This is a genomic window from Lysinibacillus canaveralius, assembly GCF_047301505.1.
GTDB lineage: Bacteria > Bacillota > Bacilli > Bacillales_A > Planococcaceae > Lysinibacillus_B.
Genome location: NZ_CP154840.1, coordinates 4460001 through 4572101, shown reverse-complemented (window position 1 = coordinate 4572101; position 112101 = coordinate 4460001). Strand labels below are relative to the sequence as shown.

Sequence of the window (112101 nt, the reverse complement as noted above, 5' to 3'; positions counted from 1 at the left end):
ATCGTATTCTTTGATTTCCTTACATAAAATGAATCCTTCGGTTTACGCGCCGGGCTCACCTTCGGTGTTTGGTGGTTGGGGGCTTTTTTGGCAATAAAAAAACCCAACCTCTACAGGTTGAGTCTAATTGCCCAGCGATGTCCTACTCTCACAGGGGGAAGCCCCCAACTACCATCGGCGCTAGAGAGCTTAACTTCCGTGTTCGGTATGGGAACGGGTGTGGCCTCTCTGCCATCATCACTAGACTTGCACATGGATGTGCTGACTTCTGCGCTGCAACACGATGTTGCGCTTTTAGCAGAAGTTCCTTTATATAACTGAAAGAAGTTTATTCTTTCAAAACTGGATAAACGTTTCATTGTGCAGCACACAAAATTTGGTTAAGTCCTCGACCGATTAGTATTCGTCAGCTCCATATGTCGCCATACTTCCACCTCGAACCTATCTACCTGATCGTCTTTCAGGGGTCTTACTTACTTGCGTAATGGGAAATCTCATCTTGAGGGGGGCTTCATGCTTAGATGCTTTCAGCACTTATCCCGTCCATACATAGCTACCCAGCGATGCCCTTGGCAGAACAACTGGTACACCAGCGGTATGTCCATCCCGGTCCTCTCGTACTAAGGACAGCTCCTCTCAAATTTCCTACGCCCACGACGGATAGGGACCGAACTGTCTCACGACGTTCTGAACCCAGCTCGCGTACCGCTTTAATGGGCGAACAGCCCAACCCTTGGGACCGACTACAGCCCCAGGATGCGATGAGCCGACATCGAGGTGCCAAACCTCCCCGTCGATGTGGACTCTTGGGGGAGATAAGCCTGTTATCCCCGGGGTAGCTTTTATCCGTTGAGCGATGGCCCTTCCATGCGGAACCACCGGATCACTAAGCCCGTCTTTCGACCCTGCTCGACTTGTAGGTCTCGCAGTCAAGCTCCCTTGTGCCTTTACACTCTACGAATGATTTCCAACCATTCTGAGGGAACCTTTGGGCGCCTCCGTTACCTTTTAGGAGGCGACCGCCCCAGTCAAACTGTCCGTCTGACACTGTCTCCTGCCCCGATAAGGGGCATGGGTTAGAATTTCAATACAACCAGGGTAGTATCCCACCGACGCCTCCTCCGAAGCTGGCGCTCCGGGCTCTCTGGCTCCTACCTATCCTGTACAAGTTGTACCAAAATTCAATATCAAACTACAGTAAAGCTCCACGGGGTCTTTCCGTCCTGTCGCGGGTAACCTGCATCTTCACAGGTACTATAATTTCACCGAGTCTCTCGTTGAGACAGTGCCCAGATCGTTACGCCTTTCGTGCGGGTCGGAACTTACCCGACAAGGAATTTCGCTACCTTAGGACCGTTATAGTTACGGCCGCCGTTTACTGGGGCTTCAATTCACAGCTTCGCTTGCGCTAACCGCTCCTCTTAACCTTCCAGCACCGGGCAGGCGTCAGCCCCTATACGTCACCTTACGGTTTTGCAGAGACCTGTGTTTTTGCTAAACAGTCGCCTGGGCCTATTCACTGCGGCTCTCTCGGGCTTTCACCCTACCAGAGCACCCCTTCTCCCGAAGTTACGGGGTCATTTTGCCGAGTTCCTTAACGAGAGTTCTCTCGCACACCTTAGGATTCTCTCCTCGACTACCTGTGTCGGTTTGCGGTACGGGTACCTCCCACCTCGATAGAGGCTTTTCTTGGCAGTGTGAGATCAGGAACTTCGTCCATACGGACTCGTCATCACAGCTCAACGTTACAGTGTGCGGATTTGCCTACACACACGCCTTACTGCTTGAACAGAGACAACCAACGCTCTGCTTACCCTACCCTACTGCGTCCCCCCATTTCTCAAACGGTGGGGAGGTAGTACAGGAATATCAACCTGTTGTCCATCGCCTACGCCTGTCGGCCTCGGCTTAGGTCCCGACTAACCCTGAGCGGACGAGCCTTCCTCAGGAAACCTTAGTCATACGGTGGACGGGATTCTCACCCGTCTTTCGCTACTCATACCGGCATTCTCACTTCTAACCGCTCCACCAGTCCTTCCGGTCTGACTTCAACGCAGTTAGAACGCTCTCCTACCACTGACATCAAAGATGTCAATCCACAGCTTCGGTGAATCGTTTAGCCCCGATACATTTTCGGCGCAGCGTCACTCGACCAGTGAGCTATTACGCACTCTTTAAATGATGGCTGCTTCTAAGCCAACATCCTGGTTGTCTAAGCAACGCCACATCCTTTTCCACTTAACGATTACTTTGGGACCTTAGCTGGTGGTCTGGGCTGTTTCCCTTTTGACTACGGATCTTATCACTCGCAGTCTGACTCCCGTGTATAAATATCCGGCATTCGGAGTTTGTCTGAATTCGGTAAAGCGAGATGCCCCCCTAGTCCAAACAGTGCTCTACCTCCGGTATTCTCAATCACGAGGCTAGCCCTAAAGCTATTTCGGAGAGAACCAGCTATCTCCAAGTTCGATTGGAATTTCTCCGCTACCCACACCTCATCCCCGCACTTTTCAACGTGCGTGGGTTCGGGCCTCCAGTAAGTGTTACCTCACCTTCACCCTGGACATGGGTAGATCACCTGGTTTCGGGTCTACGACCACGTACTATTTCGCCCTATTCAGACTCGCTTTCGCTGCGGCTCCGTTTTCTCAACTTAACCTCGCACGTAATCGTAACTCGCCGGTTCATTCTACAAAAGGCACGCTATCACCCATTAACGGGCTCTAACTACTTGTAGGCACACGGTTTCAGGTTCTCTTTCACTCCCCTCCCGGGGTGCTTTTCACCTTTCCCTCACGGTACTGGTTCACTATCGGTCACTAGGTAGTATTTAGCCTTGGGAGATGGTCCTCCCGGATTCCGACGGAATTTCACGTGTTCCGCCGTACTCAGGATCCACTCTGGAGGGAATAACTTTTTGGCTACAGGGCTTTTACCTGCTCTGGCGGACCTTTCCAAGTCGCTTCGCCTAAATCATTCCTTTGTAACTCCGTATAGAGTGTCCTACAACCCCAAGAGGCAAGCCTCTTGGTTTGGGCTCTTCCCGTTTCGCTCGCCGCTACTCAGGGAATCGAATTTTCTTTCTCTTCCTCCAGGTACTTAGATGTTTCAGTTCCCTGGGTCTGTCTCTAACGCGCTATGAATTCACGCGAAAGTACTGCGCGATTAAACGCAGTGGGTTCCCCCATTCGGAAATCCCCGGATCAAAGCTTACTTACAGCTCCCCGAGGCATATCGGTGTTAGTGCCGTCCTTCATCGACTCCTAGTGCCAAGGCATCCACCGTGCGCCCTTATTAACTTAACCAATAAGTTAACGCTAACTCGAAGAGTTAGACTTCAGTTTACACGTCAATTACTTGACTTGTTTGACTCATATCTATTTAAAGATAGAAATTTGTGTTTGCTTTCAATGTCGTTTTATCCAGTTTTCAAAGAACAATTGTTTGCTCCATGCGATAAAAAACGCTGGAGTAAAATATTTGGTGGAGCCTAGCGGGATCGAACCGCTGACCTCCTGCGTGCAAGGCAGGCGCTCTCCCAGCTGAGCTAAGGCCCCAAATAAGAGGTATATAAATAATTTATATGGTGGGCCTAAATGGACTCGAACCATCGACCTCACGCTTATCAGGCGTGCGCTCTAACCAGCTGAGCTATAGGCCCTCTTTTGAAAGTATGAACTTTCAAAACTGAACAGCAAGAACGTTAACGTATATCACCGTGTGATATACTTCCGAAAAATATCCTTAGAAAGGAGGTGATCCAGCCGCACCTTCCGATACGGCTACCTTGTTACGACTTCACCCCAATCATCTATCCCACCTTCGGCGGCTGGCTCCAAAAGGTTACCTCACCGACTTCGGGTGTTACAAACTCTCGTGGTGTGACGGGCGGTGTGTACAAGGCCCGGGAACGTATTCACCGCGGCATGCTGATCCGCGATTACTAGCGATTCCGGCTTCATGTAGGCGAGTTGCAGCCTACAATCCGAACTGAGAACGGTTTTATCGGATTAGCTCCCCCTCGCGGGTTGGCAACCGTTTGTACCGTCCATTGTAGCACGTGTGTAGCCCAGGTCATAAGGGGCATGATGATTTGACGTCATCCCCACCTTCCTCCGGTTTGTCACCGGCAGTCTCCTTAGAGTGCCCAACTAAATGATGGCAACTAAGAACAAGGGTTGCGCTCGTTGCGGGACTTAACCCAACATCTCACGACACGAGCTGACGACAACCATGCACCACCTGTCACCGTTGTCCCCGAAGGGAAAACTGTATCTCTACAGTGGTCAATGGGATGTCAAGACCTGGTAAGGTTCTTCGCGTTGCTTCGAATTAAACCACATGCTCCACCGCTTGTGCGGGCCCCCGTCAATTCCTTTGAGTTTCAGTCTTGCGACCGTACTCCCCAGGCGGAGTGCTTAATGCGTTAGCTGCAGCACTAAGGGGCGGAAACCCCCTAACACTTAGCACTCATCGTTTACGGCGTGGACTACCAGGGTATCTAATCCTGTTTGCTCCCCACGCTTTCGCGCCTCAGCGTCAGTTACAGACCAGAAAGTCGCCTTCGCCACTGGTGTTCCTCCAAATCTCTACGCATTTCACCGCTACACTTGGAATTCCACTTTCCTCTTCTGCACTCAAGTCCCCCAGTTTCCAATGACCCTCCACGGTTGAGCCGTGGGCTTTCACATCAGACTTAAAGGACCGCCTGCGCGCGCTTTACGCCCAATAATTCCGGACAACGCTTGCCACCTACGTATTACCGCGGCTGCTGGCACGTAGTTAGCCGTGGCTTTCTAATAAGGTACCGTCAAGGTACAGCCAGTTACTACTGTACTTGTTCTTCCCTTACAACAGAGTTTTACGAACCGAAATCCTTCTTCACTCACGCGGCGTTGCTCCATCAGACTTTCGTCCATTGTGGAAGATTCCCTACTGCTGCCTCCCGTAGGAGTCTGGGCCGTGTCTCAGTCCCAGTGTGGCCGATCACCCTCTCAGGTCGGCTACGCATCGTCGCCTTGGTGAGCCGTTACCTCACCAACTAGCTAATGCGCCGCGGGCCCATCCTGTAGCGATAGCAGAACCATCTTTCAACTTTCTAACATGAGGTAGAAAGTATCATCCGGTATTAGCCCCGGTTTCCCGGAGTTATCCCAGACTACAGGGCAGGTTGCCCACGTGTTACTCACCCGTCCGCCGCTAACGTTAAGTCGGTGCAAGCACCAACAAAACGTCCGCTCGACTTGCATGTATTAGGCACGCCGCCAGCGTTCGTCCTGAGCCAGGATCAAACTCTCCATAAAAGTAGTTTGAGTTAAGCTCAAAATGTTGCTGACTATTGTTTTAGTCAAGTTGTCTCTTTCAATTAAGAAAGAAAATTATTGTTAACGTCTTGCTTGTTCAGTTTTCAAAGTTCATAAAATTGGTGGAGCCTAGCGGGATCGAACCGCTGACCTCCTGCGTGCAAGGCAGGCGCTCTCCCAGCTGAGCTAAGGCCCCATATATTTTAAATATTGTAGGTATAAATGGTCGGGAAGACAGGATTCGAACCTGCGACCCCTTGGTCCCAAACCAAGTGCTCTACCAAGCTGAGCTACTTCCCGTAATTTTTTGGCGCGCCCGACAGGAGTCGAACCCATAACCTTCTGATCCGTAGTCAGACGCTCTATCCAATTGAGCTACGGGCGCTAAAATCATAAAAATGGTGCCGAGGGCCGGAATCGAACCGGCACGGTGGTCACCCACCGCAGGATTTTAAGTCCTGTGCGTCTGCCAGTTCCGCCACCCCGGCATATTGGAGCGGAAGACGAGGTTCGAACTCGCGACCCCCACCTTGGCAAGGTGGTGTTCTACCACTGAACTACTTCCGCAATATGCGTTGCTTTTTATTCTGACAGTATATGAAGTTAAAAGATGCGGGTGAAGGGAGTCGAACCCCCACGCCTTGCGGCGCTAGATCCTAAGTCTAGTGCGTCTGCCAGTTCCGCCACACCCGCATATTATAAAAATGGTGAGCCATGAAGGACTCGAACCTTCGACCCTCTGATTAAAAGTCAGATGCTCTACCAACTGAGCTAATGGCTCAAAATGGTGCCGGCGATAGGAGTCGAACCCACGACCTACTGATTACAAGTCAGTTGCTCTACCAACTGAGCTACACCGGCATTTTGAGATGGTGGAGGATGACGGGCTCGAACCGCCGACCCCCTGCTTGTAAGGCAGGTGCTCTCCCAGCTGAGCTAATCCTCCTGGGTATTAAGCGAAGCGATGTCCTACTCTCACAGGGGGAAGCCCCCAACTACCATCGGCGCTAGAGAGCTTAACTTCCGTGTTCGGTATGGGAACGGGTGTGGCCTCTCTGCCATCATCACTTCACTTTATTAAAGACAAGATTTATTATAGCACTTTCCGTGCTTATTACAAGTGTTTTTTTAAATTAAATCAACACTTTTTCTTGTTCTTTCAAAACTGGATAAACGTTTCATTGTGCAGCACTCAAAATTTGGTTAAGTCCTCGACCGATTAGTATTCGTCAGCTCCATATGTCGCCATACTTCCACCTCGAACCTATCTACCTGATCGTCTTTCAGGGGTCTTACTTACTTGCGTAATGGGAAATCTCATCTTGAGGGGGGCTTCATGCTTAGATGCTTTCAGCACTTATCCCGTCCATACATAGCTACCCAGCGATGCCCTTGGCAGAACAACTGGTACACCAGCGGTATGTCCATCCCGGTCCTCTCGTACTAAGGACAGCTCCTCTCAAATTTCCTACGCCCACGACGGATAGGGACCGAACTGTCTCACGACGTTCTGAACCCAGCTCGCGTACCGCTTTAATGGGCGAACAGCCCAACCCTTGGGACCGACTACAGCCCCAGGATGCGATGAGCCGACATCGAGGTGCCAAACCTCCCCGTCGATGTGGACTCTTGGGGGAGATAAGCCTGTTATCCCCGGGGTAGCTTTTATCCGTTGAGCGATGGCCCTTCCATGCGGAACCACCGGATCACTAAGCCCGTCTTTCGACCCTGCTCGACTTGTAGGTCTCGCAGTCAAGCTCCCTTGTGCCTTTACACTCTACGAATGATTTCCAACCATTCTGAGGGAACCTTTGGGCGCCTCCGTTACCTTTTAGGAGGCGACCGCCCCAGTCAAACTGTCCGTCTGACACTGTCTCCTGCCCCGATAAGGGGCATGGGTTAGAATTTCAATACAACCAGGGTAGTATCCCACCGACGCCTCCTCCGAAGCTGGCGCTCCGGGCTCTCTGGCTCCTACCTATCCTGTACAAGTTGTACCAAAATTCAATATCAAACTACAGTAAAGCTCCACGGGGTCTTTCCGTCCTGTCGCGGGTAACCTGCATCTTCACAGGTACTATAATTTCACCGAGTCTCTCGTTGAGACAGTGCCCAGATCGTTACGCCTTTCGTGCGGGTCGGAACTTACCCGACAAGGAATTTCGCTACCTTAGGACCGTTATAGTTACGGCCGCCGTTTACTGGGGCTTCAATTCACAGCTTCGCTTGCGCTAACCGCTCCTCTTAACCTTCCAGCACCGGGCAGGCGTCAGCCCCTATACGTCACCTTACGGTTTTGCAGAGACCTGTGTTTTTGCTAAACAGTCGCCTGGGCCTATTCACTGCGGCTCTCTCGGGCTTTCACCCTACCAGAGCACCCCTTCTCCCGAAGTTACGGGGTCATTTTGCCGAGTTCCTTAACGAGAGTTCTCTCGCACACCTTAGGATTCTCTCCTCGACTACCTGTGTCGGTTTGCGGTACGGGTACCTCCCACCTCGATAGAGGCTTTTCTTGGCAGTGTGAGATCAGGAACTTCGTCCATACGGACTCGTCATCACAGCTCAACGTTACAGTGTGCGGATTTGCCTACACACACGCCTTACTGCTTGAACAGAGACAACCAACGCTCTGCTTACCCTACCCTACTGCGTCCCCCCATTTCTCAAACGGTGAGGAGGTAGTACAGGAATATCAACCTGTTGTCCATCGCCTACGCCTGTCGGCCTCGGCTTAGGTCCCGACTAACCCTGAGCGGACGAGCCTTCCTCAGGAAACCTTAGTCATACGGTGGACGGGATTCTCACCCGTCTTTCGCTACTCATACCGGCATTCTCACTTCTAACCGCTCCACCAGTCCTTCCGGTCTGACTTCAACGCAGTTAGAACGCTCTCCTACCACTGACATCAAAGATGTCAATCCACAGCTTCGGTGAATCGTTTAGCCCCGATACATTTTCGGCGCAGCGTCACTCGACCAGTGAGCTATTACGCACTCTTTAAATGATGGCTGCTTCTAAGCCAACATCCTGGTTGTCTAAGCAACGCCACATCCTTTTCCACTTAACGATTACTTTGGGACCTTAGCTGGTGGTCTGGGCTGTTTCCCTTTTGACTACGGATCTTATCACTCGCAGTCTGACTCCCGTGTATAAATATCCGGCATTCGGAGTTTGTCTGAATTCGGTAAAGCGAGATGCCCCCCTAGTCCAAACAGTGCTCTACCTCCGGTATTCTCAATCACGAGGCTAGCCCTAAAGCTATTTCGGAGAGAACCAGCTATCTCCAAGTTCGATTGGAATTTCTCCGCTACCCACACCTCATCCCCGCACTTTTCAACGTGCGTGGGTTCGGGCCTCCAGTAAGTGTTACCTCACCTTCACCCTGGACATGGGTAGATCACCTGGTTTCGGGTCTACGACCACGTACTATTTCGCCCTATTCAGACTCGCTTTCGCTGCGGCTCCGTTTTCTCAACTTAACCTCGCACGTAATCGTAACTCGCCGGTTCATTCTACAAAAGGCACGCTATCACCCATTAACGGGCTCTAACTACTTGTAGGCACACGGTTTCAGGTTCTCTTTCACTCCCCTCCCGGGGTGCTTTTCACCTTTCCCTCACGGTACTGGTTCACTATCGGTCACTAGGTAGTATTTAGCCTTGGGAGATGGTCCTCCCGGATTCCGACGGAATTTCACGTGTTCCGCCGTACTCAGGATCCACTCTGGAGGGAATAACTTTTTGGCTACAGGGCTTTTACCTGCTCTGGCGGACCTTTCCAAGTCGCTTCGCCTAAATCATTCCTTTGTAACTCCGTATAGAGTGTCCTACAACCCCAAGAGGCAAGCCTCTTGGTTTGGGCTCTTCCCGTTTCGCTCGCCGCTACTCAGGGAATCGAATTTTCTTTCTCTTCCTCCAGGTACTTAGATGTTTCAGTTCCCTGGGTCTGTCTCTAACGCGCTATGAATTCACGCGAAAGTACTGCGCGATTAAACGCAGTGGGTTCCCCCATTCGGAAATCCCCGGATCAAAGCTTACTTACAGCTCCCCGAGGCATATCGGTGTTAGTGCCGTCCTTCATCGACTCCTAGTGCCAAGGCATCCACCGTGCGCCCTTATTAACTTAACCAATAAGTTAACGCTAACTCGAAGAGTTAGACTTCAGTTTACACGTCAATTGCTTGACTTGTTTGACTCATATCTATTTAAAGATAGAAATTTGTGTTTGCTTTCAATGTCGTTTTATCCAGTTTTCAAAGAACAAGTGCGCTACCTGTGTCTACTTCTTCGCACATTTGCGACGAGTAACCGCAGGAGCAAGTTTTGAAAGTATGAACTTTCAAAACTGAACAGCAAGAACGTTAACGTATATCACCGTGTGACATACTTCCGAAAAATATCCTTAGAAAGGAGGTGATCCAGCCGCACCTTCCGATACGGCTACCTTGTTACGACTTCACCCCAATCATCTATCCCACCTTCGGCGGCTGGCTCCAAAAGGTTACCTCACCGACTTCGGGTGTTACAAACTCTCGTGGTGTGACGGGCGGTGTGTACAAGGCCCGGGAACGTATTCACCGCGGCATGCTGATCCGCGATTACTAGCGATTCCGGCTTCATGTAGGCGAGTTGCAGCCTACAATCCGAACTGAGAACGGTTTTATCGGATTAGCTCCCCCTCGCGGGTTGGCAACCGTTTGTACCGTCCATTGTAGCACGTGTGTAGCCCAGGTCATAAGGGGCATGATGATTTGACGTCATCCCCACCTTCCTCCGGTTTGTCACCGGCAGTCTCCTTAGAGTGCCCAACTAAATGATGGCAACTAAGAACAAGGGTTGCGCTCGTTGCGGGACTTAACCCAACATCTCACGACACGAGCTGACGACAACCATGCACCACCTGTCACCGTTGTCCCCGAAGGGAAAACTGTATCTCTACAGTGGTCAATGGGATGTCAAGACCTGGTAAGGTTCTTCGCGTTGCTTCGAATTAAACCACATGCTCCACCGCTTGTGCGGGCCCCCGTCAATTCCTTTGAGTTTCAGTCTTGCGACCGTACTCCCCAGGCGGAGTGCTTAATGCGTTAGCTGCAGCACTAAGGGGCGGAAACCCCCTAACACTTAGCACTCATCGTTTACGGCGTGGACTACCAGGGTATCTAATCCTGTTTGCTCCCCACGCTTTCGCGCCTCAGCGTCAGTTACAGACCAGAAAGTCGCCTTCGCCACTGGTGTTCCTCCAAATCTCTACGCATTTCACCGCTACACTTGGAATTCCACTTTCCTCTTCTGCACTCAAGTCCCCCAGTTTCCAATGACCCTCCACGGTTGAGCCGTGGGCTTTCACATCAGACTTAAAGGACCGCCTGCGCGCGCTTTACGCCCAATAATTCCGGACAACGCTTGCCACCTACGTATTACCGCGGCTGCTGGCACGTAGTTAGCCGTGGCTTTCTAATAAGGTACCGTCAAGGTACAGCCAGTTACTACTGTACTTGTTCTTCCCTTACAACAGAGTTTTACGAACCGAAATCCTTCTTCACTCACGCGGCGTTGCTCCATCAGACTTTCGTCCATTGTGGAAGATTCCCTACTGCTGCCTCCCGTAGGAGTCTGGGCCGTGTCTCAGTCCCAGTGTGGCCGATCACCCTCTCAGGTCGGCTACGCATCGTTGCCTTGGTGAGCCGTTACCTCACCAACTAGCTAATGCGCCGCGGGCCCATCCTGTAGCGATAGCAGAACCATCTTTCAACTTTCTAACATGAGATAGAAAGTATCATCCGGTATTAGCCCCGGTTTCCCGGAGTTATCCCAGACTACAGGGCAGGTTGCCCACGTGTTACTCACCCGTCCGCCGCTAACGTTAAGTCGGTGCAAGCACCAACAAAACGTCCGCTCGACTTGCATGTATTAGGCACGCCGCCAGCGTTCGTCCTGAGCCAGGATCAAACTCTCCATAAAAGTAGTTTGAGTTAAGCTCAAAATGTTGCTGACTATTGTTTTAGTCAAATTGTCTCTTTCAATTAAGAAAGAAAATTATTGTTAACGTCTTGCTTGTTCAGTTTTCAAAGTTCATTTCGTTACCACTTCTTTAGTAGCAACTCTTATATGTTAACACTTACCGAAGTTCGTGTCAATAACTTTTTTCGAAAGTTATCAAGTTACTCTTTAGTATCTAAAAGCAACTCTTATATATTAACACCAACTCATATTCGAGTCAACAACTTTTTAGAAGTTTTATAATTTTACTATCGCGTTTCAGCGACGTTTAATAATTTAACATGATTTTTATATAAATGCAATACTTTTTTAAAAGAATCTTATAATCTTTTTCTCTCCTTTTTTCGTCTTGCCTCCTTATCTTATTAAGTTACACATTTTTCTCTTTTAGGCACCTCTTTAATGATAGAAGAAATACAAAATAAACACCTTATAAGCGATGCAACATTTGAAAAAGAGTCGCTCTTAACTTTTCCTATTTATTAAAGTGAGAAACACCGATATTCTATAAAAGAAAAGAGCCTTCTTATTTTTATAACTATCCCGATCACTTTCTTTAATCCCAATTAAACAGGGAGCCACAGCACACTGTGACTCCCTGCGTTTTCCTTCTGTAATTAATGAAGGAACTTTATATAAAGAAACAACTTGTTTTTATTATGTTCCGTTACTTTGTTGTATGACGCATTGTTGGGAACAACAGTACATCACGAATCGAAGGAGAATTCGTTAATAGCATAATCAAACGATCAATACCGATACCCAAACCACCTGTTGGCGGCATACCGTATTCTAATGCTTCAATGAAGTCATTATCCATCTCATGTGCTTCATCATTCCCCGCTTCTTTTTCAGCTAACTGCGCTTCAAAGCGTTCACGCTGATCAATTGGATCGTTTAACTCCGTGAAGGCATTTGCATGCTCACGACGAACAATAAATAACTCAAAGCGGTCTGTAAAGCGTGGATCTTCCGGATTTTTCTTCGCAAGTGGCGAAATTTCTACAGGATGACCTGTTACAAATGTAGGCTGTACTAATGTTTCTTCTATCTTTTGTTCGAAGAATTCATTGATGATATGTCCTACTTCATGCGCAGGTTTGATTTCTACACCATGCTCTGAAGCTAATGCGCGCGCTTCCTCTACAGACATCGGCTGCCAGAAGTCTACACCTGTCGCCTCTTTTACTGCATCTACCATGTGTACACGTTTCCAGCCTACACCTAATTCAATTGTATCTTCGCCATATTGGATACTTGTCGTACCTAATACATCTTGAGCTACGTGAGCGATAAGGTTCTCTGTTAGGTCCATAATATCTTTATAGTCAGCATATGCTTCGTATAATTCAATCATTGTGAACTCTGGGTTGTGACGAGTCGAAATTCCCTCGTTACGGAATACACGTCCGATTTCATAGACTTTTTCTAATCCACCCACAATTAAACGTTTCAAGTGAAGCTCGATCGCAATACGCATATAAAGCTCCATATCCAGTGCATTATGATGAGTAATGAACGGACGTGCAGCAGCACCGCCAGCGATTGTATGCAGCATCGGTGTCTCTACTTCTAAATATCCGTGGTTATCTAGATAGTTACGAATGGCGCGAATGATTTTAGAGCGCATAATAAATGTTTCTTTGCTCTCTTCATTTGTCATTAGATCTAAGTAACGTTGACGGTAACGTTGTTCTACATCTTGTAGGCCATGGAATTTCTCTGGCATCGGACGAAGAGACTTTGTTAAAAATGCGAATTCAGTAGCTTTTACTGATAACTCTCCAACTTGTGTACGGAATACATTCCCCTTCACGCCAACGATATCGCCAAGATCTGCCTTGTTGAATAGCTCATAAGCTTCATCACCTATCGCATCTTTACGAACGTAAATTTGGATTTGGCCACCTAGGTCCTGGATGTGTGCAAAGCCAGCTTTCCCTTTACCGCGCTTTGTCATGATACGTCCTGCAATTACTACTTCACGAGGGTTTTCTTCCAGCTGCTCTTTTGTAAACTCCTCATTTTCAGCTTTTACTTCATTTGATAAATGTGTACGTTCAAAGCGGCCGCCAAATGGATCCATGCCGTTTTCGCGAATATCTGTCATCTTTTGGCGTCGCACCAAAAGCTGGTCGTTTAATTCTTCTATATTTGACACGTTTGTCACTCCTTATTTCATGATCCGCAGTTGTGCGGTACATTTGTCCATAATTTCTTATTGTACACAAATTCACGTATGTATTCATCACTTTCGGACTATTTCTAGTCAAATTATCAAAAAAGAGCGTCACTAAAGTGACACTCTCTGCCTTACATCGCGCCTGCCTGGGCCGCAACTTCCGTTTCCCGAACTTCATACTCCGCTACTACTCCTGTTAATAATGCGCGTAGTTCGGCTGCTGTTTCTGCTTGATTAATAGCGTTACGAATTTTCCCATTGCCACGAATACCTTTCAAATACCATGAAGCATGCTTACGCATTTCACGTACAGCTACTACCTCACCTTTCAATTGAAGGAGACGCTCAAAGTGAAGAAGACACACATCAATTTTTTCAGCTGCTGTAGGCTCTTCTTTTAGTTCACCTGTCTCAAGATATTGTACGGTACGATAAATCATCCAAGGGTTTCCTAGTGCGGCACGGCCAATCATTACGGCATCTACGCCTGTCGTTTCTAACATGCGCTTTGCGTCCTGAGGTGTTTCCACATCTCCGTTACCAAGGACCGGAATAGTAACGTTCTCTTTTACTTGCTTAATAATGTTCCAGTCTGCCTTACCTTCATACATTTGTACACGTGTACGTCCATGAACGGCAACTGCTGCCCCGCCGGCCCGTTCTACCGCCTGTGCATTCTCGATAGCAAAAATATGCTCATCATCCCAGCCAATCCGCATTTTAACGGATACTGGTTTTTTCACAGCATCTACAACGGCTGCTACCATTTCATAGACTTTGTTTGGATCTAATAAAAGCCGTGCTCCAGCTTCGCATTTAATAATTTTATTTACTGGGCAACCCATATTAATATCGATAATATCTGCTGTTGTATTTTGATCTACGTACTTTGCTGCCTCTACAAGCGTGTCTTTATCCCCGCCAAAAATCTGTAAAGACATTGGATTTTCACGTTCATCGATATAAAGCATATCCAGCGTCTTCTGATTGCGCTGTACAAGCCCCTTATCACTGATCATTTCAGCATACACCAGACCTGCCCCGAACTCCTTTACGGTAAGACGGAAAGCCGAGTTACAAATACCAGCCATTGGAGCCAATACAACACGGTTATCCATTACGATATCCGCAATTTGAAACGGCTTTTGTTCGCTTGTCATCGTTATGTCCTCCTTGAAGTTATTCACCGATTAATTCCTGCACATCTATATGGAGTTCGTCTGCAATTTTTTGAAGCTGATCAGCAGTGGGCATTTTCTCTCCACGTTCCATGCGTCCTAAGATGGTTGTAGACACACCAATCCGTTTTGCGAATTCCACCTGCTGGATTCGTTTTAACTTTCGGAACGCACGAATTCTTCTACCGTAACGCTCTTCTTCCATTGCACGACGCCTTCTTTCTGAATATCTATTGATGCAAGTGCTTCGTATGCCCGGCGTAGCTGTCCTGTAGCAGGAGTGCTTATCTCCATTAACGGCACAAGGACAAACGCTCTTTCGAACATCCGTTCGTGCGGCACGATTAAGCTCTCTGTTTCAATATTTTCGTGATTATAAAGTAAAATGTCAAGGTCAATGATACGAGGACCCCACCGAAATTCTCTTATACGGCCTAGCTCCTGTTCTATTCTTTGACATAGATGAAGCATTTCTGCCGATGATAAATCAGTTGTAAGACGTACAGCAATATTTAAAAAGGCAGCTTGTTCAATAAATCCTACAGGCGCTGTTTCATAAATCGATGACACCGCTTCAACTCTTACCCCTTGTGCTTCTGTTAACAGCTTCACAGCCAGCTTCAGATTAGCTTCTCTCTCCCCCATATTTGTACCAATTGATAGATAAACCGTATTCATTGAAATGTACCTCGCACAATCTCTACTGCTACTTCTTTATAGTGGCCGGGAATTGGCGGATCTGGCTTGATAATCTCTACACGGCATCCCTTCACTTGTCCTTCATACTGGGACAATACACGAGCTGCTACTGTTTCTGCCACTGCTTCAAGCAATTTAAACGGCTCGCCCTCAATGATATCCTTACAGATTTCATATACACCTACATAGCTAACTGTATCCTCTAAGTTGTCTGTCTGGCCGGCTTTTTGAATATTGACGGCCAATGATACTGAGGCACGAAAACGCTGACCTAGGACTGTTTCTTCCGGCAGCACTCCATGGTAGCCAAAAAATTGCATATCTCTTAAATGAATGTAATCCATATTTAAAACTCTCCTCTTAATGGCGAGGTGCCAACTCGCCTTCTACTGCAAATTTACCGACAAGGGCATCGATTACCTTTACGGTACGAGCGACTTCCTTCACGTCATGAACACGCATCATATGGCATCCCTTCATTACGCCATAGGCACACGTTGCCGCTGTTCCTTCTACACGTTCGTCCACGGGCAAGTCCAAAATCGAGCCGATCATTCGTTTACGAGATGTCGCCAATAACACCGGATAGCCCATGGCAGATAACTCTTCCAGACGCTGCATCGTTTCAATACTTTGTTCTAAATTTTTCGCAAAGCCGATGCCGGGGTCCAACATAATATGCTGATCCGGAACGCCTGCCTGTTTCACTATATCAATACTTTTTTTAAGGTCTTCTATAAAGTCTTCCCAGTAATTGCTGTACGGCTCACTATTGCGGTTATGCATTAAAATAATCGGCACATTATATTCCGCAGCTACAGAAGCCATAGCAGGATCTGCTTGAGCACCCCATATATCATTAATCATATGGGCACCCGCTTCAACTGCTGCACGTGCTACAGCTGATTTATACGTATCAATAGAAATGACTGCGGGCACTTCGCGTACTAACGCTTCAATGACAGGTACAACCCGCTTGATTTCCTCTTCATCGGAAATACGTTCATAACCCGGGCGCGTAGATTCACCACCGACATCTATAATTTTAGCCCCATCTGCTACCATCTTCTTTGCCTGTCTTACTGCAGCATCGACAGAATTATATTTACCGCCGTCTGAAAAAGAATCAGGCGTTACATTTAAAATACCCATAATAAAAGTCTCTTTTTTATAGTCTAATGTTATACCGTTTAATGTAAGTGGTTTCGGATAGTGTTGTAACATCTTTATTCTCCCTTTATCCGCTGTAAGATTTTTGCGATATAGGCGTCATGCAGCCGGTTATAAACCCGCCCTGCAGAACCCTTGAAAATCGAACTTCCTATCCGTTCGATTGGTACAAGTTCCTGTACCGCATTCGTAACAAAGCATTCCTCCGCCTGTTCAAGTGCCCATGGCTTATATTTTCCTTCTTCTACAGTTAAGCCTAGATCGGCAGCAAGACTCATCACACTGCTTCTAGTTATACCACCTAAAATGCCGGTTTCCAGCGGCGGTGTATAAAGTATATCATTTTTCACCCAGAAGACATTTGAGGTAATCCCTTCTGCTACAAAGCCATCTTCAGTCAGGAAAAATCCTTCATAATCGGCCAAGTTAGGTACCTCAAAGCGGGCAAGCACATTATTGCCATAGTGATGACTTTTAAAGCGGTACACGCCCTCTGCCGTATTACGAGGCGTTTCTAGCCAAATACCTTCCTTCCCCTTACCTCGAGGGCGCTCGAGTAATGGTTTACGAAACAGGATGACAGTAGGCTCTGTATAATTTGTCGGCTGCAGTCCGATATCATGCGGCCCGGCTGATACATTCAGTCGAAAATAACCATCTCCGTCCGATGACTCGTTCAGCCGCTTAATAACTGTACGCAGCTCTTCTACTGTATAAGGCATCTGAATATGGAAATACTGCAGTGCTTTTTCTAAACGTTCCATGTGCTCCTGTAAAAATGGTGCTTCCCCTTCATATGTACGAAATGTTTCAAAAAAACCAAGCCCATATAAAAACCCGTGGTCAAATGGCGAAATACGTAGTTGTGAGGAGTCCAGATACTCTCCGTCTATCCAACAAAGCATTGTCTTCACTCCTTGCAGTATAGCGTAATAAATTCGCGCAGCAGCTGGTGCCCATCCTCTGTCATGATAGACTCTGGATGATACTGTACGCCCTCGATAGCATATTCTTTATGACGAAGCCCCATAATCTCCCCTTCTTCTGTCCACGCTGTTATTTCAAGGCAGTCAGGCAGTGACTCACGTTCTACAATAAGAGAATGATAGCGTGTTGCTGTAAAAGGATTAGCGTTTTTAGCATGAAGTCCGATGTCAGCGTGTTGAACAGGCGATGTTTTTCCATGCATTAATCGATCTGCCCTTATGACCTTACCACCGAATACTTGGGCAATTGCCTGGTGGCCCAAGCAGACACCTAAAATAGGGATCTTCCCTGCAAAATATTCAATAATGCGCAAACTTTCTCCGGCTTCATTTGGTGTACATGGCCCAGGTGAAATGACGAGCATTTTAGGTTCCATCCTTTCGATTTCCTCCACTGTCACCTCATCATTACGTTTCACCAGCAATTCTTCCCCTAATTCCCCTAAATACTGCACTAAGTTATAGGTAAAGGAATCATAGTTATCGATCATTAAAATCATTTGTTTACTCCTTCCGCCATTGCTTTTGCTTGCCACATCGCCTTCGCCTTATTGAGCGATTCAATAAACTCATTCGCTGGAATGGAATCAATAACAATTCCCGCTCCTGCTTGAATATAAGCTATTTCATTTTTGATAAAGGCCGTTCGGATGACAATATTAAGTTCCATATCTCCTGTATAGCCAATCCAGCCAATTGAACCTGTATACAGACCGCGTCGTACAGGCTCAAGTTCTTCGATAATTTCCATCGTACGAATTTTCGGCGCTCCTGTAATCGTACCGCCTGGGAACATCGCTCGGATAACATCTGTATTTGTTTTTCCATCTGCCAATTGACCTCTAACATTCGAGACAATGTGCATCACATGGGAATAGCGCTCAATGACCATGAATTCATTCACTTCAACTGTACCATAGGCAGATACTTTACCAAGGTCATTGCGTTCTAGGTCCACAAGCATAACATGTTCTGCCCGCTCTTTCTCATGTTGAATTAGTTCGTTTGCCAATGCGATATCCTCATCATCCGAAGTACCACGCGGCCTTGTTCCTGCAATCGGACGGGTTGAAAGTTCTTTGCCCTCTCGTTTGATCAGCAGTTCCGGTGACCCGCTTACAACCGCGAACTCTTCATTCGCAATCATTGCCATGTAAGGAGAAGGGTTGAACGAGCGAACGGCCTCATACATCGTTAGCGGCGTCGTATGCAGATGCTTTGCCTGGCGCACAGAAAGGTTAACTTGGAAAACATCTCCCTGCCCGATATAGTGCTGAATCTTTCGGACCGCTTCTTCGAAGGAAGTGCCAGAAAACGATACAGTCAATTCACTTTCATCCGGTTTTACTTCTATTGCTCTTTCCTGCCCAAATAGACGTGCCTGCAAGCCTGCCTTTGCATAGCGGTGCCAATCAGCTGCCCATGCCTCTAAATCTTTGTCATTAGTTGATAATTTCATTAATGTCACTGTATCAGTCTTTACATCGTGTACTGCCCATGTATCAAATAAATAAAAGAAAAGATCAGGGACCTGTAAATCATCTTGTGCCATTTCCGGCAGCACTTCGATCTTTCTTACATAGTCGTAAGAGATAAATCCAATTGCCCCGCCCTGGAATACAGGAAGATGCATATCTCTTTGTAATTTATACTCGTCAATAAGTCCCTCCAGCTGTGCCAATGGCTCGCCTTTCCTTATCTCTGTTTGACCATTATCCCAACAGATGCGCAGGCCTTCTTCCTGTGAATAGGCAGTTGCAAAAGGTTTGAGAGCGGCAATTGAATAATGGCCGCCTCTTCCGCTTTCTAAAAACGCATACTCTGTTTCGTTCTGAGCTTGTTGTTTAAAACTATAAAAAAATGCATCCTTCGTCATCGAGAATGAAAATGATTCTACTTTTACTACCGACATAAAAACCTCCAAATTTTCTGCAATTACTTACTATTAAACTCGAAATTGAGAAAGAAAGCTAATAAGAACATAAAAAGGCGCAACGATCTCTCGCTGCGCCTACTTAGGATCCTATTTCTAATAGAAAATGGTCCTTTTTATTAGTCTTCGAATTGATATAACGGTGTAGATAAGTAACGCTCACCATTTGATGGCACAACCGCTAAGACGTTTTTGCCAGCACCTAGACGTTTCGCTGCCTCAATTGCTGCATAAATCGCAGCACCAGAAGAAATACCAGCCAAGATACCTTCTTCTCGCGCAACTTTACGTGCGTTTTCAAAAGCTACTTCATTCTCTACTGGGAATACAGAATCATAGATCTCTGTGTCTAATACTTCTGGTACAAAGCCTGCGCCGATCCCTTGGATTTTGTGCGGACCAGGATTACCGCCTGAAAGAACCGGTGAATCTTTTGGCTCTACAGCAATAATTTCAATGTTAGGGAATTTTTCTTTTAGTACTTCTCCAGCACCTGTAATTGTACCACCAGTACCGATACCCGCTACAAATGCATCCAATTGTAATCCTTCTGATTCAAATGCTTCAACAATTTCGGGACCAGTTGTTAAGCGGTGAATTTCTGCGTTTGCCGCGTTCTTGAATTGCTGCGGCAAGAAGTACCCTTCTGAAGCCGATAATTCCTCTGCCTTTGCAATAGCACCCTTCATACCTTCTGGGCCAGGTGTTAATACTAATTGTGCACCGTATGCGCGCAGTAGATTACGACGCTCTAAAGACATTGTTTCTGGCATAACAAGGATTGCTTTGTAGCCTTTTGCAGCAGCAATCATCGCAAGGCCGATTCCTGTATTACCTGAAGTCGGCTCAATGATTGTACCGCCTGGTTTTAATGTGCCGTCTTTTTCAGCTGCCTCGATCATCGCTAATGCAAGACGGTCTTTTACTGATGAACCTGGGTTGAAGTACTCCAGTTTCACATATACAGTACCTTCATTTTCCCCTGTTGCATGGTTTAATTTCACAATCGGTGTACGTCCTACTAAATCCGCTACAGAATTTGCTAATTTACTCATGAATCTCATCCTTCCTCTAATTCCTACCAAGTAAATAGGTTTTTATTAACTTAATCTTACCAATTTCCTATTACCTTTGTCAATGAAACGCCTAATATTTTTCAGATATTTTTTGAAAACTTGAAATATAAAGAAAGAGGTGAAAAAGTCCATTTCACCATCTTTCGCTATCTATTTGGCTTCTCCATAAAACCATTCTGCCCCAAACTCAGACCAAAATACTTCCGGGGCAATTGTAGGAGATAATTGCTCCATTGCAAGCTCTCTTGAAATATGTCCTTTTACTTCCTCATATGAGAATGCTTGTCCCTTTAATACTTCCTGAAGCTGTAAGAGCGCATAACGCCCGTCATTTAATTTGACAGGGCTGCTAATGTCCTCCGGTTTTAAATCACTAACCGCTTTTAAAATTGCCTGGTCAATTGACTCCTGGTCCTCTGTTATAAAACCAATATCTCCTCCAAGACTAGCAGACGCTGTATCTAAAGAGCGCTCACGAGCTAGGACAGAAAATTCGGAGCCGCTTTTCAGTTCCTCCTCTACACTTGCTGCTTCCCCTTTTGAAGAAACAACAATCATACTTGTCCTGTATGAGGTAGGAATATTGTATAAGGATTTATTTTCCTCATAATATGTAGCCGTTTGTTCTTCTTCAATCAAAACGTCCTTCGCTAATACCTTTTCTAGAATCAGCTGGGCACGGACTTTTTGTCGAAGCTGCACATCCGTTAAATTCGCTGTATCAGTTGCATCTTGTGCCGATCGCATGAGAGCGATTTCTAAATCTATTTCTTCATCTGTTACTTTAATATCATATTTCTTTGCCGCTTTTTCCATGACCGCTTCATTGAGTAAGTCCTGAAGCGTCTCTTTTCCATAGCGGCTTTCCATTTCACTCAGCCACTCTTGGCGTGTAATTTTATCACCATCAATCGAAGCGACAGTTTCCTCCCCGCTTTGATCTTTATCAGATGGCCATACCCATAAAATGAACCAAAATAAATTACCCAGTAATAAGATACCCATTACGGCGAGAGCCGGCTTTGTTTTTAAACGTCGTTGTGTTAGTGGTACGGGATTCGGTGTAGGTGGTGTTTGTCTAGTACTGTTATTTTTGCGAGTTGATTTCATTAATTAACCCCTGCAATTCGGCTTCCGAAAAATTGTATGTCTCTAAACAGAAATGACATTGTGTTTCGATTTGACCAACCTCATCAATCATATCTTGAATCTCTTTTACACCTAACCCCAGAATCGCTGCACTGAACCGCTCTTTAGAGCATTGACATTGGAATTTAACCGGCATTGTACTTAACAATTGAACATTGCCTTCTGCCCCAAGAACAGCTTCTAAAATTTCCTCCGGCGACATTCCTTTTTCAATCATTTTGGATACGGGTTCGATTGTGCTCAGGTGTTGCTCGATAGCATCAATCGTTCCCTCTTCACATCCAGGCATTAGCTGAATAATAAAGCCGCCTGCTGCTAGAATTGTATTATCTGGATTAACAAGGACTCCCAACCCCACTGAGGAAGGCACCTGTTCTGATGATGCAAAATAATACGTGAAGTCTTCTGCAATTTCACCCGATACAATCGGTGTCTGTCCAGAGAACATATCCCGCATTCCAAGATCCTTTACTACCGTTAGAAAACCCTCTGTTCCTACCCCCGCGCGGACATCTAGCTTACCGTGTTCATTCAAATCGAAGTGTACTTGTCCATTTGTTACAAAGCCCCGTACATCCCCTTTTGCATCGGCGTCAATGATAATGGGACCGATCGGACCGTTCCCCTCAATTTTCACTGTCAGCTTGTCTTCACCTTTCAGCATAGCTCCCATTATAACACTGGCAGTCATGGCACGCCCTAATGCTGCTGAAACAAGGGGCCATGTATTATGGCGATGCTGAGCTTCACTTACCGCTTCCGTCGTACGCGCAGCAAATGCCCGTACTTGCCCGTTATAGCCAATTGCCCTTACTAAGTAGTCTCCTGTCATTTTCATTCCCCATTTCTTATTGATTTCTTTTATAAATGATATATAAGCCCTTTAACGTCAGTAATGGCTCAACGATGTCGATCATTTCTGTTTCGTCAGCAATCAGCTTTGCCAAGCCCCCTGTGGCAATAACAAGAGGCTCCTCTCTACTGTTTGCCTTCATACGGCTTACAATACCTTCCACCTGTCCGATAAATCCATAAAAAATGCCGGCCTGCATTGCTGCCACCGTATTCTTTCCTACAATATTGGCCATTCTTGCAATTTCAACCCGAGGCAGTTTTGAAGCTTTTGTATAAAGGGCCTCCGTTGAAATAGAAATACCCGGGGCTATAGCTCCCCCCATATAGTTTCCCTTTTCATCAATATAGCAATACGTATTGGCCGTACCGAAATCAGCTACAATTAATGGTCTTCCGCCATATAATTGCACTGCTGCAACGGCATTCACAATTCGATCCGCTCCGACTTCCCTAGGGTTTTCATATTTTATATTAAGGCCGGTTTTAACGCCTGGACCTACAACCAATGGTTTCGCATGAAAATACTTTTTGCACATTTCTTCTAGTACAAACATAATTGGAGGTACCACGGAGGATATGATAATGCCTGAAATTTGATCAAACGAAATGCCTGCATGTGTGAAAAACGATTGAAGTTTCATAGCATATTCATCTTCGGTCGCTTTTTTCTCCGTACTCATACGCCAATGATGAACTAAATTATCGTTATGATATACGCCTAATATAATCGTTGAATTTCCTGCATCTAACACCAAAATCATATACTCACCACCTGTCCATTTGTTAAAAATAATAACATAGAAAGAACTGCCGCGAATAGTTTCAGATTCTTTTCCTGCCAAGGCACAAACGTAACAGCTTCATCTATCTGAAAATAGTACGCCGGATTCCTACATATACTCCCTTATCTTCCAGCAGCATCATGTGCTTGATAGGACCTTCGATAGAGGATTTATCATTTAGTAATCTCCAGCCCTCTAAGGGACTTGCACACCTCAGACCGTTGCCCCTGCCGCAAGCTTTCCGTGCTGCCACAGATATCCTTGTTCCCGGCTAACCTCTACTTTGTCTTAGGGAATCAAAACTCATCTTCTACATGCCGATGCATATACCGGACGCATATAAAAAAGGACAAAGCGAATGCTTTGTCCTTTTAGATTAATCTCGTTTTGGATCTTCATCGATACCTTGCTGTTTTTTAAGCTCTGGTCCCGGTTTTGGTAAATCCACAACTGATGGCTCCTGCTCTTTACCAAGAACATCATTGTTAATAGTAGGTGTGCCCGCTACCTCAATTGTCGGTTCTACCGTATTTTCTTTTGCTTGATTTTCTTTCATAAGCTTTACCGATTCGGGTGGTAACTCACCATGATCACGTAAATGCTCGATTTCTTCCGAATTTAATGTTTCTTTCTCCATTAAAGTATTGGCAATCAAATCAAGTAAATCACGGCGATCCGTTAAAATTTGACGTGTACGCTCGTATTGTTCTCCTACGATACGCTGTACTTCCTGGTCAATTTCATAAGCAATTTGATCAGAATAGTTTTGGTCTGTATTGAAATCGCGTCCTAAGAATGGATTTCCACCCGAGCTTGAGCTAAATTGAGTTGCTCCAATTTTATCACTCATACCGTACTCTGTGACCATCGCACGTGCAATGCTAGTTACTTTCTGGAAGTCATTATGCGCACCTGTTGAAACTTCACCAAGTACGATTTCTTCTGCTACACGACCACCTAAAAGTCCCGCAATACGGTCTAATAGCTCTTGCTTCGTCGTGAAGAAACGCTCTTCCTTCGGTAACATAATTGCATAACCACCAGCTTGGCCACGAGGCACGATTGTTACTTTATGCACTGTATCCGCTTCATCTAGCATTAAACCGACAACTACGTGACCTGCTTCATGGAATGAAACAAGCTTTTTCTCTTTTGCAGAGTAAACGCGGCTCGTTTTTGCCGGACCAGCAATAACCCGGTCAGAAGCTTCATCAATATCAATCATAGTAATGGTTTTCTTATTTTTACGAGCTGCTACAAGCGCTGCTTCATTTAATAAGTTTTCTAAATCTGCACCCGAGAACCCTGGAGTACGTTGTGCCACCGCTGATAAATCCACTGTATCTGAAAGTGGTTTATTACGTGCATGCACCTTTAGAATTTGTTCACGTCCTTTTACATCTGGGTGACCCACTGTAATTTGACGATCAAAACGGCCTGGACGTAATAACGCTTTATCCAGGATGTCTGGGCGGTTAGTTGCAGCGATGATAATAATACCTTCGTTTTCACCAAATCCGTCCATTTCAACAAGCAATTGGTTCAATGTCTGTTCACGTTCATCGTGACCGCCGCCTAAGCCGGCCCCACGCTGACGACCAACAGCATCAATTTCATCAATGAAGATGATACATGGTGCATTTTTCTTCGCATTTTCGAATAAGTCACGAACACGCGATGCACCAACACCGACGAACATCTCTACGAAGTCAGAACCTGAAATCGAGAAGAACGGTACGCCAGCTTCCCCTGCTACTGCACGAGCAAGTAAAGTTTTACCCGTACCAGGAGGACCTACTAATAAAATTCCCTTTGGAATACGAGCTCCAATTTCAGTGAATTTACGGTGGTCTTTTAAGAACTCTACAACTTCGACAAGCTCTGCTTTTTCTTCATCAGCGCCTGCTACATCTGTAAAGCGAACTTTTTTCTTTTGGTCATCGTAAAGTTTTGCTTTCGATTTACCAAAGTTCATCACTTTATTACCGCCGCCTTGAGATTGGCTCAATAGGAAGAAGAATAAAATAATGATGATAATGAACGGGATGATGCCAGTAAAGAACTGAACCCAGCCGCTCGTTTCTGGTGCCTTTTCCCATGTAACATCTGGATATGCCTGCTCAAGATTCGTCAAGCGGTCCATTAATGTCTGGTTATTTTGAGGCAGATTAACAGTAAACGTCTCTCCCTCTTCAGCACCTTTCATTTTACCTTCTACAACGTATACGCCGCTATCCGGCTGGATTGTCGCCGAATCGATCGTATCCTCGTCCAAGGCCTGTAAAAACTCGTGATACGTAAGATCTTCGGTTGGAGTATTTCCCCCGTTGAATGTGCCAAAAATCCCGATAATTACGAGAAAGATTAACAAATAAAATATGGTGTATCGAAATATTCGATTCATCCCCAGCCTCCTCACAACATTACAGAAAAACTATAAGTAAAATCTTAACATACGATGATTTCCACATACAACGAAAAGCCCTAGATAAAATGTGTTTTGCACGATTTTTGTCGAAATCGTTACACGTATTTTACTTAAAAGGAGTAAACTTCTCGTTTTAGAATCCCGATGTAAGGTAAATTACGATATTTTTCTGCGTAATCTAAACCATAACCAACTACAAAACCATCTGGTACTTCAAAACCAACAATATCCGCCTTCAGATCGACCTTTCGTCCTGATGGCTTATCTAAAAGCGTAACGATGCGAATCGTTTTCGCTTTACGATACTTGAATAAATCCACTAAGTAGCTCAATGTTAAACCGCTATCGATGATGTCCTCGATAATGATGACATCCCGGCCTTCCACACTTGTATTCAAGTCCTTTAGGATCTTTACTTCTCCAGAAGATACTGTTGCATTGCCGTAACTCGAAACATCCATAAAATCAAGTTCAACATAGGAATCGAAACGTTTCATCAAGTCCGTCATGAATGGCATTGCACCCTTCAGTACGCCGACAGCCAGCGGGAAATCGCTTTTATAAAGCTCTGTCAACTCCGCACCCAGTTCTTTAATACGTTCCTGGATTTGGTCTTCTGTAATCATAATTTTTTCAATATCATTCTGAATCATCATTGATTCCTCCTCGAGATTGTTCAAACGTTCCAGCCTCATTCCGGTCGATAATGAACACCCAGTCATCATCAGCCCGTCTTGTTCTGGAAAATTTATTACTTACACGTAATCCTAGCACTGCCAATATGTCATTGTGAACATCAACGAGTAGCGGCCACTCATCTCGCTTAGCAAGAGGAACCTTTTCGTCTATAAAGAGGCGGGATAAACGCTTTGGCATAGTCATGCCTGGAAGCTGTATTCGGTCTCCCTCTTCGCGAGTTCTTACGCGTAATGGAAAGGATACCTTTTCGGCGCTGCAATAAAATACTTGCGCCTCGTCACTTTGTAGCGCGGTCATTTGAGAGGGTTCTCCTATGTACACACGAACATCCATCATCTCATTCCATTCGTTTACAGTAAGCTCGCAGGGGAAAAAGGGTACTTTTTCCTGCTCCTGATGGAATAACACTTTGCCATATTGCCTGCTTACCCGAAATGAATCCGGCAAATTCAACATGGCATTCCCGTTTTGCGTCTGGAATAAATTCAAAATGGACGTACATAATGCATGACGCTGAAACGTGCTTGTATCGTTATAAAGATAGTTTAATAGTATTAAAATGAGCCTTCTTTGTAAAGCAAGTGGCTCGTTTATAAAGGGATGAATTTCAACTTCATAGCAATTTTCGGCCTTTTTTGTGACTAAACGGTCAAAAGCTTGTTGAGCGAGCCCCTGTAAATACGCCTGATCTTGAGCAACCTGCAGCGATAATTGAACAGCATGCTGTGCGGCAGCGGCATTTTCTGCCTTTAAGAGAGGTACAATATGGTGACGGAACCTATTACGTGTATAGTCATCCTTCTCATTACTTGCATCTTCCCTGTAATCAATACTACCTTTTTTTAAATATTCCCTTATCTCTTCTTTTGTAACCATTAAAAATGGACGAATTACATGGCCATTTTCAAATGGACGGTTCACCTGGATACCCATCATACCTGTGACACTTCCTGCCTTGGCAAGCGCCATCAGGATAGATTCTAATTGATCATCCGCATGATGTGCTGTTACCAGTTTCCTTATATCCTGCTCCTTCATAACAGAAGCAAAATAAGTATAACGCTCTTGCCGGCAGACCGCCTGGGAATTCCCTCCCTGCTCTTTTAAAATAGCAGGTATTGGAACCCCTGTACTGAAGCAGGGAATATTGCGGGCTGCACAAAAAGCCTCCACAAACTTTCTATCCCCAGCTGATTGCTCTCCGCGAAGCATGTGATCTACATGTACCGCGTATAGCTCAATATGTAATAATTCCTTATTCCGATCAAAAAAATGGAGAAGCGCCATTGAGTCGACGCCCCCCGAACAAGCGACGAGAAGCCGGTCTCCCCTGTTTATCAAATGCTCGTCCTTGATAAACGCCAGTACCTTTTTCTCGAATCCTCTCATCTCTTCACCTTCTTATACTAAATTTAATACCGACCACTCCGGGTTAATATGCTTTATTTTACAGGCAATGACCGTACAATCATCGTCTATATCAAACATACGCTTATATTGCGCCATTACATCGTACAATAACACATCGGCTGAAAGATGTGGTTTATTTGTCTGTTTTAGCAGCTTCAAGAAAGTAGTTTCCTGTTTACTCCAGTTATTCGTTCCTTCAAATAAGCCATCTGAGGCCATAATAATTATATCATCTGCCATCAGGCGAAGCGATTCCGTTTCAATAGAGAAGGTAGGCATCATCCCTACTGGAGCGGCGTTGCCTTCAATTTTCAGAACGTCTCTCCCCCGCAGAATATAGGTAGCAATTCCTCCTGCTTTCCAGGACCAGAGCGAGCCGTGCTGAAGATCAACAAGTGCAAAATCAATTGTGGCATAGATATCACTGTCGCGCTTGAGAGACATAACATAATGGATGGTATGCATGGCTGTCTCTGGATCCATATTGTACGTCAAGCATTCCCGCAGCATCCGGATGAGTGTATCACTCTCCTTACGGGCACGCCGATCTTGTCCCATTCCGTCGGACAGCATAACAGCCGTTAGTCCCTCATGAATCGGAAACAGTGCATGAGCATCCCCCGATGTTTGATACTTGGCTTGACTGTAAATCCCCTGCTCCATAGTGAAGCGAACAGATGATTTTACACGTACCTCTACATAAGGAAATGGTACCTCCTTATAATCAATACGGTCTACATAAAACGGTTCTGAAAATCGCTCGTACAGCATCGGGAGCAATACCCGCTCACCGAGCTCCGTTACCTGTTCAGCCTTTTCTGCTGTAATGGAGCAGACGATACGGCGTCTCCCCACCTCATTAGACAATATATCCACTTGAAAGCAATTCAACTGTGCACTTTGAAGCTGTTCAAGCAATTCATTTTCCATCGATTGAAACGTTACAGATTCGTCCTGCATTTGCTGCAGCAGCCCATTCAAATGATGGCTTACATCCTGCAGCTGTAAGGCAATCATTTTTTTTCCGTGGAAAAGCTGATTATTCATCTGCTCATTGTATAATACCCGCTCCAGCTCCTGCAGCAGCTTTGAAGATTTAATACATTTTCCTTTTAACAATTCTTCTGCCTGTACAGTAGCAACTGTTTTTCTAGAGGCCCTCGCCCTGTAATATTGTGAAATGGGCTCCACAATATTCTTCTCTTCTCCCCAACAATGGTCGTACCTGAAGCATTCTTGGCATATATTGCAAGGCTGCAGGCTTTTTGGAGCAGCAGACTGTTCAGTGAAACGATCAAATACAAGATCCTTCATGAAAAAAACAAACTGTTGGAACTGCTCGATTGTTTGGGCCATATTATTGGTCAGCCATTCCTGCCGCCTTACTAATACCTCTTCTCGTTTCGGATAAAAAAGTACCCGCATCTTCTCTAATACAGAGCGGTTGATCAAAAGGAACAAGAGGGTCGCAGTAGCAATGGAAGCAAAATAAACAATGTCCAGTGGTAATGTCGCATCATAGAAAAAAAAGAAAATGCTTGGGGCTATACCGCTAAAGGCAATACCGATTCTTCCCATTCTCATACTGCTTCCGGCGAAAACTCCGGTCAGTGCATAGAGAGCCAGCATGCCTGTAAATGAAAGCTCGGCCATCCCTACGATCGTCCCTAATATCGTAGCAATAATTGTAGATAATGTAACACCGCCTACAAATGCAGCAACATAAATGAAAAGATGAAGAGAGATAATAGCTAAATTAAAGATGGAAAAAGAAAAGGCTGACATGCCTGTTAATATGGCAGCTAGGATGAAAAACGCAGCTCCAGCTCGTTCATAGGTCCATTCTGCCGCCCAAAAGCGATATGGAGGCAGCAGCGTGAAGTGCAGAAAAATCGTCATAAGCGTTGCAAGTACTACCTCACAAGCAATATAAAATTGAATGTCTGACGGCGGCCAACCCATATAAACAATGCACTGCCATCCAACTTGGACAAGAAGGGTCGCCAGCATCACAAGTACAGGTAATGGCAGCTTCCTGATTTTTTTAAATAACTGATAAGCACAAATCTGCAGACAAACAATAACCAATTGCCCGAATCCAAGCGTTAAAGTACCAACCAATCCTCCGATCAATGTCGCCCATTTCACATGCTGATAACGCAGATTTACAACCGCCCAAAATGGGACAAAAAACGGGACTGCTGCTCCGAAAAAGACGGACTTCGCTAAAAAGAAACTGACGCCTAAAAAAGTGAGCTGTAGTAAAAAAGCAAGTTTCTTGTCATTTCCTATCACCTGCTCACCATCTAAGTTCGATAATTGACGTAAAGCTTGTGTTGTCACCAATTTTCCTCCCCCTTTATATGGGGTCTATTATAAGAAAATGATGCGATGAATTTTGTCTGTTTGTATCATTGTCTTCAAAAAATTGTTCGACGAAAATGCTGACATTGTGATAAATAAATACATAAGATTTTTATTAAATAATTGCTTGACACTTTTGGTGATCGCTAGTAATATAGTCTTTGTTGTTAATTTTGGCGGCGTAGCTCAGCTGGCTAGAGCGTACGGTTCATACCCGTAAGGTCGGGGGTTCGATCCCCTCTGCCGCCACCAACGGCCCGTTGGTCAAGTGGTTAAGACACCGCCCTTTCACGGCGGTAACACGGGTTCGAATCCCGTACGGGTCATATCAAAAGCGTAGGACGATTTTAGATCGTTCTACGCTTTTTTATTATTTCAATGCATTGATTCTTTTTGTCAGTTTTAGGAACTTTGCATCTAATTCTGCATATTCTTCATCTTTATTCGTCAATATACTCAGCTTTCCTAGTACATGCTGACGTTCGTTTTCAAGCTTCATCCGCAGTTCCTCTTTCTCATCTATCCCTTTTTGCGGCACTTTGCGCTCCGGCTCACTTAATTTTATCTCAGCCTTTGTGACTTTTTGCCGGAAATAACGATCATGTGAGACGACAATCAACGTACAAGGATAATGGACCAATGTTCTTTCCAATTGTTCACGAGAAGGAAGATCAAGATGGTTTGTCGGTTCATCCAGCAGCAGAACATCTGTCTCATTCAAAATGTATTGCATAAGCTTACATTTCACCCGCTCACCCATACTCATATTCTCAATCGGCTCTTCCCACTGAAGATGGCTAAAACCAAGTTGTGACATAACTGTTTGTACTTTGCTGCGTTCTTCAAACGTTTCCCGCTCAAACAGCTGTGCTGGCGTGGAGTGAAGTGGAAGATCAAATACCTGCTGTGACAGGTAGCCAATTGTTGCTGTTGGAGAACGCCATACAGTTCCTCCTGTAGGCTCTATCTCCCCTGTCAGCAATTTCAAAAGAGTGGTTTTGCCGCTTCCATTGTCACCACTAATAGCAATACGCTCTCCTTTTTGAACCGTTAAATAAAGGCTTCTGAATAATATTTTTTCGTTAAAGGCTACCTTGGCATTCTTCAATTCAAACAAACGCCTTCCCTGCTTCTTCTTCCCTTGAAAATCAAAGAACACCTCTTGCTCTTGCTTTACTTCACCTACCTTTTCCTTCTGCAGCTGCTTTTCCAGAAGCTTACGCTTAGACTTAATTTGCGCATCCGTTCTCTTTGCTTTTACACGGTGATATTCTTTAAAACCTTCCTGCTTTGTGGACTCTCTATGTGCTTTTTGTGACCATGACGTCAATTCACCGATTTGCTTTTCAATTTGCTCTACTTTTTTCTGCTGCTTTTCATAAGCTGCCTGTTGAGCCTTTTTCCTTTCGTCCCGTACATTAATATAATGGGAGTAATTCCCTTCCTGTTCTGCAATCCCCTGTTCTTCAATTGACCAAATTTTCGTCGCGACCTCATCTAAAAAATGCCGATCATGTGAGACAACAATCATCGTTCCTTCGTAACTTTTCATTTCTTTGATGAGATGAGCAACAGAGGATTCATCCAAATGGTTGGTCGGCTCATCCAAAAGAAGTAGTTCTGCTTTTTTTGAAAATCCTTCGGCAAGACGCCACTTTAGCTGTTGTCCCCCGCTTAGCAGTTCGTATGGTAATTCCGGGATATGCCAATCGCGCATTAAAGGCAAATAGTTTCCTTTATAGGCTTCCCTTTCTTGTTCAACCATTTGTATAGATACGTTTTCCCGCCAATTCAGCTGGTTTTCAGCTTCTTTTAATTCTCCCTTAATAGCGGCAAGCAGCAAAGATTTCCCTGCTCCATTGCGGCCAATGACACCAATGATTTCCCGCTCCTTTACTGTCAAGTCTGCCTCTTTAAAGAGAAGACGCTCTCCTGCCTCTAATGTTAAATGCTCAATTCGCAGTAGTTCTTTCATGTTCATTCCTCCTGTAAAATGGAGAGAAAAAAATCCCTCCAAGTGTTTTGGAAGGATTAGTCGGCAAATAAAACGGCAAAAAGAAGCCGTTTTTTATTCTTCATTTGGAAAATGGGCAGACTAATCCTATTTTGCTGAAACATTCGCTTTCGATTGTTCACGAAAATAAGATTAAAAGTCCATCTGTCACCCATCGTCCCTTCTATAAGTTCTTATACTTACTATAATAATATATGAACAATTTGTCACTCATTAGGACACAATCCGTCCAAAATAGCCCAGTCGATGCTCATTTTATTTAAATATATAAAAAAATGGATTTTTCCATCGGCAAATATAAGGGCCAGCCTTTTTTTGTATCTCCGAGTCGATTATGATGGGAGGGGGAGGTTGGAAATTATGATGAAAGATTTTCGTACACTGTCGGCTTTATGTGCGGCCAGCGCAGTGTTTATTTTGCTTGGCTTTTTCTTAACGGAGACACCCATTCTCCTGCAGATTCTTCTGCTATTGATCGGGTTAGTGATTGGTATTATTACACTCATCGGCTTGGTGAAGCTGTTTATACAACAACAAAAGGGCTGAGGTACATATACCTCAGCCTCTTCCATGCTACCTGTATGTAGTAAGAATAAAAAAGAGCGAATCATGCATTTCGCATGATCCGCTGCTGTATATCACACTTTTTCTACAATTAAAACAGCCAGCAAATTACCCTCTGCGTGCTCCACGGCCGCCACGTTTTGACTCTGTGGCACGTTTTAATGTAGCTAAACGCTCATCGCTATCTTTTAAGAAACGTGCCATTTTTTGCTCGAAGTTTTCTTTCGGCTGACGATCGTTTCGCTCATGTGAACGGTTATTATCACGACGAGGACGCTGCGGACGCTCTGGTCGCTCAGCTTGAGGCTTTGCTTTACGAATCGAAAGACCAATCTTCCCATCCGCTTCAACATTCATCACTTTTACTTCAACTTCATCTCCTACTTTGAGATGTTCGTTGATGTCTTTGACATAGTTGTCTGCTACTTCACTGATGTGCACTAGACCCGTTTTGCCATCTGGCAGCTCAACGAATGCTCCAAAATTAGTGATTCCTGTTACTTTCCCTTGTACTTTGCTGCCTACTTCAATTGACATAAAAAAAATGCTCCTCCTTAAAATTTAAGCGACTGTATCAGTCCTGAAATATCGCGAAACTTTTATCAGTTTCTCTTCTATTATAGCCGACCAAGTTTACCTGTCAACAACACTCTCTCGCTATAAAACGACAAATCAGCTGAAAGTCCTTAATCTTTCATATGATTTACCCCATGTGAAAAGGCAAACGTCGCGTATTGCGTGTTCGCCTTTTTCGTTACTGCTCGTCGTCTTCTTTTTTGTCCTCTTTAGGAATGGTAAAAATGATCTCCCCATCTTCTGAGAGGAAATACTCTTTACGCGCCAATTTGGCAATGTATTCATCATCTTCTAGCTTTGTAATTTGTAGCTTCAGCATTTCCTGCTGATCTTTAATAGCTGCTAGTTCTTCCTGCGCCTGGCGTTTCTCTTCTTCCTTCTCTGCCAAACGGGTATTCTGATTCATCATTGCACTCACTAAAGCGATACATACGACAGCGGCAAATACGAAAAATACCGCTAGTCTCCGACGGCTTAACACTTTTTGACGTTGTTTGATTTGTTGTTTTTTTAACTGCTCCGCGCTTGAACGGACATAGTCATTATCCAACGTTTTAACAGAGTCTCTATGTACTTTTTCTTGTTGTTGACGCTGCGCCACGCCGTTCACCCCCATATTCTTCGAATAGTATTATTTCCTATTATACGTATTTATCTTGCGGAATTAAACCGTTTCTTAGAAGTTTTATAGATTTTGGAAAATGGTCTTACTAATAACTTCACGATCCGGATTACTATGTGAATAATTTTTCGAATGATGAGGAAAACAAGACGACCGACAAACAGAACAGGCCTAATTGTTATATTCACAAAAACTCTGCCGATGAAACGTATTATAGGCTGAAAAAATAAATCATATGAAATAATTCCTGCTATTTGGGCAATTGGATCAATTGCCCGCCATTCGCCGCCTTTAATTAAGAACAAGAAATAGAAAGTTATCGTACCAAGGATTGCCCAAAAAGCTATTTCTATAAAAGGTGCCAGCTTGTAAAAGATAGATTTTTTCGGTAAAGAGGAGGTCATGTGCCGGACACAATCAATGACTGCACCCACCATGATTCCTGCCAAAAACATGACGAACGTACTAACTAATTGTACAGACATTATCCAAATAATTTATGCAATAGACTCTTTGATAGGCCAGAGTCTTCTTCATCGTATTGAACAAGCTTGACCATACCTTCTAGTGTAAGCAACCCCTTGTCCACATCTAAATGCACGATTTTTAATTCTTCTCCACGAATGAGCAAATGCCCTTGAGACGTTCTAATGAAAAATTCCTCTTGGTCGAATCGCTCAATCTCCTTAACAGATGTCATATCCATACGCTTGCGGTTACGCAGCGTTATTAAATGATCTCCCGATGGAATCGTGTATCTTGTGCTTTCAGTTTGCATATTAGCTCCCCTTCCTTGTCCACTTTCTACACTGTATGCACACATGAAAAAAAGCATGACAGTAAATTTTACTATCACGCTCTATTTTTCTTACTTATTTTAATTTCCTATTATTCTTCATCATCAATGAATTCAGGCTCAACCTTTTCTAGTTTTTCTTCTTTCAAAATCGTAAACATGCTGGCTGCTTCTTCTTTCCGCACATTTTCCCGGAGTTCCTCCACACGGGCTGTTACGATTTTCTGGCCAAACCGAATAGCTAGTTCATCGCCTGTTTTGACAGTACTGCTGGCCTTTGCCGTCTTCCCATTGATGGTAATACGCCCTTGCACTGCTACCTCCTTAGCCAATGTCCGGCGCTTAATCAATCTTGATACCTTCAAATACTTATCTAAACGCATATTTATTCCCCCTTCTCCCGTAACTTTGCTTCATTCCAAAAAGCATCCAGCTCTTTTAGTGTAAATGCCGCAAAGCCTTTATCATTCTTTTTTACCTGATCTTCCACATAGCGAAAGCGGCTTGCAAACTTTTCATTCGCATGGAGCATTGCCTCTTCCGGAGAAATTTTATAAAAACGTGCCACATTCACTAATGTAAACAGCACATCCCCGAATTCCTCCATACGGCTGTGGGCATCACCTTTCTCTATTTCTACTTGGAATTCTTTCATCTCTTCAGTGAGTTTATCCCACGCTTCTTTCACATTTGGCCAATCGAACCCTACTTTTGCAGCTTTTTTCTGATAGTTATAAGCCGTTTGCAGTGAAGAGTCAGCACGGTACTCACCAACTAAAAGATACCCTTCTTGCTCCCCTTTTTCCGCTCGCTTAATCTCTTCCCAATTCGCTACTACCTGATCCGCATCTTCTACCGATACATCACCAAATACATGCGGATGGCGTCGAATCATTTTTTCACTAATAGATGCTAGTACTTCTTCTAAATTGAAGTAACCATTGTCCTCTCCAATTTGAGCATGAAGGAATACTTGCAATAGAACATCACCTAGCTCCTCAATCATTGCATAGTCATCTTCCGCATCCACAGCTGCTAAAAACTCATGCGCTTCCTCTAGTAAATATTTTTTCAATGATTCATGCGTCTGCTTTTGATCCCATGGACAGCCATTTGGACCGCGGAGAGTTGCGATAATTTTCCTGAATGTCGTCCAATCACGCAGCGCTTCCTCGTCGGATGCTACAGGCGGTACATAAACCGTCGTTAAGTTATTTAGCTCAGCTACATGATCAAGCTCATAAAGGGGCACTGTTAGCAGCTTCTCCTGGGAAGAGCCTGCTGCTGTCACAATTGTTACCGGATAGTCGTCCCGATATTTCTCCATTAGTGTCAGTTTTACTTCTGAGGCACTGAATGCATCGTATACCTGAGCAATTAAAATGTGCTGATGCATATTGATGTCATGCATCGACATACTTGTTCCATCAAGCAATTGAAAACCTTCAATCGGATCAATCTTTAAAGCTCCGAAAATCGGATCTAGAAAACTCTGCCCTCCTGCAATCTTCAACTGTACTTCCCCGTTTCGCTCTGCTTCAATTAGATGCTGCACCGTCTGCTCCGCAACAAGCGGGTGTCCCGGCACTGCATACATCACTGGTTCATTCTTCGCTGCTTCAATTAATACTGCAGTGATTTCTTTATATACAGGAGCGAATGTATCGTGTTTTTCATATATGTAGTCCAAACTGGAAAACTCAACTCCTTCTTCCTTCAGATCTTGAAGGACAGGATGATCTTCTGTACGGACATATAATTTCTTAGCTTGCTTTAATTGTTTGTATACACCCATCTGCAGCTGATCAAAATCCGCTGCACCAAGGCCAATAACTGTTAATTGATGCATATAGACACCTACTTCTTTTGATTTAACCATAATTGGTACATTGCCATCCTTCGACCGAATGGAATAATAAACCACTCCCGCACACTAAGCAGGCGGAGCTTCGCCACAATAGTGATAAAACTAAAGGCACCAAGAGCAATGAGGATACTGCTATAAATAACGGATGCTGTACGCCCAGAGTCAAAATGCATGACGCCTCCCAATAAAAGAGAAGCAGCTTCTATGACGAACACCATACCTAAAGCGGCAATGAATAGTTTTTGATAGAATGACCTTTTCGCCAACGTTATACCTTTTAGCTGCTTTAGATAATACATTAGCGCTGCTGCACACATGAATAAACCGATATTGCTCGCAAGTGCTGCTCCTAAAATGCCGAAAAGTGGAATGAGCAGGACATTACCGCCTAGCTTTAATGAAAGTGCTCCCAGTAAAAAATAAGTCGGTACTTTCAGTTTTCCATAGCCTTGTAGTATCGAAGTAAAGGTCAAAATAACGGAAAGCGGAACAATTTGCAGCACGTACAGCATTAATACGATAGAAAGTGATTCTGTTTTAAACAACAGCACGTTCACATAGGGCATGACAAGAATAAGTCCAAGGGATGCTGCAACACCGAAAAGAATGGAGGCCCGATAGGTCAATTGAATATAAGGAATCTCCCCCAGTTCCCCTTTTTTCGATTTATAGGCAACAAGCGGAACAATTGCCAGCGAAAATGAAGAAGCAATGACAATCCCCAGCTGGACTAATGGCTGTCCACGATCATAGACACCCTTCGTCTCCATTGCCTCTAGCCTAGGCATCCCTGCGTCTGCCAGCATAGAAAATACAGTAAAGGAATCGACAAGCTGGAAAGCTAACAGCAATAAACTGCTCATGCTCACACTCATACTGAAAATCGTCACTTCTTTAATGATAGGCCACTTTGGAATAATCACACGATTTTGGAATAAAAACCCCTTTTTCTTCATATATACAAATAATAAGATGACGCCTGCCAATTCACCAATTACCGTTCCGAGTACCGCCATATTCCCTGCAGCATAAACGGTCCCGGAGAAAGCAGTCATAATAATAATCGTACCGATTAAAATGACAGCCACTCGGATAGATTGCTCAAAAACCTGTGCATAAGCGACAGGCTGCATCATCGCGCGAGATTGAAAGATACCTTTCATCACAGCTAAAGCCGGCATAAAAAGGGTAACAAATGCCCCGGTTTTTAAAAGAGGGGCCAGCATAGCATCTCCCATCCAGGAAGACAGCAAATCTGCTCCGAAAAACAAGAGGGAGAAAAAGAACACAGATAATAGTGTTAAATATTGAAACACTGTCATGGTAATCCCATGCCTTATTTGTTCATTCTCGGTATCAGCTAATAATTTTGAAATGGCGACTGCAAATCCTCCAGACGTCCATACGACAAAAAGTGAAATGAATGGATAAACCTGCTGATACACATAGAAACCTTGATCGCCTACCATGTTTTGGAAAGGCACCCGGTAGATAGCACTTAACACTTTTACAATAAGCGACGCTATCGTCAATAGCAGTGCGCCCTTCATATAGCTTTTCATACTGAATTGTGAAGACATATTGAATCCTTCCTCATCTATACAATGGTACAAGTATACCATGATTAAGAGGACAGTTCTTCTGCCAAGGTGAAGGATAATACCGTTTAAACGCCTGTTTAATTTCTATAAAGCCCTGCAAACGTCAGCGACTTACGCTGAAGAAAACCAAAGATCGCTCAGATTTTTTGCGCTTTCGTTGCAAAGCGTATTTTCATACTTTACCGTAATCATTTTTTATAGTTTTAATTTTTAATTGACTATAAAAAAACGTCCTGTTCTTTATACAGGACGTTTTCGAAAAGACCCATATCGCCCTGCTTAAGGTGACATAATGTCCTTTTATATGAGGAAAGCTATGATGGTATCTCTCCATCTGCTTATAGCCTCTAACTTTCCATTTGTTTTGCCAAAAAGAGGGCACCGATTTCGGCACTTTTTTGTTCTACTGCCCCAATCAGCCCATCTTTAGAAAGGACATAAATGGCGCCAATAATGTCGCCATTCGCAAGGATAGGAACAATGCAATAAGATTTTACTTCTTCATACTGACCTGGAACAAGTTCGATAACAGTTTCCTGTTGATGTAATATTGGGCGGCGCTCTTTCATCGAATCTTCTGCAAAAGGAGAAAGACGACGATGGCTATACGTTTTTTTGGCAACACCGGCAATGGCGATCATTTCATCACGGTCACTAAGGAAAATCGGTAATCCTAATGCCTCATATAATGATTCCACATACTCTGTTGCAAATTCGCTTAAATCATTGATTGGTGAATATTTTTTTAGGATGACTTCACCTTCACGATCTGTAAAAATTTCAAGCGGGTCGCCTTCGCGAATCCGCATCGTCCGGCGAATTTCTTTTGGTATAACAACACGCCCTAAATCATCAATCCGACGTACAATACCTGTTGCTTTCATTATGCTACCTCACTTTCCACAAATTTAGCTCTGTTCCCAATTAGTATGGTTAAGCAAATTGTAAACTATGCAACAAAAACATTATTCTCTACAGGAAATTAGAACTAGTTTATTGATTTATCTATTAGTTTCAGAAGCCTAAATTCAGTTAGTTTGCCATTTTTATCGTTTATTTGTTTTTCGAGTGGGTATATAGCTAATAAAAATGAGGTGGATACTTATGCGAGTAGATCGTGTGGAAAGTAACTCTAATGCTTATAAGCAGACGCAATTTTATGCAGGCGAGCATTTAGCTTATTATTATAATCCGGTTGATATTAAGAATCGTCCGCAAGTTCGTACAGAAGTAGAAAGCGGTATTTTCACAAGATACCTTGAAAAATATAATGGACAGCGCAACATGCTGACAACTTCTTCGACAAAAGAAAAAATGTTTATGGAAAAGCGTCATGAACATGCAGATCGTGAAGAATTGATGCAGCGGTTAAATTACACGAATGGGATGCATTATAGTGCAGCGCAAAACATCTCCATATAGTTTCTTTCATAGGAAAAAGGCGGACATTATTTTTTATACATAGTCCGCCTTTTTATTATGCTACCTCTTCTTTTTTTGCCTCTGATACAATCTTTACCATCTTCTCTAATACATCAATTGGCTGGTACTTGCCGCATTTCTTCATATCGATCGTCAAATTCAGCTTTGTACCATCCATACTAAAGCCGACAGCACGCTCAAACTGCATAGATTCAGAGACAATTTTTGCTCCGTCTACACTTGCGGTTCCTTCTTCGGATATATTGATAGTGATGATACTTTGCTTTTCCTTAATGGCAGTAATTCCAGCTTGAAGTGCCCATACTTTTATGCGTGCAATCCGCATCAAGCGCTCTGTTTCCACCGGTAAATCCCCAAAGCGGTCCTGCAGCTCATCGATGATTTCAAAGTAATCTTCCTCACGCTCCATTGCCTTGATCCTTTTGTACATTTGGATTTTCTGATAACCATCCGGAATGTAGGCATCCGGAATATAAGCATCTGTCTGCAGGAGAATTTCCACCTCTGGCTTTTCTTCTCTTTTCACTCCGCTGCGGCGCTCTTCAATTGCCTCTTCCAGCATTTGCGAATAAAGATCGAAGCCGACTGAGTCGATGAATCCATGCTGCTGGGCACCAAGCAAGTTTCCTGCTCCTCGGATCGATAAGTCCCGCATCGCAATTTTAAATCCAGAACCAAGCTCTGTAAATTCCTTGATGGCTTGCAGGCGGTGCTCTGCTACTTCCGTCAGCACCTTATCGCGTTGGTACATAAAGTAAGCATAGGCGACACGGTTTGAACGTCCAACACGCCCCCGCAGCTGATAAAGCTGTGATAATCCCATTCGATCTGCGTCGTGGACAATCAATGTGTTCACGTTCGGAATATCAACGCCGGTCTCAATAATGGTCGTCGTTACTAATACATCATAATCCCCTTCTAAAAACGTCAAGATAACAGATTCTAGTTCTGATTCTGTCATACGTCCATGTGCAAAGCCGACCCGTGCCTCTGGAACGAGCGCCCGGATTTCTTCTACCCGGCTTGTCATATCTTCTACTCGATTGTATAGATAGAACGTCTGTCCTCCACGCGCCATCTCACGTTCAATAGCTTCTCGGACCAATGCGCCGCTATGCTCCATTACATACGTCTGTACAGGGAAACGGTTTTGTGGAGGGGTCTCAATAACAGAGAGATCCCGAACACCAACCATAGACATATGCAACGTACGCGGAATCGGCGTCGCCGTTAATGTCAATACATCAATATTCGTCTTTAGCTGTTTGATTTTTTCTTTATGTGTTACACCGAAACGCTGCTCTTCATCAACAATTAGAAGTCCCAGGTCCTGATATTGTATATCCTTAGAGAGAATACGGTGTGTCCCAATCACCATATCAACTGTACCTTCTCTTAAGCCTTTCACTGTTTCAAGCTGTTGCTTACGTGTACGGAAGCGGCTCAATAATCCCACATTGATAGCATGTTCTTCAAAACGGGATTGGATTGTTTCAAAATGCTGCTGAGCTAAAATCGTCGTTGGAACCAGGAAGGCAACTTGCTTTCCATCCTGAATAGCCTTAAACGCTGCACGAATCGCTACCTCTGTCTTTCCATATCCTACATCTCCACATACAAGACGGTCCATTGGACGTTCCCGCTCCATATCGCGCTTCACTTCCAAGATTGTGCGCAGCTGATCTTCCGTCTCCTCATAAGGGAATTCCGCTTCAAAAGCACGTACCTCGTCTGAATCAGGTGTAAAGGCATAGCCTTTTTCTGCCTCCCGCTTGGCATATAATTTAATTAGCTCGTCCGCAATATCATGTACAGCAGATGACACTTTTGCCTTCGCTTTTTTCCATTCTGCGCCGCCTAACTTATGGAGCTTCGGCTCTTTATCCTCAGAGGCTACATATTTTTGAATGAGGTCAATTTGATCGACAGGCACATATAGCTTATCATCCGCACGATAACGAATATGCAGATAATCCTTATGTGTTCCGCCAACTTCCAATGTCTCAATCCCGATGTATTTCCCGATTCCATGGTGAATATGCACAACATAATCGCCGGGCTTAATTTCCGTATAGGATTTAATACGTTCTGCATTGGTCATTTTCTGCGGACGCTTCTTTTTCTTCGCTTGTTGTTTAAATAACTCGTCATCCGTTACAACAGCAATTTTCTGCAGGGGCAGTTCAAAGCCCGCAGACAACACAGCATCTATCAGGAAGATTCCTGCTCCCCTCGGCATGCCGATTTGTCCTTCAATATGATAGCCTTCCAGCATTCTCTGCATCTGCTGCAGTCTCTCTCCACCGCTCGCTGCAAACAAGACAGTGAACTTTTCACGCTCCCAGCGCTCTACCTCATTTTGCAGCAGGGCAATCTGTCCGTGGAACTGCTGCATCGGCTTACATGAAATGTTCGTCGTTTTAGAAAAACGGATACCGGAAAATGTCCTCGCAAATAATGCCAAATAGATTTTTTGCTGTCGAAGCATTGCTGTTATTTCCTTAAAGGAGAACGAAGGTTTCACGTCATGAAGCATTTTCCCTTCTTCAATTAAAGATAAAAACCACTCTTCCTCTTCACGTTCCCACGCATCCATCACTTCCTGGATACGTCCTAGCTCATCAAATAACACAATACCATCTTTTACAAAGTAATCCCCTAAAAATGTAGATTGGCCAAATAAAAGAGAACCATATTTATTTACATGGTCGGGAAGATTCCCTTCCTTTAACATTGTAATGTCATATTGAGTATTCTCAACAAGCAGTTCCTGCAGTTCAGGATTTTTTATTTTCTTTAAACTGTTCGCTAAAGCTCCCTCTAAACGCTCTGCAATCTTCAGCCGATCTTCTATTGATAATAAAATTTCCATAGCCGGCAAAATACGAGCAGTATCCATCTTTTCAATCGACCGCTGTGTATCTGCATCGAACGACCGAATGGAATCTACTTCGGTATCAAACAATTCTATACGAATAGGAGCTTCTGCATATAAAGGATAGATGTCCAGAATCCCTCCACGTGCTGCAAACTCTCCAGGCGACGTCACCATACCACTGCGTGTATAACCCATAGCGACAAGCTTTAACAGCCACTCATCCATTTCAATCTCTTCACCAATTGCTGTCTGTAAAAAACTTTCTTTCCATTGGGCAGGCGGCGTCATATATTTCCTCATGCCGGCCACCGGTACGATATAAATGCCCGGTGCCCCCTTTGCAAGCTGATCTAGCGTTGCAATCCGCTGAGCACGTAACTCTGGAGAAGCGATCGTCATATCAGCGGCAATGAATTCGTCCGCCGGATAATAAAAGACAGACTCCTCTCCCACTAAAGACGCTAAATCATCTGCAAGCTTCTGTGCCTGCAATAGATTCGGAGACAATATATAAATCGGCCTATTCGTTTCCTTAAATATCGACTGGATAAAAGCCGGCCTTGCACCACCTGTCAAGCCGGTAATTAACTGCTGATCTGCTGTATTTTTTTCAATTTGCTCCAGCAGTGCATTTATATGTTTATCTTGCGAGAATAGCTGATGAAAAACTTCCATTTAAAAACCCCTCTCAATTTAAAAAGCTCTTACGCCCACTTACTTATTAATGACCTTCACTCTATTTTTCTCATCTTTTTGAATCCCTAAAGAATATTTGATAGACAGTGTTAATCCAGTTCAAATTTAGAGCAGAAAATATTTTCCTCTAAATTAAAACGGAAAAAGCCTTGGCACACTGGACCTTTTAAGGTTTACATGTGCCAAAGCGACCTGCTATTTTGTGATTCACCATCTTTTCATTACTGTAACCATTTTTTCAGCGCATGGTAATCGGGAAATTGGCGGAGCGAATCTTCGCAATGCTCACAGATCGAATGAACGATTGTTTCGCCTCGCGCATCTTTTTCGATATAATCATCAATTTCCCCGATTTCAAACTGATGTAACTTACGGATTGTTTCCTCTGCATCGAAAGGTAACCTTCCAATTTCTGTTTCACAATATCTGCAGCGATAACGAACAGGCATATGCGCCCTCCTTTTGAATACATGTGTATTCAAAGTATAGACGCTCTTCTATTTTTTTATGCGCCGTTAAATATGTTCATGACTTCTAAAAATTTTTTTGAAAGGGATGCTTCCACTGCATCACATGTTTTTTTAATTGCTTCCTGCACGATTGGTTCATCTTCTTTAGAAAACTTCGATAATACATAGTCAGCTACCTTCATGCCTGCTGGCGGACGGCTTACTCCTACCCGAATTCGGTTGAATTCTTGCGTCCCAAGATGATGAATCAGTGATTTGATACCATTATGTCCTCCTGCACTCCCTTTTTGGCGCAGACGCAGCTTACCCGTTTCCAAATCCAAATCATCATAAATAACAATAATATCCTCTACATCAATATCAAAATAATCCATTATCGGCCGCACACATTCACCTGACAAATTCATATATGTCAGCGGCTTTAATAGCATTACTTTACCTTCAGGGCGGTGTATTGTTGCATACATACCATTAAATTTTGATTGATTTAACGGAGCTCCCCATTTACCTGCCAATTCATCGATAACATCAAATCCTATATTATGACGGGTATGGTCATAAGCCTTCCCTGGATTACCCAAACCAATAATTAGTTTCATATTTATTAACCTCATTCGAATTTTTAATCGTAGCTTATTTTACCATAACCTTCGAAAAAGTTCTTTCTACAGAAAAATGGACTAAGGTAATAAGTTCTTTATAGAATTAATAAAAGTGACCAAAGAGCCCTCTAAGAATATACCTGCCGATTCACAAACATACGATAGTCCAGGCACTACTGCAAAAACTACGGACCTTTCATCGCCATTTCTTCTACTTATCAAAACAGCCGAAAAGCCGCCATCACCTATAACGATTTACTATAAAATAATCCGTAAAAAAGGAGTCCCTTTAAAAGGAACTCCCATTTCTTAATCTTCTCGTCCAGGTCGGTCCGGATCTAACTTTTCTCCTGTTGCTTCTACGTCATCTGCTGTCACACCTTCAGCATCCGTATCTGCTCCCTCGTCACCCTTAGTTGGAGGTGTAACTGTAGCCAATGTATAATCATCGTCATTTAGTACTTCATAGTTAATTTTTTCGCGTATATCAACTAATGACAATGTATCACCGACGCCTAAATTTGATACATCAATTTCAATTGCTTCCGGGATATCCGACGGTTTTACTTTAATTTTTAATTCTCGGTTTGGCTGCGTTAATACGCCGCCTTCTTTTACGCCTGCTGACTCACCAACAATCGTAACAGGTACCTCTACTTCAATCTCCTGATTCATGCTGATTGCTTGGAAGTCAACGTGCTTAACAAGACCTTTTAATGCATCGCGCTGAATTTCATTGATTACAGCATTTACTGTTTTTCCTTCAATATTTAATTTAAATACGGCATTTTGACCGTTTGTTTGAATTTCTTTAAGTAAATCTTTTGCGTTCACACTAATAGGTGTCGCCTCTGTGTTGTAACCATACACATTTGCTGGTATGCTACCATTATTTCGTACTTCGGTTAAAATCGAACGAGCGCCAGCTTCGCGTTTTGTTGCTTCTATTACTGTACTCATATCTCACAATCCCCTTTTCCGTAAATATTTTCACTTTATTCTTTACCCTATATAGGAAATTTTAAACCAAGTGTCAAAACAAAAGCACCAAATAGACTGCACAGTTTTCTAAACTTTGTCTACAATATTGAATTTTATAAATCCTCAGGAAGCAAAAATGCCTTGTCCCTATAGGAACAAGGCTTTCGGTTTATTTAATTAATCAAATAATGTGCTGACAGATTTATTTTCATATACGCGAGAAATAGCATCAGCCATCAATCCAGCTACTGAAAGCTGTTTGATTTTTGGAGATTTACGATCATCCGTTAATTGAATTGTGTTTGTCACAACCAATTCTTTAATCACTGAGTTTTCAATACGCTCAATTGCAGGACCTGATAATACAGGGTGAGAACAGCAAGCATAAACCTCTTTTGCACCGGCTTCAAGCAAAGCATTCGCACCAATTGTAATTGTACCTGCTGTATCGATGATATCATCGATCAAGATAGCCACCTTGCCTTCAACATTACCAACAATATTCATTACTTCTGCTACGTTAGGTTTTGGACGACGTTTATCAATAATGGCAATTGGAGCCTTCAAACGCTCTGCCATTTTACGGGCACGCGTTACACCGCCGTGGTCAGGCGATACGATTACAACATCATCCGGATTAAATCCTTTCGTTTTGAAGTAATCAGATAAAATAGGCACTGCCACTAAGTGGTCGATTAAAATGTCGAAGAAACCTTGGATTTGTGGTGCATGTAAATCTAATACAATTACACGAGTAGCTCCCGCAGTCTCTAGAAGGTTTGCTACTAGTTTTGCTGTAATTGGCTCACGAGCTTTTGCTTTACGGTCTTGACGTGCATATCCGTAGTATGGCATTACTACATTTACTGTACGAGCTGAAGCACGTTTTACAGCGTCAACCATAATTAATAGCTCCATGAGATGTTCATTTACAGGTGCAGAAGTGGATTGAACGATGAATACGTCGCAACCGCGAATACTTTCTTCAATACTAATTTGAATTTCTCCATCACTGAAATGCTTTACAGATGATTTACCAAGCTCACAGCCCATTTCGTTTGCAATTTCTTGTGCAAGGGGATTGTTAGAGTTTAGCGAGAAGATTTTTAATTTTGAGTCAGCGTATTGATACGGCATGATGGCCTCCTGTTTTTCTAATTAATGAATTTATTTTAATTTGTTACTAACGTAATTTAATTTATTTTCCTGGCGTGCGCGTGCAATCGCTAACGCATCACCTGGTACATCCTTCGTGACAGTTGAACCTGCAGCGATGAATGAGCCAGCTCCTAATGTAACCGGCGCCACTAAATTTGAATTGCATCCTACAAATACGTCATCTTCAATAACTGTTTTAAATTTGTTCTTGCCGTCATAATTGACTGTAATTGTACCGCAGCCAATATTGCAATTATCCCCTACTTCAGCGTCTCCTATGTAACTTAAATGCGACACTTTTGTATGGTCACCTAAATTACTTTTCTTCACTTCTACAAAGTTACCAATCTTTACATGGTCACCAAGCGAAGAAGCTGGACGAAGGTGCGCAAATGGTCCAACAGCTGTTTCATTACCTACTTTACTTTGCAGGACAACAGAGCTGTGGATTGTTGTCGCATTGCCGACTTCACTATCTACAATATGACTGTTTGGCCCGATAATACAATCTTCACCGATTACTGACTTTCCTTCAATGATACAACCTGGTTGAATCACAGTATCAGAGCCGATAATTGCATCGGCACTAATATGAGTCGTAGAAGGGTTAATAATTGTAACACCGTTACGCATATGACGCTCATTAATGCGAGCACGCATAATCTCCTCTGCCTGAGAAAGGGCAAAACGGTCGTTAACACCAAGTGTTTCCTCAAAATCTTCTGTTACATATGCAGCAACAAGATCTCCTTGCTTCTGTAGAATTTCGATAACGTCTGGAAGATAAAATTCTCCTTGCGCATTATCGTTTCTTACAAGTTTCAAAGCTTCGAATAGTGCCTTATTATCAAAACAGTAAGTACCTGTATTGATTTCTGTTACTTTCTTTTGCTCTTCTGTTGCATCCTTTTGTTCTACAATTTGAGCTACACTTCCTTCAGCATCCCGTAAAACGCGGCCATAACCAGTCGGATCTTCTGCCACTGCTGTTAAAATAGTCGCTTTAGCGTTTTGTGAAGTATGGTAGTCAAATAGGGCTTTCATTGTTTCAGGGCGGATTAATGGTGTATCACCACAAACCACTAATGTTGTGCCTTCAAGCGTACCAAGAACAGGTTCGGCCTGTTGTACAGCATGGGCTGTTCCAAGCTGTTCTGCTTGTAACACATATTCACTTTGCTCTCCTAGCTGTTCTTTCACCATTTCGGCGCCATGTCCGACAACCGTTACAATACGTTCTACATCTAAAGTTTCGATGTGATCTACAACGTGTTGAACCATTGGCTTGCCGCAAACAGGGTGGAGCACTTTATATAATTTGGACTTCATACGTGTTCCCTGACCAGCTGCTAGCACGATAGCAAAAATATTAGTCATCTTTAAGTCCCCCAATTCAGCTCATTGTCTCTTATGACTATATAGTAAATTCACACGATTTTCAAGGTATTCGGACTTGACAAAACATTGACACATCCGCATTTTTTAATACCTGTCCTTTACGTCTTGAAAACGCTTATTCGGGCAGATTTCTGCTCCTTCTCCATATAAAAAGAGTCTACCCTTAGTAGAGTAGACTCTCTTTATATAAAAATTAGACATTCGCTTCTTCCAGTTCTAGGACTTCCTCTTCATTTTCTTCATCTGAAGCATGATAAGCAGCTAGGACGATTTCCTGAATCTTATTGCGTGTTCCTGAATTGATTGGATGCGCAATGTCACGGAACTCACCATCCGGCGTACGCTTGCTTGGCATTGCTACAAACAGACCAGAATTTCCATCAATCACTCGAATATCATGTACCACAAACTCATCATCCAATGTGATGGAAGCGATCGCACGCATTCTACCATCTGTCTGCACCCGACGTAATCTTACATCTGTTACTTCCATTCTTTCACCCCTCTCTTCTAAGATGCCATCTTTTATGAGAGTTAATTTCTTCAAAAAAACGAAAAATCCTTCTTTAGTTAGTGGAAATTTATAAATATTTTAAATTTTTAGATCTATTTACTATTCCGTAATATAGAATTCTCTTAAATATATGTTTGATCAGCAACATGGTTGCTATTCTTCCTGTCGTCTATCAAACTGTTCTGCTACTGGCATCTTTTAGGGGTTGCTGAGGGCTTTTTTCCGCAAAAAAAGCACCGCTTATATGCAGCGCTTTCTAAACATTATTTAACTAATGCAATCACTTCTATTTCTACTTTTACATCCTTTGGTAAACGGGCTACTTCTACCGCTGAGCGTGCCGGCTTGTGATCACCGAAATGACTTGCATACACTTCATTCATCTCTGCAAAGTCATTCATATCTTTCATAAATACTGTCGTTTTTACGACTTGATTTAGTGAGCTGCCTGCTGCTGCAAGAACAGCTTTCAAATTTTCAAATACTTGGTTTGTCTGTTCTTTGATATCTCCTTCAACTAGCTCGCCTGCTGCTGTTAATGGGATCTGTCCTGAAGAATAAAACATATTGTTTACAATAATTCCTTGTGCATAAGGACCGATCGCTGCCGGTGCATTGTTTGTCGATACTGTTTTCATACTTTTCTCCCCTTTGAAAAATAATTGCCTTCACTTAACGCTATCGTACGATCTTTCTCATTTACTTCATGCAGCTTTACTAATGAGTAGTAGTCGTCTACAAGTGTTTCATCTGCATGCTCTGCCTCCACGAGAACAGCAATTCCTGCCAGCTCACAATCAAACTCTTCAAGCAGGTTCTTCATGCCGTTCATTGTGCCTCCTACTTTCATGAAATCATCCGTAATGAGGACACGCTGACCGCTCTTCATACTGCGCTTTGACAAAACCATTGTCTGAATTCGGCGAGAAGAGCCGGATACATAATTAATGCTTACTGTAGAACCTTCCGTCACTTTGCTATCACGGCGGACAACGACGACTGGTACGTTTAAATGACGCGCGATAGCATGGGCAATTGAAATTCCCTTTGTCGCTACGGTCATAATTACATCTATCTGCTTGTCCGCAAACGCGCTTGCGAATACTTTTCCCACCCGATTCATCAAGTCTGGATTTCCCAATAAATCTGTCATAAATAAGTAGCCGCCCGGTAACAAGCGATCCGACTGTCCAAGCTCTACAATAAGCTCATTAATAATATCCTTTACGTCCTGTTCGGACGTTTTCGGGATATATTTTACTCCGCCTGCTGCGCCAGGCACTGTCATCAGCAACCCGATTCCTTTTTCTTCGAATGTTTCCTTTACAATCGACAAATCTTCACTAATAGAGGATTTTGCGGATTGATATAGATTAGAAAAATAAGTTAGCGGGATCAGCTGATGTGGATGCTCAAGCAGATAGTAAGTCATATCAACAAGACGTTCACTGCGCTTCCATTTCATTTGATCCTCTCCCATACAATAATTAAACCATTACAAACACGAACTTTTAATACGTAAATTACCACAAATATACGTTTTTAAGCAAGTGGATTCCGCTCACCCAGCATACGGACCACATATACCTCTTCACAAAAGCCTCGTAGCCCATTATAAATACGTGTAGCTCGTGTTTCTGAATCCACTAATCCAAAGACAGTGGGCCCACTGCCGCTCATCAGTACTGCATCTGCCCCGAAGCGATGCATTTGTTCTTTAATTGTCACAACTTCAGGATGCAGGTTAAAGGTTACCGTCTCCAGTACATTTCCGAGTGATTGACAGACAAGCTCGTAGTTCTGCTTCTCAATTGCCTTAATCATTTGTTTAGTATTTGGATGCTTGATACCATCTAGCTTAAGTCCTCCATATACATCTGCCGTAGAAACACCGATTTTCGGCTTCGCTAATACGACCCAACATGCAGGCGGAGCTGGCAATTCTTCTATTTTCTCTCCACGCCCTGTAGCCAGTGCCGTTCCACCATAGACACAGAAAGAAACATCCGAACCTATTTTTGAGCCATGCTCAGCGAGTTCATCCATTGTCAAATTCAAGTTCCACATCTCATTCAACCCGCGTAAAGTAGCAGCTGCATCACTGCTGCCACCAGCTAACCCAGCTGCAATAGGTATTTCTTTATCAATTTTAATTGATACACCTTCGGAAATTCCATATGTATCCTTTAATAGCTTTGCCGCCTGGTAAGCAAAATTTCGCTCATCATCCGGGACAAAGCGATCAGCTGAAATAATTTTAATAAGACCATCTTTACGTGCTTCTAAGCCAATCCGGTCGGCAAGATCCACTGTTGTCATAATCATTTCCACTTCATGATATTGATCGGGTCTTTTATATAAAACATCTAATGTTAAATTAATTTTAGCGGGCGCCTTTACATACAGCATGCCAAAATCCTCCTTACATCTCGCACATCGCGAATATCATTGCATTTTATTTTACCATACCGCAGGACAAGGCACTTATGGAAAGTATAGAAACTTTTTATAGTTGATCGTTTATGAAAAAGAAGCTGTCTCATCTCTGAGACAGCTTCCGTCAGCCTTATTTCTCTTTTTGGTTCAACCTAGCTAAATATTCTTGTTGCGTTTCTCCGCTGCAAGACCTTCTTCGGCCATTTCAATGGCACGCTTGACCATATTTCCGGCATCACGGGCTTTAATTCCGCCCCAACCTTCTTTTTGTACAACATCATAAAATCCGAGTTCCTTGGCAATCTCTTCTTTTAGACGTGGTGACATGATCTTTTCTTTAGCCATGCTTTCTGCCTCCTTTTGAATATAAGGCTGACAAATGTATTATGTGTGATTCCGTTCGGACTATGCATTCTCCTAAAAAGGAAAAACACCCATTAATATGGGTGCTCCATTAAACATATAAATTAAAAACTAAACCCTATTTAGCGACAGCAATCGTGTCATCTAAAAAAGTAATCTCCACTGCTTCTGTTAAAATATCTGTGTAGCTGTAAGACACACGTTTACACGCGTTATCTTCCTGATCAAGCTCTACGACGAATACCGCACGATATGTTTCGCTAAGTACGCCTTCACACTCAACCGTTTTCTTGCGACCTCCGTTTGCTCGTAATTGCAAACGTTTACCCAAATGACACTCTAACGACTTTTTAATGTCAGCTAACGTTTTTGGCATTTTCGCATACACCTCACTAAATAAAAGTATATCACAAATGACCAGTTGTGTCAATAAAATATAATATTTTATCACCAAGGAATAATTTCCGTCAACTTTTTTCTTAAAAAAAACAGTGATTTTTTTTAGGAAGTTCGATTTATTGACGTTTGTAAAATGTCGGATATAGGGCATCCGCTAAATGTCCGAATTCCTCAATCGTAAGTGTTTCTCCTCTACGAGATGGCTCAACTCCTGCTTTTTCAAGAGCGTTAAGGATAGCATCCTTATTTTTTTTACCCTCCGACAAGCCTGCTTGCAGGTTATTTAAAATTGTTTTACGGCGTTGAGCAAAGGACGCTCTTGTAACTTCAAATAAGAAATCCTCATTAATTACTTCGACGGGCGGTTTGTCATGCCTAATTAAACGAATTACCGCTGAGTCCACATTCGGCTGTGGCATGAATACGGTCTTTGGTACAATCATTGCCACTTCTGCCGTACAATAGTACTGGATAGCAATGGATAAAGATCCATATTCTTTTGTTCCGGGTTTTGCAGTGATACGATCTGCTACTTCTTTCTGCATCATCACAACAAAGCCGCGAATCGGCAGACGGTCATTCAGCAATTTCATTAAGATAGGTGTTGTTACGTAATAAGGTAGGTTAGCTACTACCATAATATCCTCGATACCCGGCATTTCCTCCTGTATTACTTTTACAACATCTGCCTTTAAAATATCTGAATGGACAATCTTTATATTATCATAAGGGCTTAACGTGTCTTCCAATACAGGTAAAAGGCGTTGATCGATCTCGAATGATACTACTTTTTTCGCTGCTCGTGCCAGATGTTCTGTGAGTGCTCCAATACCGGGCCCCACCTCTATCGCGCCACTTTCAGATGTAAGATGGGCATGGCTTACAATATTTCGTAAAATATTAGGATCAATCAAAAAGTTTTGTCCCAAGCTCTTTTTAAAAGAAAAGCCATACTTTTTTAAAATTTCCTTTGTGCGAATCGGTGTTGCTATATCTTTATACATGTCGTTCCTCCTGATCTAGCTGTGCTACTGCCGAGCCAAATTGCTCCACTGTAATTTGGAACATAATAAGCCGTTTGTGTAACTGTTTTCCATTTGTCATACCGATATTTAAAATTTCCCCAAGCTTAGTACGGCGCTCCTTCGACTGTGGGTGTCCAATCAGCTTCGCCAGCATTAAATCCTCCAGGGTAATCTGCTCCTCAAAGTGACTGCCTGTATTGACCGTATAAACATGACGCAAAGCATTACGGATATCTTCGTCATTAGCATGCTCAATCCCAAGGCCTCGACCATTCTTTGCAATCGTCTTTTCCTTTGCTAAAAAAGCATGCTTTACGCCAGGGATGCGTTCCTCAATTATGGCTCGAATACGGCGGCCCGGATAATCAGGGTCCGTAAATACAATTACTCCCCGCTTCTTTTGAGCATGCTCAATTCGCCGCAATGTATCTTCAGAAATAGCGGAGCCATTTGTCTCAATCGTATCAGCACCAACAGCACGCTTAATGGCAGTTGTATCATCCTTGCCTTCCACGACAATGATTTCTTTTATATTCAAACTACATCCTCTTTTCACTCAAGCTTCTTTTCGTATTTTAACACAATCAGCAGATTGCAACCCATTAGAAAGGTATTCCTAACCGTAAATACCTTGCTTTTATTTTTTATATTGAAGCCGGCATCCAAGCTGCTGATCCCTATTTCTCTCCATAAAAATAGCTTTCCCGCCAGTCAAAAACGGGAAAGCATAATCATTTTGGAATACTATTAACTAGTTTAATACTTTTATGCGCACCTTTTTACGCCCCCAGCTTGCTGCTTGGGACTTGGAAGATATAAATACATCGATTTTATTACCTTTGATGGCACCGCCTGTATCAGCAGCAATTGCATAACCATAACCTTCAACCCAAACTTTTGAGCCTAATGGGATAACACTTGGATCAACTGCAATCACTTTACTTGAGGGGTTCGCCTTTAAATTTAACCCAGTTGCCGTTACACCTGAACATCCTGAGCAGTTTGCTGTATAAGCTGTTGCTGTCACATAAAATTCCTTCCCGTTTGAAGGGGCAGCTGAATTATTACGTGAAACACTAGCCGTGATGACTTTTGTGCCTACCGCTACTACCTGTTTTGTTGGCTTCTTAACGACATTTTCTTTTTGTAATGTTTTGGACACTACTTGTCCATTCTCTTTCACGACTTCAAAAGTACGTTCTACAGTACCCTTTTTCCCCGTCGTTACTACTTTTTCTTTTCCCTTCAACAAAGAAGAATCCGTTTTCTTTTCAATTGCGAAATCGATTGATTCTTCCACTACATCGGTAACTTTTTCTACGCGAACAACTGCGATGCGATCGTCTGGAGTAATAACCTCCTCCATTGATTTCCCGATACGATCATATTCGCCTAATGTAATCCCTTGTTGTTTCAAAAAGTTAGCGACCGTAGTCGAAGTGGACCATACTTGTCTCTCTTCTAAGCCATCGACAAGCGTTAACTGAAACGCTTTTTGAATATCGATTTTGTGATCTGCTCCTACTTCTGTATCTAAGCTGAGTGAAATCTCGTCATGCTCTGCTACTTCAATATTTGCCTCTTCCAAAATGTTCTTCACTCGTTTTTCAGTTGTCCAAATACTTGACTGATTTCCATCAACTGAAATAATAATTTCTTTTGCCTGTTCCCAATCAATTGTCATTCCGCTGACAACCTTGGTATCCAGTGAGGGTGATACTTTATCATATTCTGAAACAGCGATGTTTTGGGTGGCCAATACATCTTCAACTGTTTTTTCGTGTGTTGCTACTTCCAGCTGCTCACCGTTTGCATTGATGACAACTGAGTTCTTCGTTCCCTGGTATAAAACAAATACAATAATTGATACAAACAGGACAAGAGATAAAAGTCTTACCACTGTTTGCTTACTCCTCAATGAACCAAAGAACAGATTTTTCATGGTGTCATTTGACATGAAAAAACGCCTCCTTTAATACTCGTTGGATTATACGGACTACATTTTGAACTGTCAACATAAATGCATATTTGGGTCATCTAGCGACAGTTTGCAAGCCTTTCCAACAGCAGTATTGGAGACGTGTTCACAATTTAGTCACTAATTTTGAAAAAGCGTTTTGCATTTTCTGTTGTTGCTTTTGCTACTTCTTCTACCGGCATCTCTTTCAAACGTGCTATTTCCTCGGCAACAAGGGGCACTAAAGATGGCTCATTTCGCTTGCCTCGATGAGGATGAGGAGCCAAATAAGGCGCATCTGTCTCAATCAATAGATGCTCAAGTGGAATTTCCTTCGCTACTTCTTTCGGCTGTCTTGCATTTTTAAACGTAACCGGTCCTCCGAGGCTAATCATAAAGTTCATACCAATGCATTCATGGGCAGTTTCTACACTCCCTCCATAACAATGCATAATTCCACCTACAGATGCGGCATTTTCTTCACGTAAAATACGCACCACATCGCCGGTAGCATCACGGTTATGGATAATAATTGGCAGATTTACCTTTTGAGCAAGTTTTATTTGCTTGCGGAACCAGTATTGCTGCACATCTTTTGGTGATTTATCCCAGTAATAGTCAAGTCCTGTCTCTCCTATACCTACTACTTTCGGATGTGCTGCCAATTCTTCAATCCATTCTAGCTCCTCATCTGTACAATCAATGGCATCTACAGGATGCCACCCAATTACAGCATAAAGAAAGTCATATTCTTCTACCAAATTCATTGCTCGCTCAATTGTCTTGCGGTCAAAACCTACAACGACCATTTTCTCTACTTGTGCTTCAAGTGCACGAGCGATAACTTCTTTTAGATCTTCATCATATTGATCTGCGTTCAAATGGACATGTGTATCGATATATGATGTCATGTTTTCATTCTCCTATTCCGTATTGTAATGGATTAAATTATTTCTTTTTTTTCATCTATATTTCATTTATATTACCGAACTACCTGTTTTGTAACAAAGTCTCTATCTGTCTCTATTTATCGAAGGATGTATGACTCTCCTTTTATTCAATTAAATGGTATTTTTCTTTATTTCAAAATAATATTTTGATAAACAATTGAATGAAAGGAAGCCTGCTGAACTTTAACTGTTCAACAGGCTTATTATAAATACTTCAGCTATCTTCCTCATTTCGCTTATTAAAAGAGACAATTGTCGAAATGCCTCAATGTAAGTCTAGCTAAATACGCAAGAAGAACGCTACCCATTTAGGTTATTTTACTTTTGCACCATTTTCCAGCTTTGGATCAACAGTTGCTAATGTTAAGATCCCCTCATGAGAACCTGCTAAAATCATTCCTTGCGATAATTCACCGCGAAGCTTTACAGGCTTAAGATTCGCCACTACAATTACCTTTTTCCCTACTAATTCTTCAGGTTTATAATGCTCTGCGATACCTGAAACAACTTGACGCTGCTCAAACCCAAGGTCGACTTGAAGTTTTAGTAATTTATTTGCCTTCGGTACTGGTTCACAAGCTGTAACTGTAGCAACTCGCAAATCAATTTTCATAAAGTCATCAATTGTTATTTCCGGCACTTCAGGTGTTTCGACAATTTCCTTCTTTGGCTCTTCCTGAGGTGTTTTTACGCTTGCCTGCATTTGCTCCCGGATATAGGCGATTTCTTCCTCTGCTTCTAATCGCGGGAAAATAGGTATCCCTTTTTCTACCACTTTTGTGTTTGGTAAAATAACATTTCCAAACCCAGCAATCGAATCCCAATTTAGCATCTCTTCTGTTAGACCAAGCTGCTCTGCGATACGTTTAGGCGCTGAAGTCATAAATGGCTGTAACATTACTGCAATATGACGTAAACTTTCTGCTAAATTTGCCATAACTGCGGCTAATTTCGGACGATCTTCTTCATTTTTCGCCAATACCCATGGTGAAGTTTCATCAATATATTTATTTGTCCGGGAAACAAGTGACCATAATTCTGATAACACCACGCTAAATTGCATTTTTTCCATACTTTCTTCATATTTAATACGTACGTTTTCTGCAAATGCTTTTAATGTATCATCAAACTCTGTTGGCTCCAGATTTTCTGTTGGAATTACCCCGTCGAAATATTTGTTCATCATAGAGACAGTTCTATTCAATAAATTTCCTAAATCATTCGCCAAGTCAAAGTTTGTACGCTCTACAAATGATTCCGGTGAAAAAACACCATCTGATCCAAATGGAAGTTCACGCAGCAGGAAGTAGCGTGTTGCATCTAGTCCGTAACGCTCCACTAGCATTTCAGGATAGACAACATTTCCTTTGGATTTTGACATTTTTCCATCTTTCATCATTATGAAGCCATGGGCGAATACTTTTTTCGGTAATGGTAAATCTAAGGCCATAAGGAAAATTGGCCAATAAATTGTGTGGAACCGCACAATATCTTTTCCTACTACATGTACATCGGCCGGCCAGTATTTATTAAATAGCTCTTCATTGTCAGAGCCATAGCCTAGAGACGTAATATAGTTGGATAGAGCATCCACCCATACGTAAATAACATGCTTCGGATCACCAGGTACTTTAATTCCCCAATCAAAAGAAGTACGTGAAACTGATAAGTCTTCAAGACCTGGTTTAATGAAGTTATTGATCATTTCATTTTTACGAGACTCCGGCTCAATAAATTCAATATTTTCTTCATAATATTGAAGTAATCTATCTGCATATTTTTTCATATTAAAGAAGTAAGACTCTTCTTTAACTTTTTGTACCTCACGGCCGCAATCAGGGCATTTACCGTCAACTAATTGTGTTTCGGTATAGTAGGATTCACAAGGTACACAATAAAGTCCTTCATATTCACCTTTATAAATGTCACCATTTTCTAGGAAATGTGTGAAAATTCTTTCGACGCTCTTTTTATGACGCTCTTGTGTGGTTTGAATAAAGTCATCATAGGATATATCCATAAGAGACCATAGTTTCTTAGCAGCATCAGCAATCTCGTTTACGTATTCTTGAGGATGCTTACCTGTCTCTTGTGCTTTCTCCTGGATTTTCTGTCCGTGTTCATCCATCCCTGTCAAAAAGCGTACATCAAATCCTCTCATACGCTTGTAGCGGGCCATTGTATCAGATGCAACCGTTGTATAGGCTGTACCGATATGGAACTTACCACTAGGGTAATAAATGGGTGTTGTTATATAGAATGTTTTTTGTTCGCTCACTAGAACTGCCTCCATTTTGTTTCACAGTATAGTTTCTATTCTAACGAAGTACGAAATTCGTTTCAATGAAAGATTATTGAGATTGGATTTTGTCGAAAAATAACCACATCATAAGTTTAGCCTTTATTTGAATATTTAGTCTAATAAAGGTGAATAATAGTAAAAATCTTTAATTTTAAGGTTGTAACTGCAAATTTTGATTAAAAAATTCACATTAATATCCTATTTTCAGTACTAATTTATTGACGTTTATGGTATTACTTGGTATGATTTATCATAGACAAGGATTTGATGTCGAATTTTGACGAATTATCATAACACCAAACTAGGAGGAAAATATTATCATGAAATCTACAGGTATTGTTCGTAAAGTCGATGAATTAGGTCGTGTGGTTATTCCGATCGAGCTTCGTCGTACATTAGGGATTGCTGAAAAAGATGCGTTAGAAATTTATGTTGATGATGATAAAATCATCCTAAAAAAATACATGCCTAATATGACTTGCGCCGTAACAGGTGAAGTATCAGATGACAATTTCCGTCTTGTAGGGGGCAAATTAATTTTAAGTCCTGAAGGCGCAGAAATGTTAATGAAAGAAATTCAAAATAACTTAAAAAAATAATTTAAGTATTTTAAAGGACCATCCTCTAAAGAATGGTCCTTCTTTCATGTAACAAAACATCATATTTTTGATTTTCTATAACTTGTCCCATTACCTGAACTATGTTATATACCTTATATCTCTCTAGGTCTCTAACCTATTCTTTTTGATGGTACGTATTATATACATCTCTTTTTGGCAATCCCCGTAATTTAGCAACTTCTTTAATTGCTTCCTTTGAATTCATTTGAGTTTCTTCTATTATATAGTCTACATGTTCAACCACTGTCATTGATATCCATGGCTGCTCTACTTCCTCTAATTCACCAGAAGTATTTCCTTCGACTACTATTACAAACTCTCCTCTGATTTCATTTCCTTCCGACCATACAAGCGCTTCTTCTATCGTACCTCGCAGGAATTCCTCAAATTTCTTCGTTAATTCACGTGCTAAGACGATACGGCGATTCCCAAGCACTAGCTGCATATCTTTCAATGTATCCTTCAACCGGTGAGGCGCTTCATAAAATAGCATTGTCTCTTCTCGCTTTATTAAGCTCTCTAGCTGAAGGCGACGTTCTTTTTTATTTCGGTTTAAAAACCCAAAAAAGTAAAATGGCTGTGGATTTAATCCCGAAGCAATCAGCGCAGTTACGGCCGCATTAGCCCCTGGTATAGGTACAACGGCAAAGCCTTCCGCAATAGCCTTTTCCACAATATCAGCCCCTGGATCTGAAATACACGGAAGCCCAGCATCACTGACTAATGCTACTGATTTTCCTTCGCGTAAAAGAGAAAGCAGCTTTTGTCCTCCAACTTCTATATTGTGCTCGTGGTAACTGATTAATGGTGTAGAGATATCAAAATAATTGCAAAGCTTCCGTGTATTCCTTGTATCCTCAGCTGCAATCATATCGACTTCCTTTAAAATGCGCAATGCACGGACTGTCATGTCTTCTAAATTGCCAATTGGTGTTGCAACAAGGTATAAACAACTGCCTGTTTCATGCTGGCTACTTTTTTGTGATTTCATGTGCTTTGCTCCTTATATACTCTAATTTTTTCTTACGCTCTAACTGCTTGAACGCATACTCTTTTCTCATCGCTTCCTGTTTTGTTTCAAATATTTCGTAATGAATACACGTAACAGGAGTACGGGCCTTCGTATATTTTGCACCTTTTCCCGCATTATGCACAGTAACCCTTTTTTCAAGATTATTTGTATAACCGGCATACAGTGTATTATCGCGGCATTGTAATACATAAAAATAATGTTTATTCTCCATACAGAATCGCTCGAATTTCTTCTGTATATTCATTGTTTTCTTCGTACACGTAAAGCGGAGGCAAAATTTTTAAATCTGGCTTCCCATCCTTAATACCTTCGATAAGCAATGTATTCGCTTCTTTTCCGCGCTTTGGGTAAACAAGCTGCATCCTCTTTGGCTCTAGTCTGTTTGCCCGCATAGCGGTAACAATATCTAATAGCCTGCCTGGTCTATGGACAAACGCCGCCTTGCCTCCCTGTTTTAGTAAACGGCTAGCTGAATGAATCGCCTCTTCTAATGTTAGGTGAAGTTCGTGTCTTGCAATAGCATGATGCTCACTCAAATTTTTATCACTCAATTCATGGGCTAAAAAATAAGGAGGATTGCATGTAACGGCATCATACTTTTCCACTCCAAGAGTACTCGGTGCTTCTTTTACGTCACCATGCATCATTTCAATTTGGTCCCCTAGCTGATTGTAGTCGATACTTCGACAAGCCATATCATATAGACGCGGCTGTAATTCTACCCCAGTAATCTTCGCCTTGGTACGAGCGCTCAAAAACAATGGAATCACACCATTTCCTGAACATAAATCTACTACCGCTCCACGTTTCGGTACACCGACAAAGCGAGATAACAATACCGCATCTAATGAAAATGAAAAGACAGATGGGCTTTGGATAATTCTTAAATCTTCCGCTAATAAATAATCCAGGCGTTCATCACCCTTCAACCATTCATTCATTGTAATTCCTCCAAAAGAAAAGACTGACCTCCCCTTGAAGGAAGCAGTCTCTTCATTAACTATTTTCTTTATTTAAAAATGATAAACAAAACAAGCAATCCTCACCTTTACGTGAGCTTCCAAAATGAACATGACAAACATGGAACCCTTCATGATAAAGACGAGCCAAGTTATCGTATCCTTCCCCAATATCTAATGAATTGCCCTTCTTCTTGTGTTTTATAGAAGGCTGCTCCTTAGATAAAAGCTCTTCTAGACGCTTCCTTAGATGAAGGTTTTCCGTTTGAAGTGTCTGATGTTCCTCCATCATATGCGCAACAAACCGCTTCAAGTCGCCGAACTGTTGCTGCATTGATTCGAGCTGCTGTTCGAACTCCATAACAGTATCTAAAAAATTACGGTCCTTCACTCAAGCCACCTCATTAAGTTTCTATCTATATAAGATTTTTTTCATATTTCAATAATTCTTCAAGAGAATATTCAGCAGTGCGCTCCTGCTCCTGCAAGTATACTTGAATTAAACGTTCAAGAATATTGAGGCCGATTACTTTCCCTTGCCCATCTGGTGTCATTGTTACATCACCGATATCAGGCATGCCTTCTTTAGCAAGCTCATAATCATCATTCTCATATTTCAAACAGCACATTAAACGACCGCAAAGGCCCGAGATTTTCGTTGGGTTAAGCGATAAATTTTGATCTTTTGCCATTTTAATCGATACTGGATCAAAATCACCTAAAAACGTGGAGCAGCAAAGCATACGTCCACATGGACCGATACCGCCTAGAAGTTTTGCTTCATCACGTACACCGATTTGACGCAGTTCAATACGTGTACGGAAAATAGATGCTAAATCTTTTACAAGCTCGCGGAAATCTACACGGCCCTCAGCTGTAAAATAAAAAATGATTTTATTTCGGTCAAACGTATATTCAACATCGACAAGCTTCATTTCTAAGCTATGTTCAACAATCTTTGTAGTCGCTAATTCAAACGCGCGTTTAGACTCTGCCAAATTTTCTTCCACTTGAATGCGGTCTCTTTCATCTGCCGGCCGTACTACTTGTTTAAGCGGCAAGACGACATCATTCTCTTCCACTTGGCGGGTAGGAACAACAACTTTCCCATACTCTATTCCGCGTGCCGTCTCGACAATTACATACTCCCCTACTTCCAGTATGTAAGCAGCCGGATCAAAATAATATATTTTACCCGCTTTTTTAAAGCGGACTCCTACTACATTATACAAATGTATACCCCTCCTGCAAATTTAGCATTAGCTGCTCCATTAATAGCGTTCGGTTCATATTGCGCTGCAGGTTCGCTCGTGCTTGTAAAACCGCTTGCATTTGACTCGATAATCGCTCATACGTTGTATGCAGGGCCATTTCCTTAAAGACATGCAGCATATCCGGATATGTGCAGGCAGCATCAGGGTTGGCCTTGATTGCCACGATATCACGATAAGCAAACAGCAATAAGTCTAATGCTTGTTCCATCTCTGCTTTTTCTTTAAATGAAGGAAGCCATTCTTCATGCACTACAAGCAAAGCTTCATGCACATTACTTTTGACTATCTCCACTAATTTTAACACTGTTTTTCTTGCATGTGCAAACTGCTCTTCCTTGGCAAGAGCTAAGGCAGTTTCAAATTCATTTGTTACCATGCTCACCGTGGAGGCCATAGAATGGGTAACCCCTTGCTCCGTAAGGCGCTCCATTAAAATTTGCCGAGGTACTTTAGAGAACTTAATATGCTGACATCTTGAACGGATTGTCGGTAAAATACTTTGGATTTGCTCCGTCAATAGAATAGCCGTTACTTCTCCATCAGGTTCCTCTAAAAATTTCAGCAGCATATTTGCCGAAGCAGTATTTAATTTATCGGCATGATGCAGGATATAAATTTTGCGTCCGCTTTCCACACCTGTCATCATCATTTCTGCAATCAAATCTCGGATTTGGTCGATCTTAATAAACTGACCTTCAGGCTCAACCTGCTTTATATTTGGATGATTTCCAGAATCAATACGTATACAGTGACGACATGTTTCACATGGAACGTTATCGATCGGATGCTCACATAAGAGAAGCTTCACAAAAAACGTCATGACATCACGCTTTCCTGTGCCTTTTTCGCCATCAAATATATAGGCATGCGCCATTCTGTTCTTTTCATAAATCGTCTGAAGCTGTTTCATTACGATTGGCTGTAATACTTGTAGCTCATCCATTTTTCTTGCCATTTTAATTCACCTTTTCACCTCGGGTAGAAGGGTACTACCTTACTTCATACATCTGAAGCATGAGTAAGCTCCCTTTAGAAAAAATCCCGTGTCTACATACACGACAAAGACACGGGGTTACATATATAGGTTAATTAATAATCCTTTAATTTCACCTATTTTATCTAATAAATCAATCGTTTCTTTTTCTTCATCTAAAATATCGCTGGCAAGTTCTACAAGACGCTCATCTACTGTCTCAACAATTTTTAAGCGGCGGCCTTCACCAAAACGATTCCACGTATGGGATTGCTTTGTTTCCAAGCCATGATTGACTGCTTCTTGTAAAAAGCGTTTTACCAGCATTTTAAAACGTGTCAATTCACGCAAATTCCGTGAACGAGCCACCCGTTCCCCAGCGGCGGAAATATCACCTAGAAGACGTGTCAGCTGCTCTGTTTCCATTTTTGAACCTTGCTTTATAACCATATCCCCAAAACGGCTGCCATTTTGGTTTGTCTGTCTTACTTCATTTTGATTCTGGAAACCGACACGCATATCACGATTAATCTTCACTTAAAAATCCACCTCCATCTTAAAACTGGTGGAACTGTTCTATTGGCAATACGAACACAGTCGCTCCCCCAACTTCCACTTCAACCGGATAAGGAATGTACGAATCTGCACTTCCTCCCAACGGAGATACCGGAGCTACCATCTGCTCACGTGAACGGCAATTGTCTCGAATTACATCAAGTAGTTGCGGAATGCGATCATCATCTACCCCGACTAAAAAAGTCGTATTTCCTGAACGCAAAAATCCACCTGTACTCGCTAGTTTTGTTGCACGAAAATTATATTTCGTTAAAGCATTTGATAAACGATTACTATCCTGATCTTGAATTACTGCTACGACTAATTTCATTCGCCCTCATCCTTTCAGTTGAATGGTGTTACCATTATATCATATTACACTTACTTACTTCATTTACTTTTCTTCTATCAAACTTTTTACTATCAACCAAGCCTCTTCAGCTACTTCCTTTAAGGGGCGGTTTGCATCTATAAGAATGATGCGGTTTGGATCTTCCACCGCTAGTTGTAAATAGCCGTTTCGTACTTTTTCATGAAATGCAAGGCTTTCTACATCTAGCCGATTAATTTCATTTTGCCGGTTAGCCTCAATGCGGGCTAAACCGATAGCGGGTTCTAAATCAAACAGAATAGTTTTATCAGGCATCCTTGTTCCTATTGCAAATTCATTAATGGCCCGTACCTTTTCTATACCTAAGCCACGGCCTATTCCTTGATAAACTAGAGAAGAATCGATAAAGCGATCACAGAGGACAAGCTTGCCAGACTGAAGAGCCGGTTCTACTTTCTCATAAAAATGCTGGCTGCGTGCTGAGGCATATAACAATGCTTCTGTATGAGCATCCATTGCAGTATGTTCCGGACTTAGGATGATCTCTCTAATTTTCTCTGCAATTTCAATTCCGCCTGGTTCACGTGTCGATAAAAATTCGATGTGTTCATTCTCCAGTCGCTCGACAATCGCCTTTAAAACTGATGTTTTCCCTGCTCCCTCTGGACCTTCGAATGTAATAAATAAATTTCTTACCATTTTCTATATTCCTCCAACAACTACTTTAGTACTTGAATTAAACGTTCTTCCAGACGATGGTCTCCTTGAAACGAAGCATTGATGGCTAGTAACTCTTCTAGCTGGCTCAGTTTAGAAACCGTAATCTTCTCTCCTGGAACAAATAAGGGGATGCCAGGAGGATAAGGAATAAGCATACTGCCTGCTACTCGATCCATTGCTCGCATATAGGGAATCCATTCCTTTTCCATAGATTCTATTTCCGCAAATGAGGCATTAGGCGTAATAATAGAGGCCATTTTATATTGTTTACCCATTTGAGGCTGTTCGCTACCCTTTTTCATTTTTAATTGGGTTACAGCATTTTTCATCCTTATTCTTATATCTGCATAAGGGTATACTTCCCCATGCTTCAATAAGGGCAAGACGAGCAGTACCTGGTCTATATCCGCTAATTCAGGATAGAGTAAATTTTCTTCCATCGCCAATTTTAGCTCCATCCCCGTATAGCCTGCCATACGAATACATACCTTTAATGGATCATCTGCTTCAATGATTTTCAACTCTGGAATTGATTCCAAGGCCTCTATCCATTGATTTCGTTTCTCCAGACAGTATACTGCATCACTTTCCTTATATTTGCTGATATAGTGCCTTGCATCATCCAAGGAGGCAAGAAGTGGATAGGAGGGGCTGCTCGACTGCAGCATGCGTAGATAATGATTGAGCCTGCGATCGGAGACAAGCTTAGATTTGACATGCATAAAGGAAGCCATTGTCATTGCCGGCAGCGTCTTGTGAGCGGATTGCACTACTATATCTGCCCCTAGATCAAGAGCTGATGTTGGGAACCTTTTACTTGCTGTAAAATGAGCTCCATGTGCTTCATCTACTAGAACGGGAATATGGTGTTCATGACAGAGCTCAATCTGCTCTTTCAAATCTTTTGCCACCATCCCGTAGTATGTAGGAGAAGTAAGAATAAGGCCCTTTGCTTCTGGATGCTGTTCTAATGCTTCTTTTATAGTCTCAAATGGAACCGCCCCAGCCGCTTTCATATGTTCGTCCCACTGAGGTGCTAAATAGACTGGTTTGGCACCAACTAATTCTATTGCATGGAAGACAGATTTATGCGCATTTCTTTGAACTAAAATAGTATCTCCTTGTTTACATACCACATAAACCATAGCTAAATTTCCCACTGTAGAGCCATTTACTAGAAAAAAGCTGCGATCTGCTCCATAAGTTTCTGCCAGAAGTTTTTGGGCTTCATCAATCGCCTCTTCAGGATGATGGAAGTCATCCAGTCCGGATAACTCGGTTACATCATAAATAAGGGCTTTTTTTAGTTCCTTCGGCAACGATGAAAGAAGTCCGTTTTTATGCCCAGGAACATGCAGAGAATGGGGCTCTTTTTCTACAAATTTCTGCAGGGCCTCTACAAGTGGTCTTTCACTTCTCATTTCTATTCACTCCGTTCATTGTTCTTTCTTTATTATAGAAGTTACAAGAGCGAAAACCAACTGTTGGAGGTAACAGTAATCTAAAAAGAACCTTTTTGTAAAGTTTGTTATCAATATAGCCAAAACTGGGCTTTACACTATCATAAAGAGGAAATGATCGGGATGAAGCTAATCGTTATTAGAACAACAGGCAGAGTAGGTCTAGAGTTTATAAAAATGGCTGTAGATCAAATGTATAAAGCGGCTGCCTTCATTCATATATCCGAAAAGCTACAGACAATTACCCGTGTACGTACAAAAAGAGATGTATTTGATGAAGTTGTAGTAGTAGAAGTGATTAGAAGACAGGGTGCTGCTATTTCATGCAACAGTTCTACCGAGGTACCTGACAAGCACACCTCTATTCAATGCATGGGGAAAATAGTTGAGATGGAATAAGGAAGGCTATAATCCTATCATTTATTATATTTGAATGACGACTAATAGATATAAATACTTCGCACTTCAAAAAGGTTAGTAATAGAGCGCTGGAAAAAGATTGAAAAGAGCATCGTGCATCCGCAGATTATCTAATCTCTCAAAGTGTCATTTATATTATTGTCCGATGGAATTAAAAGTGCCCCTTTAGAATTAGGTCACGAAGAATCTTTTGATAGTATTCCAACTTCCTCTAATTCAATTCCTCGGGACAGCATGCCTATTTTTATTAAGAGTATGATCAGTTAAAAATATAACAATACCTCTTTTGGACTTGCTAGTCGAAAATCCGGACTAGAAAAAGCTGCTTAGAAAGGCGAGACAGGCAGCTCATTTCTTGATGTGTCAATTATGAAGTGATAGATGACTCTGATTGTTCAACACTTGAATAATAATTTTTTTTACGGTTTAATTATCTTTATTAGGGCAATTTGTTTTCTCTAATTTCTATCATTAAATTACACAGATAATATAATATTCCTTTTTAAAATTAATAGGAGAATAGAAGGTTTTAAATTGATTCTTAAGGCTTTGTTTCATGTACTCTAATTATTGGACGATTGTAAGGTCTTTTGTAAACGAAAACCAATGCATTAAGATTGGATTTTACTTACGAAGCGCCTTCCTACTCTCAGAGGGGCGCCTCCAACTACCATCGACGCTATCGTCGCAGCGCGATGACTGGCGAATGACGGCGTCATCTGCGCTCACTCTTTCAGTCACGTACCGAGTACGTTCCTTCTTTTGCTCCCTTGTTTCCTTGTCCTTCTTGGTCCTCCCACTGCTCGGGGAAATTCGTATCGTATTCTTTGATTTCCTTACATAAAATGAATCCTTCGGTTTGCGCGCCGATCTCACCTTCGGTGTTTGGTGGTTGGGAGCTTTTTTGGCAATAAAAAAACCCAACCTCTACAGGTTGAGTCTTGTTGCCCAGCGATGTCCTACTCTCACAGGGGCGCCCTCCAACTACCATCGACCCTGTCTTCGCAGCGCGATGACCGGCGAATGACGGCGTCATCTGCGCTCACTCTTTCAGTCACGTACCGAGTACGTTCCTTCTTTTGCTCCCTTGTTTCCTTGTCCTTCTTGGTCCTCCCACTGCTCGGGGATTACAATCCGTAGCTTTCGATTCTTTTGATAAAAAGAACCTTTCGCTTACGCGCCGGGCTCACCTTCGGTGTTTGGTCGTTGGGAGCTTTTTTGGCAATAAAAAAACTCAACCTCTACAGGTTGAGTCTGATTGCCCAGCGATGTCCTACTCTCACAGGGGGAAGCCCCCAACTACCATCGGCGCTAGAGAGCTTAACTTCCGTGTTCGGTATGGGAACGGGTGTGGCCTCTCTGCCATCATCACTAGACATATGAAAGAAGTTTATTCTTTCAAAACTGGATAAACGTTTCATTGTGCAGCACACAAAATTTGGTTAAGTCCTCGACCGATTAGTATTCGTCAGCTCCATATGTCGCCATACTTCCACCTCGAACCTATCTACCTGATCGTCTTTCAGGGGTCTTACTTACTTGCGTAATGGGAAATCTCATCTTGAGGGGGGCTTCATGCTTAGATGCTTTCAGCACTTATCCCGTCCATACATAGCTACCCAGCGATGCCCTTGGCAGAACAACTGGTACACCAGCGGTATGTCCATCCCGGTCCTCTCGTACTAAGGACAGCTCCTCTCAAATTTCCTACGCCCACGACGGATAGGGACCGAACTGTCTCACGACGTTCTGAACCCAGCTCGCGTACCGCTTTAATGGGCGAACAGCCCAACCCTTGGGACCGACTACAGCCCCAGGATGCGATGAGCCGACATCGAGGTGCCAAACCTCCCCGTCGATGTGGACTCTTGGGGGAGATAAGCCTGTTATCCCCGGGGTAGCTTTTATCCGTTGAGCGATGGCCCTTCCATGCGGAACCACCGGATCACTAAGCCCGTCTTTCGACCCTGCTCGACTTGTAGGTCTCGCAGTCAAGCTCCCTTGTGCCTTTACACTCTACGAATGATTTCCAACCATTCTGAGGGAACCTTTGGGCGCCTCCGTTACCTTTTAGGAGGCGACCGCCCCAGTCAAACTGTCCGTCTGACACTGTCTCCTGCCCCGATGAGGGGCATGGGTTAGAATTTCAATACAACCAGGGTAGTATCCCACCGACGCCTCCTCCGAAGCTGGCGCTCCGGGCTCTCTGGCTCCTACCTATCCTGTACAAGTTGTACCAAAATTCAATATCAAACTACAGTAAAGCTCCACGGGGTCTTTCCGTCCTGTCGCGGGTAACCTGCATCTTCACAGGTACTATAATTTCACCGAGTCTCTCGTTGAGACAGTGCCCAGATCGTTACGCCTTTCGTGCGGGTCGGAACTTACCCGACAAGGAATTTCGCTACCTTAGGACCGTTATAGTTACGGCCGCCGTTTACTGGGGCTTCAATTCACAGCTTCGCTTGCGCTAACCGCTCCTCTTAACCTTCCAGCACCGGGCAGGCGTCAGCCCCTATACGTCACCTTACGGTTTTGCAGAGACCTGTGTTTTTGCTAAACAGTCGCCTGGGCCTATTCACTGCGGCTCTCTCGGGCTTTCACCCTACCAGAGCACCCCTTCTCCCGAAGTTACGGGGTCATTTTGCCGAGTTCCTTAACGAGAGTTCTCTCGCACACCTTAGGATTCTCTCCTCGACTACCTGTGTCGGTTTGCGGTACGGGTACCTCCCACCTCGATAGAGGCTTTTCTTGGCAGTGTGAGATCAGGAACTTCGTCCATACGGACTCGTCATCACAGCTCAACGTTACAGTGTGCGGATTTGCCTACACACACGCCTTACTGCTTGAACAGAGACAACCAACGCTCTGCTTACCCTACCCTACTGCGTCCCCCCATTTCTCAAACGGTGGGGAGGTAGTACAGGAATATCAACCTGTTGTCCATCGCCTACGCCTGTCGGCCTCGGCTTAGGTCCCGACTAACCCTGAGCGGACGAGCCTTCCTCAGGAAACCTTAGTCATACGGTGGACGGGATTCTCACCCGTCTTTCGCTACTCATACCGGCATTCTCACTTCTAACCGCTCCACCAGTCCTTCCGGTCTGACTTCAACGCAGTTAGAACGCTCTCCTACCACTGACATCAAAGATGTCAATCCACAGCTTCGGTGAATCGTTTAGCCCCGATACATTTTCGGCGCAGCGTCACTCGACCAGTGAGCTATTACGCACTCTTTAAATGATGGCTGCTTCTAAGCCAACATCCTGGTTGTCTAAGCAACGCCACATCCTTTTCCACTTAACGATTACTTTGGGACCTTAGCTGGTGGTCTGGGCTGTTTCCCTTTTGACTACGGATCTTATCACTCGCAGTCTGACTCCCGTGTATAAATATCCGGCATTCGGAGTTTGTCTGAATTCGGTAAAGCGAGATGCCCCCCTAGTCCAAACAGTGCTCTACCTCCGGTATTCTCAATCACGAGGCTAGCCCTAAAGCTATTTCGGAGAGAACCAGCTATCTCCAAGTTCGATTGGAATTTCTCCGCTACCCACACCTCATCCCCGCACTTTTCAACGTGCGTGGGTTCGGGCCTCCAGTAAGTGTTACCTCACCTTCACCCTGGACATGGGTAGATCACCTGGTTTCGGGTCTACGACCACGTACTATTTCGCCCTATTCAGACTCGCTTTCGCTGCGGCTCCGTCTTCTCAACTTAACCTCGCACGTAATCGTAACTCGCCGGTTCATTCTACAAAAGGCACGCTATCACCCATTAACGGGCTCTAACTACTTGTAGGCACACGGTTTCAGGTTCTCTTTCACTCCCCTCCCGGGGTGCTTTTCACCTTTCCCTCACGGTACTGGTTCACTATCGGTCACTAGGTAGTATTTAGCCTTGGGAGATGGTCCTCCCGGATTCCGACGGAATTTCACGTGTTCCGCCGTACTCAGGATCCACTCTGGAGGGAATAACTTTTTGGCTACAGGGCTTTTACCTGCTCTGGCGGACCTTTCCAAGTCGCTTCGCCTAAATCATTCCTTTGTAACTCCGTATAGAGTGTCCTACAACCCCAAGAGGCAAGCCTCTTGGTTTGGGCTCTTCCCGTTTCGCTCGCCGCTACTCAGGGAATCGAATTTTCTTTCTCTTCCTCCAGGTACTTAGATGTTTCAGTTCCCTGGGTCTGTCTCTAACGCGCTATGAATTCACGCGAAAGTACTGCGCGATTAAACGCAGTGGGTTCCCCCATTCGGAAATCCCCGGATCAAAGCTTACTTACAGCTCCCCGAGGCATATCGGTGTTAGTGCCGTCCTTCATCGACTCCTAGTGCCAAGGCATCCACCGTGCGCCCTTATTAACTTAACCAATAAGTTAACGCTAACTCGAAGAGTTAGACTTCAGTTTACACGTCAATTGCTTGACTTGTTTGACTCATATCTATTTAAAGATAGAAATTTGTGTTTGCTTTCAATGTCGTTTTATCCAGTTTTCAAAGAACAAGTGTGCTACCTGTGTCTACTTCTTCGCACATTTGCGACGAGTAACCGCAGGAGCAAGTTTTGAAAGTATGAACTTTCAAAACTGAACAGCAAGAACGTTAACGTATATCACCGAGTGATATACTTCCGAAAAATATCCTTAGAAAGGAGGTGATCCAGCCGCACCTTCCGATACGGCTACCTTGTTACGACTTCACCCCAATCATCTATCCCACCTTCGGCGGCTGGCTCCAAAAGGTTACCTCACCGACTTCGGGTGTTACAAACTCTCGTGGTGTGACGGGCGGTGTGTACAAGGCCCGGGAACGTATTCACCGCGGCATGCTGATCCGCGATTACTAGCGATTCCGGCTTCATGTAGGCGAGTTGCAGCCTACAATCCGAACTGAGAACGGTTTTATCGGATTAGCTCCCCCTCGCGGGTTGGCAACCGTTTGTACCGTCCATTGTAGCACGTGTGTAGCCCAGGTCATAAGGGGCATGATGATTTGACGTCATCCCCACCTTCCTCCGGTTTGTCACCGGCAGTCTCCTTAGAGTGCCCAACTAAATGATGGCAACTAAGAACAAGGGTTGCGCTCGTTGCGGGACTTAACCCAACATCTCACGACACGAGCTGACGACAACCATGCACCACCTGTCACCGTTGTCCCCGAAGGGAAAACTGTATCTCTACAGTGGTCAATGGGATGTCAAGACCTGGTAAGGTTCTTCGCGTTGCTTCGAATTAAACCACATGCTCCACCGCTTGTGCGGGCCCCCGTCAATTCCTTTGAGTTTCAGTCTTGCGACCGTACTCCCCAGGCGGAGTGCTTAATGCGTTAGCTGCAGCACTAAGGGGCGGAAACCCCCTAACACTTAGCACTCATCGTTTACGGCGTGGACTACCAGGGTATCTAATCCTGTTTGCTCCCCACGCTTTCGCGCCTCAGCGTCAGTTACAGACCAGAAAGTCGCCTTCGCCACTGGTGTTCCTCCAAATCTCTACGCATTTCACCGCTACACTTGGAATTCCACTTTCCTCTTCTGCACTCAAGTCCCCCAGTTTCCAATGACCCTCCACGGTTGAGCCGTGGGCTTTCACATCAGACTTAAAGGACCGCCTGCGCGCGCTTTACGCCCAATAATTCCGGACAACGCTTGCCACCTACGTATTACCGCGGCTGCTGGCACGTAGTTAGCCGTGGCTTTCTAATAAGGTACCGTCAAGGTACAGCCAGTTACTACTGTACTTGTTCTTCCCTTACAACAGAGTTTTACGAACCGAAATCCTTCTTCACTCACGCGGCGTTGCTCCATCAGACTTTCGTCCATTGTGGAAGATTCCCTACTGCTGCCTCCCGTAGGAGTCTGGGCCGTGTCTCAGTCCCAGTGTGGCCGATCACCCTCTCAGGTCGGCTACGCATCGTCGCCTTGGTGAGCCGTTACCTCACCAACTAGCTAATGCGCCGCGGGCCCATCCTGTAGCGATAGCAGAACCATCTTTCAACTTTCTAACATGAGGTAGAAAGTATCATCCGGTATTAGCCCCGGTTTCCCGGAGTTATCCCAGACTACAGGGCAGGTTGCCCACGTGTTACTCACCCGTCCGCCGCTAACGTTAAGTCGGTGCAAGCACCAACAAAACGTCCGCTCGACTTGCATGTATTAGGCACGCCGCCAGCGTTCGTCCTGAGCCAGGATCAAACTCTCCATAAAAGTAGTTTGAGTTAAGCTCAAAATGTTGCTGACTATTGTTTTAGTCAAATTGTCTCTTTCAATTAAGAAAGAAAATTATTGTTAACGTCTTGCTTGTTCAGTTTTCAAAGTTCATTTTGTTACCACTTCTTTAGCAGCAACTCTTATATATTAACACTTTCCGAAGTTCGTGTCAACCACTTTTTAAAATTTCTTCGTTGCCGTTTTCACAGCAACTTTTATATCTTATCATAAGTATTGAACGGCGTCAATACTTTTCGTAAGAACAATTCAATTTTATTCAGTCGCCTTAACGACTTTATATACTATATCATATGTTTATTAACAGAGCAAGCTTTTCTAGCAATTATTTTATAAAAGATAAGAATAAAACAACCCCGACTCCTGAGAAACCTAATATAGCTACCGTTATAATGGAAAACAGATTAATTGTAACCTCTGTTCCATAATGAGCGCATACTAAATGGACAATATAGAGTACGAATATACTTATCGCAAACCGAAACCAGAAGATAGAAAGCCGTTCTAGCCAAACGCCTTTTTTACTCTTCCTACCTATTAATAATACAAAAAACAGCAGCAAACAAATTGCGCCGATAATTAACGCTTGCATATGCTTTCCCTCCATTTATAGAAGCGTATGCTTTTGCTGCTGCTGTTATTTCTATTTAATGATAACTCGACGAATACGGGCCTCTTTGAATAAATAAAAATGTATACTTTCCGCTGCTTTTCTTTGGGCAATGACATCCAGATTATAGTCATCAATCAATTCTTCCAGCGCCTTAGCATGATGAAAATCATCTTTTGTTTCCTTGATCAGTTGAACAAGCTTTTCGTCGAACTCCCGCTTTAACTTTCCCTTCCGAGAAAAAAACACCTCAATCACTCACCTTATAATTCGCGTCGCCCTTCTAACGCCTTGGATAATGTTACTTCATCTGCATATTCTAAGTCTCCGCCAACAGGCAATCCATGAGCAATTCGCGTCGTCCGAATGCCAGATGGCTTTACTAGACGGGAAATATACATGGCTGTCGCTTCCCCTTCAATAGTAGGATTTGTAGCCAAAATTAATTCCTGTACCCGCTCGTCATGGAGACGAGTTAATAATGAAGCAACATTAATATCTTCTGGTCCTACACCATCCATTGGTGAGATAGCTCCGTGAAGAACATGATAAAGCCCTTGATAATCCCGCATTTTCTCCATAGCAATAACATCTTTTGGATCCTGTACAACACAAATCATAGAATGATCACGCTGCTTATCCTGACAAATGCGACATGGGTCAATATCTGTAATGTGTCCGCACTGCGAGCAGTACATTAAATTACGCTTTGCATCAATGAGGGCTTTCGCAAAATTTGATACGGTGTCCTCTTTCATTGTCAACACGAAAAATGCCAGCCGAGCCGCAGTTTTCGGCCCGATGCCTGGCAATTTCATAAAACTATCAATTAGTCTTGATATTGGTTCCGGATAGTGCATATTTTACCTCCTAGAATGGAAGGTTTAAGCCTTGAGTGAATTTACCCATTGTTGAAGCTGTTGTTTCCTCTACCTTTTTCAGCGCTTCATTTGTTGCTACCACAATTAGGTCTTGCAGCATTTCAATATCATCTGGATCTACTACTGACTCATCTAAGTTCACTTCAAGCACTTCACGTTGGCCGTTTAAGATTACTTTTACCATACCGCCGCCAGCTGTACCTTCGAATTGTTGTTGATTTAACGTTTCTTGTGCTTCCATCATTTCTTTTTGCATCTTTTGCATTTTCTTCATCATACCTTGCATATTGCCCATACCACGCATATTGAATTCCTCCTTAAAGTTCAATCATTAATCTTCGACAACCTCAACAAAATCTTTTCCGAATAAATTTTCTGCCTCCAAGACAAGAGGATCCTGGGACGCCACAGGGGTATCATCTTCAATAAATAGCTCTGCTTCCTCTGTCTCGCTTGAAGTCTCCTCCTGTTTCTTCTGGTTAAGTCCATTGTCTCGAATGAACTCCTCCCGTAAAGAAAGCCATTGCGTCTCGGGAATACAAAGCATTTCATAAGTCGTACCAAGACTCATGGCTAGATTTTGAGTGAAAACCATCGTAAATTCCCTGTTTTCGGCTACCATTTGACAATGAATATCATACTTGAATTTTACCACAAAAGCATTAGAAGATGCGGCAACTGGCTCTGCATCATTTAAAAGAGCCGCCTGTGATTTTTGAAGGGAAGCCAAAGCTTGTGCCCACCCTGCTTTGATTTTTTGAAGATCACCTTTTGTTGCCGTTTTCAGGACTTCCTGTATACGACCAATCGGTGCCTTAAAGCCATTGGCACTTTTTGCTCGTGGCCGTTCCTGTTTTGCCTGAGAAGCAGCAGCAGGTGCACCGCCACCTTGCAGTTGCTGTGTTAACTGGCGGACCATATTTTCCAGTGCTCCCACTTTCCCTTGGATGGCCGGATCAATCGCTCCTCCGCCCGCAGAATTATGCTGTGCCATTTTTAAAAGAGCTGTCTCAAGATAAATCTTTGTATGGTGAGAAAAGCGCATCTCCTGTTGTGTTTTTGCCAAAATATCGATAAATCCGTAGAGTGTTTCTGCCGGGTAATTTTGTGCGAGAGCGATAAACTGTTCTTCCGGTGCAATTAATTGAAGAAGTTCCGATAAATCCTCTCCTGTCTGCAATAAAAGAAGGTCACGGAAAAATGTAATTAAATCCTCCGCTAAACGAAGAGGCTCTTTCCCATCTGCAATTAATTCTTCTAATAAGGAAAGAACTTTAGCCACATCTTTTTCAAGCAGCCCTTGTGAAAGGTCATAAAAGACATCTTGGCTGACAGATCCCGTTACAAGAAGCGCATCCTCCGCTTGAACCATATCACTGCTAAAGGACACTACTTGATCAAGCAGACTCAGTGCATCACGCATCCCGCCTGCCGCTGATTGGGCGATAACCTTCAGCGCTTGTTCCTCATACTGTAGTTCAATATCTTCTAATACAACTTTCATTCTCTCTAGGATATCCTGTGTCGATAGGCGTTTAAAATCAAAACGTTGACACCGGGAGATAATCGTAGCCGGCAATTTATGCGGCTCTGTGGTTGCCAAAATGAATACCGCATGCTCTGGAGGTTCTTCTAATGTTTTCAGAAGTGCATTAAAGGCACTTGTGGAAAGCATATGCACCTCATCAATGATGTACACTTTAAAACGTGCATTTGCCGGAGCAAACCGAACCTTTTCTATAATATCGCGCATTTCCTCGACGCGAGAGTTAGAAGCAGCGTCAAATTCAATTACATCTGTATGTGATCCTTCTGTAATACTCTTACACGTCGGACATTCATTACACGGTTCACTGGCTGGTGCATTCTCACAGTTCAAAGCTTTCGCAAAAATTTTAGCTGTACTTGTTTTCCCTGTACCACGCGGGCCTGAAAAGAGATATGCATGCGTTGTTTTGCTAGCTAGGAGAGCATTTTGCAACGTTCTTTTGACATGAGTTTGCCCCGACATTTCACGAAATGACTGAGGTCGATAAACTCGGTAAAATGCTTGATATGTCAATGTTTCCCTCTCCCTTTCTCAAGTAATCAATTACGTACAGTATATCATAATCAAACATTCGTTTTCGCTTTTTTCACTTCTTTCAGCGAATGCCACTCACATGTGCGGAAGAAGAAAAAGCTTCCCGATAGTCATCCTATTCATAAAAAGTTTCTGAAAGAAAAGGAAACTCAAGTTCTGCAGGATTAGGCATACAGATGAAGCGTAATTACTATTTTTTATTTCATATAATAATTCGGTTTTGTCTTCGGATCAAAAAAGCGTGTAACTGCAAACCAAATAATAAAACTAACAGTAAGCAGTACTTTTATTTTTAACGGCCACTCAACTTTTAAATCTACCGCTGCAGCCAGCAGTATAATGAAAGCTCCAAACGTATAGAGAGCCTGCCAAACAATATACTCCCTATGTTCTTTTCCTCCGCATAATTTATTCAGCAGTCTGTCAACCAGATCTGAACCATTATGTTCAAAGTGAATATGACGGAGAAATTCCGCTTGTACACGCCGCGAAAAGATAAAAAGCACGGCGCCTACTATAAAAGTAACGAAGGGAATTCCATAAACTGCCCCTTCAAAATTGAACATCGCTGTAAATAAGCCCGCAAAGCCAAATGCATAGCCAAAGCGCCTAAACAATCGTTCAAATGCCAGCATATGTACCTCCTAAATAAAAAAAGCATCCGTCTATTAGACGAATGCTTGAATTGGCATATTCATGCCGTGCACCTTTCTCTGACAGCCGTACACAAGCGTTACTCTTGTCGCCAGCTCAAGTTAGGCTACCCCGCGGCACATGAACGGGACCACTTAATGCTGCTTCCTTCCGGACCTGACATGGTTCATGGGTGTCCATTGCGCAGGACCCAACCGTCAACACTACGTGCAAGAGGCAGACCAAACATACGGACAGCCTCGGAAAGGACTTCAGTCTCGCTAGAGCGGATTGCGAGTTACAGGGCACCGCTACCTCCCCACCTAGCACGGCAATATCTAGTATACTAATACAACATAAAAAAAGCAATGGAATAAACCTGCCATTTAAAGAGGTATTTTATGGCTTCAAAGAAAAGACATAAATCTATTGACCATACAGCCCTGTGGCAGAAAGTACGAAAGCATGCTCAAGTCTCTGATGTAATTAGGAACCAGTTATTTTTCCCTTCATTACTGCTTTCAAAATTTTCGCGGACCCACTGTATTTATTAACCCGGGGATTTTATTCTTCAGAACACATTTGACGTATAATGATATCTCCTGGACGTGTGAAGATTCAATAATATTTTAAGGGCTTCCGGCATTTCATTGAAAAGACAGGCGGTAGATTACGCATGACAAAGTGCGGGAAATAATTTCTCTCTAACGCTTTTCGTCGTTCTCCTTCCCTCCTTCTACTGATATTGAATTACTTATATTCTTTATTTTGTTTTCTCTCGCCTCCATAGGAAAGGACATAGGCTCAAAACAATACCTATTGTATTGCTCACGAGTTTTTTCCTTTAATAAGAAATGAACCCGGTTGCTCAAGTCGATAGGTGTTGTCTATCCCATTTTTCTATCTCTTTTTCAATGACTTCTTACTACACAAACTTATCTATATTTCCTTTTATAAATTGTTGACTTTATTTTTGGCCCATGATATAGTAATTTTTGTCGAAAAGATAACTCGACTTTATACGGAGGAATACCCAAGTCCGGCTGAAGGGATCGGTCTTGAAAACCGACAGGCGGGTTAAACCGCGCGGGGGTTCGAATCCCTCTTCCTCCGCCATTTTCATTACATGTTCACCGCTCTTGAAGCGGTTTTTTCTTTTCTTGCCCTTTTTTTCTTAAAAGAGTGAGGGGAAATAGATATTTTTTCAAAAGTGCGGCCTGTAAATTCTATTTATAGGACTGCGCTTTTTTGATTTACATAACGAATAACATGCCACACTATAAAGGGTTCTAGGAGGTGGAACTTTGGAGCGTTTTTCAAAAATTACGAACTCATCTAACTCTTATTTACCAATCATTCTAATCGCTATTTTAACTGCTATAGGCGGGGAAGTTAAATTCACACCTTTTGAAGAAGCACCCTTCCGGTTTGGATTAGGGAGTATTATTTTCTTTTTGGCCGCGATTGCACGTCCCGGTTTTATTATCAAAACTGGAATTGTCACTGCAATCACTGTATTTCTATTCCGTTTTTCACTTGATCTTTTTATATATGAAGGCTCATTTTTATGGTATGAACATGTACCAGCTGCAATTTTCTATCTTACGTTTACCATCTTTCTATATATAGCCAAGCTGCACCGTTTCCGTACAAGCCCTGTAAAGCTAGGACTTTATGGTGCGTTTTTTGAAGTACTATCAAATATCGCTGAACAGTTAGCCATTACACTGCTTATTACGGGGCAGTTCATTTTACTTGGAGATTATTTCTTATTTATCGCCGTAGCGGTATTACGAAGTTATTTTGTTGCCGGACTTTTCAGCGCAATTGCTCTTTCCGAGGAAAGAAGAAGAACTGAGCAATTACTTAGTATAGGAGCCACACTTTATGTTGAGACTCTATATTTGCAAAAGTCTATGGGGCAAATTGAGAAGATTACTGCTAATGGCTTTGAGCTTTATAAGGAATTAAAGGAAATCGACAACTCCTTAAGTTTACGGGCATTGATGCTCGCTCAGGAAATTCATGAAGTAAAAAAAGATTCGGAACGGATCTATGCGGGGCTTTCGAAAATCATTACAGCCGAACGCACAGATGTATACGCTCTTTCCGATCTTCTCCGGCTAATCAATGATTCAAACAGCCGCTATAGTGAGTTTTTGCAAAAGGAAATTCAATTAGAAGTATCTTTTAATGAAGATTTTCAAACAAAAGAACGGATTTTATTACTTGCCATGCTCAATAACATTGTCTCTAATGCGATTGAGGCTATTGAAGAGAAGGGCTTTGTCAAGCTCAAGGTCGAAACTTCTCCAGAATATACCGTCTTTACAATTGAAAATAACGGGCCCCCTATTCCTGAATATGTTTTGCCAGTCGTTTTTGATCCGGGCTACACAACAAAATTTAATGAAACGGGCATGCCATCTACTGGTATAGGACTTTCCCATGTAAAGACGATTGTACAACGACTTGAAGGAACTATTGATGTTTCAAGCAGTGATACCACTACTTTTATCATTACCATTCCTACCTATAAATTGCGATAAAGGAGATTGTTATGCGTTATTTTATTGTAGATGACGACCGTGCGAGTCGCATGATGCTTAATCACATTATTAATGAATCTACACTTGGTACAGTAATTGGAGAAGCTGCAAATGGAGAAGAAGCCATTCCACAAATTTTGATGACTCAGCCGGATTTTGTGCTAATTGATCTATTAATGCCTCACTTGGACGGCATTGCAACAATTGAAAGGCTGCAGGAAAATCGTTTCAATGGCAGCTTCATCATGATTTCCCAAGTAGTAAATAAGGATATGGTAGCGGAAGCATATGAAAAAGGGATAGAATTCTTTATCCATAAGCCAATCAATAAAATTGAAGTCCAAACTATTCTGCGTAAAACAGAGGAGCAGCATCGCCTAAAAAACTCGATTCAGGCAATCCGCCAATCCCTTACTAGCTTTGAAATGCCTCAAGTCCAAACAAAAAAGACAGTGCGTGATCATATACAGTCGATTTTGAATGATATGGGCATCGTTGGTGAAGTAGGAAGTGAAGACATTACAAAAATCATCGAGCAGCTTGTATCAGAAAAGCACAATTTAGCGCCTCTTCCTCCATTGAAGGAAATTTACGAGAAGCTGGCTTCACTGACAAAGACATCGCCGGACGATATTTTAAAGGAAAGTAAAGCCATTGAACAACGAATTCGTCGGACAATTCTAGCGGCAATGATTAATCTTGCAAATTTAGGGATTGTGGATTATACAAACTCGGAATTTGAATACTACGCTCCCCGTTATTTTGACCTGACTGATATACGCCACTTAATGAATCAAATCGAATTAGATGGGGAACGTAAGACAAAGGTAAATATAAAAAAGTTCATACAAGTCTTATATTCAGATATTTTACACCGTATCGAATAGTCGGATTTTGTCGGATTTTATAATCATACTTTATAGTTAGCTTAGGCTTGTCCTAAATAGACGAATTAGGGGGAACTATTTTGAAAAAATTTAAAATTAGTTTAGCCAGCCAAATCTTAATCGGTCTTGTTTTAGGTATTGCTGTAGGTGCTATTTTCTATGGTAATGAAAATGTCCAAACTTACCTACAGCCTATCGGGGATATCTTCCTTCACCTAATCAAAATGATTGTAGTACCGATTATTATTTCAACTTTAATTGTTGGTGTTGCCGGAACAGGTGATATGAAACAACTAGGTCGACTTGGCGGTAAAACACTTATTTATTTCGAAGTCATTACAACAATAGCGATTATTGTTGGTTTATTTGCAGGTAACTTCTTCCAGCCAGGTGCCGGTATCGACATGAATGAATTGACTAAAACAGACATTTCAAGCTATGTGGAAACAAGTGAAGCTCAAGAAGACCAAGGGCCATTCCACATTTTGGTTGATATCGTACCAACAAATGTTGTGAGTGCGATGGCTGAAGGCGACATGCTGGCAATTATCTTCTTCTCTGTATTGTTCGGTCTTGGGGTTGCGGCAATCGGAGAAAAAGGAAAACCAGTTTTAGCATTCTTCCAAGGCGTGGCAGATGCCATGTTCTGGGTAACAAATCTGGTAATGAAATTCGCTCCATTTGGGGTATTTGCATTAATTGGTGTAACCGTTTCCAAATTTGGATTATCTTCATTAATTCCACTTGGAAAACTAGCTATCCTTGTATATGCAGCTATGATTTTCTTCGTGCTTGTCGTATTAGGCATCACAGCGAAAATTTTTGGTATCAACATTTTCAAACTAATTAAGATGATTAAGGACGAGCTGTTACTTGCTTTCTCTACTTCTTCATCAGAGACGGTACTGCCTCGTATTATGCAAAAGACAGAAAAAATGGGTGCGCCAAAGGATATCGTATCGTTCGTTATTCCAACAGGTTACTCCTTTAACTTAGATGGTTCCACTTTATACCAAGCAATTGCTGCACTATTTATTGCGCAAATGTATGGAATCGATCTATCTATCATGGAACAAATTACATTAATGCTTGTCTTAATGGTTACTTCAAAAGGTATTGCCGGCGTTCCAGGTGTATCCTTTGTCGTATTACTTGCAACTTTAGGTACTGTAGGTATACCTCTTGAAGGTCTGGCATTTATCGCAGGGATTGACCGTATCCTTGATATGGCCCGTACAGCAGTTAACGTTGTAGGTAACACATTAGCAGCACTTGTTATGGCGAAATGGGAAAAACGTTTCGATGAAGAGCAGTTTGTTGCTTACCAGCAGGAACATCTAAAAGCTTAATTATAGCGATTAGTTATTTAAAGTTTAATGAAATGCCCATATGTTATTTATAAAATAAAAAATTCCCTAGGAAATAAATTTCTTAGGGAGTTTTTTCGTATAAGAAAGGGTATTATATCGATTTGCTTCTCCCTATTTAGCAGGGAATTAGTTTCTATGTTCCTGAAACTTACTTTTCTTCTTCCTCCAATTGACGCCATAGAATTTTGCCGCTGCTCACCGTTGAAAAACAATCTCGAAACTCAATAATTCATGGCTATTTATAAGCCGCCATCTGTCTTCTGCCTAGCTAATGATCTCTTACTCTGTTAGCATGCCCTTTGTATTCTTTTGTAAAATACCACGTAAAAAATCTGGAACCTCACTTACAAGAACCTTCTAGTTGGCCGGGTGTTCATAAAAAACCTCTGTTGGCCATACTTTATAGCTTGAAGCATTGATCATGCACTTTCCCCGCTCTACAATAAAGAACCAGCCCTTCACTATCTACTTTTCTATTATCACTTGTACGGGAAAATATTTTTTCTTCAATGATGACGAAACATTCACGTTTGTCTTCCCTTTAACAGCTGTGGTCCTATTAGAACAATTTCTCCTTCTTCTACTGGATTATTCCCATCATGAAAGATCTGCAATGCTGCTAGCGATACTGCGTTCGGTGCATGCGTCGCCCAATGAAATGTACCGATCGTATTTTCCTGAACCGATTTATTCGTATGGATGCAGCCCTTCGGTAAACTTGTCGTACCTGATGTATACGGCAATACGATAATATCATCGCTCTCCCCTTTATAGATAGATGGCATAAGCCTATTGTTTATAGCAAGGTTTCCCTTCATGATCTGTCTTATAAGTCTGTGCCGTGCTTGTACTTCCGGCGGTAATTCCCTTATTATATGGTTTTTATTAATATAATCGTTATAGGAAGCTATCATACTGTGCTCTAAATACATATAACTTGCCCAATAATAGATTGCTTCCTTGTCTGGATACTTTTTTACTGTCATCTCCAGAATGTTATACAGTGTACTTTCTGATACTGCAATCAATGTTGAAACACGTATTGGGTAAATTGATAATGAACCTTCCCCATTTTTTATCCTTATATTTTTTACATTTCCTAAGATAGACTAGCTATTTTTTGCCGTAAGCATTGCATGTTTTATTAGATTGCTGACTAACACACCAAACTGTGCAAAGCGTGGATCATTCGTTTGTCCTTTTTGAAATCGGTAATAAATTTGCTGCCCAATAACGGCCAGCTTGAAATAGGCAAACGTCAAATAGAAGTGAATATTTGAAACATCTCGTCCGCTTTTTTCAGCATACCTTCTCACAAATTCTTCCCGTGTATAGAAGCCTTCTAGTATTGTAACAGGCGGTTTGCCCATAGCGGTTTTTAATAGCATCGGATCATCGGCCTGGATCCAGTAACAAAGAGCCACACCGACATCTGCAAGCGGATCGCCTATTGTCGTCATTTCCCAGTCGAAAAGCCCCGTCACTTCCGTAAAATCCTCTGAAAACATTGTATTATTCAACTTGTAATCATAATGGATAATGGTCGCTTCATTTGATGAGGGAATATGTTCCCTAAGCCAGGCCTTCAGCTCCTCTACTTCAAGTATTTCATCTGTCTTTGCCCGCTCATATCGTTCAATCCAGCCTTCCACCTGACGTTCCATGAATCCCTTTGGCTTACTCATTTGGGCAAGGATCGTTTGTTTATAGTCAATACTATGAAGTTCAACGAGTGTATCAACCATTTTTTCAGAAATAAGGCGGCCTATTTCTTCTGTGTATGGTATAGCTGAAGGGAATTCGGTATCAAGGACAACCCCTCTTTTTCGCTCCATTAGAAAAAATGGACTGCCAATAATCGATTCATTATCGGAAAACAAATACGTCTTTGGTATAGCAGGAAAATACTGCTGTAGAGAAGTAAGAATTTTGTACTCACGCTCCATGTCGTGCGCTTTTGGTGCAATGGGCCCTAATGGAGGACGTCGCAGTACTGCCTCAAAATCTCCGCACTTCAGTAAATAAGTTAAATTGGAGTGTCCTGAGTTAAATTGTTCAATTTCAAGTTCAGCGTTTGGCAGATCCGGCAGCATTTCACGCAAAAAAGACGCTAGAACAGCAGCGTTTAACTCCTCCCCTTTTCTTACCGCAATCGTGTCCTTCATCATATTTCACCCCTTGGATTGTTATACTGACTAGTTGGTATCAGATATAATTGAAATACCGTTTAATACCATGTCCACATAAATATTTGTTAATTCTTTCGGTTGAATTTTCCCATCTGGCTGATACCATTGATAACTCCAGTTTGTCATACCGAGAATAGCAAATGACAGCATCTCCACTTGCAGGCCTTTTCGAAACTCCCCTTGTTCTATTCCTTGTGACAAAATATGCTCAAGATTTCTGCGAAATGTATCCCGTTTTTGCCGGACCTCTTCGGCGTGGTCTTCTCCCAAGTGCCGCATTTCCCGGAAAAATACCCTGCCGGAAGGCCCTTGTGCTTCGATATCAGCAATTAATAAATAGACAATGTCATGCAGCTTTTCACGAAATGTTCCGGGCTTCTCTATAATAGCGGCTTGTCTTTTCAACAGATCCTCGATATAGTCTGAGTGAATATCCATCAGCAGCTGTTCCTTACTCGAAAAGTAGTAATAGAACGTGCCTTTTGTGACATTCAATGCATCTACAATATCCTGGATAGAAGTACTGCCAAAACCTTTTCGTTCAAATAATAGAATGCTTTCCTGTATGATTTTTTGTTTCATGTTTGCCTCCTGGATGATAAAACTTTTTCTTTATTAGTATGGCAAAAGCGATTCTATTTGAACACCGCCATATAGGAATTTCTAAACTATAAAGCACTTGCCCCGCCATCTACTGTCAAAATATCACCTGATACATAATCGGAAGCTTGAGATGCAAGAAATACTGCAGCCCCTTTTAAATCTTCCTCATTACCGAGTCGCTTTAGCGGAGTCGCTGCCATAATGTTTTCCCTTCCAAGCTCGATCAGCTGATTTGACATCTTCGTGGGGAAAAAGCCCGGTGCAATCGCATTAACATTGATATTATGACGGCCCCATTTTACAGCAAGGTCTTTTGTAAATGTCATTACAGCACCCTTGCTTGTATTGTAGCCAATTGTCTGCATAAACTCTGGCGTACCACCAAAGCCTGCAATTGATGATATATTGATAATCTTTCCTGCTTTCTTCTCTATCATTACCTTGCCGACTTCCTGACTCATCAAAAATGTTCCTGTGACATTAATATTCATCACCTTGTCCCAGGCTTCTTTCGGCATTTGCTCTACAGGGGCTCCCCATGAAGCGCCGCTGTTATTTACTAATATATCTATCGTACCGAATTCCTCTACCGTCTTTTCCACTACATGTTTTACCTCTTCCGCATTTGTCACATCACAGGCAAAGGCAAGCGTCTTGACGCCGAATGTTTTTTCTAGTTCTAATCCAACTGCCTTACACGCTTCTATATTACGGGAACAGAGAACAAGATTAGCAATTCCCGCTTCGGCAAAGCCTGCCGCGATTTGGGCACCGAGTCCTCTGCCTCCACCTGTAATAATTGCCGTTTTCCCTGTTAATTTGAATAAATCAAGAATGCCCATGTACCAACACCCCTTCACTATATTTTTTCAATTCCAATTTGGCAATTTGTGCCCGGTGTACCTCGTCCGGACCATCAGCAATCCGAAGAGTCCGCGCCTGCGCCCACATGAAGGCAAGAGGTGTATCATCGCTCACGCCTGCTCCTCCAAATGCTTGAATAGCCCTGTCCAGTACGTTTAGTGCCATTTGCGGTGCAACTGCTTTAATCATGGCAATCTCCTGCTTTGCCTCTTTGTTGCCCACAGTATCCATCATATAAGCAGCTTTTAATGTTAGAAGGCGTGCCTGTTCAATTTCAATACGTGACTGTGCAATCCAGTCCTGAATAACACCTTGCTGCGATAGTTTTTTTCCAAACGCTTCCCGCTGTTGTACCCGTCTGCACATTTCATCAACAGCGCGCTCCGCTGAACCAATCAAACGCATACAATGATGAATGCGTCCAGGTCCTAGGCGCCCCTGGGCAATCGCAAAGCCTTTTCCTTCCCCCCATAAAATATTAGAGACCGGCACCCGTACATCTGTATACGTAATTTCCATATGACCATGAGGCGCATGGTCATAGCCGAATACCGGCACATGCCGCTCGACCTTCAATCCCGGTGTGTCCATTGGTATTAAAATCATTGATTGCTGCTCATGCTTTGGTGCATCTCGATTTGTCTTACCCATAACGATGGAAATTTTGCAGCGAGGGTCTCCCGCACCTGATGACCACCACTTCCGTCCATTAATGACATATTCATCGCCATCACGAATAATGCTTGCCTCAATATTCGTTGCGTCACTCGAAGCTACCTCAGGCTCTGTCATTGAAAAACAGGACCGGATTTCTCCATTTAAAAGCGGGTTCAGCCATTTTTCTTTTTGTTCCTTCGTACCATACCGGACAAGCACTTCCATATTACCTGTATCTGGAGCAGCACAATTGAATACCTCCGGGGCAATATGGGATCGTCCCATAATTTCACAAAGCGGAGCATATTCAAGGTTCGTCAAACCTGCCCCGTACTCACTTTCCGGCAAAAATAAATTCCATAACCCCTGTGCCTTTGCTTTTTCCTTTAACTCTTCAATGATCGGCGGTACCGTTTCCCAACGATTATTCTGTTGGTTTACATACTCTTCATACAGCTGTTCATTTGGGTAAATATAATCCTCCATAAATTGGGTCAGCTTTTTTTGTAAGCTCAACACTTTTTCCGAATATGAAAAATTCATTCCCTTCTCCCCTTTCTATTACATACTAACCAGTTGGTATGTAATATTGATTTATCTGTAATTATAAAAACACTTTCTCACTTATGCAAATATATTCTGAAATATCTACATATTATTCTTATTAAGGAAGCAATTTCGCATGTGTTCTGAGATAGCAAGCAGGAGGAAAACTCATTTCATAGTTACACATGAAGAAACTGCTGCCGAATTCTCTAACAGTCCAATAAATACTTAACTATTTTCTAACTAATCATTCTCAACCTTTTAAAAAAAGCCCTGCGGATCAACCATCCACAAGACTTCTCTGTTATTTTACAACCTTTTTTAGATAAACACGGATAGACTCTTCCCCATTTGCTAATGCTTCCTGTTCACGGACCTCATCTTTTGCAACCTTTGCTTCTGCACCTTCCGCAATTCTTTCTGCATCTGCCGCTGGTACAACAATCACGCCATCAAGATCTCCTACAATGATATCTCCTGTCTGGACGACAACCCCGCCTACTGACACTGGGACACCTACAGCTCCTCCCCCATTTTTATTACCTGCTGCTACCGTCGTTCCAAGAGAAAAGACGGGAAAATCAATCGTACGCGCTGCTGCTAAATCACGAATAACACCATCTACAACAAATCCTTGCACGCCTACACCTTGGGCCAATTGCATAACAAAGTCTCCGGCCACAGCCCGATTCGTATTACCTTTTGCATCAATAACTAAAATATCCCCTTTATTTGCCTTGCTGATTGCTTCTAAAACTGCACCATTTTCTCCGTCTGGAAGCCGTACCGTTAAAGCTCGACCGGCAATTTTAAAATGATCAGCAATTGGTTTAATATCCGCCGCAACATTTGTATGGCCCCCTGTAGCATCTGAAACTGCTGTTGTCGGTAATGCCAAGAAACGCTCTTCAATCGTTATAATTGTCATTTCCTCATCCCCTAGAAAATTCTTTTTTACAAATATAAAAATATTTGCAATTATTAAAATAATAAATACTTTCCCTTTCAATCACAATGTTTTTTATGTAATGCCTCATTTTCTGTTATAAAAGAAGAATTTTTGTGAATAGTTGAAGAAAGGGGGGTCGATTAGATGAACAATTTAATTCGCCAGGAAACAAATGAAAAAGGTGAAATAATCTATAGAATGGCGACATTTGATGTAGATGTAGTAGCCAAGTCCACAGGAGGCCTGTCTCCTATTATTATTTATCTCCAAGGAGAGAAGGATATTACTGATGACATTCGAGCATTACGCTTTCATTATCAAAATCCGGCGTCTTTCATCGAAGACTACCCGGCTTTTCAAGCAATGCTATATGAGAAGGAGCAGCGGGCTATCAATGAGCTGTATGAGTCTATTAGTATCAAGCCAAAAAACCTGTCCCCGGCAAAGCAGGTTTTATGGAGTTTCGGGGTCATGCTCTTTATTGTAGTACCATTTATCATTGCTGCACTTGTATTAAAATAATCATTCAACTATGAGCACAAAGCGGCTCATAGTTTTTTTTTTACTAAGTGTTATAATAAGAACGTTCTACATTTCTACCGTAAAAGATAGGAGAGGTTTTCTTGCTTTTTAACTCTTTTGTCTTTGCTTTTGTATTTTTACCGGTTGTATTTTGTATCTATTTTCTATTAGGTAAATTGAAAAACAAAGACATTTCTACTTTATTTTTAGTAGCAGCTTCCCTGTATTTCTATAGCTACTTTGAAATCAAGTTTCTTTATTTAATTTCATTTTCACTGGCAGTGAATTTTGGACTTGGGTTTGTGCTGATAAAGGCCCGTTCTTATAGACGGACAATTTTAGCAGCCGGGATTATTTTTAATGTTGTATTATTAGGTTATTTTAAATATGCGGATTTCTTTATAGAAAACTATAATTGGATATTCGATCAGAACCTAGATTTACTCTATCTGGCTCTGCCGCTCGGTATTAGCTTCATCACATTTCAGCAGATTGCTTATTTGGTGGATATTTACCGCGGGGAAATTACGCATTCTAAATTATCTTCATATATGATATTTATTTCATTCTTCCCTCAGTTGATTGCCGGACCAATTGTCAATCATAAAGATGTAATGCAGGATTATGAAAATCCAGCGAACAAGCGTATCAACTTGGAGAACGTATCAAAAGGTTCCTTCATTTTTTTAATCGGCCTTGTTAAGAAAATTGTCATCGCTGATACGTTTGCTCTGTGGGTAACGGATGGATTTAATAACTATGAAAGCCTAACATTTACAGAAGCCTGGTTTGTTATCATCGCGTATACAGTACAGCTTTACTTTGATTTCAGCGGCTACTGTGATATGGCTATCGGATTGGCGCTTATGTTCAATATACATATACCAATCAACTTTAACTCGCCTTACAAGGCACGGAATATTCCAGATTTCTGGAGACGCTGGCATATGACATTAAACCGCTTTTTAACAAGATACGTCTACTTCCCTCTAGGCGGCAGCCGTAAAGGGGAATGGATTACCATGCTCAATATCCTCATCGTATTCTTTATTAGCGGTTTCTGGCATGGAGCTGGATGGACATTTATCATTTGGGGAATGCTGCACGGCGCAGCATCTGTTATTGTACGGCTGTTCATTAAATATGGCCGTATTCAGCTTCCTTACCTGCTGGCATGGTTCATGACATTCTTGTTCATTATTTTGGCACGGGTATACTTCCGTTCATCTAGTGTGGAACAAGCCCATCATCTATTCGGCACTTTGTTCTCACCGGATTTAACAAGCTTGAAGGCGTTCATTTCTACTCCTTCAGCTATTTTTGCGGATGCAGCAGCAATTGAGGTATTCGGTTATACACTGAATACACCGTTTATTTTAATCGGCAGCTTATTGATTACACTAGTAATCTGCTTCTTTGCAAAAAACTCAATTCAGCTGCTGGAGCGTTTCCAATTTAACTGGCTCCATATTTGGTACATGCAGTTTTTAGCAGTTATTTTGCTGGCAACAATATTCTATGTAAAGAAAAGCAGCGTCTTTATTTACTTTAATTTCTAGGAGGGATTTTGATGAAACCGCATATTTGGCTGATTAAACTTGTATTCGTCAGCCTGATCGTTCTTGGAATCCCGGTCGGGGGTGTAATGGCTTACAACTATTACATTGACCCATTATGGAACTTTGATCATAGCAATGAATATAACGACTATCAGATTGGGTTCAATGAGCGTATTCAAAAAACAAACTGGATCAACGCACACGATATGAATTTCGACAGTCTCATGATTGGAACAAGCCGAACAACTTATATCAATGCTTCCAACTTTGAAGAAAAGGTATTCCACTATGGTTTAAGTAGTCTGCATATTACGGAATATCTGGATTATATGCAATATGCTCAAAGTAAAAATAAAAAGCCATTCGGCACGATTTATATGGAATTGACAGTTCGTTCACATGATTTATTTTATGGTCCTGCCTTTAGCGATGCTGAGTCGTTCTTCAGTCAATCGGAACGTCCTTTTTATCCGATTACAAGTCTGTTCTCAAAAGAGACACATGATCAAGCAAAGGATAACTATGAGATTTCGAAAGCAAACTACTCGGAAGGCCCTCGAACATACAATCGGGATTTGGAAGTGTCTACCTCCTATCCGGGGAAAGATATTAATGAACGAATCGAGTTTTTCAAGAATCAAATGGCAGACCGGACAGCAAACGGTCCTGAATGGGTATATGACCCCAACTATCGGGGCTATCTTGAAGAGATCAAGGCAGCATTTCCGGATGCCAACTTTATCGTATTCACCGATTTAATGCCGGCAGAGCGCCTGCAAATGACGCTTGAACACCCGCAAATTCAGCCTATTTATAAGCAGTATATTAGTGACATTGTTGATATTTTCGGGGCTGCTTATTCATTCCATGCTTATAATGATGTGACACGCAGCCATGCAAATTTCTTTGATTTGTATCACTTCTACCCGCCAATTGGCGACCTTGTGGCAGAAGAGCTTCAAAGACGCGAGCCTTCTGATCTACTTTATATTGTGACAAAAGAGAATATGGAAGATTATTTCAAACAGTTAGGTATTTAATGAGGGCTGGGGCGTAAATATCCCTTTTACGCCCCAGCTTTTTTATCGGAAAGTTATATTTTTACTATCTTCCTACTATAAAAAGCCGATGCATGTTTTCATGCATCGGCTTTTGGTTACTCAGTCACCTAGCTGTTATTTTCGTAAATGACTTGTCTGCCCCAACATATAACCAATTCGTTCAATGATTCCTTCAATTTGAGAAGGCTGTTTAATCAGATCGTAATCATTAATATCCAGGCGCAGGACTGGGCAGGAATTAAAGTTGTTAATCCAATTTTCATAACGCTCATGCATTTCATACCAATAATCATTCGATGTTTGCTGCTCCATTGCACGTCCACGTTCTTGGATGCGTGCTATGATATGATCAATCGGACCTTCTAAGTATACGAGCAGATTTGGATGAGGGAAGTATGGCGTCATTACCATCGCATCAAAAAGGTTTGTATATGTTTCATAATCCGTAGGGCTCATCGTCCCTTTATCGTAATGCATTTTTGCAAAAATACCTGTATCTTCATAGATAGAACGGTCCTGAATGAAGCCACCGCCATATTCAAAGATACGTTTCTGCTCTTTGAAGCGTTCTGCCAGGAAATACACCTGCAGATGGAAGCTCCACTTCTCAAAGTCATCATAAAATTTATCTAAATATGGGTTAGTATCTACTTTTTCAAAAGACGTACGGAAATTTAATCCTTCCGCCAATGCCTTTGTCATTGTCGATTTCCCTACTCCTACTGTACCGGCAATTGTAATTACTGCATTGGAAGGAATGCCGTGCTTTTCGCGTAAATTCATCGTTCTAGTATACTCCTCTTTGATAGCTTTTCCTCAACTAATTGTAAAATATATGTCAGATCTTCCTTGCGCTCAACAAAATCAAGTTCATCACCATTTAACCGGATCACGGGAATCTCTGGGTGCATTTTTTCAAAATGACCAATAAATTCATGATAATCTGCTGCAAGCTGCACCATGTATTCCCTGGAAATCATCTTTTCAAAATCCCGTCCACGTTTTGCAATCCGGCTCATCAACGTATCAATGCTTGCATGCAAATAAATGACCATGTTCGGTACAGGCATGTCCGCGGTGAGAATGCCATAAATGGCTTCATATTTTTCGTATTCTGATGGCTTTAATGTACGCTTTGCAAAAATGAGGTTTTTGAAAATATGATAATCAGCCACTACCGATGATTGATTAGCTAAAATTTGATTGTTTATATCTGAAAGCTGTTTATATCGATTGCAAAGGAAGAACATTTCAGTTTGAAAGCTCCACTCATCAATGTTTTCATAAAATTTCCCTAGAAATGGATTCTCGTCAACTATTTCTTTTAATAGATGGTAGTCAAATGTGCCGGCAATCGCCTTAGATAAAGACGTCTTTCCTACACCTATCGGACCTTCCACTGTAATAAATGGAACCGACACTAGAAGTTCCCCCTTTTTATTAGTCAGTGCTTTTCATTTTAACACAGGTTTCAAATCCTCAACAAAACAAACTATTCCATTTTTAAAACACAAAATATTCCGAATATTATATTTTGGCTATTTAAGTGTTTTAAATACTTCTTCCTGTCGATTTTCAAGCTGCCTTAGCTGCTCTTCAAATTGCTCTTCTAGTTTTTCAAGCTCCCGATCAAAACGCTCCTCAATCTCCTCTTCCTTTACAATCAATTCCTCATAAAGGCGTTCATGCTCTTCTTCATCTTCCTGCTCAAGGTTTTCAAGAGCTTCTTCAAACTGCTCCTCGAACTTTTCATAGCTCGCTTCTGCTGTTTCTTCTAATGACTCTGTCTCTTCCTCAAATGTCAGCTCCCATTCATCAAGCCTTTCTTCCAGCGTATCCTCTAATTCCTCAATATCCTCTTCAAAATCTGTATTTAATTTTTCTAGTTTCTCTATAAATTCCTCCCGCAATATTGCAAGCTGCTCATAGTTAGATAAAGCAGCCTTTTGTGCCCTGGAAAAATTATCAAACAAGGAGCGTTCATTCCCTATTTTTTCATGTAGATACATCTCCTTTTTCTTATTAATTTGCTTAACCCATTGTTGTTTTTGTTCATTTTGCTTTATTAAAATAGTTTCTTTTTTATTTTTAAATAATAATTCAATTTGTTTCTTTGCTTTTTCGCTATTGTATTTCAGCTCTTCTTTTCGTTCAATTGTTCGTTTCTTTAACGTTTCAATTTGAGCTTCATACCTTGCCTTTAAAGTCAGTAGTACATTTTTTTTATTTGATGCCAGCAGCGTCAGCTTTTCCTCATGATTCATTTCAAGCAATAATCGTTCGCGCTGGAAATAGGCATCAGCCTCAGCCAGAGTTTCAAATTGTGGATACATATGGATTCCTCCTTCCTTTCATCTTACCACGAGTTACTAGTGGAACAAGGGGAAAAGCAATGCTACACTGACATGTAAGGAGCGATGAAGATGGACGTATTTGAGAAAGATCGCCAGTTTATGCGGCTGGCATTAGAAGAAGCAGAAAAGGCAGGGAATCTCGGCGAAGTACCGATTGGAGCAGTAATTGTTCATAATGGAGAAGTCATCGCCGCAGCATCGAACCTGCGGGAAACAACACAAAATGCGGTAACTCATGCTGAACTCATGGCCATCCAGCAGGCCTGTGAAAAAGTCGGCAGCTGGCGCCTTGAGGAGACGACACTTTATGTAACCCTTGAGCCATGTCCAATGTGTGCCGGAGCCATCCTGCAATCTCGTATTCCTCGTGTTGTCTACGGGGCGAGAGACGTAAAGGCAGGCTGTGTAGATTCCTTATACCACCTTTTGAATGACCCTCGCTTTAATCATGAATGTGAAGTTACAGAGGGCGTACTCGCAGAGGAATGCGGGCAGATTTTAACTGACTTTTTCCGTGCTTTACGGGAGCGTAAGAAAGCGGAGAAAAAAATGCGGAAAGCATGTGAAAGTGAATAACTTCATCAACCGATACCTGGCAGTACATACTTCTCCCTTAATTTGCGAATATGCAAATTGCCCCCTTTGAATTGTATACTCCAAAATAAATAGTTGCATTTCAGCGGATATTTATACGCTTACAGAAACCTTCTGTTGAAAGAGCGTAAACAAAAATCTCTATCGTACAAAAACATGCGATAGAGATTTTTATCTCGATTACGTAATTCCACTCATTTCTTTATAAAACAGTTATCAGTCTAATTTGAAGGCTTTAAAGATTTAGTAAGAAGCCAGCCATGATTTGTTTATAGTAAACAATGGTATAACAGCTATCGTATTTATAATGTCACAGAAAAATTTGCTTCTGTTTTCTCCTGCACCTCTTCTAAAGAAACGCCTTCCTGCAGCTCTACTAAGTGCATTTTGCCATCTATAAAATCAAATACAGCCAGATCTGTTATTAACCGGTTCACAACACGCTGCCCGGTTAACGGAAGAGTACATGCTTTCTTTACTTTTGATTCTTTATATTTATTTGTGTGCTCCATAATCACCACAACTTTTTTTGCGCCTGCTACAAGATCCATAGCTCCGCCCATACCCTTTACCATCTTGCCGGGAATCATCCAGTTTGCTAAATCTCCTGCTTCTGACACTTCCATACCACCAAGAATGGCAACATCAATGTGGCCTCCTCGAATCATTGCAAAACTTTCCGCACTATCAAAAAAAGAAGCCCCTTTCCTGACAGTGATTGTTTCCTTACCGGCATTGATTAAATCCGGGTCTATCTGCTGTTCCGTTGGGTAAGGACCGATGCCCAGTAATCCATTTTCTGATTGCAGAAAAACATTGTAGTCTTCTGGGATACTATTAGCAATTAATGTCGGCATACCAATTCCCAGATTTACATACATCCCATCTTCAATTTCCTGTACAGCACGGTTGATAATTCTTTCTCTTGTCATGATATTCCCTCCGTAACTACGCGGCGTTCGATACGTTTTTCATAATCTGTGCCGACTAAAATACGCTGTATATAAACGCCCGGTAGGTGGATGTGATCAGGGTCCAGTTCACCTATTTCCACTAACTCTTCTACTTCTACAATCGTTACCTTCGCTGCCATTGCAGCAAGCGGATTGAAATTGCGTGCGGTTTTACGGAAGACCAGATTACCACTTTTGTCTGCCTTCCATGCCTTTACTAATGCAAAATCTCCTACAATTGCTTCTTCTAAAATATATTTCTTTCCATTAAATTCTTTTGTTTCTTTGCCTTCAGCAATCGGTGTACCTACACCTGTTGCCGTATAAAAACCCGGGATGCCTGCACCGCCTGCACGGATTCTTTCTGCTAATGTCCCTTGAGGTGTCAGCTCTACCTCCAGCTCGCCGGATAAAAACTGCTGTTCAAATATTTTATTTTCCCCTACGTACGAAGCAACCATCTTTTTGATCTGCTTATTTGCCAAAAGCAGCCCTAAACCGCCATCATCCACACCGCAGTTGTTACTGACAACTGTTAAATCCCGAACCTTCTTTTTTTGAACAGCCTCAATCAATTTCTCCGGAATTCCGCATAGACCAAATCCGCCGGCAATAACTGTAGCGCCGTCGAAGATATCCTCTACAGCTTCATCAAAATCTGAATACACTTTGTTCATTTTCCTCCACCCCTTTGTATTCAGTTTATAAAATGCTTTATTTATTAGTAAAATATATAAATAGCATAATAGTTATTCTTTTAATGAATAGTTACATTTTGCTGATGCTCTGTAAAAGCGAGAAATTCTTTTACGGCAAAAGGGAGATAGGAATCCTTCTTAGTGATAATTCCTAAATTCCAGCGCAGCTTTTCCTTTAAACTAATAATTCTTACATGTTTATTTACCTGCTTTTTATAAATCGACTTGGGCAATAGAGTAATTCCTAACTGGGAAGATACTAATTCTATTATTAAATCCCATTGAGAACTTTTATAGGTAATATTTGGAATAAACCCCATATCCCTGCACGCTTGGATGACTAGATCATGCAGTGTAAATTCCTCAGAAAACAAAATAAATTTTTCATCCTTTAGCTGAGATATAGAAATTTCATTTTCATTCGCCAATGGGTGGTTTTCATGAATAAACAATACAAATTCATCCTCAATAAAGGGCTTCATTTGAAAGAGAGACTCATTAGTTGGTAATACAACAAACCCCAAATTTACCTGTCCATTATCAACCAGTTCCCAAATCCTTTTGGCTCCTAATTCTGTTAGCTCTAATTGTACATTCGGATATTTTTCATGGAATTTCCTCGCCAGCTCCGGAAAGAAAAGTGTACCTATTAAAGGAGGAATGCCAATTTTAATACTACCTGAATGAATTTGCTTTAAATCATTTAATAGTAAAGGAATTTCATCTAAGGCAAGCATAGCCTTTTTACTCTGGTCATAGACGATTCTGCCTGCATCCGTTAAACGTACATACCGTGTTGAACGGTCTAATAATTCAACTTGAAGCAGCTCTTCTAAACGCTTAATATTTTTGCTCAAGGAAGGCTGAGAAACAAAAAGCTGCTGTGATGCTTTTGTAAAGCTTCCATGCTGTGCCACTGCTATAAAGCTTTTTAAATCTCTTAACTCCATTTCTCTTCGGTCCCCTTTTATTCAAATTTGTTATAGTAAATGACCATTTATTCATAGTATTCATAAGTTTTTGTTTATTTATTATACCTTTTTCTCTTATAAAAACCTTACCAAAGGCTGATCTATCAATGCTTTGGAGGTAACTCTATTTTCTAGTCTGAAACGTATAATGTATCGTACCATACATTCAATTTCTCGAAATATCATTTTTTTTGTCTTTTATTCTCTATTTTTTTGATTTACATTAAGTTTAGAAAAAAGCAAAGGGGGATTATGATGAAAAGGATTACTAGATTTACAAATGCACTGATGGAAAAGTATTTACCTGACCCTTATATTTTTGTAGCTATTTTAACTTTTGTTGTTGTAATTTTAGGGGTTATTTTTACAGACTCGTCGCCACTTGATATGGCCGTATATTGGGGGGATGGCTTCTGGGGGCTACTTGCATTCACAATGCAGATGGTTGTTGTACTTGCAGCGGGGCATGTTCTGGCAAACAGTCCTCTATTCAAAAAAATATTATCGGGGATTGCCTCTAAAATTAAAACCCCTTCCATGGCAATTATTATCGTCACCTTTGTGTCACTTATTGCCTGCTGGATCAACTGGGGATTTGGATTAGTAATTGGAGCGCTTTTTGCAAAGGAAATTGCACGCCAAGTGCGCAAAGTAGACTATCGCCTGCTTATTGCCAGCGCCTACTCTGGATTTGTTGTGTGGCACGGGGGATTAGCGGGCTCTGTACCGCTTTCTGTAGCAACAGAAGGTCACCCGTTTCAGAATATAATGGGCGTAGTACCGACTTCAGAAACAATTTTTACGCCGTATAACTTATTTATTGTCATTACCATCGTTGTTACATTACCATTCTTTAACCGTTTCTTAATGCCAAAAGATAAAGATGTAATTGAAGTAGATCCTGCACTTATTAAAGAAGTGGTTGAAGACTTTCCTGCGCCTGAAAATAATTTTGCTTCCATTTCAGAACGCAGCTACCTAATTACAGGTTTTATTGGACTTATCGGAGTAACATATTTAGTTTATCATTTTTCCACTAAAGGATTTTTACTTGATTTAAATATTGTTAACACCATTTTTGTCATTTTAGGTATCATCCTGCATGGCACGCCTCAGCGTTTCCTAGCTGCTGTACAGCAAGCCATTAAAACAACCGGCGGTATTGTTTTCCAATTTCCGTTTTATGCTGCCATTATGGGCATGATGACGGCTTCGGGTCTGGCAGCTGTTATGTCTGATTGGTTTATTACAATCTCAAATGATACAACATTTTATTTATTTACGTTTTATGCTGCCGGTCTTGTTAACTTCTTTGTTCCTTCAGGAGGCGGACAATGGGCAGTCCAGGCACCAATCATGCTGGATGCTGCTACAGCCATTAACGCAGACTATGCCAAAACGGCCATGGCCATTGCGTGGGGCGATGCATGGACAAATATGATTCAGCCATTCTGGGCATTGCCTGCCCTGGCAATTGCAGGATTAAAAGCAAAGGATATCATGGGCTTCTGTCTGCTAGTTCTTGTGTTTACAGGTGTTATTATCAGTATCGGGTTTTTATTCTTTTAAAACGAAGCTGTCTAGAAAGTCATAACTTTCAGGACAGCTTTATTTTAAATACATATGTGTAAGAAATTTAGACCCCTACGTTTACGCAGCGTAGAAAAGGAATATCTTTTTTATCTTGTATAAGGGAAGCCAAAGCCAAAATGATCCAGCTTGCTGCGGAATGAGCGTTCATGTGTATAAATGATTGTTTCGAGCTTCGGATAGGTTTCAAAATAGGATTGATCTAATGTCTGACCGAATATGCCGGCGCCACTAGATCCTTGAATTTTCTCATATCCTTCCCCTAAATCCAGAAGCAGTGTTTTTCCCTGTTCTGCCCATTCATAGCCGCGCAATGTCACATCAAATGTCTTCACTTCATTAAAAATAAATGGAATCAATGCACCATGCTCTGCTGCCTTATACGCCACATCATACGGTTCAATAAAAGTTGCTGTTTCATCTGACTGATAAAGTGTTAATAGCTGATCCTCCGCCGGCTCTTCCGGCATTTTGACTGGATGGTAGCCATTTATATATTGACCATCGTAAAATCCACTGCGCCATATAACTTCTAAATTTTCATCCTCTGCCTCGATACGCAGTGTCTCTGGATTTCTTCCTTCATAGTCAGCCATCAGGGCATACCAGATTTTCGTGCTGCCGGCTTCAAAAATCGCTGCATATTCATCTATCTCTACAAAGTACTGCTCAGCTGCCTGCTGCCTTACACGTTCCAGGTTGTGGTCAATAACATGCACTCTTTCCAACTGTTCGTCTGTCATCAGTCCCATGACCAGAAAAAGATTCTGCCCGCTGATGTCCATAGAGCCCCATGAAAATGAGTCAGCCGCTACTATTGGTTCTGTTTCATACCATTTTCCCTCATCGAAAGCGTAATAGCGTAGTTCGTATCCTTCCGCTGTCTGCCATATCTCCATTTGATTTTGATCTTCTAATTGCTGCTTCATTAATAATTTTTCTGCCGTTTCTTCCTCCGTCCCAACGGCCGGCTGCGGCTCTTCACTGACCGGCAGCCACAGTAAAAACAAGGCTACAGCTGCTGCCAATAGACCTGCTGTCAGAGGAAGCAGCCGGGAAACTTTTCTCTTTGGCTGTTCATCAAGCCGGCTGTTTACCTGCTGGATAATACGCGCTTTACTTTCCTCTGCATTTTGAAGCGCTCTTATTTTAGGCTTTTTCATGCATCAGCACCTCCCATTCTACATCTTTCAGCTGCTCACTCAACAGCTGTTTTCCTTTACGCAGCCTTGACTTTACTGTATTTTCCGGAATCTCCAGCAGTACAGCGATCTCTTTGATTGTCATCTCTTCCATATAAAAATAGACAATCGGTTCCCGCTGCTTTAACGGCAGCTTTAAAATAGCTTCGCCAATTATTTCTTCCTCATTGAGCTGTACAAGCGGATCTGCCTTCTCCACTTTTACGGGCAGAAATGTATACTGCAGCTGAACTTTCTTAAATGTCCAGCTCCGGAGGTAGTCTCTGCATTTATTAACCGTCATTTTCGTTAAATAGGCCCCAGCCTCTCCTTGCTCGCGGTAGCTTGACGTCTGGTAAAATTTAATAAAGACATCCTGCACAATATCCTCTGCCGTCTGGATATGGCGCACATAGTAATACGCAATACGCAATAGCTTCTCACTGTATTCATGCATCAGCTGCTGTAAATGCTGCTCCCTCTCCAACGTGTCTCTCCCCCTTTGCATTATTAACGGTGCCCGACGTGTAAAAGTTTATTTTTTAAAAAAGAGTGTCGTATTAGAGAAGCTTGGGTAAATTACCGAAATCCATATATTGCTGGCGGCAGTAAAAAGCAAGCAGTTGAACAATACTTTTTCAACTACTTGCTAAATATACTTATGAAAAATTTTTTAGCCCTCTGCTAATGCCTCTTTCTCAATTAAATCCTTCTCCATCACAATTTTATGACGGCCTTTATGATCTACAAATGTTGAAATAATATCAAAACCGCTCTTTATGTTTAAAATAATCATCGCTTTTTTCGTGTTTCGGCTGTATGTCCGTACTTTTGTGTAGCCTTTCTGCCGGCATATTTTATGCTGCTTTTCCATCAGCGCCCGTGCAATGCCTCTTCCCTGGTCATCAGGATGTACGCCTCCAAGCCAGCTGTAGAAAACACCATCTTCATGCTCATAGCCGAATTTAAACCCTGTTACCCTGCCTTTATCAAAGCTTACAAGCATAAGCAATTGAGGCTTATTCAGCTTTTCAGGCTTTAATCGATCTCCTTCAAATACACACGCATGCACAATCTGCACACCTTCCAATACATTTTCAGGGAGCTTTTTATATATGCGGATATCCAATTTCCCCACTTCCTCTTTATAAAAAAAGCCCCACATAGTGTGTGGGACCCTTTCTTTAATTTATTTTGGCGCAATTACTGTCTTGCCGCCCATATATGGTACAAGCACTTCAGGAACCTTTACAGATCCGTCAGCCTGCTGGTAGTTCTCTAAAATAGCAGCTACTGTACGGCCGATTGCCAAACCTGATCCATTTAATGTGTGGACAAATTCAGGTTTTGCACCCTGTTCACGGCGGAAGCGGATATTGGCACGACGCGCTTGGAAATCTTCAAAGTTAGAGCATGAAGAAATTTCACGGTACATATCCTGTGTCGGGAACCAAACCTCTAAGTCGTACTTCTTCGCTGCTGTAAAGCCTAAATCTGACGTATTCATAAGCAGCTTGCGGTATGGCAAGTTCAATAGTTGAAGTACTTTTTCAGCATGCCCCGTTAAAAGCTCTAATTGTTCATATGATTCTTCCGGTTTTACGAAACGAACCAATTCTACCTTATTGAATTGGTGCTGACGAATCAATCCACGTGTATCACGGCCTGCTGAACCAGCTTCAGAACGGAAGCACGTGCTGTAAGCTGCAAAGCCCTTCGGCAGCATTTCTCCATCTAGAATTTCATCACGGTAGAAGTTTGTTACCGGTACTTCAGCTGTCGGAGCCATAAAGTAATCAAGTTCTTCTAATTTGAAAACATCCTCTTCAAACTTCGGCAATTGGCCTGTCCCTGTTAAAGAATCACGGTTAATAATAACCGGCGGCAGCATTTCCTCATAACCATGCTCGTCAGAATGAAGATCCATCATAAAGCTCATCAACGCACGCTCTAAACGCGCACCAAGTCCGCGATAGAATAGGAAGCGGCTTCCTGTTACTTTACCAGCACGTTCAAAATCGACAACGCTATTTTCTGTTGCTACATCCCAATGTGGTTTTGGCTCAAATTCGAATACAGGCTTCTCACCCCATGTGTAAACTTCCACATTGTCATCTTCTGTTTCTCCGACTGGAACAGATTCATGAGGAATATTTGGCAGACGCATCATCATATATTCGAATTTCTCTTCGATTTCACGCAGCTCTGCATCCAATGCTTTAATTTCGTCGCCTAATTCACGTGTGCGAGTAATAGCTTCTGCTGCGTCTTCCTTATTGCGCTTCATAATGGCAATTTGCTCAGAAGCTTTATTTCGCTCTGCCTTTAATACCTCTGTTTTTGAGATCAATTCACGCCGCTTTTTATCCAGCTCTTCGAATTCATCGATGTTTCCTAAATCTTCGTTACGCGTCAGAAGAATTTTTTTCACTTCTTCATAATTATCGCGGACACGTTTAATATCTAACATATTTTCTACCTCCAAATGTAAATTGATAATGGGAATACTTTCATGCATCAACTCGTTAAAACACAAAAAAGCCCTCATCCCCTAAAAGGGACGAGAGCTACCCGCGTTGCCACCCTAATTGAACAGGCTAACTCGCCTGCTCCACTTATCAAATAACGGCTTTTCAACCGGCCTTAGCCTACTAAAACATTCAGCCAGGCAACTCCAGGACGGATTCACAAGTGTCTTTACCAGCTTCCACCACCCGCTGGCTCTCTAAAAAAAACGTGCTTGCTACTATTTCCCATCATCGTATTACCAATTTTAAAATTTAACCCTAATTTACTATAGCTGTTCCTATTTTGCAAGTTCTAGTTCAAGCCAATTTGTTATACTGTTGATAAAAACAGAATCAGATCAAGGGGGCTTACCAATGGAACTGCTATTTTTGACACTCGATAAAGAAGATGAAAAGCCTCTTTACGAACAGCTTTACCTCAATATAAGGCAGGCCATCATACGGCAAGACATTGCAACTGGGATGAAGCTTCCATCCAAACGCCAGCTTGGTGATTTTTTAAACATCAGCCAGACGACTGTCGAGCTTGCTTATGGACAGCTGCTCGCGGAAGGCTATATTATTTCTAAACCGCGTGTTGGCTATTTCGTAGAGGCAATTGATGAATTGCCGTATGTGGAAAAAGAAACAATCGTCGCAGGGCCTCTGAGTGATGAACCGTCCTCCTACCGATTTGACTTCTCCCCTGGGAAGATTGATGAAGCTGGATTTCCTTTTCGTCTTTGGCGTAAATATGCCAAAGACATGTATGATGAATCATCTAAGCAGCTGCTGCAGCCTGGGCACCCCCAGGGAGAATATGCATTAAGGATAGAGATTGCCCGCTATTTATACGAATCCCGTGGTATTCATTGCCTGCCAGAGCAAATTGTCATCGGCTCGGGAACAGAACAGCTGCTGCCAATGATTCTGCGTTTATTTAATAAAACGGCCAAAATTGCTTTTGAGAACCCTGGCTACTCTGCAATCCCGCATGCTCATATTCAAAGTCGCGCTATTCCGATTGCAGTAGATGAAGAAGGGCTTATTGTTGATAAACTCGAAAAGAGTGATGCAAGTCTTGTGTACATTACACCTTCCCATCAGTTCCCAACAGGTGCAGTTCTCTCTGCTACCCGCCGGACACAATTATTAAAGTGGGCTGCTCAAGAACAATCCCGTTATATCATTGAAGATGATTATGACAGTGAATTTCGTTATATCGGGAAGCCGATTCCTGCCCTTCAAGGACTAGATAAAGGGGACAATGTGATCTATATGAGCACATTTTCAAAATCGGTCATGCCCTCTTTACGTGTTGCTTATTTTGTATTGCCTCTTACTTTGCTGCCAAAGTACCGGGAAATCTTTAGTTACTATTCAGCCACGGTACCACGCTTTGACCAACATATACTCGCAAACTTCATGAGAGATGGCCACTTTTCTAAGCATTTGAACCGTATGAGGAAAATATACCGAAAAAAGCATGATAAATTGATTTCTGTTTTATCAAAGCATTATCCTGCCGTAAATATAAGTGGAGATAGTGCCGGGATGCATGTGTTATTATCAATACCTACTACACTGACGGAGAAAGAGCTACAATCTTCCGCTCAGCAGGCAAAACTTCATATCCAGCCAATAACACGCTATATATTAACACCCATTGCTTATGAGCAACCTACCTTTATCCTTGGATTTGGCGGTATTCCAATAGAAGATATAGAGGAAGCGATCCATGCGCTCATGAAAGCATTCCATTATACGAATTCTACTTTGTAATTTTTAAACCAATGATGCAGCTGCACAAAATACGCCAGCAATTGAGGACCAGCCATTAGCTGCCCGAACCAAGGCTTCTGGAATGAAGCTCCGCCTGTAGCAAGCAATTGCTGCAGCTGCTCATGGTCAAAGAGCTCATATAAGATACTAGATGAGTCAGCCAGACATTCTGCTAGTAATGTTTGAACCGCTTTTGTATAGGCAGGGTGATACGTTTTCGGGTAAGGGTTTTTCTTTCTCCATACAATTTCCTCAGGAAGCAGCCCTTCCGCTGCCTTTCTTAAAATACCCTTCTCTTGTCCCCCAACAGTTTTCATTTCCCAAGGGATATTCCATACGTATTCTACCAGCTCGTGGTCTGCAAACGGTACCCGAACCTCCAGGCTGGCTCCCATACTCATACGGTCTTTCCGTTCTAGCAGTGTCTGCATGAAAAACATATTATTTAGATAGAATAGCTGCCCTCTTTCTTTCCCTTCTTTACTTTCATCGTATAGAGCCGGCACCTCTGCAATCGCTGCTTCATATGTTTGCTGTAAAAAGCCCTCCAGGTTCAGTTTTTCACGCCATCCATTGTTTAATAATGTGTCTCTTTCTTTAATGGAGCGAATCCAAGGAAAATAATTCGTGTTCGCGAAGAACCATGGGTAGCCGCCGAACAATTCGTCCGCACATTCCCCTGATAAAGCAACGGTAAAGTCTTTTTTCATCTCCCTGCAGAATAACAGAAGCGAACTATCAATATCGGCCATGCTTGGATAGTCTTTCAGCTGCATTGCCTCTAGCAGGGCATTAACCATTGCCTCCTGCGTCAATATAATTTCATGATGCTCTGTCTGGAATCGATCACGCATCAGCTGAATCCAATAGGAATCCTGTGATACTTGAAAATCATTTTTTTGGAAAAACTTATCGCTCTCTTCGAAATCTACGGAGTAAGTGTGCAGTACTTTCCCATTCAACCGGTAATGTTCGGCTGCTACTGCAGTAATGAAGCTTGAATCCAGTCCCCCTGATAAAAACGTACATAAAGGCACATCACTGACAAGCTGCCTTTCAATCGCTCCCTGTAAGAGCGTACGAACTTGCTCTACCGTTTCTTGTTCCCCATGCGGATGAGAATGATAGGAAACATCCCAGTATCGGACCATCTTCTTTTCATTTGGCGTGATTTTCAAATAATGTGCCGGCTTAAGCTCCATAATATTTTTAAAGACTGTAGTACCTGGAATACGAGAAGGGCCAATGCTCAATAATCCTGCAAGCCCCTGCAGATCTACTTGAGGTTTTATTGTAGGATGCTTGAGAAGGGTTTTTATTTCTGAAGCAAATAATATTTCTTTATCTCTTTCTGTATAGAAGAAAGGTTTTACCCCCATCCGATCGCGGCAGATAAATAATGATTCCTCTTCCTCACACCATACAGCGAATGCAAAAATACCATTTAAATGCGTTGGACACGCTTCTTGCCATTCAATATAGGCAGCCAGCAGCACTTCTGTATCAGACGTCGTTTGGAATGTATAGCCACGTCCCTCAAGCGTTTTCCGGAGCGCATCAGTATTATACAGCTCGCCATTATAAACAATCGTATACGTGCGGTCTTCAACTGTTTTTTGCATCGGCTGACGACCACCCTCTAAATCAATGACAGCTAACCGCTGATGACCTAGTAAAGCCTTCCCGATTGCCTTAATATTCATTTCATCGGGACCTCTGTGAGCAAGTGTTGCTGTCATCTCCCTCATAACATCTGTATACTCGACTAGGCTCTGCTGCCAATTAATCCATCCTGCTATTCCACACATAGTCACACTCCTTCCCCATTAGCTTATGTTTTAGGCAAATAAAAAACACACAATCCTATTTGGAAATTGTGTGTTTCTTATTTTCATATATGACTAGAATAGACCGCCTACAAAACCAGTTACACTGCTCCATAAGCCGCCAAAGAAGCTGCCGATACCTTGGAAGAATAATGAGATGCCGCCAGCACGCTCAACATTTTCTGTTGTAACGACATCCACTGCAAGATCACTGCCATCGACAAACCCATAATCAGAACCTTCTTTACGCTCTAATACTAGTTTTCCGACAACCGTTCCTTTTTTCACTTCTCCTTCAAGCTCCTCTTTATCCAACACCAGCTTTGTTGTATATGAGCCTTGGTCGCTTGATTTCACCATAAAGGATAAATCTTCTTTTGTAGCAATGCCTACGCTATCTTCTTTCCCCTTTTTCACAGGGATTGTTTTTTGTCCTTCAATCACATAATTGGCAGGTACCATCTCTTGTTTTGAGAATTGGCCAAAACCATAATCAAATAGCTTCGCTGCTGCATCAAAACGTGCTTTATAAGAGCCTGCACCCTCTGAGTCTACAGCTTTCATTACAACAGCAATTAAACGTGTACCATTACGCTCTGCAGTCCCTGTGAAACAGTGGCCTGCAAAATCAGTCGTACCTGTCTTCAGGCCATCTACACCTGCATACTCATATACAAGGCCAGGCAGCATGAAGTTCCAGTTAGACATATTAATTGCATCTTCAGTTCCTTCACGGAATGTCTTTTTCGCAATTTTAGATGTTTCTAATACTTCTGGATGGTCCTTTAATAAATGATATGCAAGCTTTGCCATTGATTTAGCAGGCATTATATTCTCATCTTCTGCGCCTGTACCAGCAGGGTGCATACCATATAAGTTTGCATTATTTAGACCTGTTGAGTTAACGAATTTATAGCCTTCCAGCCCTAGCTCTTCTGCTTTAGCATTCATCAGCTTTAAAAACTCTGTCTCTGTTCCAGCAATTGTTTCAGCGATCGCAATTGTCGCTGCATTTGCACTGTAGATTGCCATAGCTTCATATAATTCTTGAATTGTATACGTACCGTCTGCACGAAGGGGTACATTACTTAATAATCGGTCTTGAGATACTTTATATGTATACTCTGTTACACGATATTCCTGATCCCAGGATATTGTTCCCTCTTTTATTGCATCTAATAACAAGTACTCCGTCATCATCTTTGTCATACTAGCGATGCCTAGCGAAGTATCGGCATTTTGCTCATATAATATTTTTCCTGAATCTGCATCAATTAAAATGGCTGCGTCTACCGTCAAGCCCAAATCCGTTTCCGCGCTCGCCTGTGGCATTTGTATAAACATGCTAAGCAGTAAAAGCGGAATCATTAACAAACTAACAACCTTGCCTTTTTTCTTTTTCACAAAGCTACCTCCAAATTCTTTTGTTGTCCTCGCCATTTTAACATAAACATTGTTGAGTGGGTTGTTTTCCTAATAAAAAACACTCCTTCGGCCTCAAATTTTGACGCCAAAGGAGTGTAAAAGTTCCAATTCCTTAAGAAAGAGAATAGTTAGGTGCTTCTTTTGTAATCTGCACATCATGAGGATGTGACTCACGTAAGCCTGCACCTGTCATACGAACGAATTGAGATTTTTCACGTAAATACTCTAAATCCGGGGAACCGCAGTAGCCCATACCTGCTCGGATACCACCAACTAGCTGATGAATCGTATCTGCTAAAGGCCCTTTGTAAGGAAGGCGTCCCTCAATTCCTTCTGGTACCAATTTTTTTGCATCTTCCTGGAAATAACGATCCTTTGAACCTTTTTCCATAGCGCCAAGTGAGCCCATGCCTCGGTATACTTTGAAACGGCGTCCCTGGAAGATTTCTGTTTCTCCTGGAGATTCAGAAGTACCTGCTAGAAGTGAACCAAGCATCACCACATGTCCACCTGCTGCTAATGCTTTTACAATATCACCAGAATATTTAATACCGCCATCAGCGATAATTGATTTACCGTATTCACGTGCAACTGTTGCTGCATCGTAGACCGCAGTAATCTGAGGAACTCCTACACCTGCTACAACACGTGTTGTACAGATAGAACCAGGTCCGATACCAACTTTTACAACGTCTGCCCCTGCATCATATAAAGCACGTGTGCCTTCTGCAGTAGCGACATTTCCAGCGATGATTTCAAGTTCAGGATAAGCGGCACGGATTTCTTTAATCGTGTTTAAAACTCCTTGAGAATGGCCGTGAGCTGTATCGATTACAATGATGTCTACTTGTGCTTCAACCAGCTTTTCAATACGTACCATTGTATCTTTAGATACACCTACAGCAGCTCCTACTACTAAACGGCCGTGCGTATCTTTAGCTGCATTTGGGAACTCAATAACCTTCTCGATATCCTTGATTGTAATAAGACCTGTCAGCTTCCCATCTTCGTCTACAATCGGTAATTTTTCAATTTTATGCTTTTGAAGAATTTTCTCCGCTTCTTCCAAAGTTGTACCAACAGGAACTGTAATCAAGTCTTCTTTTGTCATTACATCATCAATTTTTAAAGAGTAATCATCGATAAAACGAAGATCACGGTTTGTAATAATACCAACTAATTTTTGATCGTCCATATTATTTACGATTGGAACACCCGAAATGCGGTATTTACCCATTAAATGTTCTGCATCGAATACTTGATGCTCTGGTGTTAAGAAGAATGGATTTGTAATAACGCCATTTTCTGAACGTTTTACTTTTTCTACTTCTTCTGCTTGCTTCTCAATGCTCATGTTTTTGTGGATGATTCCAATCCCACCTTGACGAGCCATTGCAATTGCCATTTTTGATTCTGTAACTGTGTCCATTCCTGCACTTACCAATGGAATATTTAATTTAATCTTAGGCGTCAATTGAACAGATAAATCTACATCTTTTGGTAATACTTCTGAATGTGCTGGCACTAATAATACATCATCAAATGTTAAGCCCTCTTTAGCAAATTTCGTTTCCCACATTTCGAAAAATTCCTCCTACGTAAAAGAATATTATTGTAAGGTTAACAACGCCATTAGCCTACTGTCAAGAATCTTCGAAAAGAAAAACAATTCCGACTATTGTTGCCGAATACTTACATCATTTTTATATTGTTAGCTATTCTACACCCCTTTAAACAAAATAGCTACCATGCTACCTTCTCTAGAAGAAAATAGGCTTTAAAACATCATGAAAACGTTCTCAATTCTAAATAGAAAAAACTGGGGAGTAAGAAATATAGTTTATGTATACTTTATTTAACCTTAACAAAAGCGTTTGTTTTAACTAGTATGTACCGCTCTATGGCTCATTCTTTTCCTTCCAGCCAGAGCTTTGTTCTCGAAACATACAGAGAGATATAAATTCTACAGTGCTATTTTAATAAGGAGATCAATAATATTTTTATTAATATTCTTTGGAAAAGTAAAACCTAATCCGTTAAGATTAGGTTCTGATTGGGAAGTGATATCCTACTCTCACAGGGGCGCCCTCCAACTACCATCGACGCTATCGTCGCAGCGCGATGACCGGCGAATGACGGCATCATCTGCGCTCACTCTTTCAGTCACGTACAGAGTACGTTCCTTCTTTTGTTCCCTTGTTTCCTTGTCCTTCTTGGTCCTCCCACTGCTCGGGGATTACAATCCGTAGCTTTCGATTCTTTTGATAAAAAGAACCTTTCGCTTACGCGCCGGGCTCACCTTCGGTGTTTGGTGGTTGGGAGCTTTTTTGGCAATAAAAAAACTCAACCTCTACAGGTTGAGTCTGATTGCCCAGCGATGTCCTACTCTCACAGGGGCGCCTCTAACTACCATCGGTGCTGTCTTCGCAGCGCGATGACCGGCGGATGACGGCGTCATCTGCGCTCACTCTTTCAGTCACGTACAGAGTACGTTCCTTCTTTTGTTCCCTTGTTTCCTTGTCCTTCTTGGTCCTCCCACTGCTTGGGGATTACAACCCGTAGCTTTCGATTCTTTTGATAAAAAGAACCTTTCGCTTACGCGCCGGGCTCACCTTCGGTGTTTGGTGGTTGGGAGCTTTTTTGGCAATAAAAAAACTCAACCTCTACAGGTTGAGTCTGATTGCCCAGCGATGTCCTACTCTCACAGGGGGAAGCCCCCAACTACCATCGGCGCTAGAGAGCTTAACTTCCGTGTTCGGTATGGGAACGGGTGTGGCCTCTCTGCCATCATCACTAGACATATGAAAGAAGTTTATTCTTTCAAAACTGGATAAACGTTTCATTGTGCAACACACAAAATTTGGTTAAGTCCTCGACCGATTAGTATTCGTCAGCTCCATATGTCGCCATACTTCCACCTCGAACCTATCTACCTGATCGTCTTTCAGGGGTCTTACTTACTTGCGTAATGGGAAATCTCATCTTGAGGGGGGCTTCATGCTTAGATGCTTTCAGCACTTATCCCGTCCATACATAGCTACCCAGCGATGCCCTTGGCAGAACAACTGGTACACCAGCGGTATGTCCATCCCGGTCCTCTCGTACTAAGGACAGCTCCTCTCAAATTTCCTACGCCCACGACGGATAGGGACCGAACTGTCTCACGACGTTCTGAACCCAGCTCGCGTACCGCTTTAATGGGCGAACAGCCCAACCCTTGGGACCGACTACAGCCCCAGGATGCGATGAGCCGACATCGAGGTGCCAAACCTCCCCGTCGATGTGGACTCTTGGGGGAGATAAGCCTGTTATCCCCGGGGTAGCTTTTATCCGTTGAGCGATGGCCCTTCCATGCGGAACCACCGGATCACTAAGCCCGTCTTTCGACCCTGCTCGACTTGTAGGTCTCGCAGTCAAGCTCCCTTGTGCCTTTACACTCTACGAATGATTTCCAACCATTCTGAGGGAACCTTTGGGCGCCTCCGTTACCTTTTAGGAGGCGACCGCCCCAGTCAAACTGTCCGTCTGACACTGTCTCCTGCCCCGATAAGGGGCATGGGTTAGAATTTCAATACAACCAGGGTAGTATCCCACCGACGCCTCCTCCGAAGCTGGCGCTCCGGGCTCTCTGGCTCCTACCTATCCTGTACAAGTTGTACCAAAATTCAATATCAAACTACAGTAAAGCTCCACGGGGTCTTTCCGTCCTGTCGCGGGTAACCTGCATCTTCACAGGTACTATAATTTCACCGAGTCTCTCGTTGAGACAGTGCCCAGATCGTTACGCCTTTCGTGCGGGTCGGAACTTACCCGACAAGGAATTTCGCTACCTTAGGACCGTTATAGTTACGGCCGCCGTTTACTGGGGCTTCAATTCACAGCTTCGCTTGCGCTAACCGCTCCTCTTAACCTTCCAGCACCGGGCAGGCGTCAGCCCCTATACGTCACCTTACGGTTTTGCAGAGACCTGTGTTTTTGCTAAACAGTCGCCTGGGCCTATTCACTGCGGCTCTCTCGGGCTTTCACCCTACCAGAGCACCCCTTCTCCCGAAGTTACGGGGTCATTTTGCCGAGTTCCTTAACGAGAGTTCTCTCGCACACCTTAGGATTCTCTCCTCGACTACCTGTGTCGGTTTGCGGTACGGGTACCTCCCACCTCGATAGAGGCTTTTCTTGGCAGTGTGAGATCAGGAACTTCGTCCATACGGACTCGTCATCACAGCTCAACGTTACAGTGTGCGGATTTGCCTACACACACGCCTTACTGCTTGAACAGAGACAACCAACGCTCTGCTTACCCTACCCTACTGCGTCCCCCCATTTCTCAAACGGTGGGGAGGTAGTACAGGAATATCAACCTGTTGTCCATCGCCTACGCCTGTCGGCCTCGGCTTAGGTCCCGACTAACCCTGAGCGGACGAGCCTTCCTCAGGAAACCTTAGTCATACGGTGGACGGGATTCTCACCCGTCTTTCGCTACTCATACCGGCATTCTCACTTCTAACCGCTCCACCAGTCCTTCCGGTCTGACTTCAACGCAGTTAGAACGCTCTCCTACCACTGACATCAAAGATGTCAATCCACAGCTTCGGTGAATCGTTTAGCCCCGATACATTTTCGGCGCAGCGTCACTCGACCAGTGAGCTATTACGCACTCTTTAAATGATGGCTGCTTCTAAGCCAACATCCTGGTTGTCTAAGCAACGCCACATCCTTTTCCACTTAACGATTACTTTGGGACCTTAGCTGGTGGTCTGGGCTGTTTCCCTTTTGACTACGGATCTTATCACTCGCAGTCTGACTCCCGTGTATAAATATCCGGCATTCGGAGTTTGTCTGAATTCGGTAAAGCGAGATGCCCCCCTAGTCCAAACAGTGCTCTACCTCCGGTATTCTCAATCACGAGGCTAGCCCTAAAGCTATTTCGGAGAGAACCAGCTATCTCCAAGTTCGATTGGAATTTCTCCGCTACCCACACCTCATCCCCGCACTTTTCAACGTGCGTGGGTTCGGGCCTCCAGTAAGTGTTACCTCACCTTCACCCTGGACATGGGTAGATCACCTGGTTTCGGGTCTACGACCACGTACTATTTCGCCCTATTCAGACTCGCTTTCGCTGCGGCTCCGTCTTCTCAACTTAACCTCGCACGTAATCGTAACTCGCCGGTTCATTCTACAAAAGGCACGCTATCACCCATTAACGGGCTCTAACTACTTGTAGGCACACGGTTTCAGGTTCTCTTTCACTCCCCTCCCGGGGTGCTTTTCACCTTTCCCTCACGGTACTGGTTCACTATCGGTCACTAGGTAGTATTTAGCCTTGGGAGATGGTCCTCCCGGATTCCGACGGAATTTCACGTGTTCCGCCGTACTCAGGATCCACTCTGGAGGGAATGACTTTTTGGCTACAGGGCTTTTACCTGCTCTGGCGGACCTTTCCAAGTCGCTTCGCCTAAATCATTCCTTTGTAACTCCGTATAGAGTGTCCTACAACCCCAAGAGGCAAGCCTCTTGGTTTGGGCTCTTCCCGTTTCGCTCGCCGCTACTCAGGGAATCGAATTTTCTTTCTCTTCCTCCAGGTACTTAGATGTTTCAGTTCCCTGGGTCTGTCTCTAACGCGCTATGAATTCACGCGAAAGTACTGCGCGATTAAACGCAGTGGGTTCCCCCATTCGGAAATCCCCGGATCAAAGCTTACTTACAGCTCCCCGAGGCATATCGGTGTTAGTGCCGTCCTTCATCGACTCCTAGTGCCAAGGCATCCACCGTGCGCCCTTATTAACTTAACCAATAAGTTAACGCTAACTCGAAGAGTTAGACTTCAGTTTACACGTCAATTGCTTGACTTGTTTGACTCATATCTATTT

91 protein-coding genes, 14 tRNA genes, 11 rRNA genes, 1 other RNA gene and 1 other annotated feature are annotated in these 112101 nt (G+C 42.6%); of the genes, 16 read left to right on the top strand and 101 right to left on the bottom strand.

The genetic code is table 11. The features are described from left to right. Positions 1–129: 129 nt before the first annotated feature. The 34 genes from rrf (AA0Y26_RS23045) to AA0Y26_RS22880 all read right to left on the bottom strand — a co-directional run bounded on the left by rrf (AA0Y26_RS23045) (position 130) and on the right by AA0Y26_RS22880 (position 30192). A 5S ribosomal RNA gene (gene rrf / locus AA0Y26_RS23045) occupies positions 130–245 on the bottom strand. A gap of 131 nt (positions 246–376) precedes the next feature. Beyond that, positions 377–3305 (bottom strand): 23S ribosomal RNA (locus tag AA0Y26_RS23040). A 176-nt stretch (positions 3306–3481) separates the two neighbouring features. Beyond that, positions 3482–3557 (bottom strand) — tRNA-Ala (locus AA0Y26_RS23035). Between the two features lie 27 nt (positions 3558–3584). Further along, positions 3585–3661, bottom strand: a tRNA-Ile gene (locus tag AA0Y26_RS23030). Between the two features lie 87 nt (positions 3662–3748). Then, positions 3749–5303, bottom strand: a 16S ribosomal RNA gene (locus AA0Y26_RS23025). Positions 5304–5423: 120 nt separating this feature from the next. After that, positions 5424–5499, bottom strand: a tRNA-Ala gene (locus AA0Y26_RS23020). Between the two features lie 27 nt (positions 5500–5526). Then, positions 5527–5603: transfer RNA gene (locus tag AA0Y26_RS23015), tRNA-Pro, on the bottom strand. An 8-nt stretch (positions 5604–5611) separates the two neighbouring features. Then, a tRNA-Arg gene (locus AA0Y26_RS23010) sits at positions 5612–5688 on the bottom strand. A gap of 14 nt (positions 5689–5702) precedes the next feature. Then, positions 5703–5791 (bottom strand) — tRNA-Leu (locus AA0Y26_RS23005). Between the two features lie 4 nt (positions 5792–5795). Continuing rightward, a tRNA-Gly gene (locus AA0Y26_RS23000) sits at positions 5796–5870 on the bottom strand. A gap of 44 nt (positions 5871–5914) precedes the next feature. Further along, positions 5915–5996, bottom strand: a tRNA-Leu gene (locus AA0Y26_RS22995). A 12-nt stretch (positions 5997–6008) separates the two neighbouring features. Next, positions 6009–6084 (bottom strand) — tRNA-Lys (locus AA0Y26_RS22990). Positions 6085–6088: 4 nt separating this feature from the next. After that, positions 6089–6164: transfer RNA gene (locus AA0Y26_RS22985), tRNA-Thr, on the bottom strand. Between the two features lie 9 nt (positions 6165–6173). Beyond that, positions 6174–6249 (bottom strand) — tRNA-Val (locus AA0Y26_RS22980). A gap of 10 nt (positions 6250–6259) precedes the next feature. After that, positions 6260–6375: ribosomal RNA gene (gene rrf / locus AA0Y26_RS22975) — 5S ribosomal RNA — on the bottom strand. 127 nt (positions 6376–6502) lie between these two features. Beyond that, positions 6503–9431: ribosomal RNA gene (locus tag AA0Y26_RS22970) — 23S ribosomal RNA — on the bottom strand. A gap of 277 nt (positions 9432–9708) precedes the next feature. Next, positions 9709–11263 (bottom strand): 16S ribosomal RNA (locus tag AA0Y26_RS22965). Together the 16S, 23S and 5S rRNA genes with 11 tRNA genes alongside form the textbook arrangement of a ribosomal RNA operon. 706 nt (positions 11264–11969) lie before the next feature. After that, on the bottom strand, positions 11970–13472 hold the full coding sequence (lysS, locus tag AA0Y26_RS22960) for a lysine--tRNA ligase (protein ID WP_413364274.1): 1503 nt from the start codon (positions 13470–13472) through the stop codon (positions 11970–11972). A gap of 143 nt (positions 13473–13615) precedes the next feature. Beyond that, complete coding sequence (gene dusB, locus AA0Y26_RS22955) at positions 13616–14644, bottom strand: tRNA dihydrouridine synthase DusB (RefSeq protein ID WP_413364273.1); 1029 nt, start codon at positions 14642–14644, stop codon at positions 13616–13618. A 19-nt stretch (positions 14645–14663) separates the two neighbouring features. Continuing rightward, complete coding sequence (locus AA0Y26_RS22950; RefSeq protein ID WP_413364272.1) at positions 14664–14867, bottom strand: helix-turn-helix domain-containing protein; 204 nt, start codon at positions 14865–14867, stop codon at positions 14664–14666. Then, complete coding sequence (gene folK / locus AA0Y26_RS22945) at positions 14819–15340, bottom strand: 2-amino-4-hydroxy-6-hydroxymethyldihydropteridine diphosphokinase (RefSeq protein WP_413364271.1); 522 nt, start codon at positions 15338–15340, stop codon at positions 14819–14821. The genes AA0Y26_RS22950 and folK overlap by 49 nt, the downstream gene beginning before the upstream one ends. Then, positions 15337–15705 carry a dihydroneopterin aldolase gene (gene folB, locus AA0Y26_RS22940; protein WP_413364270.1) on the bottom strand — a complete coding sequence of 123 codons (369 nt, stop codon included), beginning with the start codon at positions 15703–15705 and terminating at the stop codon, positions 15337–15339. Before folB ends, folK begins: the two co-directional genes overlap by 4 nt. 16 nt (positions 15706–15721) lie before the next feature. After that, positions 15722–16585 (bottom strand): dihydropteroate synthase, encoded by an 864-nt coding sequence (gene folP, locus AA0Y26_RS22935; protein ID WP_413364269.1) that lies wholly within the window; start codon positions 16583–16585, stop codon positions 15722–15724. 2 nt (positions 16586–16587) lie between these two features. Next, positions 16588–17436: an aminodeoxychorismate lyase gene (pabC, locus tag AA0Y26_RS22930; RefSeq protein ID WP_413364268.1), complete on the bottom strand. Its 849-nt coding sequence runs from the start codon at positions 17434–17436 to the stop codon at positions 16588–16590. A gap of 5 nt (positions 17437–17441) precedes the next feature. Continuing rightward, the gene (gene pabA / locus AA0Y26_RS22925) at positions 17442–18017 is read right to left on the bottom strand and encodes an aminodeoxychorismate/anthranilate synthase component II (RefSeq protein ID WP_413364267.1); all 576 of its coding nucleotides are present in this window, start codon (positions 18015–18017) and stop codon (positions 17442–17444) included. Further along, complete coding sequence (locus AA0Y26_RS22920) at positions 18014–19429, bottom strand: anthranilate synthase component I family protein (RefSeq protein WP_413364266.1); 1416 nt, start codon at positions 19427–19429, stop codon at positions 18014–18016. Before AA0Y26_RS22920 ends, pabA begins: the two co-directional genes overlap by 4 nt. Before the next feature lie 140 nt (positions 19430–19569). Then, positions 19570–20505: a cysteine synthase A gene (gene cysK / locus AA0Y26_RS22915; RefSeq protein WP_413364265.1), complete on the bottom strand. Its 936-nt coding sequence runs from the start codon at positions 20503–20505 to the stop codon at positions 19570–19572. A 171-nt stretch (positions 20506–20676) separates the two neighbouring features. Beyond that, complete coding sequence (locus tag AA0Y26_RS22910; protein WP_413364264.1) at positions 20677–21636, bottom strand: peptidyl-prolyl cis-trans isomerase; 960 nt, start codon at positions 21634–21636, stop codon at positions 20677–20679. Then, complete coding sequence (gene hslO / locus AA0Y26_RS22905; protein ID WP_413364263.1) at positions 21614–22507, bottom strand: Hsp33 family molecular chaperone HslO; 894 nt, start codon at positions 22505–22507, stop codon at positions 21614–21616. Before hslO ends, AA0Y26_RS22910 begins: the two co-directional genes overlap by 23 nt. A 16-nt stretch (positions 22508–22523) precedes the next feature. Continuing rightward, complete coding sequence (locus AA0Y26_RS22900) at positions 22524–23291, bottom strand: type III pantothenate kinase (protein ID WP_413364262.1); 768 nt, start codon at positions 23289–23291, stop codon at positions 22524–22526. Positions 23292–23688: 397 nt separating this feature from the next. Then, the gene (ftsH, locus tag AA0Y26_RS22895) at positions 23689–25716 is read right to left on the bottom strand and encodes an ATP-dependent zinc metalloprotease FtsH (RefSeq protein WP_413364261.1); all 2028 of its coding nucleotides are present in this window, start codon (positions 25714–25716) and stop codon (positions 23689–23691) included. Between the two features lie 134 nt (positions 25717–25850). Then, positions 25851–26393, bottom strand: a complete 543-nt coding sequence (gene hpt, locus AA0Y26_RS22890) for a hypoxanthine phosphoribosyltransferase (RefSeq protein WP_413368372.1) — start codon at positions 26391–26393, stop codon at positions 25851–25853. Further along, positions 26380–27828, bottom strand: a complete 1449-nt coding sequence (tilS, locus tag AA0Y26_RS22885) for a tRNA lysidine(34) synthetase TilS (protein WP_413364260.1) — start codon at positions 27826–27828, stop codon at positions 26380–26382. Before tilS ends, hpt begins: the two co-directional genes overlap by 14 nt. A gap of 12 nt (positions 27829–27840) precedes the next feature. Further along, positions 27841–30192, bottom strand: coding sequence for a SpoIIE family protein phosphatase (locus AA0Y26_RS22880; protein ID WP_413368370.1), 2352 nt, complete (start codon positions 30190–30192; stop codon positions 27841–27843). Between the two features lie 196 nt (positions 30193–30388). On the opposite strand from AA0Y26_RS22880, the gene AA0Y26_RS22875 reads away from it, so the two are divergent. Further along, positions 30389–30465 (top strand) — tRNA-Met (locus AA0Y26_RS22875). Between the two features lie 2 nt (positions 30466–30467). After that, positions 30468–30539 (top strand) — tRNA-Glu (locus tag AA0Y26_RS22870). A 44-nt stretch (positions 30540–30583) separates the two neighbouring features. Here the strand turns inward: AA0Y26_RS22870 and abc-f are convergent. Further along, positions 30584–32188: a ribosomal protection-like ABC-F family protein gene (gene abc-f / locus AA0Y26_RS22865; protein WP_413364259.1), complete on the bottom strand. Its 1605-nt coding sequence runs from the start codon at positions 32186–32188 to the stop codon at positions 30584–30586. Positions 32189–32587: 399 nt separating this feature from the next. Here abc-f and AA0Y26_RS22860 point away from each other — a divergent pair, with 399 nt between their 5' ends. Beyond that, positions 32588–32773, top strand: coding sequence for a hypothetical protein (locus tag AA0Y26_RS22860; protein ID WP_413364258.1), 186 nt, complete (start codon positions 32588–32590; stop codon positions 32771–32773). A gap of 126 nt (positions 32774–32899) precedes the next feature. On the opposite strand, the gene AA0Y26_RS22855 is transcribed toward AA0Y26_RS22860, so the two are convergent. From AA0Y26_RS22855 to spoVT, 8 genes are all read right to left on the bottom strand, one after another. After that, positions 32900–33328, bottom strand: coding sequence for a S1 domain-containing RNA-binding protein (locus tag AA0Y26_RS22855; protein WP_036150904.1), 429 nt, complete (start codon positions 33326–33328; stop codon positions 32900–32902). A gap of 217 nt (positions 33329–33545) precedes the next feature. After that, a complete protein-coding gene (locus AA0Y26_RS22850; RefSeq protein ID WP_413364257.1) occupies positions 33546–33968 on the bottom strand; it encodes an FtsB family cell division protein in 423 nt (140 codons plus the stop codon). Between the two features lie 50 nt (positions 33969–34018). Then, positions 34019–34474 (bottom strand): spore cortex biosynthesis protein YabQ, encoded by a 456-nt coding sequence (gene yabQ / locus AA0Y26_RS22845; RefSeq protein ID WP_413364255.1) that lies wholly within the window; start codon positions 34472–34474, stop codon positions 34019–34021. Beyond that, on the bottom strand, positions 34474–34767 hold the full coding sequence (yabP, locus tag AA0Y26_RS22840) for a sporulation protein YabP (RefSeq protein WP_413364253.1): 294 nt from the start codon (positions 34765–34767) through the stop codon (positions 34474–34476). The genes yabQ and yabP overlap by 1 nt, the downstream gene beginning before the upstream one ends. 110 nt (positions 34768–34877) lie before the next feature. Then, positions 34878–35168, bottom strand: a complete 291-nt coding sequence (locus AA0Y26_RS22835) for an RNA-binding S4 domain-containing protein (RefSeq protein ID WP_413364252.1) — start codon at positions 35166–35168, stop codon at positions 34878–34880. Between the two features lie 2 nt (positions 35169–35170). Next, positions 35171–36634 carry a nucleoside triphosphate pyrophosphohydrolase gene (mazG, locus tag AA0Y26_RS22830; protein ID WP_413368368.1) on the bottom strand — a complete coding sequence of 488 codons (1464 nt, stop codon included), beginning with the start codon at positions 36632–36634 and terminating at the stop codon, positions 35171–35173. 8 nt (positions 36635–36642) lie between these two features. Continuing rightward, a complete protein-coding gene (locus AA0Y26_RS22825; RefSeq protein ID WP_413368366.1) occupies positions 36643–38232 on the bottom strand; it encodes a putative polysaccharide biosynthesis protein in 1590 nt (529 codons plus the stop codon). A gap of 368 nt (positions 38233–38600) precedes the next feature. Continuing rightward, entirely contained in the window at positions 38601–39137 is a 537-nt protein-coding gene (gene spoVT / locus AA0Y26_RS22820; RefSeq protein WP_413364251.1) for a stage V sporulation protein T, read from the bottom strand. A gap of 220 nt (positions 39138–39357) precedes the next feature. Between spoVT and AA0Y26_RS22815 the strand changes: the two genes are divergently transcribed. Beyond that, positions 39358–39675, top strand: a complete 318-nt coding sequence (locus tag AA0Y26_RS22815; RefSeq protein WP_413364250.1) for a hypothetical protein — start codon at positions 39358–39360, stop codon at positions 39673–39675. 55 nt (positions 39676–39730) lie between these two features. On the opposite strand, the gene mfd is transcribed toward AA0Y26_RS22815, so the two are convergent. The 17 genes from mfd to metG form a co-directional block, all read right to left on the bottom strand. Further along, the gene (mfd, locus tag AA0Y26_RS22810; protein WP_413364249.1) at positions 39731–43249 is read right to left on the bottom strand and encodes a transcription-repair coupling factor; all 3519 of its coding nucleotides are present in this window, start codon (positions 43247–43249) and stop codon (positions 39731–39733) included. Between the two features lie 242 nt (positions 43250–43491). Further along, a complete protein-coding gene (locus AA0Y26_RS22805; RefSeq protein WP_413364248.1) occupies positions 43492–43719 on the bottom strand; it encodes an anti-sigma-F factor Fin in 228 nt (75 codons plus the stop codon). 56 nt (positions 43720–43775) lie between these two features. Next, positions 43776–44339, bottom strand: coding sequence for an aminoacyl-tRNA hydrolase (gene pth, locus AA0Y26_RS22800; RefSeq protein ID WP_413364247.1), 564 nt, complete (start codon positions 44337–44339; stop codon positions 43776–43778). A gap of 312 nt (positions 44340–44651) precedes the next feature. After that, a complete protein-coding gene (locus AA0Y26_RS22795; protein ID WP_413364246.1) occupies positions 44652–45302 on the bottom strand; it encodes a 50S ribosomal protein L25/general stress protein Ctc in 651 nt (216 codons plus the stop codon). Between the two features lie 198 nt (positions 45303–45500). After that, a complete protein-coding gene (locus AA0Y26_RS22790; RefSeq protein WP_413364245.1) occupies positions 45501–46460 on the bottom strand; it encodes a ribose-phosphate diphosphokinase in 960 nt (319 codons plus the stop codon). A gap of 30 nt (positions 46461–46490) precedes the next feature. After that, complete coding sequence (gene glmU, locus AA0Y26_RS22785; RefSeq protein WP_413364244.1) at positions 46491–47858, bottom strand: bifunctional UDP-N-acetylglucosamine diphosphorylase/glucosamine-1-phosphate N-acetyltransferase GlmU; 1368 nt, start codon at positions 47856–47858, stop codon at positions 46491–46493. 214 nt (positions 47859–48072) lie between these two features. Then, positions 48073–48372 (bottom strand): septation regulator SpoVG, encoded by a 300-nt coding sequence (gene spoVG, locus AA0Y26_RS22780; protein WP_036150936.1) that lies wholly within the window; start codon positions 48370–48372, stop codon positions 48073–48075. Positions 48373–48656: 284 nt separating this feature from the next. Next, the gene (locus AA0Y26_RS22775) at positions 48657–49031 is read right to left on the bottom strand and encodes a RidA family protein (RefSeq protein WP_413364243.1); all 375 of its coding nucleotides are present in this window, start codon (positions 49029–49031) and stop codon (positions 48657–48659) included. Continuing rightward, a complete protein-coding gene (gene purR, locus AA0Y26_RS22770; protein ID WP_413364242.1) occupies positions 49028–49858 on the bottom strand; it encodes a pur operon repressor in 831 nt (276 codons plus the stop codon). Before purR ends, AA0Y26_RS22775 begins: the two co-directional genes overlap by 4 nt. Positions 49859–49935: 77 nt before the next feature. Further along, positions 49936–50802, bottom strand: a complete 867-nt coding sequence (gene ispE / locus AA0Y26_RS22765) for a 4-(cytidine 5'-diphospho)-2-C-methyl-D-erythritol kinase (protein WP_413364241.1) — start codon at positions 50800–50802, stop codon at positions 49936–49938. A 183-nt stretch (positions 50803–50985) separates the two neighbouring features. Continuing rightward, positions 50986–51174: a small, acid-soluble spore protein, alpha/beta type gene (locus AA0Y26_RS22760; RefSeq protein ID WP_036150944.1), complete on the bottom strand. Its 189-nt coding sequence runs from the start codon at positions 51172–51174 to the stop codon at positions 50986–50988. A gap of 136 nt (positions 51175–51310) precedes the next feature. Beyond that, positions 51311–51568 (bottom strand): biofilm formation stimulator Veg, encoded by a 258-nt coding sequence (veg, locus tag AA0Y26_RS22755; RefSeq protein ID WP_413364240.1) that lies wholly within the window; start codon positions 51566–51568, stop codon positions 51311–51313. A gap of 139 nt (positions 51569–51707) precedes the next feature. After that, a complete protein-coding gene (rsmA, locus tag AA0Y26_RS22750; protein WP_413364239.1) occupies positions 51708–52595 on the bottom strand; it encodes a 16S rRNA (adenine(1518)-N(6)/adenine(1519)-N(6))-dimethyltransferase RsmA in 888 nt (295 codons plus the stop codon). Then, positions 52588–53154 (bottom strand): ribonuclease M5, encoded by a 567-nt coding sequence (gene rnmV / locus AA0Y26_RS22745; protein ID WP_413364238.1) that lies wholly within the window; start codon positions 53152–53154, stop codon positions 52588–52590. Before rnmV ends, rsmA begins: the two co-directional genes overlap by 8 nt. Positions 53155–53367: 213 nt before the next feature. Next, positions 53368–54573, bottom strand: a complete 1206-nt coding sequence (locus AA0Y26_RS22740) for a ubiquitin-like domain-containing protein (RefSeq protein WP_413364237.1) — start codon at positions 54571–54573, stop codon at positions 53368–53370. A gap of 134 nt (positions 54574–54707) precedes the next feature. Then, the gene (locus AA0Y26_RS22735; RefSeq protein WP_413364236.1) at positions 54708–55484 is read right to left on the bottom strand and encodes a TatD family hydrolase; all 777 of its coding nucleotides are present in this window, start codon (positions 55482–55484) and stop codon (positions 54708–54710) included. A 352-nt stretch (positions 55485–55836) separates the two neighbouring features. Further along, entirely contained in the window at positions 55837–57816 is a 1980-nt protein-coding gene (gene metG / locus AA0Y26_RS22730; protein ID WP_413364235.1) for a methionine--tRNA ligase, read from the bottom strand. Positions 57817–58145: 329 nt separating this feature from the next. Between metG and AA0Y26_RS22725 the strand changes: the two genes are divergently transcribed. Continuing rightward, the gene (locus AA0Y26_RS22725; protein ID WP_036150958.1) at positions 58146–58424 is read left to right on the top strand and encodes an AbrB/MazE/SpoVT family DNA-binding domain-containing protein; all 279 of its coding nucleotides are present in this window, start codon (positions 58146–58148) and stop codon (positions 58422–58424) included. 136 nt (positions 58425–58560) lie between these two features. Here AA0Y26_RS22725 and rsmI read toward each other — a convergent pair whose 3' ends face one another. The 10 genes from rsmI to AA0Y26_RS22675 form a co-directional block, all read right to left on the bottom strand. Next, positions 58561–59436: a 16S rRNA (cytidine(1402)-2'-O)-methyltransferase gene (rsmI, locus tag AA0Y26_RS22720; protein WP_413364234.1), complete on the bottom strand. Its 876-nt coding sequence runs from the start codon at positions 59434–59436 to the stop codon at positions 58561–58563. Continuing rightward, complete coding sequence (locus AA0Y26_RS22715; protein ID WP_413364233.1) at positions 59417–59689, bottom strand: GIY-YIG nuclease family protein; 273 nt, start codon at positions 59687–59689, stop codon at positions 59417–59419. Before AA0Y26_RS22715 ends, rsmI begins: the two co-directional genes overlap by 20 nt. Continuing rightward, positions 59679–60419: a tRNA1(Val) (adenine(37)-N6)-methyltransferase gene (locus AA0Y26_RS22710; RefSeq protein WP_413364232.1), complete on the bottom strand. Its 741-nt coding sequence runs from the start codon at positions 60417–60419 to the stop codon at positions 59679–59681. The genes AA0Y26_RS22715 and AA0Y26_RS22710 overlap by 11 nt, the downstream gene beginning before the upstream one ends. A gap of 55 nt (positions 60420–60474) precedes the next feature. Then, complete coding sequence (gene yabA, locus AA0Y26_RS22705) at positions 60475–60828, bottom strand: DNA replication initiation control protein YabA (protein WP_413364231.1); 354 nt, start codon at positions 60826–60828, stop codon at positions 60475–60477. Between the two features lie 25 nt (positions 60829–60853). Further along, complete coding sequence (locus AA0Y26_RS22700; RefSeq protein ID WP_413364230.1) at positions 60854–61669, bottom strand: stage 0 sporulation family protein; 816 nt, start codon at positions 61667–61669, stop codon at positions 60854–60856. Continuing rightward, positions 61662–62666, bottom strand: a complete 1005-nt coding sequence (gene holB, locus AA0Y26_RS22695) for a DNA polymerase III subunit delta' (RefSeq protein WP_413364229.1) — start codon at positions 62664–62666, stop codon at positions 61662–61664. Before holB ends, AA0Y26_RS22700 begins: the two co-directional genes overlap by 8 nt. 117 nt (positions 62667–62783) lie before the next feature. Further along, positions 62784–63221, bottom strand: coding sequence for a YaaR family protein (locus AA0Y26_RS22690; protein ID WP_413364228.1), 438 nt, complete (start codon positions 63219–63221; stop codon positions 62784–62786). Positions 63222–63240: 19 nt separating this feature from the next. Beyond that, positions 63241–63570 carry a cyclic-di-AMP receptor gene (locus AA0Y26_RS22685; protein ID WP_413364227.1) on the bottom strand — a complete coding sequence of 110 codons (330 nt, stop codon included), beginning with the start codon at positions 63568–63570 and terminating at the stop codon, positions 63241–63243. Positions 63571–63633: 63 nt separating this feature from the next. Continuing rightward, complete coding sequence (tmk, locus tag AA0Y26_RS22680) at positions 63634–64269, bottom strand: dTMP kinase (protein ID WP_413364226.1); 636 nt, start codon at positions 64267–64269, stop codon at positions 63634–63636. Positions 64270–64289: 20 nt separating this feature from the next. Continuing rightward, the gene (locus AA0Y26_RS22675) at positions 64290–65711 is read right to left on the bottom strand and encodes an aminotransferase class I/II-fold pyridoxal phosphate-dependent enzyme (RefSeq protein ID WP_413364225.1); all 1422 of its coding nucleotides are present in this window, start codon (positions 65709–65711) and stop codon (positions 64290–64292) included. Positions 65712–65873: 162 nt separating this feature from the next. Between AA0Y26_RS22675 and AA0Y26_RS22670 the strand changes: the two genes are divergently transcribed. Continuing rightward, a complete protein-coding gene (locus tag AA0Y26_RS22670) occupies positions 65874–66149 on the top strand; it encodes a hypothetical protein (RefSeq protein WP_413364224.1) in 276 nt (91 codons plus the stop codon). A 1281-nt stretch (positions 66150–67430) separates the two neighbouring features. Here AA0Y26_RS22670 and rrf (AA0Y26_RS22665) read toward each other — a convergent pair. The 10 genes from rrf (AA0Y26_RS22665) to ffs form a co-directional block, all read right to left on the bottom strand. After that, a 5S ribosomal RNA gene (gene rrf / locus AA0Y26_RS22665) occupies positions 67431–67546 on the bottom strand. Between the two features lie 62 nt (positions 67547–67608). Next, positions 67609–70537, bottom strand: a 23S ribosomal RNA gene (locus AA0Y26_RS22660). A gap of 277 nt (positions 70538–70814) precedes the next feature. Next, positions 70815–72369, bottom strand: a 16S ribosomal RNA gene (locus AA0Y26_RS22655). 346 nt (positions 72370–72715) lie between these two features. Beyond that, positions 72716–72982 (bottom strand): pro-sigmaK processing inhibitor BofA family protein, encoded by a 267-nt coding sequence (locus AA0Y26_RS22650; protein ID WP_413364223.1) that lies wholly within the window; start codon positions 72980–72982, stop codon positions 72716–72718. A gap of 51 nt (positions 72983–73033) precedes the next feature. Then, the gene (locus AA0Y26_RS22645; protein ID WP_413368364.1) at positions 73034–73249 is read right to left on the bottom strand and encodes a YaaL family protein; all 216 of its coding nucleotides are present in this window, start codon (positions 73247–73249) and stop codon (positions 73034–73036) included. A 14-nt stretch (positions 73250–73263) separates the two neighbouring features. After that, positions 73264–73860, bottom strand: a complete 597-nt coding sequence (gene recR / locus AA0Y26_RS22640; RefSeq protein WP_413364222.1) for a recombination mediator RecR — start codon at positions 73858–73860, stop codon at positions 73264–73266. Between the two features lie 10 nt (positions 73861–73870). Continuing rightward, entirely contained in the window at positions 73871–74185 is a 315-nt protein-coding gene (locus AA0Y26_RS22635; protein ID WP_413364221.1) for a YbaB/EbfC family nucleoid-associated protein, read from the bottom strand. Positions 74186–74212: 27 nt separating this feature from the next. After that, positions 74213–75943 (bottom strand): DNA polymerase III subunit gamma/tau, encoded by a 1731-nt coding sequence (gene dnaX / locus AA0Y26_RS22630; protein WP_413364220.1) that lies wholly within the window; start codon positions 75941–75943, stop codon positions 74213–74215. Positions 75944–76161: 218 nt separating this feature from the next. Further along, positions 76162–76599: a hypothetical protein gene (locus tag AA0Y26_RS22625; protein WP_413364219.1), complete on the bottom strand. Its 438-nt coding sequence runs from the start codon at positions 76597–76599 to the stop codon at positions 76162–76164. A gap of 64 nt (positions 76600–76663) precedes the next feature. Then, positions 76664–76929: signal recognition particle sRNA large type (gene ffs / locus AA0Y26_RS22620), an RNA gene on the bottom strand. A 691-nt stretch (positions 76930–77620) separates the two neighbouring features. On the opposite strand from ffs, the gene AA0Y26_RS22615 reads away from it, so the two are divergent. The 4 genes from AA0Y26_RS22615 to AA0Y26_RS22600 all read left to right on the top strand — a co-directional run bounded on the left by AA0Y26_RS22615 (position 77621) and on the right by AA0Y26_RS22600 (position 81382). After that, positions 77621–77713 (top strand) — tRNA-Ser (locus AA0Y26_RS22615). 188 nt (positions 77714–77901) lie between these two features. Then, positions 77902–79146, top strand: coding sequence for a sensor histidine kinase (locus AA0Y26_RS22610; RefSeq protein ID WP_413364218.1), 1245 nt, complete (start codon positions 77902–77904; stop codon positions 79144–79146). An 11-nt stretch (positions 79147–79157) separates the two neighbouring features. Beyond that, a complete protein-coding gene (locus AA0Y26_RS22605) occupies positions 79158–80033 on the top strand; it encodes a response regulator (RefSeq protein WP_413364217.1) in 876 nt (291 codons plus the stop codon). 77 nt (positions 80034–80110) lie between these two features. Beyond that, entirely contained in the window at positions 80111–81382 is a 1272-nt protein-coding gene (locus AA0Y26_RS22600) for a cation:dicarboxylate symporter family transporter (RefSeq protein ID WP_413368362.1), read from the top strand. 545 nt (positions 81383–81927) lie between these two features. Here the strand turns inward: AA0Y26_RS22600 and AA0Y26_RS22595 are convergent. The 6 genes from AA0Y26_RS22595 to AA0Y26_RS22570 all read right to left on the bottom strand — a co-directional run bounded on the left by AA0Y26_RS22595 (position 81928) and on the right by AA0Y26_RS22570 (position 87190). Further along, on the bottom strand, positions 81928–82431 hold the full coding sequence (locus tag AA0Y26_RS22595) for an AMP-binding protein (protein ID WP_413364216.1): 504 nt from the start codon (positions 82429–82431) through the stop codon (positions 81928–81930). An 81-nt stretch (positions 82432–82512) separates the two neighbouring features. Then, positions 82513–83568, bottom strand: a complete 1056-nt coding sequence (locus AA0Y26_RS22590) for a phosphotransferase family protein (protein WP_413368360.1) — start codon at positions 83566–83568, stop codon at positions 82513–82515. Between the two features lie 30 nt (positions 83569–83598). Further along, a complete protein-coding gene (locus AA0Y26_RS22585) occupies positions 83599–84174 on the bottom strand; it encodes a TetR/AcrR family transcriptional regulator (RefSeq protein ID WP_413364215.1) in 576 nt (191 codons plus the stop codon). A gap of 86 nt (positions 84175–84260) precedes the next feature. After that, on the bottom strand, positions 84261–85037 hold the full coding sequence (locus AA0Y26_RS22580) for an SDR family oxidoreductase (protein WP_413364214.1): 777 nt from the start codon (positions 85035–85037) through the stop codon (positions 84261–84263). Further along, the gene (locus AA0Y26_RS22575) at positions 85024–86259 is read right to left on the bottom strand and encodes an acyl-CoA dehydrogenase (protein WP_413364213.1); all 1236 of its coding nucleotides are present in this window, start codon (positions 86257–86259) and stop codon (positions 85024–85026) included. Before AA0Y26_RS22575 ends, AA0Y26_RS22580 begins: the two co-directional genes overlap by 14 nt. A 307-nt stretch (positions 86260–86566) precedes the next feature. Next, positions 86567–87190, bottom strand: a complete 624-nt coding sequence (locus AA0Y26_RS22570) for an RraA family protein (protein ID WP_413364212.1) — start codon at positions 87188–87190, stop codon at positions 86567–86569. A 165-nt stretch (positions 87191–87355) separates the two neighbouring features. Here AA0Y26_RS22570 and AA0Y26_RS22565 point away from each other — a divergent pair, with 165 nt between their 5' ends. From AA0Y26_RS22565 to AA0Y26_RS22555, 3 genes are all read left to right on the top strand, one after another. After that, positions 87356–87733, top strand: a complete 378-nt coding sequence (locus tag AA0Y26_RS22565; protein WP_413364211.1) for a sodium:proton antiporter — start codon at positions 87356–87358, stop codon at positions 87731–87733. A 101-nt stretch (positions 87734–87834) separates the two neighbouring features. Then, positions 87835–89292, top strand: a complete 1458-nt coding sequence (locus tag AA0Y26_RS22560; RefSeq protein ID WP_413364210.1) for an MBOAT family O-acyltransferase — start codon at positions 87835–87837, stop codon at positions 89290–89292. A gap of 11 nt (positions 89293–89303) precedes the next feature. Continuing rightward, the gene (locus tag AA0Y26_RS22555; RefSeq protein WP_413364209.1) at positions 89304–90332 is read left to right on the top strand and encodes a hypothetical protein; all 1029 of its coding nucleotides are present in this window, start codon (positions 89304–89306) and stop codon (positions 90330–90332) included. Between the two features lie 135 nt (positions 90333–90467). Here the strand turns inward: AA0Y26_RS22555 and AA0Y26_RS22550 are convergent, their stop codons facing one another. The 3 genes from AA0Y26_RS22550 to AA0Y26_RS22540 all read right to left on the bottom strand — a co-directional run bounded on the left by AA0Y26_RS22550 (position 90468) and on the right by AA0Y26_RS22540 (position 92686). Continuing rightward, positions 90468–91136, bottom strand: a complete 669-nt coding sequence (locus tag AA0Y26_RS22550) for a deoxynucleoside kinase (protein ID WP_413364208.1) — start codon at positions 91134–91136, stop codon at positions 90468–90470. Further along, entirely contained in the window at positions 91133–91774 is a 642-nt protein-coding gene (locus tag AA0Y26_RS22545; RefSeq protein ID WP_413364207.1) for a deoxynucleoside kinase, read from the bottom strand. The genes AA0Y26_RS22550 and AA0Y26_RS22545 overlap by 4 nt, the downstream gene beginning before the upstream one ends. 117 nt (positions 91775–91891) lie before the next feature. Then, the gene (locus tag AA0Y26_RS22540; RefSeq protein ID WP_413364206.1) at positions 91892–92686 is read right to left on the bottom strand and encodes a hypothetical protein; all 795 of its coding nucleotides are present in this window, start codon (positions 92684–92686) and stop codon (positions 91892–91894) included. Between the two features lie 90 nt (positions 92687–92776). Between AA0Y26_RS22540 and tadA the strand changes: the two genes are divergently transcribed. Further along, positions 92777–93283, top strand: coding sequence for a tRNA adenosine(34) deaminase TadA (gene tadA, locus AA0Y26_RS22535; protein ID WP_413364205.1), 507 nt, complete (start codon positions 92777–92779; stop codon positions 93281–93283). A gap of 320 nt (positions 93284–93603) precedes the next feature. On the opposite strand, the gene AA0Y26_RS22530 is transcribed toward tadA, so the two are convergent. The 3 genes from AA0Y26_RS22530 to AA0Y26_RS22520 form a co-directional block, all read right to left on the bottom strand. Next, positions 93604–94233: a CoA transferase subunit B gene (locus tag AA0Y26_RS22530; protein ID WP_413364204.1), complete on the bottom strand. Its 630-nt coding sequence runs from the start codon at positions 94231–94233 to the stop codon at positions 93604–93606. Further along, positions 94230–94931 carry a CoA transferase subunit A gene (locus AA0Y26_RS22525; RefSeq protein WP_413364203.1) on the bottom strand — a complete coding sequence of 234 codons (702 nt, stop codon included), beginning with the start codon at positions 94929–94931 and terminating at the stop codon, positions 94230–94232. The genes AA0Y26_RS22530 and AA0Y26_RS22525 overlap by 4 nt, the downstream gene beginning before the upstream one ends. Positions 94932–95011: 80 nt before the next feature. Continuing rightward, positions 95012–95902 (bottom strand): LysR family transcriptional regulator, encoded by an 891-nt coding sequence (locus tag AA0Y26_RS22520; RefSeq protein WP_413364202.1) that lies wholly within the window; start codon positions 95900–95902, stop codon positions 95012–95014. Positions 95903–96178: 276 nt separating this feature from the next. On the opposite strand from AA0Y26_RS22520, the gene AA0Y26_RS22515 reads away from it, so the two are divergent. Then, the gene (locus AA0Y26_RS22515) at positions 96179–97492 is read left to right on the top strand and encodes a short-chain fatty acid transporter (RefSeq protein ID WP_413368358.1); all 1314 of its coding nucleotides are present in this window, start codon (positions 96179–96181) and stop codon (positions 97490–97492) included. Between the two features lie 110 nt (positions 97493–97602). Here AA0Y26_RS22515 and AA0Y26_RS22510 read toward each other — a convergent pair whose 3' ends face one another. From AA0Y26_RS22510 to serS, 4 genes are all read right to left on the bottom strand, one after another. Beyond that, entirely contained in the window at positions 97603–98676 is a 1074-nt protein-coding gene (locus AA0Y26_RS22510) for a hypothetical protein (protein ID WP_413364201.1), read from the bottom strand. After that, positions 98663–99181 carry an RNA polymerase sigma factor gene (locus tag AA0Y26_RS22505; protein ID WP_413364200.1) on the bottom strand — a complete coding sequence of 173 codons (519 nt, stop codon included), beginning with the start codon at positions 99179–99181 and terminating at the stop codon, positions 98663–98665. Before AA0Y26_RS22505 ends, AA0Y26_RS22510 begins: the two co-directional genes overlap by 14 nt. Positions 99182–99367: 186 nt before the next feature. After that, entirely contained in the window at positions 99368–99823 is a 456-nt protein-coding gene (locus AA0Y26_RS22500; RefSeq protein ID WP_413364199.1) for a GNAT family N-acetyltransferase, read from the bottom strand. A 60-nt stretch (positions 99824–99883) separates the two neighbouring features. Then, entirely contained in the window at positions 99884–101164 is a 1281-nt protein-coding gene (serS, locus tag AA0Y26_RS22495; RefSeq protein ID WP_413364198.1) for a serine--tRNA ligase, read from the bottom strand. An 83-nt stretch (positions 101165–101247) separates the two neighbouring features. Continuing rightward, positions 101248–101463, bottom strand: a binding site (T-box leader). Positions 101464–101576: 113 nt separating this feature from the next. On the opposite strand from serS, the gene AA0Y26_RS22490 reads away from it, so the two are divergent. Then, positions 101577–102983 carry a PLP-dependent aminotransferase family protein gene (locus tag AA0Y26_RS22490; RefSeq protein ID WP_413364197.1) on the top strand — a complete coding sequence of 469 codons (1407 nt, stop codon included), beginning with the start codon at positions 101577–101579 and terminating at the stop codon, positions 102981–102983. Here AA0Y26_RS22490 and asnB read toward each other — a convergent pair. The 5 genes from asnB to AA0Y26_RS22465 all read right to left on the bottom strand — a co-directional run bounded on the left by asnB (position 102962) and on the right by AA0Y26_RS22465 (position 112023). Next, positions 102962–104791, bottom strand: a complete 1830-nt coding sequence (gene asnB / locus AA0Y26_RS22485) for an asparagine synthase (glutamine-hydrolyzing) (protein ID WP_413364196.1) — start codon at positions 104789–104791, stop codon at positions 102962–102964. The genes AA0Y26_RS22490 and asnB overlap by 22 nt on opposite strands. A gap of 93 nt (positions 104792–104884) precedes the next feature. After that, on the bottom strand, positions 104885–106249 hold the full coding sequence (locus AA0Y26_RS22480; RefSeq protein ID WP_413364195.1) for a D-alanyl-D-alanine carboxypeptidase family protein: 1365 nt from the start codon (positions 106247–106249) through the stop codon (positions 104885–104887). 97 nt (positions 106250–106346) lie between these two features. Next, complete coding sequence (gene guaB / locus AA0Y26_RS22475; RefSeq protein ID WP_413364194.1) at positions 106347–107813, bottom strand: IMP dehydrogenase; 1467 nt, start codon at positions 107811–107813, stop codon at positions 106347–106349. A gap of 1103 nt (positions 107814–108916) precedes the next feature. After that, a 5S ribosomal RNA gene (gene rrf, locus AA0Y26_RS22470) occupies positions 108917–109032 on the bottom strand. Between the two features lie 62 nt (positions 109033–109094). After that, positions 109095–112023 (bottom strand): 23S ribosomal RNA (locus AA0Y26_RS22465). Positions 112024–112101: the final 78 nt, after the last annotated feature.

Coding starts and splice junctions, on each gene's coding strand:
- dusB (WP_413364273.1), bottom strand. CDS start 14,644: ATGACAAGCGAACAAAAGCCGTTTCAAATTGCGGATATCGTAATGGAT.
- AA0Y26_RS22950 (WP_413364272.1), bottom strand. CDS start 14,867: ATGGAAGAAGAGCGTTACGGTAGAAGAATTCGTGCGTTCCGAAAGTTA.
- folK (WP_413364271.1), bottom strand. CDS start 15,340: ATGAATACGGTTTATCTATCAATTGGTACAAATATGGGGGAGAGAGAA.
- folB (WP_413364270.1), bottom strand. CDS start 15,705: ATGGATTACATTCATTTAAGAGATATGCAATTTTTTGGCTACCATGGA.
- folP (WP_413364269.1), bottom strand. CDS start 16,585: ATGTTACAACACTATCCGAAACCACTTACATTAAACGGTATAACATTA.
- pabC (WP_413364268.1), bottom strand. CDS start 17,436: ATGCTTTGTTGGATAGACGGAGAGTATCTGGACTCCTCACAACTACGT.
- pabA (WP_413364267.1), bottom strand. CDS start 18,017: ATGATTTTAATGATCGATAACTATGATTCCTTTACCTATAACTTAGTG.
- AA0Y26_RS22920 (WP_413364266.1), bottom strand. CDS start 19,429: ATGTCGGTAGTAAAAGTAGAATCATTTTCATTCTCGATGACGAAGGAT.
- cysK (WP_413364265.1), bottom strand. CDS start 20,505: ATGAGTAAATTAGCAAATTCTGTAGCGGATTTAGTAGGACGTACACCG.
- AA0Y26_RS22910 (WP_413364264.1), bottom strand. CDS start 21,636: ATGAAATCAACTCGCAAAAATAACAGTACTAGACAAACACCACCTACA.
- hslO (WP_413364263.1), bottom strand. CDS start 22,507: ATGACAGGAGACTACTTAGTAAGGGCAATTGGCTATAACGGGCAAGTA.
- AA0Y26_RS22900 (WP_413364262.1), bottom strand. CDS start 23,291: ATGATTTTGGTGTTAGATGCAGGAAATTCAACGATTATATTAGGCGTA.
- ftsH (WP_413364261.1), bottom strand. CDS start 25,716: ATGAATCGAATATTTCGATACACCATATTTTATTTGTTAATCTTTCTC.
- hpt (WP_413368372.1), bottom strand. CDS start 26,393: ATGATTCAGAATGATATTGAAAAAATTATGATTACAGAAGACCAAATC.
- tilS (WP_413364260.1), bottom strand. CDS start 27,828: ATGAGAGGATTCGAGAAAAAGGTACTGGCGTTTATCAAGGACGAGCAT.
- abc-f (WP_413364259.1), bottom strand. CDS start 32,188: ATGAAAGAACTACTGCGAATTGAGCATTTAACATTAGAGGCAGGAGAG.
- AA0Y26_RS22860 (WP_413364258.1), top strand. CDS start 32,588: ATGATGAAAGATTTTCGTACACTGTCGGCTTTATGTGCGGCCAGCGCA.
- AA0Y26_RS22855 (WP_036150904.1), bottom strand. CDS start 33,328: ATGTCAATTGAAGTAGGCAGCAAAGTACAAGGGAAAGTAACAGGAATC.
- yabQ (WP_413364255.1), bottom strand. CDS start 34,474: ATGTCTGTACAATTAGTTAGTACGTTCGTCATGTTTTTGGCAGGAATC.
- yabP (WP_413364253.1), bottom strand. CDS start 34,767: ATGCAAACTGAAAGCACAAGATACACGATTCCATCGGGAGATCATTTA.
- AA0Y26_RS22835 (WP_413364252.1), bottom strand. CDS start 35,168: ATGCGTTTAGATAAGTATTTGAAGGTATCAAGATTGATTAAGCGCCGG.
- mazG (WP_413368368.1), bottom strand. CDS start 36,634: ATGCATCAATTAACAGTTATTGGCCTTGGTGCAGCGGATTTTGATCAG.
- AA0Y26_RS22825 (WP_413368366.1), bottom strand. CDS start 38,232: ATGTCTTCACAATTCAGTATGAAAAGCTATATGAAGGGCGCACTGCTA.
- spoVT (WP_413364251.1), bottom strand. CDS start 39,137: ATGAAAGCAACAGGTATTGTACGTCGGATTGATGATTTAGGGCGTGTT.
- AA0Y26_RS22815 (WP_413364250.1), top strand. CDS start 39,358: ATGCGAGTAGATCGTGTGGAAAGTAACTCTAATGCTTATAAGCAGACG.
- mfd (WP_413364249.1), bottom strand. CDS start 43,249: ATGGAAGTTTTTCATCAGCTATTCTCGCAAGATAAACATATAAATGCA.
- AA0Y26_RS22805 (WP_413364248.1), bottom strand. CDS start 43,719: ATGCCTGTTCGTTATCGCTGCAGATATTGTGAAACAGAAATTGGAAGG.
- pth (WP_413364247.1), bottom strand. CDS start 44,339: ATGAAACTAATTATTGGTTTGGGTAATCCAGGGAAGGCTTATGACCAT.
- AA0Y26_RS22795 (WP_413364246.1), bottom strand. CDS start 45,302: ATGAGTACAGTAATAGAAGCAACAAAACGCGAAGCTGGCGCTCGTTCG.
- AA0Y26_RS22790 (WP_413364245.1), bottom strand. CDS start 46,460: ATGCCGTATCAATACGCTGACTCAAAATTAAAAATCTTCTCGCTAAAC.
- glmU (WP_413364244.1), bottom strand. CDS start 47,858: ATGACTAATATTTTTGCTATCGTGCTAGCAGCTGGTCAGGGAACACGT.
- spoVG (WP_036150936.1), bottom strand. CDS start 48,372: ATGGAAGTAACAGATGTAAGATTACGTCGGGTGCAGACAGATGGTAGA.
- AA0Y26_RS22775 (WP_413364243.1), bottom strand. CDS start 49,031: ATGAAAACAGTATCGACAAACAATGCACCGGCAGCGATCGGTCCTTAT.
- purR (WP_413364242.1), bottom strand. CDS start 49,858: ATGAAATGGAAGCGCAGTGAACGTCTTGTTGATATGACTTACTATCTG.
- ispE (WP_413364241.1), bottom strand. CDS start 50,802: ATGCTGTATGTAAAGGCGCCCGCTAAAATTAATTTAACATTAGATGTT.
- AA0Y26_RS22760 (WP_036150944.1), bottom strand. CDS start 51,174: ATGGCTAAAGAAAAGATCATGTCACCACGTCTAAAAGAAGAGATTGCC.
- veg (WP_413364240.1), bottom strand. CDS start 51,568: ATGCCAAAAACGTTAGCTGACATTAAAAAGTCGTTAGAGTGTCATTTG.
- rsmA (WP_413364239.1), bottom strand. CDS start 52,595: ATGTATAAAGATATAGCAACACCGATTCGCACAAAGGAAATTTTAAAA.
- AA0Y26_RS22740 (WP_413364237.1), bottom strand. CDS start 54,573: ATGTCAAATGACACCATGAAAAATCTGTTCTTTGGTTCATTGAGGAGT.
- AA0Y26_RS22735 (WP_413364236.1), bottom strand. CDS start 55,484: ATGACATCATATATCGATACACATGTCCATTTGAACGCAGATCAATAT.
- metG (WP_413364235.1), bottom strand. CDS start 57,816: ATGGAGGCAGTTCTAGTGAGCGAACAAAAAACATTCTATATAACAACA.
- AA0Y26_RS22725 (WP_036150958.1), top strand. CDS start 58,146: ATGAAATCTACAGGTATTGTTCGTAAAGTCGATGAATTAGGTCGTGTG.
- rsmI (WP_413364234.1), bottom strand. CDS start 59,436: ATGAAATCACAAAAAAGTAGCCAGCATGAAACAGGCAGTTGTTTATAC.
- AA0Y26_RS22715 (WP_413364233.1), bottom strand. CDS start 59,689: ATGGAGAATAAACATTATTTTTATGTATTACAATGCCGCGATAATACA.
- AA0Y26_RS22710 (WP_413364232.1), bottom strand. CDS start 60,419: ATGAATGAATGGTTGAAGGGTGATGAACGCCTGGATTATTTATTAGCG.
- holB (WP_413364229.1), bottom strand. CDS start 62,666: ATGGCAAGAAAAATGGATGAGCTACAAGTATTACAGCCAATCGTAATG.
- AA0Y26_RS22685 (WP_413364227.1), bottom strand. CDS start 63,570: ATGAAATTAGTCGTAGCAGTAATTCAAGATCAGGATAGTAATCGTTTA.
- tmk (WP_413364226.1), bottom strand. CDS start 64,269: ATGGTAAGAAATTTATTTATTACATTCGAAGGTCCAGAGGGAGCAGGG.
- AA0Y26_RS22675 (WP_413364225.1), bottom strand. CDS start 65,711: ATGAGAAGTGAAAGACCACTTGTAGAGGCCCTGCAGAAATTTGTAGAA.
- AA0Y26_RS22670 (WP_413364224.1), top strand. CDS start 65,874: ATGAAGCTAATCGTTATTAGAACAACAGGCAGAGTAGGTCTAGAGTTT.
- AA0Y26_RS22650 (WP_413364223.1), bottom strand. CDS start 72,982: ATGCAAGCGTTAATTATCGGCGCAATTTGTTTGCTGCTGTTTTTTGTA.
- recR (WP_413364222.1), bottom strand. CDS start 73,860: ATGCACTATCCGGAACCAATATCAAGACTAATTGATAGTTTTATGAAA.
- AA0Y26_RS22635 (WP_413364221.1), bottom strand. CDS start 74,185: ATGCGTGGTATGGGCAATATGCAAGGTATGATGAAGAAAATGCAAAAG.
- AA0Y26_RS22625 (WP_413364219.1), bottom strand. CDS start 76,599: ATGCTGGCATTTGAACGATTGTTTAGGCGCTTTGGCTATGCATTTGGC.
- AA0Y26_RS22605 (WP_413364217.1), top strand. CDS start 79,158: ATGCGTTATTTTATTGTAGATGACGACCGTGCGAGTCGCATGATGCTT.
- AA0Y26_RS22590 (WP_413368360.1), bottom strand. CDS start 83,568: ATGAAGGACACGATTGCGGTAAGAAAAGGGGAGGAGTTAAACGCTGCT.
- AA0Y26_RS22585 (WP_413364215.1), bottom strand. CDS start 84,174: ATGAAACAAAAAATCATACAGGAAAGCATTCTATTATTTGAACGAAAA.
- AA0Y26_RS22580 (WP_413364214.1), bottom strand. CDS start 85,037: ATGGGCATTCTTGATTTATTCAAATTAACAGGGAAAACGGCAATTATT.
- AA0Y26_RS22575 (WP_413364213.1), bottom strand. CDS start 86,259: ATGAATTTTTCATATTCGGAAAAAGTGTTGAGCTTACAAAAAAAGCTG.
- AA0Y26_RS22570 (WP_413364212.1), bottom strand. CDS start 87,190: ATGACAATTATAACGATTGAAGAGCGTTTCTTGGCATTACCGACAACA.
- AA0Y26_RS22565 (WP_413364211.1), top strand. CDS start 87,356: ATGAACAATTTAATTCGCCAGGAAACAAATGAAAAAGGTGAAATAATC.
- AA0Y26_RS22555 (WP_413364209.1), top strand. CDS start 89,304: ATGAAACCGCATATTTGGCTGATTAAACTTGTATTCGTCAGCCTGATC.
- AA0Y26_RS22550 (WP_413364208.1), bottom strand. CDS start 91,136: ATGAATTTACGCGAAAAGCACGGCATTCCTTCCAATGCAGTAATTACA.
- AA0Y26_RS22540 (WP_413364206.1), bottom strand. CDS start 92,686: ATGTATCCACAATTTGAAACTCTGGCTGAGGCTGATGCCTATTTCCAG.
- tadA (WP_413364205.1), top strand. CDS start 92,777: ATGGACGTATTTGAGAAAGATCGCCAGTTTATGCGGCTGGCATTAGAA.
- AA0Y26_RS22530 (WP_413364204.1), bottom strand. CDS start 94,233: ATGACAAGAGAAAGAATTATCAACCGTGCTGTACAGGAAATTGAAGAT.
- AA0Y26_RS22525 (WP_413364203.1), bottom strand. CDS start 94,931: ATGAACAAAGTGTATTCAGATTTTGATGAAGCTGTAGAGGATATCTTC.
- AA0Y26_RS22520 (WP_413364202.1), bottom strand. CDS start 95,902: ATGGAGTTAAGAGATTTAAAAAGCTTTATAGCAGTGGCACAGCATGGA.
- AA0Y26_RS22515 (WP_413368358.1), top strand. CDS start 96,179: ATGAAAAGGATTACTAGATTTACAAATGCACTGATGGAAAAGTATTTA.
- AA0Y26_RS22510 (WP_413364201.1), bottom strand. CDS start 98,676: ATGAAAAAGCCTAAAATAAGAGCGCTTCAAAATGCAGAGGAAAGTAAA.
- serS (WP_413364198.1), bottom strand. CDS start 101,164: ATGTTAGATATTAAACGTGTCCGCGATAATTATGAAGAAGTGAAAAAA.
- AA0Y26_RS22490 (WP_413364197.1), top strand. CDS start 101,577: ATGGAACTGCTATTTTTGACACTCGATAAAGAAGATGAAAAGCCTCTT.
- asnB (WP_413364196.1), bottom strand. CDS start 104,791: ATGTGTGGAATAGCAGGATGGATTAATTGGCAGCAGAGCCTAGTCGAG.
- AA0Y26_RS22480 (WP_413364195.1), bottom strand. CDS start 106,249: ATGGCGAGGACAACAAAAGAATTTGGAGGTAGCTTTGTGAAAAAGAAA.
- guaB (WP_413364194.1), bottom strand. CDS start 107,813: ATGTGGGAAACGAAATTTGCTAAAGAGGGCTTAACATTTGATGATGTA.